This is a genomic window from Pantoea sp. EA-12 (assembly GCF_030053355.1).
Classification (GTDB): Bacteria; Pseudomonadota; Gammaproteobacteria; order Enterobacterales; family Enterobacteriaceae; genus Pantoea; species Pantoea vagans_C.
In genome coordinates, this window is record NZ_JASGBY010000002.1 from 57,672 (window position 1) to 173,014 (window position 115,343).

Here is a 115,343-nt window from a genome sequence, read left to right on the forward strand (position 1 = left end):
GGGGCCAGCGGACGTAACGGCGGCCAGGTGGTGAACTCCTACAGCCGCGATGTGGATGTGATTGAGCAGCGTTACGGTAAAGACGTGGCAGCCATGCTCGGCAGCATGATGTTTGAAGGCGGAGAGATTATTCGCGATCGTATCGATCGTTACGCCATTGCCTGTGACTATCGCCCCGGTGGTATTTTTGCCGCGCTGAATCAACGTCAGATGGGCCACTTACGCAGTCAAAAAGCCAACTGGGCGCGTTATGGCAACCATGATTTAGAGCTGTTGGATGAGCGCGGTATCCGCCGCGAGGTAGCAACCGATCGCTACGTCGGCGGATTGCTGGATAAGCGCGGAGGACATTTGCATCCGCTGAATCTGGCACTGGGTGAAGCCGAAGCGATTCGCCGCCACGGCGGCCGAATTTACGAACAGTCCGCGGCACTGGATGTGAAGTATGGTGAACCGCATCGGGTGAAAACCGCTAAAGGCGAGGTTACAGCAACCTTTGTGATATTTGCCGGTAATGCCTATCTGCCCTCGCAGTTGGAACCACGCCTGAGCCGCAAAAGCATGCCGTGCGGTTCGCAGATCGTCACTACAGAACCCCTGAGCCGTGATCAGGCCTTGGGTTTGCTGCCGAATAACCACTGCGTTGAAGACTGTAACTATCTGCTGGATTATTTCCGCCTGACCGCCGACAACCGCCTGCTGTACGGCGGCGGCGTGGTGTATGGCGCACGCGAGCCGGATGATATTGAAGCGCTGATTCGACCGAAACTGCTGAAGACCTTCCCGCAGCTGAAGGATGTGAAGATTAGCCATCGCTGGAGCGGTAACTTCCTGCTCACGCTGTCCCGCATGCCGCAGTTTGGCCAGGTCGAAAAAAATGCGTTCTTTATGCAGGGTGACAGCGGACACGGCGTGACCTGCACACACTTATCAGGGAAGTTGATCGCTGAAGTGCTGCGCGGGCATGCGGAGAGATTTGATGCATTCGCTAAGCTGCCGCACCTGCCGTTCCCAGGAGGGAGACGGTTTAAGGTGCCACTCACGGCGATGGGCGCGGTGTGGTATGCGTTAAGGGATCGGTTGGGGGTTTAAAAGCAACGCAATGTAGCGGCGCAACTCATTGCGCGTGTTTAAAAAACGCGCGATAAATCGCGCCGCTACCGAAACAGTGCATAAGCCGGCACCCGAACGTTAATCTCACTCCAGCGGCATCTTCATCGGGTCATCATAGCTGTACTCAAACCCCAGCTCATTGCAGATCTTCGAGCCATCCACCACCTTCCCTGCTGAGCGCTCGGCCTCAGCCGCAAACGTCGGTGGCACCAAGCCAAGCTGTTTCGACACAAACGGATAAAAGTCATCACGCGCGGGGTGTTTCGAGGCACAGAGGTTATACACCCGGCCGCCCTTCGGCGTTTGTAGCAACAGCACAATCGCATCCACCACATCATCCAGGTGCACCAGATTGACGGCGTGGCCGCCATTATCCAGCCCGGTTTTACCTGCCAGGAAACGCCCTGGGTGGCGATTTGGTCCGACTAATCCGGCGAGACGCACAATATCGACGCTGGTGCCGGGCAGATCGTGCAGCCAGTTCTCTAGCTCCACCAGCGTTTTACCGGCGACGCTTTCGGGTTGTAGCGCGCTACTCTCTTTCATCACGCCGGAACCGGTACCGTACACCGATGACGAACTGGTAAAAATAATGCGGGGAATTTTGTGCGCTAACGCGGTATCAACCACGTTCTGCACCGCTTGCATGTAATCTTCGCCACCCTGTACGGTGCGGCTGGCCGGTAGGGTCACCACTAGCGCATCCACCGCCATCAGCGTGGCTAACTCATCTGCTTCACACTCGATCTCGGGTGTCAGCACCAGTTGAAACGCATCAATTCCGCAGCGACGCGCGGCATCGACACCATCCGGGGACGTTTTGCTGCCGGTGACCTGCCAGCCGCGTGCCGTTAACGCCATTGCCAGCGGCATACCGAGCCATCCCAGACCTACAATCGCGACTTTTTTCATACTGACTCCTGCTTTACAGCGCTAAGACACTTCATCTTAGTCCCAGCGCGTATGGCAAACCAGCGCAAACTGTTGCGGAAGGTTCCGAGAACTGACGTTAAAAAAGGGTTGCCAAAAGCGGCTATCTTCGTTAGGTTAATCAGCACGCAAATGAATACTCATTCAGCAACGGAATTTACTATGACACGCGTTCAGTTCAACCACCATCATCACCATCATCCTGACTAGTCTTTCAGGCGATGTGTGCTGGGAGACGATTAGGATCTTCCAGTGGTGCGAACGCAAAGAGAGCCCCCGGAAGATCATCTTCCGGGGGTTTTTTTATGGGCGGACGCAACCCAACTGAGTTCAGACAGGATTGAATAAGAGGACAGGAAACATGTTAGATAACACCCGTATTCGCATAGCTATGCAGAAATCTGGCCGTTTAAGTGATGAATCACGCGAATTGCTGGCCCGCTGCGGTATCAAAATCAACCTTCAGCAGCAGCGTCTGATTGCGTTTGCGGAGAACATGCCTATCGATATCCTGCGCGTGCGTGATGACGATATCCCAGGCCTGGTGATGGACGGTGTGGTTGATCTCGGTATCGTCGGTGAAAACGTATTAGAGGAAGAACTGCTGGACCGCCGTGCACAAGGTGAAGACCCGCGTTACTTCACCCTGCGTCGCCTCGATTTCGGCGGTTGCCGCCTGTCCCTGGCGATGCCAGTGGATGCCGAATACACCGGTCCACAGTGCCTGCAAAACTCACGTATCGCTACCTCTTATCCACACCTGCTGAAGAAGTACCTTGATAAGCAAGGCGTTGCTTTCAAATCCTGCTTGCTGAACGGTTCGGTTGAAGTCGCACCGCGTGCGGGTCTGGCAGATGCAATTTGTGATCTGGTGTCTACCGGTGCCACGCTAGAAGCCAACGGCCTGCGTGAAGTTGAAGTGATCTACCGTTCTAAAGCAGTGCTGATTCAGCGTGACGGCGAGCTGCCAGCGGCGAAACAAGAACTGATCGACAAAATGATGACGCGTATTCAGGGCGTGATTAAAGCACGTGAATCTAAGTACATCATGCTGCACGCGCCAAGCGAACGTCTGGAAGAAGTCATTGCCCTGCTGCCAGGCGCTGAGCGCCCTACCGTGTTGCCGCTGGCAGGTGAAGTCAGCCGCGTTGCGATGCACATGGTCAGCAGCGAAACCCTGTTCTGGGAAACCATGGAAAAACTGAAAGCGCTGGGTGCCAGCTCGATCCTCGTACTGCCAATCGAAAAAATGTTGGAGTAACAGCATGAGCACAATCATGACCCCGATTGACTGGCAACAGTGTGATGAACAGCAGCAGCAAGCGCTGCTGATGCGCCCGGCGATATCTGCGTCGGCGAGCATCAGTGAAATCGTGCGCGATGTGCTGGCGAAAGTAAAAGAACAAGGCGATGACGCGCTGCGCGAGTTCAGCGCGCGCTTCGACAAAGCGCAGGTGGAAAACCTGCGCGTAACACCTGAAGAGATGCAAGCCGCTAGCGATCGCCTGAGCGATACGCTGAAGCAGGCGATGGCGGTTGCGGTAGCTAACATCGAAACCTTCCACAATGCGCAGATTTTGCCCGCAGTGGATATTGAGACGCAGCCAGGCGTACGCTGCCAGCAGATCACCCGCCCGGTGAAATCCGTTGGCTTGTATATTCCAGGCGGCTCTGCCCCGCTGTTCTCAACCGTATTAATGCTGGCCACGCCAGCACGTATTGCCGGTTGTGGTCGTGTGGTGCTCTGTTCACCGCCGCCGATTGCCGATGAGATTTTGTATGCGGCGCAGTTGTGCGGCGTGCAGGAAGTGTTTCAGGTAGGCGGTGCGCAAGCGATTGCCTCTCTGGCTTTTGGCACCGAAACCGTGCCAAAAGTGGACAAGATCTTTGGTCCGGGCAATGCCTACGTCACGGAAGCCAAACGTCAGGTCAGCCAACGTCTGGATGGCGCGGCGATTGATATGCCCGCCGGCCCGTCTGAAGTGCTGGTAATCGCTGATGAAGGTGCAACCCCGGCGTTTGTCGCCTCTGACCTGTTATCGCAAGCGGAACACGGCCCTGATTCGCAGGTGATCTTACTGACACCTTCGCTCAAACTAGCCGAGGGCGTCGCGCTGGCGGTTGAAGAGCAGCTGGCACAATTGCCACGCGCCGCAACCGCACGACAGGCGCTGGAAAGCAGCCGTCTGATTGTGCTGCGCGATCTGGCACAGTGCGTGGAAATTTCTAATCTGTATGGTCCAGAGCACCTGATCATTCAAACGCGTCAACCGCGTGATCTGGTGGATGCGATCACCAGTGCCGGTTCTGTGTTCCTCGGCGACTGGTCACCGGAATCTGCGGGCGATTACGCTTCCGGCACCAACCACGTCTTGCCAACTTACGGTTATACATCCACCTGCTCCAGCCTGGGGTTAGCGGATTTCCAGAAACGTATGACGGTGCAAGAGTTGACGCCGCAAGGCTTCCTCAACCTGGCCGCCACCATTGAAACCTTAGCTGCCGCTGAGCAGTTAGAAGCCCACAAAAACGCCGTTACCCTGCGGGTTGCCGCGCTGAAGGAGCAAGCATGAGCATTGAAGATTTAGCCCGCGCCAACGTGCGTGCATTGACGCCTTATCTCTCTGCGCGTCGTTTAGGGGGTAACGGTGATGTGTGGCTGAACGCCAACGAATTCCCGCTGCCGGTGCCGTTTGAGCTGTCTCAGCAAACGTTGAACCGCTATCCAGAGTGTCAGCCTAAAATTGTGATTGAGCGCTACGCCGCCTATGCCGGTTTGTCACCAGAACAAGTGTTGACCTGCCGTGGAGCCGATGAAGGCATTGAACTGCTGATGCGCGCTTTCTGCGAGCCGGGAAAAGATGCGATTCTGTTCTGCCCGCCGACATATGGCATGTACAGCGTCAGCGCCGAAACCATCGGCATTGAGTACCGCACCGTCGCTGCGCTGGATAACTGGCAACTGAATCTGCCTGCCATTGCCGAGCAACTGGACGGCGTGAAAGTGGTCTACATGTGCAGCCCGAACAACCCGACCGGTAACCTGATCAATCCTGACGACATCCGCAAATTACTCGACATGACCGCCGGTAAAGCATTGCTGGTCGCCGATGAAGCCTATATCGAGTTCTGCCCGGAAGCGACACTGGCGGGATGGTTAACAGAGTATCCACACTTGGTTATTCTGCGCACACTGTCGAAAGCCTTTGCGCTGGCGGGTCTGCGTTGTGGCTTCACCCTGGCGAACAAGCCGGTTATCGATCTGCTGATGAAAGTGATCGCTCCTTATCCGCTGGCCACCCCGGTTGCCGATGTGGCGGGACAGGCACTGAGCGAGCAAGGCATCGCGTTGATGCGTCAGCACGTGGCGGAGCTTAACGCTAACCGTGCATGGCTGTTTGAGCAGTTATCACAGTTGAGCATGGTGCAGCAGGTGTTCCCGAGCGAAACCAACTACATTCTGGCGCGCTTCACCGATTCGCCAAAAGTGTTTAAAACGCTGTGGGATCAAGGCATTATTCTGCGCGACCAAAACAAAAACCCCGGCCTTGCGGGATGCCTGCGCATCTCCATCGGCACCCGTAAAGAGTGCGAGCGCCTGATCGCCGCGCTGCAAGCCTTATCAGTGGAGCAAGCATGAGTCAGAAGACCCTTTTTATCGACCGCGATGGCACCATCATCTCTGAACCGCCAACGGATTATCAGGTAGATCGCATGGAGAAGTTGGCGTTTGAAAAGAACGCCATTCCTGCGCTGCTGGCACTGCAAAATGCAGGCTATCAGTTGGTGATGATTACCAACCAGGACGGTCTGGGCACCGACAGCTTCCCGCAGGCGGATTTTGATGGCCCACACAACCTGATGATGCAAATTCTGACCTCGCAGGGCGTGAACTTCAGTGACATCCTGATCTGCCCACACAAGCCAGAAGATCACTGCGATTGCCGCAAGCCGAAAACCAAAATGGTGGAAGCCTGGCTGGCACAAGGCGCACTGGATACCGCCAACAGCTATGTGATCGGCGATCGTCTTACCGATATTCAGCTGGCAGAGAATATGGGCATCCAGGGCCTGCGTTATGGCGCGGAAGGCATTGACTGGGATGCGATTCAAACGCAGCTGACCAAGCGTGACCGCTATGCGCTGGTGCAACGCAATACTAAAGAGACGCAGATTAGAGTCGAAGTGTGGCTGGACCGTGAAGGCGGCAGCAAGATCAACACCGGCGTTGGCTTCTTTGATCACATGCTGGATCAGATTGCGGTACACGGCGGCTTCCGCATGAACATCGATGTGAAAGGCGACCTGTATATCGATGATCACCACACCGTGGAAGATACCGGTCTGGCGCTGGGTGAAGCCCTGCTGAAAGCGCTGGGCGACAAACGCGGCATCGGCCGTTTCGGCTTCGTACTGCCGATGGACGAGTGCCTGGCACGCTGCGCGCTGGATATCTCTGGCCGTCCGCACATCGAATTCAAAGCCGAGTTCAGCTATCAGCGCGTTGGCGATCTCAGCACCGAGATGGTTGAGCACTTCTTTAGCTCCCTCTCCTACGCCATGATGAGCACCCTGCACCTGAAAACCAAAGGCAAGAACGATCACCATCGCGTGGAAAGCCTGTTCAAAGCCTTTGGTCGCACGCTGCGTCAGGCGATTCGCGTCGATGGCAACACCCTGCCGAGTTCGAAAGGAGTGCTGTGATGAACGTGGTGATTCTCGATACCGGCTGCGCCAACCTCTCTTCGGTTAAGTGGGCGATTGAGCGCCTTGGCTATTCGCCCGTGGTGAGCCGCGATCCGGATGTGGTACTGCGTGCCGACAAACTGCTGTTGCCGGGCGTGGGTACTGCGCAGGCCGCCATGGATCAGTTGAAAGAACGTGACTTAATCGACCTGATTAAAGCCTGTACCCAACCGGTGCTGGGGATTTGCCTCGGTATGCAGTTGCTGGGACGCGGTAGCGATGAGAATGGCGGCGTGGCCACGCTGGGCATCGTGGATGAGCCGGTCTCGTTGATGGATACGCAAGATTTGCCGCTGCCGCATATGGGTTGGAACCAGATCACTTCACAAGCGGGCAATCACCTGTTCCGTGATATTCCAGACGGCAGCTATTTCTATTTTGTGCACAGCTACGCCATGCCAGTGAATGCCGCCACCATCGCGCAGTGCGATTACGGCCATCCGTTCACCGCTGCGTTGCAGAAAGATAACTTCTACGGTGTGCAGTTCCACCCGGAGCGTTCTGGCAAAGCAGGCGCGCAGTTGCTGAAAAACTTCCTGGAGATGTGATGATTATCCCCGCATTAGATTTAATCGACGGCAAAGTGGTGCGTCTGCATCAGGGCGACTACGGCCAACAGCGCGACTACGGCAGCGATCCATTGCCGCGTCTACAGGATTACGAACGCCAGGGCGCGGAAGTGCTGCATCTGGTGGATTTAACCGGCGCGAAAGATCCGGCTAAGCGCCAGATCCCTCTGCTCACCACCCTGCTGCGCGGTGTCAACGTGCCAGTGCAGGTGGGCGGCGGTATCCGTAATCGTGACGACGTTGCCGCCCTGTTGGCAGCCGGCGCCACGCGTGTGGTGGTTGGATCCACCGCCGTGAAGCAGCCCGAAGAAGTGAAAAGCTGGTTTAACGAGTTTGGTGCCGATGCCATCGTGCTGGCACTGGATGTGCGTATCGACGCCAGTAATCGCAAAGAAGTGGCGATCAGCGGCTGGCAGGAAGCGGCCGGTGTGACGCTGGAAGAAGTGATTGGCTGGTATCAACCTGTCGGCCTGAAGCACGTGCTGTGCACCGATATCTCACGTGACGGCACCCTGAGCGGCTCCAACGTCGAGCTGTATAAAGAAGTGTCTGCCGCGTTCCCGGATATCGCTTTCCAGTCCTCTGGCGGCATCGGCTCGCTGGATGATATCGCTGCCTTGCGCGGCAGCGGCGCACAGGGCGTGATTGTCGGTCGTGCGTTGTTAGAAGATAAATTCACAGTGGCGGAGGCGATTGCATGCTGGCAAAACGGATAATTCCTTGTCTCGATGTGCGTGACGGGCAAGTGGTGAAAGGCGTTCAATTCCGCAACCACGAAATCATCGGCGATATCGTGCCACTGGCGCAGCGTTACGCGCAGGAAGGCGCTGACGAGTTGGTGTTCTATGATATCACCGCCTCTTCCGATGGCCGTGTCGTCGATAAAAGCTGGGTGTCACGCGTGGCAGAAGTGATCGATATTCCTTTCTGCGTGGCCGGTGGCATTAAAACCCCGGAAGACGCGGCACGTATTCTGCAGTTTGGTGCGGACAAGATCTCCATCAACTCCCCTGCGCTTGCGGACCCAATGCTGATTACCCGTCTGGCCGATCGCTTTGGCGTGCAGTGCATCGTGGTAGGCATTGATACCTGGTTCGATGAAGCCACCGGTAAGTATCACGTTAACCAGTACACCGGTGACGAATCACGTACCCGTGTTACCACCTGGGAAACCCTCGATTGGGTGCAGGAAGTGCAGAAGCTGGGCGCGGGCGAAATCGTACTGAATATGATGAACCAGGATGGCGTGCGCAACGGCTATGACCTGGTGCAACTGAAGAAAGTGCGTGACGTGTGTAAAGTGCCACTGATCGCCTCTGGCGGCGCGGGCACCATGCCACACTTCCTTGAAGCCTTCGAGCAGGCGAATGTGGATGGCGCACTGGCCGCTTCCGTATTTCACAAACAAATTATCAATATCGGCGAGTTGAAAAACTTCCTGATCGACAACGGTGTGGAGATTCGCGCGTGTTAACTGCAGAACAACTGGCCAAACTGGATTGGGCCAAAACCGCGGGCATGATGCCTGTTATCGTCCAGCACAACGTCTCTGGCGAAGTGCTGATGCACGGTTATATGAATGAGGAAGCGCTGCAAAAGACGCTGGCGGAAGGCAACGTCACCTTCTTCTCTCGCACCAAAAACCGCTTGTGGACCAAAGGTGAAACTTCTGGTCACTTCTTGCAGGTGGCGAGCATCACACCGGATTGCGATAACGACACGCTGCTGGTGCTGGCGAACCCGATTGGACCAACCTGTCACTTGGGTACCTCAAGCTGCTTCTCACCTGCCGCACCCGATTGGGCATTCCTGTATCAACTGGAGCAACTGCTGGCTTCACGTAAGAGTGCCGACCCGGAAAGCTCTTACACCGCAAAACTGTACGCCAGCGGCACCAAGCGCATCGCGCAGAAAGTAGGTGAAGAAGGCGTGGAAACTGCATTGGCCGCCACGGTGAACGATCGCCACGAACTGACCAATGAAGCCTCTGATTTGCTGTATCACCTGATGGTGCTGTTGCAGGATCAGGATCTGGATTTGAGCACCATCATCAACAACCTGCGTGCACGTCATAAGTAACGGATTGTGCACTATGCTGCTCAGAATTGGCTTTTTATGGCGATTTTGAGCAGCATGCTTCTCAAAAAAGATAAAGCTAGCTAAAATTGAGCAACATACTGCTCAATGGAGGTTCAGCATGCTTACCGTACAGCTTTACCTTGATGGACAATGGCACGACGCTGCCGAGCTTGATGTTAAAGAGCCGTCGAAGGGGCGTGAAAGCGCCACATTGCTTGCCTATGACTTCAATTATGCAGCCGAACAACTCGACCGAAATGATATCGCAAGCTGCAGCCTGAACTACCCCGTCATGCTGATTGGCAGCCATTTTGCGCAGCCATGGTTCAGCTTCCTTGATGATATTGTCCCCGCAGGCGCAAGCAGACGCTACTGGATTCAACATCTTGGGTTACAGGGAAAATCTTCGGCTGAGCAAGATTACGCACTGTTAAAAGCCGGAACTATTGCACCTGTTGGAAATTTGCGTATTAAAGATTCCCTTCCCCAATTGCCAGAAAATAGCCAACTCAAAACTCGACGTTTCCCTGCCGAATGGGCGATTGAGAGAGACAGTGATTTTCTTGAATATGCACAACAAATGGGCGCCGCCAGCGGCGGTGCAACAGGTGCAGGTGGGGAAGCGCCAAAACTACTTTTAAGGCGTAATACGGATAGCGAAGTATGGATTGATACCTGGCAAGACGATCAACAAAACCAAGATAACCCGTATCTTGTCAAATATCCGCGTGGCGCACGCAGCCCAATCGACTGTGACATCCTGCGCGCGGAATATCATTTCTACCATGAGTTACAGGCCATGGGCATCGACACGATTGATACCCAAGCAATGCTGTTGTGCGAAGGTGAAAGATACCCTTCTCTTTGGCTTCCACGGTTCGATATCGCGTTTGTTGAAAATAGAAAAGTGATGTACGGACTGGAATCCATCTATTCGCTGATGAAAAAAGCGCCGGGGAGTTATCTCAATCATTTTGAGGTCATTCGCTGCGTGGTAGATCGATTAGCGCTGACTGGAGAACATCGAGAAAAGTTGGTCAGTGAATGGGTTAAACGCGATATGCTCAATATTGCATTTGGTAATTCAGACAATCATGGGCGTAACAGTGCCATTCTTAAGAAACCGGCAGGCATGTGGCTTGCACCGGTTTATGACTTTGCCCCTATGAAAGCCGATCCTGAGGGCGTGGTTCGCACCACTCAGTGGGGCTCACCTTATGAAGAAGGTGGTCACTACAATTGGCAGTTGATTGCACATCAACTGGACGATCTCATTCCTGAAGCAACCCTATTGCAAAGCTTAGGTGAGTTAGCCAATAAACTTACTGGATTGAAAGGACGACTTGCCGATCGCGGCGTACCGCAATCTATTCTGGAAATGCCCGGTATTGGCTTTAATTATCTGGATGAACGCATTGCTGGGTGGCAGTTATGAAGAAAACGATGACGCCTTTTGAACGAGAAGCCATGTTATTGGACCTTCTACAACAGTTCATTGAGGAGAAGTTAACCCATGGTCAACTCTTAATGCAGCTTCGTAAAAAGGTGCTGGGATTTTCACAGGATCGCTATGCCAGCTTAGCGGGGATCAGCCGCCGCACTTTATCCGATGTCGAACAGGACAAAGAGAGCATAACGTTGACGACATTGAATCGCGCTTTTAAGCCGCTAGGATTGAAGCTGGGTTTGTTGCCTCGCCAGACACATATGATGCAGGTACTGCTCACCAATCTTATTCAACACGGAGAGTCCCATGACCACCCATGAAAAACTGCTCGCCCTGCTCGATCAGCACAACGCCCGTTACCGACTCATGGAACATGAAGCGACCGGGAAGTGTGAAGCTGTGGCCGCTATCCGTGGCACGGAAGTGGGACAAGGTGCCAAAGCGCTGGTGTGCCATGTGAAAGGCAACGGCATCAAACAGCACGTACTGGCGATCTTACCCGCCGATCAACAAGCAGACCTGAGCAAAGTCGCTGAAGCGGTAGGTGGCCGTCGCGCTTCGTTGGCTTCTCCCGCAGAAGTGGATGCCTTAACCGGCTGTGTGTTCGGTGCCATTCCGCCCTTCAGTTTCCATCCGGATTTGCAGTTGGTGGTTGATCCCATGCTGTTCGAACGCTACGACGAAATTGCCTTTAATGCTGGCCTGTTGGAGAAATCCGTGCTGCTTGATGTAGCGGATTACCGCAAGCTGCATAATGGTAACGTTCTGAAAATAATCTGCTAATTGCCATGACAGACGGTGAACGGTACTCTGCGTGATTCCACATCACGAAAAAAGAAGACCGTTATTATGGCAAGTTCTCGTTTTACCGCCCGCCTGCGTCAGACGCTGGCTCTGGCTGTGCTGGCAGGTTGTGCGTTTGGCGCTCAGGCAAAGATTGATCAGGTTCGTTTCGCCGTTGACCCAACCTATCCTCCTTTTGAATCCAAAACCCCACAGGGCAAGCTGGTTGGCTTTGATATCGACCTTGGCAACGCGCTGTGCGAGCAGATGAAAGCCAAATGCGTCTGGGTCGAGAGCCAGTTTGACGGCATGATCCCGGCACTGAAAGCACGCAAGTTCGACGCTATCCTCTCGGATATGGGCATCACCGAAGAGCGCCTGAAGCAGATTGACTTCACCGTGCCGCTTTACGATACGCACACCCAACTGATCGCGCGCAAAGGCTCTGGTCTGCTGCCGACCGCTGAATCCCTGAAGGGTAAAACCGTGGGTGTTGAGCAGGGAACCGTACAGGAACGCTATGCGCTGGCAAAATGGCAGCCACACGGTGTACAAGTGGTTCCTTATGGCGATCAGGCACAGGTTGAGAGTGACTTAATTTCTGGTCGTCTTGATGTGGTGTTCACTGATGCCGCCCAGGCCGCTAATGGTTTCCTGAAGCAGCCACAGGGCAAAGACTTCGAACTGGCAGGTCCGATTGTACAAGACCCGATCATCGGCCCAGGCACCGCCATTGGTTTGCGTAAAGGCGATGAAGAGCTGAAAACTGCCCTTGATAACGCCTTTGCTGAAATCAAAAAGAACGGCACTTTCGACAAGATTCAGAAGAAGTACTTCGCGACTGATATCTCCATTCAGCAGTAACGTATGGTATTTGGTAGGGGCGGCCTGCAGGCCGCCCAGCCGCTGGATTCCATTGTTCAGTACACATAATTCACTGCTTTTATTCCGCTCATTTTCGCAGCAGCACTATAATTCCAATCAATAAATTTTAGGCACGAATCTTTAGGTGCCGTAGAGACAGGACATCGACAACCTCATGCAACAGCAACATCATCCTCTGTTGAGTGCTTCCCTCGGAACACAGCGCGAGATCGTTAGCTTCCACTTCGGTACCGATTCCCAGCAGCGCGTCTATATTCAGGCCGCCTTACACGGTGATGAACTGCCAGGTATGGCGGTAGCGTGGTATCTGAAACACAAACTGCTGGCACTCGAAGCAGCCGGGCAGCTTAAATCAAAGATCACTCTGGTGCCGGTCGCCAACCCTTTAGCGATGGGACAGCACTGGCACGGCAGCCATCTGGGACGCTTCCATACTTTATCGGGGCAGGATTTCAACCGTCGCTTCCCGGCATTGGGTGAAACCCTGGCCGCCGAACTTGCCGATTCACTGACGCAAAGCGAGTACGAAAACAAGTGCCTGATTCGCGAAGCGATTGACCGTCATTATCGCGACCGTATTGCCAAGACCGAACTGGATTCACAGCGCTTTACCCTGATGCGCATGGCCAGCCAGGCGGATCTCATGATCGATCTGCACTGCGACTGGGATGCATTGCCACACCTCTACACCACTCCGCATGCCTGGCAGGACATCGAACCGCTGGCGCGCTGGCTAGGCAGTGAAGTACAACTGCTGGCGCAAATCTCCGGTGGAGAACCGTTTGATGAAGCCTGCTGCGAGCCGTGGTTAACACTGGCAGAGCGGTTTGGTGATAAGTACCCCATGCCGCGTGGATTGCTGCCTGTAACGCTAGAGTTGCGTGGCGTGGCAGATGTTGAGCCTGAACAGGCAGAAAAAGATGCCGATGCGATTATCAATGCGCTGATAGAAGGTGGCTATATTGCGGGTGAGTTGGGTGAATCCCCTGCCCTGATTAACCCAGCCACGCCGTTAGCAGGCTGCGAGTATATTCATGCGCCGCACTCTGGGCTGCTGTTAAACCGCCGCAAGTTGGGTGAGTGGATTAAGCCCGGTGAAGTGGTGGCTGAGATTGTTGACCCGATTACAGACCAAGTGACGCCGCTGTTTGCTGAGTTTGGTGGCGTGCTTTATGCGAGGAATTTGATGAAGTTTGCGACGGCGGGGATGCTGGTGGTGAGGCTGGCAGGGGAGAATGCGGGAAGAGAGGGGGAGTTGTTGGTGGTTTAATAGAATTTATGTCGCAAGCCAAAAGCATGATTTAAATTTCTGTTAAAAAATACATAGTTATAACTAGATTGGACCTGAGCAGATTAAATAGTGAATTCAGTGAGAGCATTCATTAAATATCAATTAAAACAGAGGATTGTATGATTTAATTCATTCTGAATATAAAAACCTAACCTGCCAGAAAATTAAATAATACTTAAACGAACTGCACATGTTACATTAACTTACCACATAGTACCCAACCGAAATCAATTTGAAATGTATCTCTGTCATAATTAGTCATCGCATAGGAGAGTAATTATGGCAAATTGTCTTTTTATTGATGGCTTTTTATCAAATGAAATTATAGAGATACCTTTTTCGCATCATGGTCAAAGCTATTTTATCCCCAACCAATCTCTTTCAGTGGGAATGGTTATTGACAGAGCATATCAAATAATGGTATATCAACATAAATCAAGAGAAAAGTTTTTAATTGCAACCGAAAAAAACTCCATGCCCAATAACCTCGATGATTTGATAAAAAAAAGAAATCACAAGCCATTCTGTAGTTGAGGTAATTAAAACTGGACTTTCATATCAAAGATCAGAAACTTTCCTATTCAAACGTTCCAAAGCCATATGAGTAACAAATCAATGAAATTATTAAAAGCAATTTATTCTTGAGCACGGAAAATTAGAAGTTATTGCAAGTGATAATAAAATGGAGGAATGTGAAAAACTTATTTAAACAAAAAATAATAACACACGTAAAATTAAGGTTGGTGGTTAGATAAAGCCCTAACCTAAATAAACCAATGAGTGCTTAAATAGTGGTAGTAGATTACATTATTTAAATCACCACACAGACTCATCCAAAATAAGCGATTCACTTCTCGAAATTAGCAATGTTGCAGAACTCAATTAATGCGTTCATTCGCACAGTTTTATGGCACATGAAGGCTGCTTCCATTTTTCTATGAGACAAATGAAAAAATTAACCTTATTAAAATGGATTTACATATGAATTATTTTGATAAAGATGCCGGAAAGAGGGGCAACTTACCAAGATATCAATCAGGCTTATAATATGCCGCATCTCCTGTGGTTATTCACACTCCAAACTTACTATCCATATCCCATGCACTTTGGTTGAGTTTATTTCATGAACTAAAGAAATATAGCCAACTCTAGGCTTCATTAAATTAATATTAATAACAGCCATATTTTTCCTTAACCACATGATAAACATAAATGAAAGATTGGTTTGTCTCAGTCAGCGTTAGCTACCTGTAGCCGGGACAGGAAAGGCGTTTGGCCGTGGGGGGGGGTGCGCAGTGAAAGGATTTGAATTCATAATGTAGAAGTAGGATTGAGTCATATTTAAATGGGTGGATAAACCACACACGCGTAATATCCAAGATTTATGCTTGGTATAGTCGCAGAGATTGACTCTAGGATGCTTGGCATCAAAAAGAATATTAAATATGAGGAGAGCAACGCAGTGGAGCGTCTATTTATTTGGAAGTTATGAAAAAATCTGTAGTATATGTGCAGAAAAATTCAATTAAAATTCAATATAAAATCTCCTCATAGCCGCCTGACTGGCAAGGGTATTTTCTTACAGGTGTAAAGTTATCTGCGATGACTTAAATGTGTACGATCGATGTTAAAGACCGGATAGCAACCAAACCAAATACATTGTGGTTAGGTAGTATCGGGAATAAATCGGTTTAGAACAGCTCTCGCTACAAGAGAAAAATTCAATATAGCTCAGCAGGTTATGTCTGGACGGAGTTGAGCCCGAAACCTTCATGTTTTTTCAATTATCCACGACCTGGCTTTTTTATGATGCCGAGCTGATGTAGTTAGGGGTATCAGAGTGCGACGTTAACTCCGGTCAATGCATAAAGGAGGGATATTCACGATTTTTAAAAGGAATATATAGGTGGATATGGCAAGGGAAATGGCTTTATTTGAAGGAAAAACAGTTAGTTTTGAATACGTGTACAGGCGCATATTAACATAAATGATGTCATTTAGATATAGCGGTAAAACAAATTGAGATAAAATCGACCTGATAAACAGGTCGATTTGGACTATATAAACAATATTAAAAGGTGTCAGCCTCGTCCTCAGAAGAACGTTTTGCTTCTATTCGACGGAGAAACAATCTAGATATTGTAAACTGTCACTTTTCTGGTCACTAGTCCAGCCATTCAGTGTGGAACACACCTTCTTTATCGATACGCTTATAAGTATGCGCACCAAAGTAATCACGCTGAGCCTGAATCAGGTTCGCAGGCAGAACTTCTGAGCGGTAGCTATCGTAATACGCAATTGCAGCTGAGAAGGTCGGTGTCGGGATACCGTTCTGGATAGCATAAGAAACAACATCACGCAGCGCCTGCTGATATTCATCTGCTATGTTTTTGAAGTATGGATCCAACAACAGGTTAGCGATATCAGCATTCGTTGCATAAGCATCAGTGATCTTCTGTAGGAATTGCGCACGAATGATGCAGCCAGCGCGGAAGATCTTGGCAATCTCACCATAGTGAAGGTCCCAATTGTTTTCTTCAGAAGCAGCACGCAGCTGTGAGAAGCCCTGTGCATAAGAAACAATTTTACCCAGATACAGAGCACGACGTACTTTCTCAACGAACTCAGCTTTATCACCTGTGAAGGCTTTAGCTTGTGGACCGCTCAATACTTTAGAAGCAGCAATACGTTGAGATTTCAGAGATGAAAGGTAACGCGCGAAGACAGATTCAGTGATCAGTGACAGTGGCTCGCCGAGATCCAGTGAACTCTGGCTGGTCCATTTACCTGTACCTTTGTTCGCTGCTTCATCCAAAATCACATCAACCAGGTATTTACCCTCTTCATCCTTCTTGGTGAAGATATCTTTGGTGATGTCGATCAGATAGCTGCTCAGCTCACCGTTGTTCCAGTCAGTGAAGGTTTTAGCCAGCTCTTCGTTGTTCAGACCCAGCGCACCTTTCAGCAACGCGTAAGCTTCTGCAATCAGCTGCATGTCGCCGTATTCGATGCCGTTATGTACCATCTTCACGTAGTGACCAGCACCGTTTGGACCGATGTAAGCAACACAAGCTTCACCATCTTCAGCACGCGCTGCGATCTTATCTAGAATTGGTGCAACCAGTTCGTAAGCTTCTTTCTGACCGCCAGGCATGATAGATGGGCCTTTCAGTGCACCCTCTTCACCGCCAGAAACGCCGGTACCAATGAAGTTGAAGCCTTGGTCAGAAAGTTCTTTATTACGGCGGATGGTATCTTTATAGAAGGTGTTGCCACCATCGATAAGAATATCGCCTTTGTCCAAGTGTGGGGTCAGAGACGCGATAGTTTTATCGGTAGCTTCACCCGCCTGAACCATAAGCAGGATACGGCGTGGTTTCTCTAAAGATTCAACGAATTCTTCAACGGTGTAATAAGGAGCGAGCTTCTTGCCTTGGTTTTCAGCGATGACTTCATCAGTCTTTTCGCGAGAACGGTTGAAGATAGACACTGTGTAACCGCGGCTCTCAATGTTAAGAGCCAGGTTACGGCCCATGACTGCCATACCTACAACGCCGATCTGTTGCTTGGACATTACATACTCCTGTCTGAGGTCTCACGTGGTGTTACCAGTAACACCATCCCATAAGTGACCAATATGTTAACTCAGGATAGCCGATGATAGGTAATGATTGGTGCGATAATGGATTGAAATTATCTGAAAAAAAATCACATATTTAACAGGGATTTATATAAATCTGTGTAACTTTCAATCATTTTATCTGCTGTAAAGAGTGTTTCAAAACGCTCTTGTGCAGCCTGCCCCATGCTCATGGCTTGACGTGGATTATTCCAAATCTCATCCATTGCCCCTCGCAGCGCTTGTGGATCAGAGGGTGGCACCACTAAGCCGGTGACACGGTCAATATTGATATAGGTTGTCCCGGTCCCAATCTCACTTGAAATAAGCGGCTTAGAATAAAGTGCGCCTTCCAATAGTGATATACCAAAGGCTTCAGAACGCAAATGCGATGGAAATACCAAGCAGGTACTAAGTTGCAACAAAGCAGATTTATCGGTGTCTTCAAGCGCACCAAGAAAATGAATATTAGTAACCCCTAATTTCACTGCTTGTTCTTTAAGCTCTGCTTCAATCGGACCTGCACCTACCACTACAATTGGATAATCACTCTGCTGCGCTGCTTCAATCAGGATGTGCAATCCCTTATAGTAGCGGAAGGTTCCTATGAACAAAAAGAACCCTTTTCCAAACCGCGCCTGCCATTTTTCTAAAACAGCAGAATCATTATTTTTATAAAAATCCTTGTTAAGCCCATATGGGATGACTTTAACTTTATCTTTATACTGCTGAAGAACAGGACTGCTTCTTACATAATTAGGTGATGCAGCCACAATGCTGTCAACACTGTTAAGAAAGCAATTCATTAGCGGTGTATAAATTTTTAATAAAGATTTTTGTTTTACAATATCTGAATGATAGCTAACGACCGATGGCTTTTTTATGCCTGCTGCGAAATGCATAATATCCATAAAAGGATACGGGAAGTGATAGTGAATAATGTCGGCTTGGCTTGCTAGTTTTTTGAATTTCGCGATTGCAGACAGTGAAAACGGTGTGGATGCGAACTCACATTGCGTTTTCACTCGAAAAATTGAGTGATGGTCCAGATTGGTGACTGCGTCATCAAAAGCTGGGCTGTGAGTAAAAACCGTTGATTGAATACCTTCTTTCACCCCGCCTTCTGCGAGTTGATAGATAACTTGCTCAATGCCACCGAAAGTATCAGGATAGTATGTTTTATAGCAGTGAAGAACTTTTATCATAGCGATTTAGCGACCTGCTGATAAGCTTCTATTGTTTTATCAGCGCAAAGTGACCATGAGAATTGCTGAGCCTGAACCAGGCCTGAATTAATCATCAACTGTCGTTTTGAGTCATCTTCCACTATCATTTTTAGATAGCTGGTAAGCGTTTCGACATCTTCCGGTTCATGTTGCAAAGCAGCATCTCCGACGACTTCAGGTAAAGATGTCGCATTAGAACAAATAACCGGCGTTCCGGATGTCATTGCCTCAAGTACAGGCAATCCAAATCCTTCATAGATTGATGGGAAAACAAAGCTGTTTGCAGCGCTAAATAATGCAGGCAAATTCTTACCGGGTACAAATCCCAGATACCTTAACCACCCTTCACTTTCACCTTTATGAAATAGCTTAAAGAGCTCTTCATTTTCCCAGCCTTTGTAACCGCTGATAACTAATGGAAAGTTTTTCTTCTCGATCAGGGGTAAGCGATCATAGGCTCGTAACAGGGTAAGGATATTTTTCCTGGGCTCAATAGTGCCGGTATAAAGAAAAAAACCTCGCCATCTTAAGCCGTACTCATTTAATACCGATTTCACCTGCTCTTCAGTCCGCTGGTGAAACTGTTGATTACAGGCTAAAGGAGCAACCGCAATTTTCCGTTCATCTAATCCAAAGAACGTCATCAACTCTTCTTTGGTGTAGTTTGAGTCGGTGATCAACATCGAAGCGCGCTTAACGGTATTGTGCAACTCTTTCTGCATCAGATGCACTCGTCCAGCGGGATGAAACTGTGGCCAGTGAAACACGGATAGATCATGAAATGTTGCAATGCTATGTTTAACCTGAGGTGGTAAATAATAATTTGGACTGTGAAAAATATGATCTTTGAAGTTTCTCAACGCAAAAGATTTCATTATCGGGAAAGTGAGCCGATAAATTTCGCTTACGGTTTTGCTTTTTTGGAGTTTTCGTTTTATTGATTGGACCGTTTGCGCAGATTCACTGGCAATAGCCAGTGAATCTCGTACTTTTGTCCCGTGGAGAAAAGTTAACGCAATCTGCTCTTCACGTTGCTGTAGTTGTTGTGCAAGTTCAAACGCATAACGTCCAATCCCTGTAAGCGGATATTTAATGCAGTCTGTTGAAAAGACAACATTTAATTTTTTTCTTCCAACATCCATTTCAGGGTTTCTCGTAGTGGTACTTTCTGGAGTTTATTACCTGTTAAATTATTTAACAATGTAACATCCCCACAAAGTTCTTTAATTTCATTAGGACGGACAAATTGCGGATTAACTTCAATATGTATAGAATGCTCGGTCAGCTCTTCACATATTTTAATTACTTCACGCAGTGAATGCATTTCACCTGAGGCAACATTTACGGTGTGGCCGAATGACGAAGACGATATTAGTGCGGCATAACTTTTTACCAAAAAGCGAACGTCGGAAAAATCACGCCATACATCAATATTTCCCAACTCAATTATTTCTTGGCGGGCACGGAAATGATTGACGATTTTTGGAATTAAGAAGTTTTCAGCTTGGCCGATACCCGTATAATTAAAGGGCCTGGTAATAATGATGGGCAACTTGTCACTGAATAAATTAGCCATGTATTCCATAGCTAATTTACTGACTGCATAATCATTTGCAGGATTTGCAGCAATCGTTTCACTCAGCTTACCGGGCGTATTATTACCGTAGACATTAGCACTACTCGCGATAAGCACAGCCTCAGGCTTATTGGTGAGGTCCGCCAACGCAGTCAGTAAGTTGCGAGTGCCTAACAAGTTTACGTCATAAAACGCGTTTGGATTTGCATGACCAACAAAAGCGATAGCCGCGAGATGAACCACAACGTTGGGATTGATGGCCTCGACAGCGCTCTTCACCTGTTTGGAATCCATCAGATCAACTTGGGTATACCTCAGTTCATTAAGAGCAGGGGATGAGCCAAAGCCATAAACTTCATATCCGGCAGCGGATAATTCCGCTGCCATATAATGGCCCGTAAAGCCCTTGATACCTGTGATCAGTGCTTTTTTGCCATTAGTCATATTAGAAAGAAAATCCTTGTTTGTTACGACGGAGATCTTCTTCCACCATCATTGCACAAAGTTCTTCCAGCGTGGTTTTAGGTTCCCAGCCAAGGATATCCTTCGCGCGTTGTGGGTTACCAATCAGTAATTCAACTTCAGCAGGGCGGTAGAATTTTGGATTGACCTTCACAACAACTTTATTTGTTGCAACGTCAATGGCCACTTCCTGGTCCTCTTTACCTTCAAAGCGGAGTTCAATTCCAGCAGCTTTAAATGCCATGGATACAAAGTCGCGCACCGTTTCAGTACGGTTGGTTGCAAGGACAAAGGTATCTGGCTCATCGGCTTGCAACATCAGCCACATGCCCTCAACGTACTCTTTGGCAAAGCCCCAGTCACGTTTGGCATCCATGTTACCCAACTCAAGAACGTCCAACTTACCGAGCTTAATTTTTGCCACTGAGTCAGTAATTTTACGCGTGACAAACTCTTGACCACGTAGCGGTGATTCGTGGTTAAACAAAATGCCGCTGGACGCAAAAATATTGTAGCTTTCACGATAGTTAATGGTCATCCAGTGTGCATAAAGTTTTGCTACGCCATAAGGACTGCGGGGATAGAAAGGCGTATCTTCTTTCTGTGGAATAGCCTGAACTTTTCCGAACATTTCAGAAGTTGAAGCTTGATAGAATTTCACTTTAGGGTTAACAATACGAATTGCTTCTAATAAGTTAACTGGTCCAATACCTGTGATTTCTGCAGTTGTAATTGGCTGTTCAAAAGAAACACCAACAAAACTCTGTGCTGCGAGGTTGTATACTTCAGTCGCCCCACTCTGCTCTAATAAGCGAATGCTAGCAGACAAATCGGTTAAATCATATTCAACCAAATGCAATTTCGAATTGTCTTTAATTCCTAACTCTTCAATCCGCCAAAAATTTACTGAGCTTGTTCTGCGATAAGTACCATAAACTTCATAACCTTTGCTAAGCAGTAACTCAGCTAAATACGCTCCATCTTGACCAGTTATGCCTGTAACAATAGCTTTCATTTTAACTCCATTATTAATCAACAATTGTAACTTTGGTTTCAGCAACAATCGAATTGCCATCAACCTCAATTAATACTTTTAAAATATACTTGCCTGACGCATCAGGTGGATAAAAAGGAATCCAAATAGAATCCTTTAGCGTATGCGAAGCAGTAATTGTTTCAGTGTCATTTTTAAGCTCTAAATTTATTGTATTAACTAATTTATCACATTGAATTAGGATTCGCCTCATGTTTTGCTGGGCTTTTAATACGCTAAATTCATTTGAGTTAAAGCTTGCCTGATTTTTATTTATCAAAATCACGATAGGTTTATCAAAAAGCTCAACTTGGTGAGCTTTTGTAACTTCCTCTCTGTAACCTTGTAAAACTTCTGAATTAGAATTTAAAACTTCACTGCAACCGTTTTGAGGATTTGGATAGTAATTCTGGAATGTAAACTTTTCAGCAATCTTATTTACAACCCAATCTGATGAATTACCCGGCCAACCAAATGCTTCATATGTTTTAAGCTCGAATTTATGAGGATACGTGAAATATGCAATATTAAAATATATGCTCCATTCATCCATACCCCAATTCCTTTCATCTGCTAAAAACCTGTTATAAATATCATTCACTAATTTTTTATTTATAACTTGTGGCATATGAGATGAGTAACCTCTTGCTGGATATCCCAGCGAAGAAAGGAAGCGAGCTGTCTTGATCAACCCTTTATCAAAACTTGTTTTTTCTGGATAGGCACCAGACCATGAATTGAGATCTTCTGTGAAATAGTAAGCATTGTGCTTATCTTTACATTTAAAGTAAGTTGATTCTATAGATCTAATAGCCAAATAATCATCATCAGCCGCGATGAAGTTTTGCGCAATTTTATTCTGAGCATAAAGTCTCTTTCTTAACAAAGTATTTCTTGACTGATGATCAGAAATATCCACTTCTGACTTTTCCAGTAAATCCTCATCACAAAACACGGTGTTTTCAAATCCAAAGTCTGCGACTAGTTTCTCCATTTCAGATTTAAGTTCTGATTTGGTTAGAACAACAACACTTGTGATAAAACTCATCTTATCACGAACAGATTCCAGACTCTTTGAAAGGTTGGCAGAGTCAATAGTTATATAAACAATTTGGGTGATTGGGTCTTCAAAATTATATTTTTTATCTCCATGAATTAAGTCATCAATACTTCTTTTTACTTGTTCGCCTACTGAATTCCATGAAGGGATTGTAAGAGATTTTGCTTTATTAGTCAGTTCAATAACATAATTTTCATCGCTAGCCACATTAACCATAATTGATATTAACTGGCGTTCATCATCTAATTTAAATACTTCTGCGGAATTGCCTACGACTTCTGGAAGAGCCCCGCCATCTGAAACTATGCTTGGAATCCCAAAACTCAATGCTTCTATTGCGGGCAGCCCATAACCTTCGTAATGGGATGTTGTAATGTAAGCTAAGCATTTAGAATAAAAGTAAGCGAGCTCATCATCATCCACATCGTCAAACCAAAATATATTCTTTTCCTTTGACTTTTCAGACTTCAAATAGCTTGCAAGACCTTCAACATTCCAGCCTTCCTTACCTATTATTACTAATGCAACATCATGTAAATTGCACAATTCAAAACATTTAATCAGGTAGTCATAATTTTTTCTAGGTTCAAGAGTTCCTACTGAAAGAAAAAACCTCTTACCTCTCAACTCATCCCTAACAACAGTATCGCTCCCATTAGGAACATTTAAATTTGGTAATGGACCTAAAGGTATTACTGAACCTTCCTTTGCAACTCCGATGAATTTTTTTGATAAGGTCGAAATTTCATCATGTACGAATTTTGATATTGAGAATATAAAATCACTATAAGCAATCTTAGCATAAAAGTAGTCACTATATCTTAATACTGTATTTACATGCGACCATGAGGAGTTAACGATAGGGACGCTATCATAATGTAGATTTATTATTTTGATCAATTTTTCTTTCAGTTTGGGATATAAGGTATTCCGATCTATACCATCACTCCACGATGCATCAACATCAAAGAAATAATCGCCAACTTTCATATCTTCAAAATTTATTTTTTCTGTCGTTGCTTTACCTTCATAAATAGCTTCGGACAAACTTTCAAAGTTTACAATTTTTTTGAAATAATTTTTATCGTAATCCCATGCAATAAAACAAAATTCATCGGTCCGCAGTTGTTCACCAAGGTTAACCACAACGCGCTGAATGCCAGTTTTACGTTTTGTGGCTACAGAACTCGTAATATTTACATAAATCATTTTTTTAACCACGCATTCAAATTTTCACCAGAAAATGTTTTATATTCCTGACTTTCAAGAATAACTCTGGCAAGATGATTAATGGGGTAATCAATTTCTTGGATTGAACTTGGCATGCGCCCAAGTAAGCTCATGTATAACGCAAAACCAATATTATGGTCTATATTATTATGCGGCAGCATATTCAATATTGACTCTTTACCATTGCGTTTTGAATTATTAAATTCAGTAATCCAATACATCACGGTTGAATATTTATTTTCGATTAGTGATTCGAGTGCAGGTGAATTATAAATCTCAGTGAGGTATTTTTTATAAGATGAATTATTATTATCTAAATTGTTGATTTTTGAGATAGCATCAAAATAACTCAATCCGTTGAAAATATTAGTATGCTTCTCATTTTTATTTTTCTTCTCGCCACTTATGGCAACCGCAAGTAGCACTCTTAAGACTAGATTTTTAAGTTTTGTTGCAAATTTAGGATTGAGCCTATAAAACCTGCCATAAATAGCTCTTGAACGCGAGGAGTGGATACAATAAGAAAGTGTTTTTTTCATCGCAGTCTTTAAACTATTATTTTTCATAATAGTATAAATTTTTCTGTAGGACGATATCAACTTCCAAGATTTGCTTTTTTCAATTTCCGAAAGTTTAATTAAAGCAGCGTGTTTTTCAGAATTTATTTTTTTTATTAACTCTTGATAGTTAACTTTGTCTTCTCTCTGGTATTTTTTAATTTCTTCAATTTCATTTAATAAAATCCTCCTTTCAACCTCCATTTTTTGATCATAAATTCTTGCTGCTTCAATTGTATTTATCCCTTTTTTTCGCATAATCAAATCATTTAGCTCATCCCCAAATGATTGAGCTGTTTTCCTAGCTATAACAGCATAATCCTTACTACTGCCATCAATAACATTAATAAGGCTAATACTGTCACCCCTCATTATCTTTTCTTGAAGATAATGAATATTATGAACATCAAAGCCATTATATTCAATCATAAAATCAAGTAACAGTGAAGGTAACGGCTTGTTATGTGTTGGATCAAGATAGAAGTTGTTTGTGCCTACTACAAGGTTTTGTGCATTTGGTGTTTCTAAAATCAGAATACCACCAGGTTTTAGACATTTAAAACAATTTCTTATAAATTCTTCAAGCTCACTGAACGGAATATGCTCAATAAAATGAAATGCAGATATAACATCTTGTGATTCACAATCTAACTCACTTATATATACCAATGCATCACCGCATATTATTTCCGCATTTATATCAGCGCATGCTGTTAGCATATTCTTATTCAGATCAATACCAACCAAATTCTTTACATTATTCTCACTTAGCTTTCTTAACCACTCCCCTCTTCCGCACCCTATATCTAAAGCTCTAGCATTTGGGTTAATTTTCAAAACTTCTTGGATAAATTGGTTGTAATAATCAAGTCGTTTTGAAATTAGTTCTGCTGAGCCACGATATTTGTCTTCAAACTTCCTGTAAAAATCACTCATTTGTTTTTTATCTCCAAAATCGGCTCAATCCAAGAACTCCCAATAAAACTGGACTTATTCGTATTAATAACATTAAACACTATCGCAACATCTTTCCAAAGATAGTTACCAGCTACATGAGTATGCCCACGGTGTGCTGCAACAGATACAGAATAATTCCCTTCACCAACGTTGGCATCAAATGTAAATTCAAACACCTTCACTTCATCACATTTCAAATCACATTGTTGCTGTTTTAAAAAATAGGAATTTGTCCCAAAAATCTCTCTACCATACTTATCTTTAATAAGATAACCTAAAACCAAGTCATTCAAATCTTCATTAACTTTAATTTCAATGATGAGCTTAACTCTTTCTCCAACTTTAACAAGCTCAATGACATTTCCGTCCAAATTAATAATTGAAATATTTATTAGACTAACTTTACCATCACCGGATGTCGTTTGCTTTTTATTATCATTTATTCTCTTTTTTAAATGACCAACATCAATTCCTCTGTCTGATAACATTGCGTTATAATAATTTAGAACCTCTTCAGGCTCACCATCGAGTTCCATGTTGCCTGCCGAAATTAAAATAGCTCTATCGCATATGCTTTGTATTGCCTGTTTATCATGTGAAACCAGTAGCAATGAAGTCCCTAATTGTTTGAACTTTTTTATTCGCTCAAAACTTTTATGTTGAAAATAGGCATCTCCAACTGATAATGCTTCATCTATAATTAATAAATCAGGCCTTACAGCTGTGGCCACACTAAATGCCAACCTAACCTGCATCCCACTAGAATATACTCTGACTGGCTGATTAATATAATCTCCAATCTCTGAAAAGTTAACTATTTCATCAAAGAGCTTATCAATTTCGTTAACTGATAATCCTAAAAGCTGCCCTGACATATATACATTTTGTCTACCGGTAAATTCTGGATGAAAACCAAGCCCTAATTCAAGTAGAGCTACAATTCTTCCGTTTCTTACAATACTACCCTCTGTTGGTTTAATCGTGCCGGTTATTATTTTAAGGAGAGTGCTTTTCCCTGCTCCATTTATACCAATTATGCCAACTGCTTCACCATGTTTAATGGTAAAATTAATATTTCTTACTATCCACTTTAAAAAAAAGTTTTTACTATTCTTAGATCCAAAAAGTACAGTCAGTAGCTTACTAATTTTACTTCTATAGACTTTGTATGCCTTACCTGTATTTTTTACTTCTAATCGAATACTCATAGCTCATCAACCATCTCATTAAATCTTTTTTTGAATAGAACTATACCAATCAATGATAGGACTACTGAAGCTATAACTGCGGGAAGCAATATAGAAAAGTCATTCATGTATCCTTTAACAAAAACACTTTGAGATGAAATAACAATTCCTGTTAACGGATTCATTAGAACGATATCTTTCGCCCACTGAGGTAGAATAGTTAGAGGATAAACAATCGGTGTTAGCCAAAACCAAAACTGCATGAACACGTTTATAAAGTTACCGACATCTCTAAAAAAAACGTTAATAAGCCCTAGTATCATTCCTAGACTCAAAGCGAAACATAACATTAAGAGTGACAAGGGTATTACATATAGAATGCTTAATGGATGTAATGATCCCGTTACTATCATCACTATAATGAACACACCCATTATAATACTGAAATTTATTGAACTTGTAATCGCAATTACAATTGTTAAGCATATTTTAGGGAAGCTTATTTTTTTAATTGAATTTGCATTTTGTAAGTACACAACAGTGCTCTTACTTATCATCTCCATAAAATAATTCCAAAAAATTATACCTGAGCATAAAAAAATACTATATGAAATTGGACTCGTGCTATCAGCAATCCTTCCTCTCATGAGGGTCGAAAATACAATTGTATAAACTAAAATTAGAGATATTGGTTGAGCAAAAATCCATACAGGACCCAAGATACTGGTTCGATATTTAGACTGAAATTCTCTTCTTACGCTACTTAGAATGAACCCTCTAAACTGGTATGTATTTTTTATAAAATTATACATTTAGTGATCCATTAGTTTTAAAATTTGTTTCAACTTAGAATGCAAAAGCTCTTCGTCATCCTTCGACTCTACATTGAGTCTTAAAAGCGGTTCTGTATTTGAGGTTCTTATGTTGAAACGCCATGATTTTAAATCGACACTAACACCATCTGTTTCATTAAATTCAACCGCATCATTCATATAAAAATCTTTAATTATATTTATGATATCCAATGGGTTCTTTAACTTTCTATTTATTTCTCCACTACAAGGAAAGGCTTTCATCCTCTCTTCAACCTGCTGAGATAATGTCTGCCCTTTCACCGCCAGCAACTCCGCCACCAGCAACCACGGAATCATCCCACTATCGCAGTAAGCAAAATCACGGAAGTAATGATGTGCACTCATCTCCCCGCCGTAGATCGCATCTTCCTCACGCATACGTTCTTTAATAAATGCATGGCCGGTTTTAGACATGACAGGGATTCCACCAGCCTTAGTCACCACATCAATGGTGTTCCATGTAAGACGTGGGTCGTGGATAATTTTTGCGCCCTTCTCTTTCTTCAGGAACGCTTCTGCCAAAAGGCCAACGATATAATAGCCTTCAATAAATTCAGCATTCTCATCAAACAAGAAACAACGGTCAAAATCACCGTCAAAAGCGATACCCATATCGGCGTGGTGTTCACGCACTGCATCTGAAGTGTCTTTGCGGCATTCTGGCAAAAGAGGATTAGGGATGCCGTTCGGGAAATTGCCGTCAGCTTCATGGTGAACTTTGATAAAGCTTACCGGAGCGTTTGCTTGCTGGAATCGTTTTTCAATTTCATCAATAACATGCCCAGCAGCACCGTTTCCGGAGTTTATCACCAGTTTCATCGGCTGTTTGAAATTGGCCAAATCGATGTAACCCATTAGGTGATCAACATAGGCGTCTAACACCGAAATCTGCTGGTAGCTGCCTCGTTTTGATTCATCAACTGCGGCAAATTCATTGGCTTCTGCAAGACGCTGTACATCGCGTAGTCCAGTATCACCGCTGATCGGGCGGGCGCCTTCACGTACCAACTTCATGCCGTTGTAATTCATTGGGTTGTGGCTGGCAGTGACTTCAATACCGCCATCAATACCCAAGTGGAAGGTGGCGAAGTAGATTTCTTCAGTGCCGCTCATGCCGATATCCAGCACGTCAGTACCAGCATCACGCAATCCATTAGCCAAAGCTAATTTCAGTGCCTCACTGGTCAAACGAACATCACCGCCAACAACAATGGTTTTCGGTTTAATAAATTCACCGTAGGCACGGCCAATACGATAAGCGATATCTTCATTGAGCTCTTTGCCCAGCTCACCACGAATGTCGTAAGCCTTAAAACAAGTCAGTGCTTCCATTGTTTCTTTGTATCCTTATTTACGGGCAAATTGCTCTTTAATCAAAATGAGGTCGTCATCGCCTAAGTAAGATCCCGACTGGATTTCCAGTAGCTCTAACGGAATCTTGCCTGGGTTTTCCAGTGTGTGCTGATGGCCAATAGGAATGAAGGTTGACTGATTTTCTGTTAATAGAAGCGTCTTATCCTGAATCGTGACCTTCGCGGTACCCGACAAAATCACCCAGTGCTCGGTGCGATGGTAGTGCATCTGTAGCTCAAACGATTCGCCCGGTTTAACCGTAATGCGATTCACATTGAATCGGCCGGTGTTGACGATCAAATCGCAACGGCCCCATGGCCAATAGGTCTCTCGGTGGCGGCGATACTCGCTACGGCATTCCGTTTTCAGGAATTCAACCACACGTTTAACATCCTGTACTTGGTCTTTGCGCGCGACCAATACAGCATCTTTAGTATTGACGATAACCAGGTCTTCTACCCCAATAGCTGCGACCAGCTGATCTTCGCTGTTGATATAGCAGTTCTTGGTGTTGTGCAGGAAAGTATCACCCTTGAGTGAGTTACCTGCTTCATCCTTCTCATTCACTTCCCACAAGGCAGACCATGAACCAACATCACTCCAGCCCGCATCCAGTGGCACGACCACTGCAGCATCAGTCTGCTCCATCACCGCATAATCGACGGATTCATCTGGGCAGGCGATAAAGTCATCTTTATCAATACTGATAAAGTCGCTGCCCTCTTTCACGTTAGCCATCGCGCGTTGACAGGCTTCAAGGATGTCCGGGCGGAATTTTTCTAACTCTTGCAGGTAGCGTTTCGCGCGGAACATGAACATGCCGCTGTTCCAGTAATATTCGCCAGACGCTAAATAATCTTCAGCTGTTTTAAGATTTGGCTTTTCAACAAAGCGCTGAACACCGAATGGTGCATTCTCATCGCCAGCGATCTGGCTGCCACGCTGGATATAACCGTAGCCGGTCTCTGGTCCGGTCGGTACGATGCCAAAGGTCACTAAATGCCCTTGCTTGGCATATTGGGTCGCAGTCGTGATGGCCTGATGGAATGCTGCCCGGTCATCAATGACATGGTCCGCTGCTAACACCAGCAGGACCGGATCATCACCTTGCTCAATTGCGTTAAGTGCGGCTAGAGCAATCGCTGGCGCCGTATTACGTCCTACTGGCTCAAGGATAATGTTGTGTGAGAGCTTTTTGATTTGACGAAGCTGCTCTGCCACCAGAAAACGGTGCTCTTCATTGCAAATAACCAACGGAGCTCGTGCTTCAACGCCGGTCAGACGGTTTACGGTTTCCTGCAGCATCGAATGCTGTCCATGCAAACTGATAAACTGCTTTGGATAGAGTTCGCGTGAAAGGGGCCACAAACGACTGCCGGTTCCTCCGGCCATAATTACGGGAAGTAACATTCCACAACCTCTAATGTGTCATTTAAAACTGCTATATCAATTTAGAGCGGGTTATTTTTTCATCGCAATTTAAAAAACAGCCACGCTACCGCCCTTGGCTTGCAGCAACCAATATGCTGTGTAACAAGTCAATTTTTATGCTCACCGCCTCTTTTCACACAGGCGTCTAATAATTCAACAAGCCCCAGCTATAACTAAAGCCATCGCAAATAATACATTTTGTGCTGATGAAATAACATGGTTATTGTCTTATGAGACTGCTACAAATCTTTATGCCATCTAATCGTTCCGCTTATCTACAACTCATTGACTGCAATGAATATAGTATCTTTAACAGATAGTTAAAGGATCACCGTCATTCTTACAGAGACAAGTAGATGATGAGTTAGAGCGTTAATCTTTTCTCAGGTTCGTTTAGGATTATTCTGTGTTTGAAAACCATGATGTGGCTAAAAATAACCCAATCAATGTTAGTTATTTTACCCATAAAAAAACCCGGCAGATGCCGGGTTTTGATCAATTCAATGTGGATTACTTAAACCCTTCCGGGTTCTTGCTCTGCCAGTTCCAGGTATCGCGCATCATCGCATCGATCCCGCGCGTCACGCGCCAGTCCAGCTCGGTGTTCGCCAGGCTCGCATCCGCCCAGAACGCCGGCAGGTCGCCGTCACGACGGGGTTTGAACTCAAACGGAATCGCTTTACCCGACGCCTTCTCAAACGCTTTGATCATCTCAAGTACTGAGAAGCCTACGCCGCCGCCGAGGTTATAGGCTTTGTAACCGGTGACCTTCGGCAGATGGTCCAGCGCTTTGAGATGGCCTTCGGCCAAGTCCACCACGTGGATGTAGTCGCGCTGTGCCGTGCCATCTGGCGTGTCGTAGTCATCGCCAAACACACCCAGCTTCTCCAGACGGCCAATCGCCACCTGCGCAATGTACGGCAGCAGGTTGTTAGGAATGCCGGTTGGGTCTTCACCAATCTCACCCGACTCATGCGCACCCACAGGGTTGAAATAGCGCAGCGCGATGGCTTTGAAGTTCGGGTCCGCTTTAGCGAAGTCGCGCATCACGAATTCGATCATCAGCTTAGAGGTGCCATACGGGCTGGTGGTGCCACCAATCGGCGTGGTTTCCACATACGGCACTGGCGCATCGGCACCGTAAACGGTCGCTGATGAGCTAAAGATGAAGTTCCACACGCCCGCTGCGCGCATCTCTTCCAGCAGCACCACGGTGCCTGCGACGTTGTTCTCGTAATATTCCAGCGGCATACGCGTGGATTCGCCCACCGCTTTCAGCGCAGCGAAGTGGATCACCGCAGAGATATCGTTGGCAGCAAACAGATCACGCAGGCAGGCACGATCGCGGATGTCGCCTTCGACAAATACCGCTTTCTTACCAGAGAGTTTCTCCACGCGGTTGATGGCTTCGCGTGAGGCATTGCAAAGGTTATCCAGGACCACAACGTCGTCACCGCGCTCTAACAGCGCCAGCACCGTATGGGAGCCGATGTACCCTGCTCCTCCCGTTACCAAAATAGCCATGTGTACTCCTTTAAACCGCGCAAGTGGCGCGGCATGAGAATGGATTATTTCGCCAGGATTTTCTGGATAGCTTCGCGGAAATCACGACCCTGCGCGTTGTTACGCAGACCGTAAGAGACGAACGCCTGCATGTAGCCCATCTTTTTACCACAGTCGAAGCTGGTTCCGGTCAGCAATTGCACATCAACAGGCTTCTTCTTGCTGAGAGAGGCAATGGCATCGGTCAATTGGATACGGCCCCATGCGCCTGGCTCGGTGTTTTCCAGCTCTTTCCAGATATCAGCAGACAGCACATAGCGGCCCACTGCGGTCAGGTCTGAATCTAACTGACCCGCTTCTGGTTTTTCAACGAAGTTGGTGATGGTGCTGATGTCGCCTGGGTTATCAATCGGCGCTTCGGTGGTCAAGACACCGTATTCGGTCAGGTCTTCGCCCGGCATGTGTTTCGCCAGTACCTGGCTGTGGCCGGTTTCTTCGAAACGCGCAACCATCGCAGCGAGGTTATAGCGCAGGTGGTCAGCGGTAGAGTCATCGAGCAGGACGTCTGGCAATACCACCACGAACGGGTTATCGCCGATCATTGGACGCGCACAAAGTACTGAGTGGCCAAGACCCAGTGGGTTCGCCTGACGCACGTTCATGATGGTTACGCCCGGCGGACAGATTGATTGCACTTCGCTCAGCAGCTGACGTTTAACACGCGCTTCAAGCAGCGCTTCCAGCTCATAAGTGGTGTCGAAGTGGTTTTCCACTGCATTTTTGGAAGCATGGGTGACCAGCACAATCTCCTTGATGCCCGCAGCCACGCACTCGTCAACAATGTATTGAATCATTGGTTTATCGACGATTGGCAGCATCTCTTTTGGGATGGCTTTCGTTGCAGGGAGCATATGCATACCGAGACCCGCAACCGGGATTACTGCTTTAAGCTTGGTCATATTTATTCCATTTCATGAAGTGAATACGTGGGGTCGATTATGCAGGATCGGCCGGTGCAGCAAGTATAATCTTTATCTGAAAAACCGGCACTAACTCTCTGTCACGACATCAAAAATCGTCAAAATGTCCCTTTGCCGTTTCGCCTGACGCGTGTGAAATGCGCGGGCTAAACTGCTGAAAAACAGTGGGAGGATGCCGGATTTTGAACGGAGGATAAGACCAGTGATTTTCAGAATGGTTTCAGGGGATTTTGCAGCGATTTTAATGGCGCCAGGCGGGTAAAACGGAGCGGCGCGATTTATCACGCTTTCAGGCAGCGGTGCGGTTGCCAGGGCGCGCCATAAATGGCACCGCTACGAAAGGATATACGTAGCGGTGCCATTAACGTGAATTACAGCCAGCCCTCAAACCACTCCGGCATCACAAACAGATTGAAGTGATTCACCAGCAGCATCAGACCGACAAACACCACCGACACTGACACCCACTGGCGTGCATAGGGTACAAAGCGAATGCCAATCACCGGTTTAATGAAGAACGGATGGGCAAAGGCGGAGATCAACACCTGCGAAATGGACAGTGTCAGCGCCACGTAGAGCACATTTGGCCAGATGTAAGTGGTCGCCAATACCACCACCACCACCAGACTCGCGACGATATTCCAGTAGAACTCGACGTTGGTCTTACCGTTGGCCTGCGAGATTGCACCGGTCAAGCCGCCCATCGGACGCAGCATGCCGAACAGCAGCATCAGCGGAATCAGATGGTAAACCTGCTCATGCGACGCGCCATACAGCACACGCACAATCACCGGCGACAGAATTCCAATCGCCAGATACATCAGGCTGCTGAACAGCATGATGACGAAGGTGCCCTTCAGGAACAGCTTCTTCAACTGCTCAGGATCGTGCTGTTTCTCCGCGAAACGCGGCAGCGCCAGGCGGTTAATCACTGGTGAGACGAGCTTCAGCGGCTGCAGAATCAGCTCTTTCGCCAGTGAGTAGATACCCAGCATTTCTGCGCCCATCACCTTACCAACAATCAACGCATCCGCTTGAGTACGCAGTTGGTTAATGGTCTGCGATCCGAGCTGATAAATGCCGTAACGCACTGCGCTGAAGAAGGTTTTACCTTCAAATTCCCACGTCGGACGCCACGATTTCTCGCCGAAGTAGATCATGCACAGGATGCGGGTAAAGGCATTAATAAACAGCCCGAGGATTGCAGCAGCAACGGTCAGCGAGGTGAAATAGAGCATCGCCACGGTGCAGAGGAACGCGAACAGCTTGGTCGCCATCTCAATCTTCGCCAACGTCACCATGCGCTTGGCTTTCACATAGTGCGCCTGATACTGCGACAAATGCCCCAGCACCAGGAAGTTGAGGCTGGTGAGCATAATCAGCCCGGTCAACTCTGGCAGGTGATAGAACCACGCCACCGGCCAGGCGATGGCCAGCATAATCAAACCGGTGCACAAGCTGAGTGAGACGTTGACCCAGTAGATGGTGCTCTGCTGGCGACGGTTGATGTCCTGACGATGCACGATGTAGCTGCTCATCCCCATGTCCTGCAACACCGTTGCCACCGCCAGAATGGCGTTGATGATCGCCAGTAAACCTAACTCATGCGCTTCCAGCTTGCGCGCCAGCACGCTAAGCTGGAGAACCTGCAACAGGGCTGCGAAGCAGGTACTACCAAACAGCCAAACGGCCTGTTTTTTTAATCCGCTCACACCATTTGCTCCAGAATTTTGGCCAGCTCGCCATAGGCGATATGCTGATTGAACTCAGTTTCCACTTTGTGACGCGCGGCCGCGACCACGGGTGCCACATCCACATCACCACGCGATAAGCGCAGTAACGTTTCTGCCAGTTCCTCGGCGTCGTTTTCGGAAACCAACCAGCCACTCACGTTGTTCTGTATCAGCTCTGGAATACCACTGTGATAGGTGGAGACCACCGGCAAGCCCACCGCCATCGCCTCCATCAACGCCACCGGAATACCTTCCATGTCACCGTCCGCTGCGGTTTTAGACGGCAACAAGAAGATATCCGCTTCATTCAGCGCCTGACGGATCTCTTCCTGAGGTTTAAAGCCCGGCATGGTGACAAACGCTTCCAGCCCGGCACGGGCGATATGTTCGCGCATCATGCCGTCCTGCTCACCGTTACCGATGATGGTGAACTGGAACTGTCCACCATTATTGCGCAGGATCTCACTGGCTTTCACCGCCACATCCAGCCCTTTCTTCTCGGTCAGACGTGCCACCGAGACGATGCGCAGCGGCTGGTGGAAGGCCTCACGCGGTTTGAAGTTAAACTTCTCCGGCTCGATGCCCATGCGGGTGACATGCACTTTCTCGCGCGGACAGCCCATCTCGATCAGCTTGTTCTCCCACAAATGGCTGATAGGCAGCATCAGCTCACTCTGCTTGAACAGGTTGACGTAATCGAGCTTGTGCTCTTCAAGAATGTGACGGCGCGAGATATCCGCGCCATGGAACACCGTGGCCTGCTTGCCTTTCAACACGCCAAGTTCTCGCAATTTATTCGCCAGCGCACCGGCATAGCCAAAGTGCACCAGAAAAACATCAGCGGTGAAGGTTTGCTTCGCGTTAGCCACAATAGCGGGCAGTAGCAGCTTTTTCGCCTGCGCACCGTAACGCCCGACGTTGAGCGATTTGATCAGCGACGGTTTGGCGATTTTCGGCAGCATCAGACCAATACGCTGCGTCAGCTTATCCAGATTCGAGACTTTCTCTTCCGGCAGTAAATAGTGAGTTTTCGCTGCCAGATTGTAATCATCGAACGCGGCGTGACGATTGATCATATCGCCGGGAAACACGGAGATAATCTCCACGTCATAGCCTGCATCGATGAAATGCGTCACCTGATTGAGGACAAACGTCTCAGAGGCAACCGGAAAACGCATGGTGAAAAAGGTCAGCTTCATCACTTACCCCAGCACGTTGAGAATTTCTGCCGTAATGCGGTTACCCATTTCACGCTCCTGCGCCACCGCGGTGTCCACTTTGCGCTTCACATTGTCGTAGTCCGCCAGCACGGTCTGCACTTTGTCGATCAGTGAACCGTCCATCAGGCTTTGTACATCGGTCGCCATTTGTGGCAGGCCGAGTTGGTTCATCACACCGAGCGATTTGTGCTCATAGTTGATGGCCACAGCCGGAGTACCGAAGTTCATGGAGATGATGGCGGAGTGCAGGCGGGTGCCGATAGTCAGGTGACAATCAGCGAGCAGGATGCCGATTTCAAGGTCGTTGAACTCGTCCATGATGACATGGTAATGCTCAGGATGGTCGACGTGGTCGCGCAGGGTTAATGCCACCATGCGGTCGTCTTTCGCGTAGCTATCGATGCCAGTACAGGTTGAGAACGCCACGACCTGATATCCCTCGGCGATCATCGCGTTAATCACTCGACCAAATGCGGCTTCATACTCTTTCTGCGTCACGCCCAGACGTTTATCAAACGGTGCCAGTTCACGCACGGTGATGGCGATGGTTTTGCGTGAGCGGATGATATTTTGCCAGTGCAGCAGATTATGGCTTGGGTTCTCCACTTGACGCGCTTCCACCAGGAAGGCGGTGTCCACGCCCTTCTTCACGCGACGTGTGGTGACGCCATCCTGTTTCAGGCGGTCGAAACTCACTTCCTCGCGCAGCACCAGGCTGTCAACGCGGTCAAACACGAAGTTCGCCAGCGCATTCACGCGTGGATTTTCAAACGGCCCCACCGAGTGGCCAATCATATACAGCGGCTTTTTCGCCATCAGCGCACAGAGCGCGTGATCGAATTGCGTCACGCCGTACAGATCGACGAAGAACGAACCACCAACCTGAATGATCGCGTCATATTGCGCCAGACTTTTGGTGAACGCTTCCAGATGCGGTGGCACTGAAAACGATTTGTACAAGCCGCCCTTGCCTAAGTGCGCCATCATGATGTCGGGCATTAAGCGGTTTGCGACTTTACGTTTTACCGTACCCACCAGCCCTTTGGCGGATTTGCTGTTGTGCAGGAACAGGGAATCTTGCTGGATATCCTGCTGCAGTAAGTATCCGGAGCTTGTTGGATAACGACTGATCACATCAATATCGAGATCCTTACGCGAGGAATGCAGTGAATCAATCAGTCCACGTAAAATCGCGCCATCCCCACGATTTCCACAGGTATGGTTTCCCACCAATAAAATCTTCATAAAAACTCCAGATAAAATTTTTTTAATTTTGCAAGCCGCGCCATTTCCTGAACTGGCAAAGTGAACTCTGTATTAAAAAACTGCAATGGGAACAATGCCCTAAATAAATCTAGCGGTGCGCATTAATGCGCACCTTACCGCCATATAACACTCTTGGTGGCGCGATAAATCGCGCCGTTAAAACTAAGACTTCAGCGCAAAATACGGCAGAGCGACCTGCTCGCCGTTAATCACCACCGAAACAAACCCTTTCGGCTCACGCGTATCCACCTGTTCCGGCTTCAATGCACGAGACGCCAGCAGCAGATCGCCCTGCTCGTTGCCGCCAATCCCCGCTTTGCCGTTATGCAGGCTGAAGCGCTGTGCTGCCTGCTGGCTGCCATTGCTCGGATTGCCTTTGTCCATTTTGGCGTCAACGCGCGCGCAGCGACCGGTCATAAAGCGGTCTTTGGCCGTGCTCTTAATCAGCACCACCGCGGTTGGCATCCAGCCCGCCAGCTTAACGAACACTCTGGTGTCGGCCTCGCTACGCGGGTCAAAGCGCACTTCCAATACCGGTGAACTGCCTTCTGCCGACCAGGTTGCCTCAGCATTTTTGGTTTTGCGTTGCAGATGAATAACCGCACGCCCTCCGGTGGTTTTACCGTCAATCGGATCCATCAGCGGTTGATTGGTGGTGCCGTTGTTAAACTGCGACTGACCAAACACCTCGATTTCCCAGCTGTCACCTACATCCGGAGAGTAGAAGTTACCTAACTCAAACCAGGTCTCTTGATTGGTGTTATTACTCAAGCGGAAACGCGAGGTGATGTAGTTGTATTTCAGGCTGCCATCGATGGCGACACCGTAAGACTCGACGCGTGTCGATCCCATCTCCCACATGCTCAACCAGGGTTTGCCCTGCAGCGAGTTGTCGATCCAGCTACCCGATTGCAGGTTGGTTTGACGCATATTGAGGCGCGAGTTGTGCGCAATCAGCGGGTTTTTACAATCTTCGAGGCTTAGTGCATCGATAATCCACTGACCGTCAGAGATGTCGCCGGGATGTTCGGTGTGCTCAATCCAGCCGTTGTGAATAATCGACTGACCGCAACGTGGCAGATTGAGGACTTTGCCGCCGGAGCAGTGCTGCGCATTGAAGTTAGAGAGTTCAATCGCGGTGCTGTGATCCCACACGCCCACTTTCTGTCCGGACCAGGTCGCTTTGATCACATCGCCTGTACAGGTTTCCGCATACCATTGGTCAATTTTGCAATCCAGCGTGTCCATCAGACTCAGACACACGCCGCCCACGCGGTTGAAGCGCAGGCAGGCACCACGGAAGAACTGACCGCCCGGACAGGTGTTGTGGAACAACCCCTGCTTATTCGGACGCGAGTCGTTGTTACCGTTGAAATTGAGGTTGGAGATTTCAGTCCAGCGCGCGTTCACCGAGAACAGAAATTCGGAGCGACCATCCGATACCAGTGTGGTCGCGGGGAAGTAGCCGAAGTTAACCATCGCGCCCGAAATACGGAAGAAGCGCAACTGCTCATTGCCGAAATCGCAGCCTGAGACAAAGAAGGTCCCGGCCGGGAACTGCACGCAGATCGGTTGTTCGGCATCATGCGACCATTGATACATGGCTTTGATCGCCGGTGCCGAGTCGGTTTTACCGTCGGCGATGGCCCCAAAATCAAACAGCGTCAGGCGGTTGAAATCTTCCACCACACGGCGCCAGTAGAAGCCGTTGCCAGAAAAGATCACGCCGCCATCATCTTTGCCTTCGCCAAATGCGCCAACAAATTCGCCGCCGCCGACTTCAAGCCCTTCGTGCCAGCTTTTCAGCTTAATTTTAGCGCCAGCAAACAGCGGACGGGTTTTGCGCAGCTCATCAACGGAAGGAATTTCGCCAATCAGCTGGTAGCCATTTGGCTGTGCCAAGCGCTGGCTGAAGTTGCTCTGATTGGGGCGCGATACGTCGGTAATCGAAAACAGCGTGTTGCCCTGATTATCCTCCACCACCATTGAATGGGCAGGATCGGCAATTAACGCAGCATTATCGTGAATAAATTGAGCAAAGTTGCCTTTATTCAACGCAATTGGCTGACTGATTTGTGACACTTTACCGTTGGCATCGCGCAGGAATACCGGGATCTGGTTACCGGATTGGCTGGCATCGCTGCCCGCTTTACCGATCCACAGTTTGCCCTCAAAGTTCTGCCAGAACTGAGGCGGCATGGTGTAGACATTTTCCGGCGTCAGAATCGGGACATCGCCCTGCGGTACGCTGGACGGATCGACAGCCTTCAACGCAGGTTGACCACTTTTTGCGGCGTAGCTGGAAAATGCACTCACTGAGAGCGCGGCAACAATGGAGGAGGCTGCAGTCTGCAAGACTTCTCTTCTTTTCATGCTTTCAATCCCGTGGTCATGGGCTGCCAGGCAGCCATAAAAGTGATCCCGGAGGCACGAGAGCCAACGCTTAAACCAGCGCCAGCCAGCTTTGTTTGATCTGATTACCGTCAAACTTCAGCGCAGTTTCTTTGGTTTTTTCGCTCATGGCGTAGAACAGGCCGTCATCGCTGGCGAGCTGGTCCATACGCGCCAGGAACGTCGATTTGTCATTCATCGGCACCAGGAAACCATCTTCGCCATGGTTGATGATCTCTTGCGGCCCGGTTGGGCAGTCGTATGCCACCACCGGCAGTGACCAGGATTTCGCTTCCAGCAACACCAGCGGCAGACCTTCATAGCGCGAGGTCATCAGCGCCATGTCACTGTCTCGGTAGTAATCATTGATGTTGCTGACTTTGCCGACGAAATTAACGCTATCAGTGATGCCCAGCGCAGCGGCCTGGTCGTGCAGCTGTTGGCGCAGCTCGCCGTCCCCGGCAATCACCAGCTTCCACTCAGGATGGGTTTTGCTGAAGTCGGCCCAGATATCCAGCAGCAGATCGAAACCTTTCTGGTTATCCAGACGCCCCACCGCTAAAGCCTGACGGCTGCGCGTCTGGCGCTGAAACGCTTTGTACACCACCGGATTCGGGATTTGCTGGCTGGCGATATTCCAGCGGCTGAACACCTGGTGATCTTTGTCTGTCAGCACAATCACCTGGTCGTAATAGCGCAGCAGCATCCATTTCAGCAGCTTGATCGGCTTGCTAAAGGAGTTGATGGCGATGTGTTCGCAGGCATAGGCTTTGAAGCGTTTTTTCTTCATCGCCATCAGGTTCCAGAAGGCGAACATCACGCTCAGGCGGCCCATGCTGATCAGGAATACGCTGTCGAAACCTTCCTGATGGATAGCCGCCACGGCGCTTTTAATTGGGTTGCTGTGGCCTTCAAAGCTGACAATCTGTTTCACGCGATCGAACGGGTAAAAAGTTTTGCCATGCCCTTCCAGCGAATAAATGGTGACGGCGTGCTGCTCACCGAGGCACTCCGACATGAAGTTGCAGATGTTCTCAGTACCCGCGTACGAGTAGGCATCTTTGATGACCAAAACTATCTTTTTCATGAACCTTTCCACCTCAAAATTTGAACCCAAACCCAAATCATTCGCGTTGTAACAAGGCGGCAAAGATGTTCATACCCAGGAGCTTACATCAGTAAGTGACTGGGTTGGACATCTGCAGCCAACGCAGTTACAGCGCGAAGGATGCAGGGTTTAACGATGCTTAAGGGCGAAAAGTACGCCATTCACCATGTACCACGTGTAATAGTAATAGATTTTTAACGGATTGTTTTTATAGATAATTCTTAATAATTCGAGGTGCCATTTCGCCGCTTTATTCTTGTTGCGAGACAGTGAGTCGCCCAGCTCGTAATAGTTGACCAGCGTCTTCTGAATCACCCGAGCTTGTTTGTAGCGGAGGAATAACTCGTAGAGGAACAGGAAGTCTTCATGCCCTTTGCGCTGGAAGAAGATGCCCTGCGGGGGACGGCGGAAACACACGGAAGAGAAGCACACGCGATATTGCTTCTTCACGAAGTTTTCCTGCTGCAGATAGGGTTTGCTGTAGAGGATGTCGTGGTCGGCGCTTTTGGTTTTGTAGTGATAATGCGTGATAACAAAATCATCACCTGCGGCGATAGCGGCGGTCTGTTCCGCCAACTTATCGGCATGCCATTCGTCGTCGCTGTCGAGGAACGCAATGATCTCCTCTTTTGCCGCACGTAAACCGACATTACGGGTTTCCGCTGCGCCAAGGTTCACTTCGTTGTTGAGAATGGTAATGCGCGCATCGGTGCAGTGTTCACGCACAAACGCTAAAGAATCATCAGTGGACTGATCGTTCACCAGGTAGAGATGCCAGTCGCTGTATGTCTGTTTGACGATCGACTCAACCGCGCGCAATACCGTTTTACGCGCGTTATACATCGGCATCACGATACCGACGGTGCCAACATGATTTGTCATTTGAATACCCGGAGTGTCAGGAACCAAAAAATTGCCCCCGATGTGGGAGCAAGTGAAAGTCGTTAAAAATGAATCAGGAAACGGCGCGTCCACCCGAGAAGCGCGATTTCACTTTGTCGAGCAAGCGATTCATAAAGTAAGCGCGGTTGTCTCGGTTGGTCAGGAAGAAATAACGCGCAAAACTGAGGCTCGCCAGCAGTGAATTGCCATCCATCTTGTAGCGCAGCGGCAGCTTGAAAGCTTTGTAGGTATGGATATCACGCGCGGTCAGATGCGGTTTCATGGTATCCAGCCAGAAGAAGGAGTACTTCACCGACTCACCCTTGTGTTTGGAACCAAATTTGGTCACCAGATGGTAGGTGGTCAGCGGCTGGTCAATCATCACAAAGTCATAACCCATGCGATCGGCACGGATGCAGAAGTCATAATCCTGATGGCGAATGTAGCGCGCATCAAAACGGATTTTCTCGGCATCTTCGCGTTTCAACACGATGGTGCTGGTCTGGATAAAGCCGTAGCAGCCAAAAAGATACTCCGCCACGGTTTCGTCTTTTCCTGGCGGCTGCATCGGCATTACCTTCAGGAAGTTGCCATCCTGGTGAATGTTCACCTGGCTGAAGATCAGGTAATGCGATTTGCCCTGCGCCTCAAGTTTGGTGATGGTGTCATACGCCACCTGCAGTTTGTCTTCACGCCATTCGTCATCGGCATCAAGGAAGCTAATAAAATCTCCTTCTGCCAGCTCGATACCTTTGTTGCGGGCACCAGCACCGTTGAGTTTGACCTGAGAGAGTTCAAGCTTGATATCCAAGTCCTGATAACGCTCACTCTGCACCACCTGCGCCAGCTCAGCCGCATCAGCGGATTTGTCATCAACGATGATGACCTCAAAATTGCGGTAAGTTTGCGCTTTGACACAATCTAACGTTGTGACAATTGATTCCGACGCGTTATACGCGGGAATGACAATTGAGAAGCGGATGTCCTGCATTGCCAGCACCTCTTAAACAGCTGTTCCAGATTTAACGGTAACGCGAGCAGCTATCAGAAAGGAATCGGCTTTGTTCTGAAAAATCATACCGTTATTTCTCTTAACCAATATGCTGTTGCGTTCCATCACGGAAGTTCCTAAGACTGTGCTGTGTGTATTATTGACAAAAACCTTCCCCTAAATCATTCGAGTCACAGCAAGGCGGCAAGTGAGACAATCCCCGGGAGCTTACATCAGTAAGTGACTGGGGTTGGATCACGCAGCCAACGCCGCTGTGGCTCGAATGATGACGAGGAAGAAAAAGGGGCGGAAAATCCGCCCCAGTATTTAGCTTTTTGTTTCTTTACCGTATTCGTAGTTGTAGTAGTCATAGCCATAACCGTAGGCATTTGACGCTTTACGAACCACGGCGTTAAGGATGACGCCTTTAATCTCGATGCCGTTCTGCGCGAAGCGCTTGTAGCTGACATCCAGTTCTTTGGTGGTGTTGGTTTCGAAACGCGCCACCATCAACGACGTACCGGCCAGCTTACCGATGATAGAGGCATCGGTGACCGCCAGAATTGGTGGGGTATCAATCAACACCAGGTCATAGTTCTTGCTAGCCCAATCCAGCAATTCACTCATGCGGCGATGCATCAGCAGCTCAGATGGGTTCGGTGGCACCTGGCCACGTGGCAGGAAGTCAAACCCGTAAACGCCCTTCTGAATCATGCTCGGTGAGAACTCGCTCTTGCCGGACAGCACATTGGAAAGACCCAATTTGTTATCCGAACCCAGCAGTTCATGGGTATAGCCGCGACGCATATCACCATCGATGAACAGCACACGTTGACCGGCTTTCGACACCAGCGTGGCGAGGTTGGCACAGATAAAGGTTTTACCAATGCCCGGACTTGCACCGGTGATCATCAGAATGTTGTTTTTCGCTTCCATCATCGCGAAGTGCAGGCTGGTACGCAGGCTACGAATCGCTTCGATGGAGAGGTCAGTCGGATTACCCAACGCCAACAGCGTGTTGTGCGGGTCACTCTTCTCTTTATGACCGCGGCGCGCCAACGCTTCCGTGTCTTTCTTACGTTGCCATTCAGACAGCGGCACACTGGCATAGACGTTCATACCCAGCTCTTCCAGCTGCTCTGGATTTTCAATGCCGTGATGGAACAGCGCTTTCAGCAACACCAGGCCAACCGACAGCATCAGACCCAGAATAAAGCTGGCGATAATAATCAGTGGTTTTTTCGGTGCTACCGGGCTGCCAGCGGTTTCGGCACGGTCGATGATACGCACATCACCCACGGTACTGGCTTTGCTGATACCCAACTCTTGCTGACGGTTCAGCAACTGCATGTAGATTTCCTGACCTGACTGCACATCACGGGTCAGACGGAGAATCTCTTGCTGGGTTTGCGGCATACCGGCAATTTTCTTGTTCAGTTTTGCCTGCTCGTCTTCCAGCGTTTTACGTTTTTCCAGCAGCGCACGGTAAGTCGGGTGATCTTTGGTATAGAGCTGTGACACCTCGGCTTCTTTGAACGTCAGTTCGTTCAACTGGCTCTGTACGCTTACGGAGGAATCCAGCGCTGACTTCGCTTCCAGCGACATATCAACCGATTCGTTCTGGCGGCGATAAGCGTTCAGCTTGTTCTCTGCGTCGTCAAGGTTGGTACGTACTTGCGGCAACTGGTTACGTAAGAAGTCGAGGCTCTTTTCAGCCTGTTCAGATTTACGCTCAACGTTCTGCAGCAGGTAGTTATTCACAATCTGATTCAGCACGCGGCTGGCTTGATCGGGATCTTCATCCACGAACTCAAGACCCAGTACACCGGTGGTTTTGCCTTTATCCGCGACGGTCAGCGCGCCCAGCACGTTTTTAATCGCCTGCAGGTCGCTGAGTTTCGTCACGTTGAAGCTGGTGCCTTCATCCGCCTGAATACCGCTTACCAGCATGGTCACATCGCCGTGCTGCTCCAGCTGACCGACACGTCCTTTGAACAGCTCATCGCCATCATTGGTGACGGTGTAAGTCTGCGGACCGGTGACTTCCAGTTGCACGGTACGCTTGTCGATAGACTTAGGAATTTCCAGACGCGAGATAGCGATTTGTGCCGGTTTGTTGCCCATCAGGCGCGACAGACCTTTACCAATCACCGGGAAGTAGTTCTGCTGCACCACGGTATCTAAACCGAGGTCGTCAACCGTCTTACCCAACACCATACGCGATTCAACGATCTGAATTTCAGTATCGGATGCCGGCGTGGTCGGCAATACGTCTTGCAGTTCGTTCAGAACAGAAGCGGTGTTCTTCTGCTCAACCTGCACCATGGCATCGGCACTGTAGATCGGGGTGGCAAACAGTGTGTAGAGCGTTCCCGCCAGCATAAAGAAGGCAGTAACCGCAACAATGATCCAGCGATGATCAATCAGCTGTCCCACAAGATGCGCCAGATCCCATCCATTCGAATCTTCTTTTGGCGCGGTCATAACCTTGTTTTTGATATTCATGGATATTCCCAACTATCGGCTTAGTACGTTGACCCATTTCTGGGTAGCGTTTTCCAGTAACCCGTAGACCTCTTCAAAGGCCTCGCGACTTTTTTTATACGGATCCGCAATTTCCTGTTGGTTGAGCCAATGCCCAAGCAGCATGGTTTTTCCGCGTGCAGCTGGATCAATGCGATTCACCTGCTCAACGTGTCGCTTCTCCATCACCAGAATCAGGTCGTAATCACGGCACATACTGGCCGTTAACTGCTGAGCCTGATGACCTTCCAGCGACACACCGTGTTGAGCGGCGACATCGCTGGCAGTCTGATCCGCCGGATAGCCCTTCAGAGCGCCAAGCCCTGCAGAAGCCACCCGGGTTTTAGGCAGCGCGCGTTGGAACAGACGCTCCCCGGTGGGGGAGCGGCAAATATTGCCTACGCAAACAACTAACACGGACTTGATCATGATTAAACCTAGTCAGACCAATTGCGGAAACGCAGTGCGGCGGAACTTGCATCATCGATACCGACGATGGTTGGCAACAGCCCAGAAATCACGCGGTTCCAACGGGTAATTGGTGTGGCGGTGACGTAGACGATGTCGTACGGCTCCAGTTGGAATTCGGTGCCCATCACCATGGATGCCGCATCTTTCGTGTTCAGCTGATAGATGTTGGCAATCTTAGTGCGGTTAGCACCACGAATTGGACGAATAACGAATACGCCCGTAGCGTCAGAGGTGGTTTGATCCATACCCTGCGCATTACCCAGCGCTTCGGCCAGCGTCATGCCGCTGCGGTCCATTTTCAGCGTGGCCTGCTGTTTCACTTCGCCCATCACGAAGACTTTCAGATCATCGTTACGTGGCACGTAGAGAATATCGCCCGGATAGAGCAGATGGTTCTGACTCAGGTCGCCGTTTTGCATCAGCGCCTGCAGTGAAATGCGTTGTTCTTTACCTTGATGCGTCAGCACCACATTACGCCAGTCAGCATCGGCGGCTAAGCCACCAGCGGCGTTGACGGCATCCAGTACCGTCAATGGTACGTTGGTGATCGCCTGCTGACCCGACGTGGTCACCGAACCGGTCACGTAGGTTTTCTGAGAGCGGAACGCCGCCACATTGACGTCAACCTGCGGGCTCTCAATGAACTGCGCAAGACGACGCGCAATCTCAGCACGGATTTCGGTAACGGTACGTCCTGCGACGCGCACTTTACCAATGTACGGGTAGAAAATAGTGCCATCGGCCTGGACCCAGTTGCCGGTGTCACTGGCGCTACGATACTGACCGGCAGGTGTGGTCAATTCGGGGTGATCCCACACCGTGACGTTCAGCACGTCGCCGATGCCCACGCGGTATTCGTAGCTTTGAATTTCGGTCTGCAACGCTGGGTTAGCTTGCGCCACCAGCGGCTTGGCGCGCATCTGTTCAACCAGACGCGGCGTCATTGGGAAGACGTTTACGTATTTGTCGATGTCAAAGTTGCTATCCTGTTGCTCAATGACATCTTTTCCGCTAGTGGAAAGGTGCGAACCTGGTTCAATGGTGCACCCGGCGAGAAAAGTTGCGGATACCAGTAAAGGTATCAATTTAATTTTCATTATCATCTGATTCTTCGCTATCAGTTAATGATTGATAGAGGCGAAAACGCCGCTGTGTAGCGTCTTATAAAAAATAAAACCTGACGGGTTAAACACTGAAACTGTGGGTCATTATCATTTGCTCCCTTGGTTTTATGTTGTCACCGTGCCTTAGGACGACATCAATTAAAGTGGGTGAATCTCCAGACAACTGAAACACCTCACTCTATTCAGGCTGGATAATGGGCACTCCCAACACCGGCATTTCAGACGGGGATAATGATTTCGTCCCCTGCCCTACGTTCTATCAATAAGCGCCGTCACGTTTTAGTACGACACCTACTGTCTTAAACAGAATCGCAATGTCATTCCACAGCGACCAGTTTTTGACATACCACGAATCGAAATAGACGCGCGTTTCATAGTCAACGTCGTTACGACCACTGACTTGCCACAATCCCGTCATGCCTGGTTTCGCCATCAGGTAATAATCAACATCACCGGCATAACGACAGAGTTCATCTTCAATCACGGGACGTGGGCCCACCAGGCTCATGTCGCCACGCACCACGTTCCACAGCTGCGGCAGCTCATCCAGACTGGTTTTTCGGATAAAGTGGCCAACTTTGGTAATACGCGGGTCGTTTTTCAGTTTGAAATCTTTGTCCCACTCCGCACGCGCGACCGGGTCGGTACGCAGCACTTCTTCCAACACCTCTTTCGAGTTGATGACCATCGAGCGGAATTTAAGGCATTTGAACTTGCGACCATTAAGACCAACACGTTCATGACCGTAAATCGGTGGGCCGCCATCGCGTCCGACCATAAAACCGAGAACCAGCAGCGCCGGCGACAGCGCAATGATGATGCCGAGTGCGCCAACAATGTCGAAGGCACGTTTCAGGAAGCGCGAAGTGCGTTTCGCCAGATTGTTATTTACGCGCAGAATCATCACTTCATGGCTAAAGATGTAAGCCATATCGGTACCGTACAGCGGTACGCCGCGTAATGTTGGAATCACAGAGACGGAGCGGCAGTTATGCATGGCCAGCATTTTCAGCCAGTTGTCACGATGCTGACTCTGTTCAAACTCCACTGCCACAATGAACTGCGTCTCACTGTGCGTCAGTTGCCATAACTCTTGCTCGTTGTGCAGGACTGGCACACCAGAGATGCTGGCCTGCGGGCAACTGCCATCAACGTCGAAAAAGGCAATCACATCAAAACCCATCACCTCTTCACTTTGCAGTGCCTGCCAGGCTTCCTGGGCATTACGGCTGCTGCCAATGATGATGGTTTGTTTTTTCCACATGCCGAAGTGGTTAAGCACGCGTTTTGAAATAGCGCGGGCAATCGGAATTAAAATCAACGCCAGAATCCAGGTAATGACCCAAACAAAGCGTGACATCTGCCATTGCGATAACGCCGAAATTGACAAATCGATGACAGAGAAAATAAGAATGGTACGAAAGATCTCTTTCAACTCGAACCAGAACGGCTTGCGATAGGTATAATGACGCAGGCGAACCCAGAACCAGCCGGTACAAATAACCGAAAGACAGACGTGGGTGGCAACTTTTAAATTCAGGTATTTTTCAGAAATATCTGCCAGTGGAGAGTTAGTGAACGAATTAATCAACGCCAGTGCAATAAACAATGCCGCGTTGAAACAAATTAAATCCGAGCACGCCAGTAAAATTTTTGTGAGGAGACTTTTATATGTAATTTCTTTATCGCGCATATTTAACTCTTTTATTTTATTTCCTTAATCCCTAACGCCTCTGCCCTGTGTAATAAATGAGCGATATATCTACTGCAATCAGTGAGGCAATCTGCGGCGAACTCTCCGGTATTACGCCAATTCTCTATTTAGTAAAGCCAAAGAATTGTAATAAATACCAACAGATTAGTCTGACTTCCCTTGCCACAACCCCAGACATATTCTGAACAAAGAAAAGCACTTCGGGAACGCTACCGCCCTTGGCTGTCGCTGCCAATACCGCTACCAAGACATCTATTTTCATCGCACGCAGTCAGATTATTCTTAGCCGGAAACAGGCTTATCCTGTGCACGATCACAATTCACAACATTAAGAAGCTAAACAGCGCGCTATTAACAACATCGGCGCAGACATTTACTAACACGTTGCTATACTAGTTATTACTGGCTTGTTTACAAGTAGGCCCCGTGTTCCCTGCACTATTTTAGGAAAAAGACTACCAGCCATAAGTATTGATGCCATCCCTTTCAGCCCTTTCCTGCATAAAATTCAGATTAATTCGATACTCAGCCTCAGAGCACTTCGCATTAAAAACGTACGCCTCGATGCGTGAGTCGCAATTAATAGTGACAATCACCTTGCTGAGATGTTTATCCATACTTTCATCTTATCGGTGAAATGTTGCGCCTAAGATTATGCCTAAGCCTCAAGTCAACCTGATGATGTGGGCGTTAATGCCTGTTTGTACCTTGTGGGGCGATTTACTATCATCAGACAAAACGCATTTTCAGACATTCAGGTGATGAAAGCATGATGGAGTGGATCCTTGATCCTTCGCTCTGGGCAGGATTAGTGACGCTAATCGTTCTTGAGCTGGTGTTGGGTATTGATAACCTGGTTTTCATTGCTATTTTGGTGGAAAAATTACCGCCAACACTGCGCGACCGCGCCCGAGTGGTCGGCCTGCTGCTGGCGTTACTGCTGCGGTTGGTGCTGCTTGCCTCCCTTTCGTGGCTGGTGACACTCACTCAACCACTGTTTTCCCTGTGGCAACATAACTTCAGCGCACGTGATCTCCTGCTGCTCTCTGGTGGTCTGTTTCTTCTTTATAAAGCCACCACCGAACTCAACAGTCGTCTGGAAGGCGGTGATGAGGAGAATGGTCAAAGTAAGAACGGTGCTAAATTCTGGCCAGTGATAGCGCAAATTGTGGTGCTGGATGCCATCTTCTCGCTGGATGCGGTGATTACCGCCGTGGGCATGGTAAATGAGCTGCCAGTGATGATGGCGGCGGTGACGGTGGCGATCTTGCTGATGCTGCTGGCCAGCAAACCACTGACACGCTTTGTCAACAACCACCCTACCATTGTGATCCTTTGCCTTAGCTTCCTGTTGATGATTGGCTTCAGCCTGGTGGCCGAAGGATTAGGCTTTATTATTCCGAAGGGCTATCTGTATGCGGCCATTGGCTTCTCGATTCTGATTGAGATGTTTAATCAGCTGGCGCTGTTTAATCGTCGCCGCTTTCTCACCGCAGGGCGCCCGCTGCGTCAGCGCACTTCTGAAGCGGTGCTGCGTATTCTGCGTGGCGAAGCGCAACGGGCTGAACTGGATGCCGACACCGCCTCATTACTGAGCGATCACCAGGAAGGCGAGCTGTTTAATCGCCAGGAACGCCGCATGATTGCGCGCGTATTGGGATTAGGCCAACGCCATATCAGCAGCATCATGACATCGCGCCACGATATTGAGCATATCGACCTGAGTGAAGATCCTGCGGCCATCATGGCGAAGCTCGACAGTAACCAGCATACCCGCATTCTGGTGACGGAACGGGGGCAGGATCCACTCGGCGTGGTGCACGTCATTGATCTGCTGCATCAGTCTTTACACAGCAACCAGCTGGATTTGCGCGCGCTGATACGCCAGCCGCTGATTTTCCCTGAACGATTGACGTTATTGCAGGCGCTGGAGCAGTTCCGCCACGCCAGAACCCACTTCGCTTTTGTGGTGGATGAGTTCGGTTCCGTGGAAGGGGTGGTGACGCTGAGCGATCTGATGGAGACCATTGCGGGCAATCTGCCCAATGAAGGCGAAGAGATTGATGCACGCTATGACATTCAACCGCTCCCGCACGGAGGTTGGGTGGCCAATGGTCATATCCCACTGGAGGATTTAGCCGCCTATGTGCGCCTGCCGCTGGATGAAAAAGGCAATTACCATACGCTGGCGGGGTTCCTGATGGACAGTTTGCAGCATGTCCCCGAAGAAGGTGAAGAGTTGCAGGTGGGGGATTATTTATTGAGGACGTTGCAGGTGGAGAATCATCGGGTGCAGAAGGTGGAGATTGTGCCAGGTTCAGACACCGCGCAATAAATTGCGCCGCTACGGCACGAGCCTCATTTGTGTAGCGGAGCTATTTTTACACATTAATTTGTAGCGCTGATTTATCGCGCGTTAGAGCATGTTAGAACGACGCGATTTTCGCACGTTAATTTGTAGCGGCGCGATTTATCGCGCGTTAGTGCACAATTTCGTAAGGTGCGCATTTATGCGCACCAGGCATTACGGCTGTTTCGCTGGCTGCTGACGGTCAAGCCACTCGTTCAAACGCGACTTCGCTTCGCTCTGCAACTGCTGACGCACCACGTCGTCCACTGGCAATGAATACTGCAAATTATTCCAGCCGCCGTAAATGCGCAGCGGAATGGTTTGCGAGTTCAACAGACCCGCCAGCTTGTCGTCCCCTTTCCAGCCGCGCAGCATCATATTGATGGTCACGTCGAGCTGTTGGTTCACCACATCAATACTGCCCTTGGTCTGCACCGCCAGTCGGCTACTGCCGCCCTGCAGGTCTGGCATGACAATTTTCCCCTGCTGCAAGCTAATGCGTCCGCTCAGTTGCTGAATGCCCTGATCGTCCGGTTCATCATTACTCACACGGTTACTGACGCGAGACACGGCGCGGCGCACCATCTGCTGCAAATTCAACTGCGACAGTTGCAGGTTGGTGGCTTCCATTTCCGCACTGCCTTGCCAGTTGCGTTTGGCTTCCTCCACGCTCAAGCCTGCGCCACTGAGCTCACCCTTCAGTGAAACCGTGCCTTGCAGGCTCTCTGGCAACTCTAGCGCTTTCATCAACGGCGCAATGCTGATGTTTTCTATCTCCGGCTGCAACGCCACCTGCGTCACCGGTTGGCGAATATCAACTGAGCCAGGCAAAGAGAAATGACCGTCGCCGATTTTGCCCTGCAGTTTACTCAGCGTCATCAGACCTTCCTGATTGCTGGCATCAATTTGCAGGTTAGTCAGCGTCAGCCCACGCCATACGCCGCTGTCCGCATTGAGACTCAGAGTCAGATCCATCAAATTCAGCGGGGAATCCGCATTTTCTCGGTTGCGCGGCTCGGCAATAACCGGCGTGCGGATCACGCTGGCGTGCTGTGCCGTGCTGTTATCACTGGCTGGCGCGCTGGCCATCAGGTTGTCGAGATTTAATGTGGTGGCATGCAGCGCCAGGTTAAGCTGCTGTGGCAGGGTTAAGCGCCCTTCTGCCGAGCCATCCAGCGTGCTGTCGTTGGCCGTCAGTTGCATCTTCTGCATTGAAAACTGCTGCTTATCACCGTTCCATTCGCCCTGCCCGCTCAGCGTACCTTTGATGCCCTGCGGTGGCAGATTGGCGCCATCCAGCGTGTAATCCAGCCCATCTAGCTGGCCCACTAACCGATGTGGGTACTGCGCCACATTCATCTGGCCTTTAAGATTGACGCTGACGTTACGCTGATTACGCGAAATACGCGTGGCAAGTTCAAGGCTGGCGTTTTTGCTGGCATCCTGATCGAGATTCAGATTGAAATTGCGGAAGTTGTATTCTTCACCGCCCGGTTGCTGCCAGATGAGCAGACTGTCGGCGACGCGAAGTTTTGCGATATCAAATGACCAACCATTTGTGCCCGTGCTCACCGGTTCCGCATCACGCGGCCCCACCGGAGAACCACTGATTTTTTGCGGGGCGCTATCCGGCGTGGCACGAATCACGGCATTCTTCAGCATCACCTGGCTTACGCTCAACTGATGTGACAACAGCGGCCAAAGGTTCACATCCAGCCGCATGTTTTCTGCGGTGACCATCGGCTGGCTGGCGCCCGGCGCGGTCAGGCTCATGCGTCCGGCGAGGATGCTGAGTTGCGGCCAGACGTGCCAACGCAGATCGCCGCTCACTTCAAGCTGATAACCGCTGCGCTGCTGTACCTGTTGCACCATATAGGTACGAAAGTCGTTGGGATTGACCAGCAACACCAGTGCCGTCATGCCCGCGACCACCACCACTAACAGGATGGCCAGCGTCGTTATCAGTCTCTTCATAATCCCTCGGTTACCGTCTTACTTCGAACTGCAGCAGCCTTGGCTGCGCACTATCAGTCTTTGTCGATACGGCTCGCGTCTGCGCCCTGCTGACCACGATATTTTGCGTCTTCGCGGCGGTTATAGGGGCGTGCAGCCGGGCCAGACAGCGGCTCAAAGCTCAAAGCACCAATCAACATGCCCGGGCGCAACGCCAAGGGTAGCTTACCGGAGTTGTAGAATTCCAGGACGATGCGCCCCTGCCAGCCGGGATCGATACGGTGCGCGGTGACATGCACCATCAGGCCCAGACGAGCCAGTGAAGAGCGTCCATCCAGCCAGCCCACCAGGTCATCCGGAATCGTCACTGACTCCAGCGTGACCGCCAGCGCCAACTCACCGGGGTGCAGAAAGAATGCTTCCCCTTCCGGCAGCACGATTTCATCGCTCATCACACGATCCAAAGCCGCGCTGACTTCGTGTTTTGGACCACTCAAATCGATAAAGGGTGCCGTGTGACCACTAAAGGTGCGGAACTGGTTGCCAAGGCGCACATCCACGGTGGCTCCGTTAATGCGCTCCACAGGTGGGCGCGGTTCAATGGCTAACTTACCGTTGTCGAGCCACGCTTCAATATCGCGATCGCACAATCTCATCGCTGGTACTCCATGATTTAAGTGTAGCGAAAGGTCACCACTGTTGTGACAACCTTAGCGCGTCACGTCCATATCCGGACAGAGTGAATTAAAGATACTGGTTGATTTTTGCCTTGAGGATATCGATGGCGATGCGGTTTTTCCCGCCGCGCGGCACGATAATGTCAGCGTACTGCTTTGAAGGCTCAATAAATTGCAGGAACATCGGACGCACGGTTTTCTGGTACTGGCTCATAACCGAGTCCATTGAGCGACCGCGCTCGTTGACGTCACGCTTCATGCGGCGCATCAGGCAGATATCCAGCGGCGTATCCACGAAAATCGAGAAGTTCATCTCCTGACGCAGGCGCGAATCCGTTAACAGCAGAATCCCTTCAAGGATAATGACTTTTTTAGGCTTGAGGTGAATGCAGTCGCTGGTGCGGGTATGTTCAACATAGCTGTAAACCGGCAACTCAATGTCCTGCCCGGCCTTTAAAGCACGCAGGTGCTGCAACAGCAGGTCGTGATCCATCGCACTCGGATGGTCATAGTTGGTTTTCACCCTCTCTTCCATGGTGAGGTGGCTCTGATCTTTATAGTAGGCATCTTCGGGGATGACACCGATATGCTCGTCACCGACCTGGTCACGGATTTCACGATAGAGCGTGCTGGCAATAAGACTTTTTCCGGATGCGGATGCACCTGCAATGCCAACGATCACGCACTGATGAGACTTGTCAGTCATACTTTTTTAAGACCTGATAACTGGAGCCAATTGGAGCCGAAACGACAATGGGCCGATTGAGAGGGTTAGTTGGCGGCAATTATAGGTATTTCACCAGTTTGATGCCAGAGAATTGGACCCAAAGCTTTTCAGAATATCCCCTTTTGCAGCCAGACAGATAATCGATACACTGTTCATCTGCCTGTGATCTGTCCAGCGCAGATTGACCGAACGTAGCCACAAGGAAATGTATGAGCTGGAAAACCCTGACCTATTTTGGTGACAGCATGCTGTTGATCCCCACTGCGGTGATCATCGCGCTGATACTGCCTTGGAAAAGCGACAACCGCCAAACCGTGTGGTATTGGCTGCTGGCCTTTGGTCTGGCGGGTTTGCTGGTCAGCATCTCAAAAATCCTGTTTCTCGGCTTTGGCATTGGTAGCGCCAGATTTAACTTCACCGGTTTCAGCGGACACAGTGCGATGTCAGCGACACTCTGGCCGGTGATGATGTGGCTGGTCTCCGGCCGCTTTCCTGCTTTTTGGCGTACCGTCACCATTGGTGTGGGATATCTTATCCCGATGATGGTGGGCTTCTCGCGCCTGGTCATCCATGCTCACTCCTTTAGCGAAGTGTTAACCGGCCTGATGCTGGGCTTCACATTGAGCAGCGCCTTCCTGGTCACTCAACGCCGCACCGCGCTAAAAGGGTTTAGTCTGGCGCAAGTGTGTGTGGCGTTATTAGTGCCGGTGGTATTAATGGGCCATGGCCGAGTTGCCACCACGCAGCAATTTCTCGAACGTTTTTCCGCCAATCTCGCCGGTTTAGAAAAGCCCTTCACCCGCGCGGATCTTTACCGCCAGTAGCCGGGTGCACAAGGGCCAGTCAATCGTTTGAATAGCGACTAAATTTGATTTCTGCGCAGACATCTTATTCAGATGTGCTAGCATGCAAAGCAGAGATTGAATGGCGCATTTTTCGTCGTATAACGGATGCGCGAAGCTGGATTCGTGCATGACCCTTGAGATATTGACCTCACAGGATAGACCGCAAAGAAATTGGCTCAACGCCTTATTGCTGGGTGCTTTAGCCTTTTTGCTGACGCTGTTTTGTCTGGAACTGATTGTCGTCAGTGGGCGTATTTCCCCGCTCTGGTATTCCACGGCTTTGATGACCGTGGTGGTATTTCGCGCTCCCTCCAAACGTGTACCCTTATTGCTGCTGAGCTGTGTACTTGGCACCGCCTTAGCCAACTTATTAGTAATTGGCCCGGCGCTGAGCAATATTAAATTCGCCATACTCAATATGGTGCAGGGTGTTCTCGCCGGCCTGATGCTGCGTGCGCTACTCGATCGCAAAGCCCCGCTGAACTCCCTGCTTGACTGGGTGCGTTTTGCCTTGTGCGCGGGCTTGATTGCCCCGCTGATCGGGGGAGTGCTGGCGCTGTGGATGCTGCACGTGGGTCATAAAGCGTCACTGCCGTTCTTTTCCACCTGGGTGATTTCAGAAATCATCGGCGTGCTGGCATTTGGCCCCGTGCTATTACTGTGGCCCAACAAGCCATTGCGCCAACTGATTACTCCCGGCCGCCAGTTGGAAACCTTACTGACGCTGAACTTCACGCTTTTCGCCAGCTATCTTTCACTGCGTTTCCTGCCGTGGCCGTTTACCTTTATCGTCGTGATCCTGTTCTGGTGCGCAGTGCGACTGCCCAAATTCGAGGCATTCCTGCTGTTCTTCCTGAATGCCAGTTTTATCTCGATTCTGTTGGCATTTGGCTGGGTGAACCTGGTGCAAACGGGGTTACTGCTCGGTCAGGTTAGCACCTGGTTACCTTTCCTGCTGGTGCTGCTGCCCAGCCATGTGATGGCACTGGTGATGGATGCCTTCCAACGTGAAAAACACCATATCAGCGAAAGCGAAACCCGCTTCCGTAACGCCATGGAATACTCGGCGATTGGTATGGCGTTGGTGTCGCCCAATGGCGGCTGGCAGCAGGTCAACCAATCGTTATGTCACACGCTTGGCTACCCTGCTGACGAGTTGAAGAAACTGACGTTCCAGCAAATTACCCATCCCGATGACCTGAATAACGATTTACTGCAGCTTGAGCGGCTCGTGGCGGGTGAGATCCTGACCTACACCATGGAGAAGCGCTATTTCCGCCGGGATGGGGAGATTGTCTGGGCGCGGTTAACCGTTTCCATGGTCAGTGACGCCGATGCACAGCCGCTCTATTTCATCTCCCAAATCATCGACATCTCAGAGCTGAAACAGAGTGAACAGGTGAATCGACGCCTGATGGAGCGCATCACGCTGGCCAACGAAGCCGGCGGTATTGGCGTATGGGAGTGGAACCTGCTGACGGGTGAAATGCTGTGGGACAAACGCATGTACGAGCTGTTCGCGTTGGGCCCACATCAAATACCCACCTACGATCTCTGGGTGCATTTACTGGATCCCGCCGAGCGTGAATCTGCTGCGCTGACCGTCCAACAGGCGATTGAGCGACGTAGCGCGTTCCATCTTGAATACCGTGTGAATCTTCCTTCTGGCCCGCGTTATATTCGCACCGAGGCCAACCGTATTCTGAGCCAGGACGGACAGATAGAGCGCATGCTCGGCATCTGTCAGGACATTACCTCGCTGCGCGCGCTGAATGAAGCGCTGTTCCAGGAAAAAGAGCGCATGGCGATCACTCTGGATTCGATTGGTGAAGCGGTCATCAGCACCGATGATGAAATGCGCGTGACCTTTATGAACCCGGTGGCAGAAACCTTGAGTGGCTGGACGCAGAGTAAAGCGGCGGGCATCCCGATTACCGATCTGTTGAATATCACGCGGGGGGTGCAGGGTCCGCGCGTGGAGAATCTGCTGCTTTGCACCCTGCCCGATGAAAAAACCTCGCCTGACCTGGAGGAGGAGCTGGTGCTGCATACGCCGGATGGCGCACAGGTAGAAATCCACTACAGCATCACCCCGCTGAAAACCCTGACCGGCGCCAGCATTGGCGCGGTGATGGTAATCCAGGATGTCAGTGAATCGCGCAAAATGATGAAGCGTCTGAGCTACAGCGCGTCACACGATATGCTCACCCGCCTGCCAAACCGCCACAGTTTCGAACAACAGCTTAAGCGGCTGGTGAATGATGCCGCAGCGAATAAAAACCAGCACGTGTTGGTGTTTATCGATCTGGATAAGTTTAAAGCCGTCAACGACAGCGCCGGGCACGCCGCGGGAGATGCCTTGCTGCGCGAACTGGCGGACCTGATGCAAAAGTATTTGCGCAGCAGCGATGTTCTGGCGCGTCTCGGTGGCGATGAGTTTGGTGTGTTACTGCCTAACAGCGATGTCGATCAGATGCGCGATGTGGTGCAACGCATTGTTTCTGCCGTCAATGACTTCACCTTTATCTGGCATGAACAGCCTTATCATGTAGGTGCCAGCGCCGGTGTGACGCAGATTGATCAGCACAACTGCATCAGTAATGTGGTGATGTCGCAGGCTGATGTTGCCTGCTACAGCGCAAAACACGCGGGCCGTGGTCAATATCACGTTTACCAGGAAGTTCAAATGTAATCACCACCTGCTTATTGCCAGCCTGCGCTGGCTGCGCTAAAGTCGCCCCCTTTTTTTCTGGCATGGGGGATCATTATGTTTATCGGATTCGATTACGGCACGGCCAACTGTTCTATCGCAGTGAGCGATAACGGCACACCGCGCCTGCTGACACTGGAGAAGGGTCAGCGCCTGCTTCCCTCCATGATTTGTGCGCCGACGCGCGAAGCGATCAGCGAATGGCTGCATCGTCATCATCAGGTGCCGACACCGGACAGTGAAGGCACGGCGCTGTTGCAACGCGCGTTGCGTTTTAACCGCGAAGAAGATATCGAGGTCACGCCGGGCAGCGTGCAGTTCGGCATCACTGCGCTGCAACAATATATGGTTGACCCTGAAGACGTGTGGTTTGTGAAATCACCGAAGTCCTTCCTTGGTGCCAACGGCCTCAAGCCGCAGCAAATTGCCTTCTTCGAAGATTTGGTGTGCGCCATGATGCTGCACATTCGTCAGCAAGGTGAAACCCAACTTGACCGCCCGATTGAGCAGGCGGTGATTGGTCGCCCGATTAACTTCCAGGGCTTAGGTGGCGAAGACGCCAACCAGCAGGCACAGGGCATTTTGCTGCGTGCCGCGAAACGTGCAGGCTTCCGTGACGTTGAATTCCAGTTTGAACCGGTGGCTGCAGGGCTGGATTTTGAAGCCACACTGGAGAAAGAGACGCGCGTGCTGGTGGTCGACATCGGCGGCGGAACGACAGACTGCTCGATGCTGTTGATGGGACCAGAATGGCGCAATAAAACCGATCGTCGTGAGAGTTTATTAGGTCACAGCGGCTGCCGCGTAGGCGGTAACGATCTGGATATTATCCTGGCGTTCAAAACCCTGATGCCACTGCTGGGTCTTGGCGGCAATACGCAAAAAGGCACCGCCCTGCCCGCGCTTCCTTGGTGGAATGCGGTGGCGATTAACGATGTTCCGGCACAGAGCGATTTTTATTCAGCGGCAAGCGGCAAACTGTTGCGCGACCTGATTCGTGATGCCGAAGAAGCGGATAAAGTGTCACACCTGCTTAAGGTATGGCAGCAGAAGCTGAGCTATCGTTTAGTGCGTGCAGCGGAAGAGAGCAAAATCGCCCTGTCTGAACAGAACGAGACCGATGCGTCGCTGGCGTTTATCGCGCAATCTTTGCAGGCTGAAATCAGCGCTGCACAGTTGGAAGAAGCCATCAATCAGCCCTTGGAGCGTATTCTGGAGCAGGTTCATCTGGCGCTGGCGACGTGCGAAACCAAACCTGAAGTGATCTACCTGACAGGCGGCAGCGCGCGTTCTCCAGTGCTGCGAGCGGCACTGCAACAGGCGCTTCCGGATACACCTATTGCCGGTGGCGATGATTTTGGATCGGTTACCGCCGGTCTGGCGCGCTGGGCCGAGGTGATGTTCGGTTAATATTGGTAGCGGCGCAATTTATTGCGCGCCCTGGCAATCGTTCCGCTGCATCAATGCGCGATGAATCGCGTCGCTACGGTTTCAAGCCTTATAGCCATAAAAAATGGCGGCCCACCTGGCCGCCATTTTTGTCTGCATCTGCGAATCAGAAATTAATATTCGCTGCGATGCCGCCTACAAAGGCGTCTTTCACTTCACTGACGGCACCCGGTGCCACCACATACTGCAGGTTAGGACGCAGTTGCAGCCATTTGGTCAGCTGAGCGTTGTAGTAAATCTCGTAGTTGTACTCTGAGCCATCCTGAATCGGCAGATAGGTTGGACTATTGAAGTCCGTTTCGCCGTTGGCATTATTCTGTTCACGCAGCGAGCGGGTATAGGCGCTGTTGACGTGAATACGTGCGGCACCGACACCAATCTCATCCTGTGGACGCGCGTCAAACGGCCCTTTCCAGGTAAAGCTGATGGACTGATAGTTATCCGTTTTCGAGGTTTTGTGGTCGTTCATAACGGCCTGCACGGTCACACCCAGGCCACGGCTGGCATCGCCACCCTGCGCGGTCAACTGCTGTTGCAACAGCACATAGCCGCCGTAGGCGTGATCCTGGCTCTGGTAAGCACCGTTACTCCAGCTACCGTAGTTATCGCTATTCGCTGATGAGTAGTAATAACCAATTCGGTAGTTACCCGGCAGTTTGTCCGCGCCGAAAGTCGGTTTCCAGCCCAGTTCCACCGGCACCATGTTGCCTTCGGAATTGCTGGTGTCGAGACGGAAGCCATCGCCGCGATCATAGTTCGAACTGTTCTGGTTATAGAAGCCGACCTGGAAGAACACTTCAGGCGTGATGTTGATTTTTACGCGACCGCCCCACTGGGAAACCGGCCAGTTGAACCAACGGTCACCACGCCAGTTACCCGCCTGGCCACTACCAAACGCCAGGTTCTGGAACTTACTGTCGAAATTATCGAAGTCTTCACCGACGGTAACGCGACCGGCTTTCAGGTCAACCACATCGTTGAACAGACCTTTACGCAACCAGAACTGTGTCAGGCGCCAGGTTTGCCCACGTCCATACACTTCCTGTACGGATGACAGCATGCCGGTACGACGGTCAGCCACCTGATCGGAGATGTTCTGGCCATTACGGTCGGTGATGGTCATCTGGAACTCGGCATCCTGCCAGTTCAGCAGTTTTTCCAGGTCAAAGTTTGCGCCAAACGCCCACTGGTCGCTGTAGCGCATAGAGGTGTTGGTATCCGCGCCGCCGCCAAGGTTAGAGGCGCTTTCCATGGTGTAGTTGACGTCGAATTTAATCCCGTCATTCTCCAGCTGCGTTCGGTAACCTCCCCAGTCACCAAACATGTACGGTGAGTCAGCGCTGAATGCATCGGCGGCCATCGCAGATGCGCTCAGCATCGCAAACATCAGGGTTCCCGCTGCCAGGCGGGGCATAAACTGCACTGCTTTTTTTCTGTTCATGATCATTATTCTTTTGTGAGTGACTGGAAAGGATCGAACAGAGGATAGTGCTGGGGATATGTCAATTTTTGCAAATATGTGCGCAGTGAAAGATCAGGTGATAGTTAATTAACGCAATTGTGACAATGGTCTATGAATGAATATCTTTTTACAAAAATGGCATTTTTTGCATGGCAAAAAAAGAAAGATAAGGTGGGGCACCGCAGCGCCCCAGGCTTCTTTAGGCTTTGCTGGCACTGGCCAGTTCTTCGATTTCTTGCTTACTCAGTTGCAACTCGGTGGCTTTTACCAGTTCATCAATCTGTTGCAGCGACGTGGCACTGACAATCGGTGCGGTAATGCTCGGACGCGCGATTTGCCATGCCAGTGCAACCTGAGTGGCCGAGGCGTCATGTGAAGCCGCTACATCTTCCAGCGCTTCAATAATGCGGGAGCCGCGCTCATTGAGATACTTCTCGACAATGCCCTGCCCGCGCTTACTCTTGCTGGCATCAGAGGGCTTTTTGTATTTACCGCTGAGGAAACCGCTGGCAAGCGAGTAATAGTTGATCACGCCCAAACCATTTTTCACCGCCACCTGCTCAAGACCGCTTTCGTACTCCTGACGGTCATAAAGGTTGTATTCAGGTTGCAAGGTTTCGTAACGGGCTAATCCCTCTTTCTTGCTGATATCCAAGGCTTCCTGCAGACGTTTAGCGTTGTAATTTGAAGCGCCAATCGCACGCACCTTGCCTTCCTTGATCAGCGAATCGAAGGCCTTTAAGGTCTCCACCAGCGGCGTATCCTGATCGTCGCGATGCGCCTGATAGAGATCGATGACATCGGTTTGCAGACGGCGCAGCGAATCTTCCACCGCCTGGCGAATGTAAGCCGGTTTTAATCCGGTTTTCTCAGGGGACAATTCCATGCCGACTTTGGTGGCCAGCACGATGCTGTCGCGCTTACCGCTTTTCTTCAGCCATTTACCAATAATGGTTTCGGATTCGCCACCTTCATTACCCGGTGCCCAGCGCGAATAGACATCTGCCGTGTCGATAAAGAACAACCCTTTCTCCACCAGCGCATCCAGCAGCGAAAACGAGGTCTTTTCGTCCACCGTCCAGCCAAAAACGTTGCCGCCAAAAGTGAGAAGCGGAACCTGAATACCACTGTCGCCAAGCTGACGGGTTTTCTGTTGACTCATTTTGTTCTCCTTATTGAAACGAGACAGGACTGTCTTTGAGCTTAGCAAAGGAAATCGCTGCGCTTATGCGTTTTCCTGCCAAAATGTTTACGTAATATGAATACTTAGCGCGCACGGGACGATATTCTTATTTCCTTCAATTTTTGCCCGGCACGGGCGACTACAATCATTTCGTTTGCGAAACGGTTATTTTGCTTTCGCATGTGGGGAAAACGAAACCGCTGGAGAGCAACTTAGCCATGAGCAGCCGATTAAAAAAAAGTCTGATAACCGTTGTCGTGATTGCCGCACTGGCCGGCGGATATTACTGGTGGCAGCATCCAGCAGAACCGAGTAAGCAACCGCAGGCCGAGGGGCAACAGCATCATGGGCGCGGAGCAGGTGGTGCGGGACGTCGTCCATTAGCACCGGTTCAGGCCTCTGCGGCAACCACTCAGAGCGTGCCCTACTATCTCAGCGGTCTCGGCACCGTTACCGCCGCAAATACCGTCACGGTGCGAAGCCGGGTTGACGGGCAATTGATGGCGCTGCACTTCCAGGAGGGACAGCAGGTGGCTGCGGGCGCACTGCTGGCGGAGATCGATCCACGACCCTATCAGGTGGCCTTAATCCAGGCGCAGGGCCAGTTAGCAAAAGACCAGGCAACACTCGCCAATGCGCGACGCGATCTCAGCCGCTATGAAAAACTGGCGAAAACCTCCTTAGTCTCGCAGCAGGAACTGGATACTCAGCGTTCGCTGGTGAGTGAAACCCTCGGCACAATCAAGGCCGATGAAGGCAACGTCGCCAGCGCGCAGCTCAATCTCACCTACAGCCGCATCACCGCGCCGATTTCCGGTCGTGTCGGGCTGAAACAGGTCGATGTGGGCAACTACATCACCTCTGGCGATACCACCGGTTTGGTGGTGATCACTGAAACGCACCCGATCGACGTGGTTTTTAGCGTCGCCGAAAACAACATCAGCCAGATCCTGAAGGCGCAGAAAAGCGGTCAGCCGCTGATTGTCGAAGCCTGGGATCGCAGCAACAAAACCCTGCTCACCAGCGGCAGCCTGCTCAGTCTGGATAACCAGATTGATGCCACGACGGGCACCATCAAGCTCAAAGCCCGTTTCAGTAATGAAGATGACACGCTGTTCCCTAACCAGTTTGTCAATGCGCGGCTGAAAGTCGATACGTTGCAGGATGCGGTGGTGATCCCCACTGCAGCATTACAGATGAGCAATGACGGGCACTTTGTCTGGGTAGTGAACAGCGAAAACAAAGTGAGTAAAAAACGCGTCACCGCCGGATTACAAGACAGCCAGAAAGTGGTGATCAGTGCCGGATTGGAAGCGGGTGACCGCGTGGTAACGGATGGCCTCGACCGCCTGACGGAAGGGGCAACCGTTGAAGTGGTATCGCCGCAAAGCACCGCCACTCACAGCACCCGCGCGGCCCAGCCTGCCCGTGGAGAGCGTCAATAATGCAGGTGATGCCTCCAGACAGTAGCGGCGGCCCCTCACGCCAGTTTATTCTGCGCCCGGTGGCGACCACGCTATTGATGATCGCCATTCTGCTAGCGGGCGTGCTCGGCTACCGTTTTCTGCCAGTGTCGGCGCTGCCCGAGGTGGATTACCCCACCATTCAGGTGGTGACGCTCTATCCGGGTGCCAGCCCGGATGTGGTGACATCCTCGATCACCGCCCCGCTGGAGCGCCAGTTTGGTCAGATGTCAGGGCTGAAACAGATGGCGTCACAAAGCTCCGGTGGCGCTTCCGTGGTGACCCTGCAGTTCCAACTGACGCTCTCACTGGATGTCGCCGAGCAAGAGGTGCAGGCGGCAATCAACTCCGCCACCAACCTGCTGCCGAGCGATCTGCCAAACCCACCGGTCTACAGCAAAGTTAACCCCGCCGATCCGCCGATCATGACGTTGGCGGTCACCACCACCAGCATGCCGTTGACGCAAGTGCAGGACATGGTGGAGACCCGCGTGGCACAGAAGATTTCGCAGGTTTCCGGTGTCGGGCTGGTGACGTTATCGGGTGGGCAACGCCCAGCGGTACGGGTCAAAATGAACACTCAGGCGCTGGCCGCACTCGGCTTAACCAGTGAAACGGTGCGCACCGCCATCACCAATGCCAACGTCAATTCCGCCAAAGGCAGTCTTGATGGCCCAACGCGCTCGATTACGCTGGCGGCCAATGACCAGATGACCTCGGCAGAGGATTACCGCAAGCTGATCATCAGCTATAACAATGGCGCACCGGTGCGGCTGGGTGATGTCGCCACCATCGAACAGGGTGCGGAAAACAGTTGGTTGGGTGCGTGGGCCAACCGCCAGCCTGCCATTGTGCTCAATGTGCAGCGCCAGCCGGGTGCCAATATCATCGCCACCGCCGACAGTATTCGTGCGCTGCTGCCTTCGCTCACCGCGACGCTACCGAAATCGGTGGATGTGAAACTGCTCACCGACCGCACCACCAATATCCGTGCCTCGGTGGCGGATACCCAGCACGAATTGATGCTGGCGATTGGCCTGGTGGTGATGATCATTTACCTGTTTCTGCGTAACGTCCCCGCCACCATTATTCCGGCGGTGGCGGTGCCGCTGTCGCTGGTGGGCACCTTTGCCGCCATGTATTTCCTTGGGTTCTCAATCAACAACCTGACGTTAATGGCATTGACCATCGCCACGGGCTTTGTGGTGGATGACGCCATCGTGGTGATCGAGAACATCTCGCGGTATATCGAAAAAGGCGAAAAACCGATGACGGCAGCCCTCAAGGGCGCGGGCGAAATCGGCTTCACCATCATCTCACTCACCTTCTCATTAATCGCGGTGCTGATCCCGCTGCTGTTTATGGGCGATGTGATTGGCCGCCTGTTCCGCGAATTTGCCGTGACGCTGGCGGTGGCGATTCTGATCTCGGCGGTAGTTTCACTGACGCTGACGCCGATGATGTGCGCGCGCATGTTGAGTGCCGAATCGCTGCGCAAGCAGAACCGCTTCTCGCGCGCCAGTGAAGCGATGTTTGACCGGGTGATTGCTGGCTATGGTCGCTGGCTGACGCGTGTGTTACAGCACCCGTGGCTGACCTTATCCGTCGCCTTCGGTACGCTGCTGCTCACGGTGCTGCTGTGGATCGTTATCCCGAAAGGCTTCTTCCCACAGCAAGACAACGGCATTATTCAGGGCACCTTGCAGGCGCCACAATCGGTGTCCTACACCAGCATGGCGCAGCGCACCCGTGATGTGGCTTCGATCATCATGAAAGATCCGGCGGTGCAGAGCCTGACTTCGTTTGTCGGCGTCGATGGCACCAACGCAGCGCTGAACAGCGCACGCCTGCAGATCAACCTCAAACCGCTGAGTGAGCGTGACGATCGTATTCCTGCGGTGCAAAAACGGCTGCAACAGGAGATCGATAAGGTGCCCGGCGTCTCGCTGTGGCTGCAGCCGGTGCAGGATTTGACCATTGAGACCCAGGCCAGCCGCACGCCCTATCAGTTCACGCTGCAATCCGGCTCGCTGGAATCGCTGAGCACCTGGGTGCCAAAATTGCTGGCGCAATTAAACACTTTGCCAGAACTGCGTGATGTCAGCAGTGACTGGCAGGATCAAGGGCTCGAAGCCTTTATCCGTGTGGATCGTGACAGCGCCAGTCGCCTCGGCATCACCATGGCGGATGTGGATAACGCGCTGTATAACGCCTTTGGGCAACGTTTGATCTCCACCATCTACACTCAGGCCAACCAGTATCGTGTGGTGCTGGAGCAGAACAGTGAGGCTACACCGGGGCTGGCCAGTCTCGACGGCATTCGCCTCACCAGCAGCGGAGGCGGCAGCGTGCCGCTCAGCGCCATTGCCCAGGTGGAAGAGCGTCACGCCGCGTTAAGCATCAATCACCTCGATCAGTTCCCTTCCGCCACTTTCTCGTTTGACGTGGCCGAAGGCTATTCGCTGGGTGAAGCGGTGAAAGCCATCAGCGCAGCGGAAGATGAGGTGGGCATGCCCGCTGAGATGATGACGCAGTTCCAGGGCAGCACGCTGGCCTTTGAAGCAGCGCTCACCAGCACGGTGTGGCTGATTGTTGCCGCTGTGGTGGCGATGTATATCGTGCTCGGCGTGCTGTATGAAAGCTTTATTCATCCGATTACCATTCTCTCCACGCTGCCCACCGCGGGCGTTGGCGCGCTGCTGGCGCTGATGTTGAGCGGCAACGAGCTGGATATCATCGCCATCATTGGCATTATCTTGCTAATTGGTATCGTGAAGAAAAACGCCATCATGATGATCGACTTTGCGCTGGCCGCCGAGCGAGAACAAGGCATGGCTCCGCGTGAGGCGATTTATCAGGCGTGTTTACTGCGCTTCCGCCCGATTCTGATGACCACCCTCGCCGCGCTGCTCGGCGCTCTGCCGCTGATGTTGAGCACCGGCGTTGGCGCGGAGTTACGACGTCCGTTAGGGATTGCCATGGTCGGTGGTCTGGTACTGAGCCAGGTACTGACGCTGTTTACCACTCCGGTGATCTATCTGCTGTTCGATCGTCTGGCTCACGCCACGCGCCGTCGTTTTAAGCGCTCGGAGGCGCAGCCGTGAAGTTCTTCGCGCTGTTTATCCATCGCCCAGTCGCTACCACGCTATTGACGCTGGCGATAGCGCTGGCTGGGATTCTTGGCTTCCGCTTGCTGCCGGTGGCACCGCTGCCGCAGCTCGATTTCCCGGTGATTGTTATCACCGCCTCACTGCCCGGTGCGTCACCTGAGACCATGGCTGCTTCAGTGGCTACGCCGCTGGAACGTTCGCTTGGGCGTATCGCCGGGGTCAGTGAGATGACCTCCACCAGCTCACTCGGCAGCACGCGAGTGATTCTGGTGTTCGACTTCGATCGTGACATCAACGGCGCCGCGCGTGACGTGCAAGCCGCGATTAACGCCGCGCAAAGCCTGCTGCCCACCGGCATGCCGAGCCGCCCAACCTATCGCAAAGCGAACCCGTCCGATGCGCCGATCATGATCCTGACGCTGACCTCGGATATTTATAATCCCGGTCAGCTGTATGATTATGCCTCAACACAGCTGGCGCAGAAGCTGTCGCAAATTCAGGGCGTGGGCGATGTGACCGTCGGCGGCAGTTCGCTGCCTGCGGTGCGCGTCGATCTTAATCCACAGGCATTGTTCAACCAGGGCGTGTCACTGGATGCGGTGCGTACCGCCATCAGCAACGCCAACCAGCGCCGTCCTCAGGGCGCGATTGATGATGTGCAACAGCGCTGGCAAGTGCGCACTAATGATGAACTGCAAACCGCCAGCGAATACCTACCGTTAGTGGTGCATTACAACAACGGTGCCGCTGTCAGACTCAGCGATGTGGCTAATGTGCAGGACTCGGTACAGGACGTGCGCAATGCCGGGATGACTAACGGCAAGCCCGCGATCCTGTTGATTGTGCGTAAGTCGCCGGATGCCAACATCATCGAAACCGTGGATCGTATTCGTAGCGAAATGCCGCTGTTGCATGAGGTGATCCCGGCCGCTATCGATCTGCAAATTGCCCAGGATCGCTCCCCCACCATTCGTGCCTCGTTGCAGGAAGTGGAACAGTCATTAATCATCGCGGTGGCGCTGGTGATTCTGGTGGTGTTTGTGTTTCTGCGTGACTGGCGCGCCACGCTGATTCCGGCAGCGGCGGTGCCGGTTTCACTGATCGGCACCTTCGCCGCCATGTATTTGTGCGGCTTTAGCCTGAATAATTTGTCACTGATGGCGCTGACCATTGCCACTGGCTTCGTGGTCGATGATGCAATTGTGGTGCTGGAGAACATTGCGCGCCACGTTGAAGCCGGGATGAAACCGCTGCAAGCCGCGCTCACCGGCGTGCGCGAAGTGGGCTTCACCGTCTTGTCGATGAGCCTGTCGTTGATTGCCGTGTTCCTGCCGCTGCTGATGATTGGCGGCATCATTGGCCGCTTCTTCTCTGAATTTGCCATCACGTTATCAGTGGCGATCCTGATATCACTGTTTATCTCCATTACCCTGACGCCGATGATGTGCGCCTACCTGCTCAAACCCCAGGCAAAACGCAGCCAGCCGCGCACGCGTGGGTTTGCGAAAGTGATGTTAAGGGTGCAAAACGGCTACGCGCGCTCACTGGGATGGGTGCTCAATCACGCCATCTGGGTGCTGATGCTGCTGCTGGCCACGGTGGGGCTGACGGTGTGGCTGTTTATCTCGATCCCGAAAACCTTTATGCCCGAACAGGATACCGGTCGTCTTAACGGCTTTATCTCGGCGGACCAGAGCATTTCATTCCAGGCGATGCGCGGCAAATTGCAGGATTTCATGAACATTATCAAGGCCGATCCGGCGGTGGATAACGTCACCGGCTTTACCGGCGGTTCACGCACTAACAGCGGCTCGATGTTCGTCTCCCTGAAGCCGCTGTCAGAGCGCAGCGAAAGCGCACAGGAAGTGATTGCCCGCCTGCGCACCAAGCTGGCGAAGGAACCTGGTGCCAACCTGTATCTCAACGCGGTACAGGATATCCGCATCGGTGGCCGTGAATCTAACGCCAGCTATCAGTACAGCCTGCTGTCGGATAATCTCGCTGACCTGCGGGAGTGGGAGCCGAAAATCCGTCAGGCGTTTGCCGCTTTACCAGAGCTGGCAGACGTCAACTCGGATCAACAGGACAACGGCAGCGAAATGGACCTGACCTATGATCGCGAAAGCATGGCGCGCCTGGGCATTGATGTGTCAGCCGCCAATGCGCTGCTCAATAATGCTTTCGGGCAACGTCAGATTTCCACCATCTATCAGCCACTTAACCAGTACAAGGTGGTGATGGAAGTCGATCCGCGCTACACCCAGGATATCAGTGCGCTGGACCAAATGTTTGTGATTAACAGTGATGGCAAGGCGATCCCGCTGAGCTGGTTCGCCAAATGGCAGCCAGCCAACGCACCCCTGTCCGTCAATCATCAGGGCTTGTCCGCCGCGTCCACCATCTCATTCAACCTGCCGGAAGGGGTGTCGTTATCTCAGGCGTCTGACGCCATTGATCGCACCGTCACCGCGCTCGGCGTGCCTTCCAGCGTGCGCGGCAGCTTTGCCGGTACGGCGCAGGTGTTCCAGCAATCCCAATCGAACCAGCTTTACCTGATGCTGGCGGCGATTGCGGCGGTGTATATCGTGCTGGGGATTCTCTATGAGAGTTACGTTCATCCGCTGACGATCCTCTCGACGCTGCCCTCGGCGGGCGTCGGGGCGCTACTGGCGCTAGAGCTGTTTAATACGCCCTTCAGCCTGATTGCGTTAATCGGCATTTTGTTGCTGATTGGTATCGTCAAAAAGAACGCCATTATGATGGTGGATTTCGCGCTAGAGGCGCAGCGCAATGGCAATCTTTCCGCGCGTGACGCGATTTTCCAGGCCTGCCAACTGCGTTTCCGCCCGATTCTGATGACCACGCTGGCCGCGCTGTTTGGCGCATTGCCACTGGTGCTGACCAGCGGTGATGGCGCGGAGCTGCGCCAACCGCTGGGTATCACCATCGCCGGCGGGCTGGTGATGAGTCAGCTGCTGACGCTGTACACCACGCCGGTGGTGTATCTGATGATGGACAAGCTGAGCCGGCGTAGAAAAGCATTATTGATAACGGAATGATTGTGCTATACACGCTTGCTACATAGCACAAAACGAGTAAACTTTATCCCGTCACCATGAAGGAGGTTTCTATGTCTCAAGGTACTGTGTTTACCAGTAATCGTACGCAAAACGTGCGTATCCCAGCAGATGTTCGCTTCCCGGACAACGTGAAAAATGTCACGGTGCGTGCGATTGGCAAAGAACGCATTCTCACCCCCGTAGAAAGCGCCTGGGATAGTTTTTTCCTGGATGGCCCCAGCGTCAGTGATGATTTTATGAACGAGCGTGCTTCACAGGAGCAATCTGACAGGGAAGCGTTTTAATGCATCGTTACATGCTGGATACCAACATTGTCATTTACGTCATCAAACGCCGCCCGATTGAGGTTCTGGAACGTTTTAACGCCAATGTCGGGCGCATGGTCATCTCATCCATAACGCTTGCAGAACTCGTTCATGGCTCGGAGAAAAGCGCCTTTCCTGAAAGGAACCTACGCGTTATAGAAGACTTCATTTCTCGTCTGGACGTGCTCAATTATGACCAAAGAGCAGCCTTTCATTACGGCTCGATTCGCGCTGACCTCGAAAAGAAAGGTACCCCCATCGGTCTGAATGATTTGCACATTGCTGCACATGCGCGAAGTGAAGCGCTGACGCTGATTACCAACAACCTGCGCGAATTTTCGCGGGTGAACGGCTTAATCTGCGAAAACTGGCTTTAATACAACGGTACTCTCCATGAACTCGCAAAACGCCACCGTGCGCTGGCAACTGTGGATTGTCGCATTCGGCTTCTTTATGCAGTCGCTGGACACCACCATCGTGAACACCGCGATACCGTCCATGGCGCGCGACCTGAACGTCAGCCCACTGAATATGCATTCGGTGATTGTCTCCTATGTGCTGACGGTGGCCGTGACGCTGCCGATCAGTGGCTGGCTGGCTGACCGCTTTGGTGTGCGTAACATCTTCTTCTGCGCCATTGTGCTGTTCAGTATTGGTTCGGTGCTGTGTGCCTTTTCAACCTCGCTCGACCAACTGGTGATGGCGCGCGTGGTGCAAGGCGTCGGCGGCGCCATGATGGTGCCGGTTGGGCGCTTAACGGTGATGAAAATCGTGCCGCGCGAGCAGTACATGTCGGCCATGACCTTTGTCACCACCCCCGGCCAGGTCGGTCCCCTGCTCGGCCCGGCACTAGGCGGGATACTGGTGCAGTACGCTAGCTGGCACTGGATCTTCCTGATTAATATTCCGGTCGGAATTATCGGCGCTATCGCCACCCTGACGCTGATGCCGAACTACACCATGCAAACCAAACGCTTCGATTTCCTCGGCTTTGTGCTGCTGGCAGTGGGCATGGCGACATTGACCCTGGCGCTCGACGGGCAGCGCAGCACCGGAGGATCGCCGCTGCTGCTCGGCGCACTGATCCTGGTTGGCGTATTTTCCCTGCTGTTCTATCTGATGCATAGCCGCAACAATGATAACGCGCTGTTTAGCCTGAAACTGTTTGATAACCGCATCTATTCCATTGGTCTGCTCGGCAGTTTTACCGGCCGCATCGGTAGCGGCATGCTGCCGTTTATGTCCCCGATCTTCTTGCAAGTGGGCCTCGGCTACAGCCCGTTCCATGCGGGTTTAATGATGATCCCGATGGTGCTCGGCAACATGGGCACCAAACGCGTGGTGGTACGTATCGTCAATCTGTTTGGTTATCGTAATGCGTTGGTCGGTGCGACCGTTGCGTTGGCGCTGGTGGTGTTGCTGTTCCCCGCCGTCGCGTTAATGGGCTGGACCTGGGCGCTGCCGTTGGTGCTGCTGCTGTTAGGTATGGTCAATGCTATCCGTTTCTCCTCGATGAACACGCTGACGCTCAAAGAACTGCCCGATGACCTGGCGTCCAGCGGCAACAGCCTGTTGTCGATGATTATGCAGTTATCAATGAGTATTGGCGTCACCGTTGCCGGCTTGCTGCTTGGTGCCTTTGGGCACGGCGCGGTGACCGACAGCGCAGCCGCCCATCAAACCTTTATTTACACCTACCTGAGCATGGCCGTGATTATTCTCTTGCCCGCCCTGGTGTTCTGGCGCGTACCGAAAGATGTCAGTAAAAACGTCGATCTCAGAGGCAGGAGAAAAGCATGAAGCAGCCAGTCAAACTGGGCATTGGCGCCAAGCTGTTTATGGCGATTTTTTCCACCTGCATGCTGGTGATCATCACCATGCACTGGGGCGTGCGCCTCAGCTTTGAGCATGGCTTTGTCGATTACATCAAAAAGGGCAACGAGCAGCGCCTGACGCTGCTGAGTGATGCGCTGGCCGATCAGTATGAGCAGCATGGCGACTGGGATTTTCTGCGCAACAATGACCGGTTAATTTTCACCATTTTACGCTCGCTGGAACAAAACCCAGGCAGCAGTAACCAGCTGCCGCCGCACGGTTGGCGCACCCAGTTCTGGATCATCGATCAGCAATACAAAGTGCTGTCTGGCCCACGTTCACCGGTTCCGCCGGAGGGCACTCGGCGCAATATCACCACCAGCACTGGCAAAGTGGTGGGTTGGGTGATCGCTTCCCCCGCCGAGCGCCTGACGCGTAGCACCGATATCAACTTTGATCAGCAACAGCGGCAAACCAGCTGGATGATCGTCGCGCTTACCACACTACTGGCCGCACTGGTCACCTGGCTGCTGGCGCGCGGTTTACTGGCACCGGTGAAACGCCTGGTGGACGGCACCCACGAACTGGCTGCCGGGAAATTTACCGCGCGAGTGGAAGTCGGCAGCAGCGATGAGATTGGACAACTGGCGCGTGACTTCAACCAGCTGGCGAGTTCGCTGGAGAAGAATGAGAGTAATCGTCGTGCCTTTATGGCGGATATCTCTCACGAATTACGCACGCCGCTCGCCATTATGCGGGGTGAGCTGGAGGCGATGCAGGATGGTGTGCGTAAAATGACGCCAGAAGCCATTACCTCACTGCAAAGTGAAGTGGTGGTCTTGACGAAACTGGTGGACGATTTGCATCAGCTCGCCCTCTCCGATGCGGGTGCCCTCGCCTACCGCAAGCAGCCGGTGGATGTGGTGAATTTGCTGGAAGTCGTGGCTGGCAGCTTTAGCGAGCGCTATCGCAGCCGTGAGTTAACTCTCAATCTGGCGCTGCCCACCAAGGCGGAGAGCTTTGGCGATCCCGATCGCCTGATGCAACTGTTCACCAATCTGCTGGAAAACAGCCTGCGCTACACCGATGCCGGTGGCGAAACACGTATCAGTTTGCAGCAGCAGGATAATTACTGGCAATTACGCTTTGCCGACAGCGCCCCCGGCGTGGATGCTGAACATCAGGCACAACTTTTTGAACGTTTTTTCCGTGCCGAAAACTCGCGCAATCGCGCCAGCGGCGGCTCTGGATTAGGCTTGGCTATCTGTAAAAATATTGTGGAAGCACATGGCGGCAGCATTTCTGCGGATCACTCTGATTTAGGTGGGCTGCAAATCACGCTAAACTTGCCGTATGTTCCTCACCAGAAATAGCTTATGAGCCCGGATAATAACGATCCCCTGATCCTTGTTGTTGAAGATGAACCCAAACTGGCGCAGCTGATGATTGATTATCTGCAGGCGTCTAACTATCGCACGCACCACATTGCCGATGGCAACGAGGCGCTTAACTATGTCCAGCAATCCCCACCCGATTTGATGCTGCTGGACCTGATGCTGCCGGGTCGTGATGGTTTAACCCTGTGCCGCGAGATACGCCGTTTCTCTGAATTGCCGATCATCATGGTCACCGCACGCATTGAAGAGATTGATCGCCTGCTCGGATTAGAGATTGGTGCGGATGACTATATCTGTAAGCCTTTCAGTCCGCGTGAAGTGGTGGCACGAGTGAAAACCATCCTGCGCCGCGTGAAGCGTTCGCCAGAGGAAGCACAATTAGCCTCGCATCTGCAGATCGATGAAGGCCGTTTTCAAGCCAGCTGGCGCGAACAGCAGCTGGAGCTGACGCCTGCTGAGTTCCGCCTGTTAAAGACGCTGGCGCTGGAACCCGGCAAAGTGTTTTCACGCGAACAGCTGTTGAACCATCTCTATGATGATTACCGCGTGGTCACCGACCGCACCATTGATAGCCACATCAAAAATCTGCGGCGCAAGCTGGAGAGCCTGGATGCCGACCAACCGTTTATTCGCGCGGTGTACGGCATGGGATATCGTTGGGAAGCAGATGTTTGCCGCCTGCTGTAGCCCTTTTCACTGATCCAGATCAATTTACTCAGGGTGCGGGCCCGCCTACAATTCCCCACCTTTTGCAGGGCCGCTTAGCGCGGCCTCTGCACCTGCCATCCGTGATGGCATGCTGACCTGACATCAGTGAGAAATCCCCCATGTTTAAACCTGAACTCCTTTCTCCAGCGGGTTCGCTGAAGAATATGCGCTATGCCTTTGCCTATGGCGCTGATGCGGTGTATGCCGGGCAGCCCCGCTACAGCCTGCGCGTACGTAATAATGAATTTACCCACGAGGTGCTGGCGAAAGGCATCGAAGAAGCCCACCAGCTCGGTAAAAAATTCTATGTGGTCGTCAACATCGCGCCGCACAACGCCAAGCTGAAAACCTTTATTCGCGATCTGTCGCCGGTCGTGGCCATGCAACCCGATGCCCTGATTATGTCCGACCCTGGTCTGATCATGCTGGTGCGCGAAGCCTTCCCCGAGATGCCGATCCATCTTTCGGTACAGGCCAATGCCGTTAACTGGGCAACCGTGAAGTTTTGGCAGCAAATGGGGCTGACGCGGGTGATTTTATCGCGCGAGCTATCACTGGATGAGATCGCTGAAATCCGCCAGCAGGTACCCGAAATGGAGATCGAGATCTTCGTTCACGGTGCGCTGTGTATGGCTTACTCAGGGCGCTGCCTGCTGTCCGGGTATCTGAATAAACGCGATCCCAATCAGGGGACTTGTACCAACGCCTGCCGCTGGGAATACAACGTGGAAGAAGGCAAGCAGGATGAGATCGGCAATATCGTCGGTTTCCATCAGCCAATTGCCGTCCAGGAACCGACGCTTGGGATCGGCGCGACAACAGACCGCGTATTCCTGCTGGAAGAGAAAATGAAGCCCGGCGAGGTGATGAGTGCCTTTGAAGATGAGCACGGCACCTACATCATGAACTCTAAAGATCTGCGCGCGGTGGCGCACGTTGAGCGCCTGACGCAGATGGGCGTGCATTCGCTGAAAATTGAAGGGCGCACCAAATCGTTTTACTACTGCGCGCGCACTGCGCAAGTCTATCGCCGCGCCATTGATGATGCGGCGGCGGGGAAACCTTTTGATCCCGCGCTGCTGGAGACCTTAGAAGGGTTGGCGCATCGCGGCTATACCGAAGGTTTTTTACGCCGCCATACTCATGACAGTTATCAAAACTATGAGCAAGGGTTCTCGGTCTCAGAACGCCAGCAGTTTGTCGGAGAGTTTACCGGCGAGCGTCGCGGTGACTGGGCGCAGATTGCCGTTAAGAACAAGTTCTTACTGGGTGATTCGGTTGAGATTATGACGCCCGAAGGCAACCTGAACTGTACGCTGGAAACCATGCAGAATGATAAAGGTGCAGCGGTGGACGTGGCGCCAGGGGATGGTCATCGGGTGTGGATCCCGGTCCCCGAAGCGGTGGATCTGTCGTTTGCCCTGCTGCTGCGTAACTTCACCGATGGCAACAGCACTTACGATCCGCACGGAAAAAAGCGCACATAATGAAAAGAATGCAGCGAAGTTAGAACAGGATCACAGACCGCCGCTGCGCCTCGCTTTAGAATCCCGCCTGCTGCTAACGAGTAACAATAAACAGCAGGTAGTACCAGGAACCACCTCATTCACCCGCCCGGCTCCCCCGTGCGGGTTTTCTTTTTTCGTCGCCCGCCGATAAAGTTCCCCGCCCAGCTATGCTATAACCACTGCATCGTTTTTCGCCTCAAGGAACTGATTATGCAAAACAAACCGCTCACCCTGCTGATCCTCAATGGTAAAGGCGCTGGTAATGAAGATTTGCGCGCGGCGGTGAATACGCTGCGAGATGAAGGTTTCAATCTGGCGGTGCGTGTCACCTGGGAAAAAGGTGACGGCGACCGTTATGTTCAAGAAGCGGTAGATTTGCAGGCTGAAACCGTGGTGGCGGGCGGTGGCGATGGCACCATCAATGAAATTGCCACGGCTCTGGCCGCCATCGACGCTGAAAAACGTCCCGCACTGGGCATTTTGCCGTTGGGTACCGCCAATGATTTTGCCACCAGCGTCGGCATTCCGCCCGAAATGAAACCGGCGCTGCGCCTTGCTGTGTTAGGCAAAGCCAGCGCGATTGATTTAGCCCGCGTCAATGGCGATCGCTACTTCATCAATATGGCGACCGGGGGTTTCGGCACACGCATTACCACCGAAACCCCGGAGAAGCTGAAATCTGCGCTGGGCGGCGTCTCCTACTTTATTCACGGTTTGATGCGAGTCGATGCGTTGAAACCCGACAGCTGTGAGATCAGCGGCCCTGGCTTTAACTGGCAAGGTGATGCGCTGGTGATAGGCATCGGTAATGGCCGTCAGGCTGGCGGTGGGCAGAAGCTGTGCCCGGAGGCGTTGATCAATGATGGGCAACTCAATCTCAGCATCGTCACCGCGCAGGAGTTGCTACCAACCCTGCTGCATTCGCTGACGCGTAACGATGAGAACCCGAATATCACCACCGCGCAGTTGCAGTCATTAACTATCCGCTCACCGCATGAGATGACCTTTAATCTCGATGGCGAGCCGCTGACCGGCAGCGAGTTTGAGATTGAGGTGATGCCCGGCGCGTTGAGCTGCCGATTGCCACCACAGTGTCCGCTACTGGCTTAGTGACCTCGTGCGTATAAATGCGCATCCTACAAGGGTTCAGTTCTGTATTCGTAGGGTCGCCATTCATGGCGACCCATTTTTTTACACCGTCATCCAACGGCGTTCTGCCGCTGACACCGCTACCGCTTCCAGCACCTTCTGCACCTGCAAGCCTTCCGCGAAATCGGGCCACATGCGGTCGCCTGCCGCGATGCCATTGATCAAATCGCGGATCTCCACGGTTTTCTGATCGTTAAAACCAATACCATGACCCGCTGAGACACAGAAGTTGGCGTAATCAGGGTGCGCAGGCCCAGTAAGAATGGTTTTGAAGCCCTGACGTCCTGCCGGTTCATCATGGATATACAGCTCCAGCTCTGCCATGCGCTCCTGGGTGTAACGCAGCGTGCCTTTGGTACCTGTCACGACATAGGTCAGGCCCATTTTGCTGCCACAGGCGATACGTGAGGTTTCAAACACGCCGTGCGCGCCGTTCTTAAAGCGCAGCAGCGCACTGGCCTGATCCTCGTTTTCCACCGGAAGCAGGCGCGAAGGGTCTTTGGGATCGGGACGCTGTTTAATCACCGTCATCATATCGCCGCTGACTTCTTCGATATCGCCTACCAGGTAGTGCGCCATATTCACAATATGCGCCGCCAGATCGCCCAGCGCCCCTAATCCGGCCAGTGCTTTCTGACAGTGCCAGTCAAGCGGGGTTTCTGGACGCGCCAGATAATCTTCGTTGTGTGTACCGTAAAAGTGCACCACGTCACCAATTTCACCACGCGCAATGATTTCACGCGCCAGTTGGCTGGTCGGGTTTTTCATATAGTTAAAGCCGACCAGGGTTTTCACGCCGGCTTTCTGAGCTGCCTGCACCATCTCTTCGGCATCCGCCACCGACAGTGACAGCGGCTTCTCAGAATAGACGTGCTTACCGTGGCGAATCGCTTCCAGCGCCATCTCTTTATGCAGGAAGTTAGGCGCACAGATATCGACTACATCAATGTTGGGGTCGCGCACCAGCTCATGCCAGTCACCCGTTGAACGTGCAAAGCCAAAGGTTGCGGCTTGCTTTGCTGCCAGCTCCGGGTTTACCTCCGCCAGCATTTCCCGCACGATTTCCCCTTTCAGCGCAAACACCGTCGGTGCCTGAGCGTAAGCAATTGCGTGACAACGACCAATGTAACCACTGCCGATCATACCGATTCTGACTTTGTTCATGCTGCACCTGGCGTTATGGATGGAAATTGATCTGGAATATATGTTTCGCTTTTTCAGCCCACAACGGCGAAATGAAATATCTGTGATCATACATGCGAGGTATCTGACATAACCGACAAATCAGAATGTAATTTTGCATAGGATTGGTGATACGGATCACAACCAGTCTCGGATTGCGTGTAAGTTCGCACTCTGGCAGCCACTCAGGCGCAGGAATTGACGTTTTATTCAGCAATTGAAATAAATTGTGAAAAAGGGCTTTGACAAGCCCGAGCCTGCTCGTTACTATGCGCCCCGTTCCAAACAATTCCTCTGTAGTTCAGTCGGTAGAACGGCGGACTGTTAATCCGTATGTCACTGGTTCGAGTCCAGTCAGAGGAGCCAAATTTAGAGAAGCCCGCTTAAGGAAACTTAGGCGGGCTTTTTGCTTTTTAGAGTATTGCTACTAAAGCATTAGGCCAGAATGGCCTCCAGTCGAGCCAGCACCTCATATACGATAGCATCGGGTATACGTTCCAGCCGCTTTCCATTTCGGGCCCCCATATCAATGGTTCTGGGCTGGTCGCAGCGAATAACGCCCATCGTTTTTGTTCCTGCCCCTTCCAGTGAAACGGTGAAACCTGCCGTGCGAGCAAAGTTTCCGCCGCTGGTGATGGGAACAACAACGGGTAACCGGGTCAGCTTGTTAAACGATGCCTTCGATACGATAAGCACCGGACGTTTTCCGCTTTGCTCGTGGCCTGCAATCGGATCCAGTGAAACGAGCCAGATTTCCCCTCTGTCCATTTACAGGAGCTCCTTGCCCACCGCAGGAGCATCAATCCATTCCCGATCCTCTTCGCTCATTTCGGCGTGCGGATCGCACTGCGCCAGCAGCTCCTCAAGAGAATAATGAGGCCGTTTCTGCGGTTCAATAATCAGGCAGCCATTATTAATGGTCATGCCGACTTCGCTGTCCGTCGACAGCTCCAGCGTTTTGAGCACGGCGGGAGGAACCGCCAACATGATGGATCCGCCGACCTTTTTCAGGCGAGTGGTATACATAAAGCACCTCCTAATATTATATTTTAATATAACATCCATAGTAGGCCGTGCACAATTATTAATCAGATTCATGGTGATTTCCTTTTCGGATCAAAGCGTGAAAAATGCCGTAATCCATCTAAGGACAGCTCCGGCAGTTGTCAGAGGCGGCTTTACCAGCAAAACGGCGACCTTCCTGATACATCAGGCGCTTCTTTCAGGTCATGAAGCATTTCGACCAGGCGGGATCTTAGTGCGTAACCAAGAAGGCCGATAATAGAAAACTGTTTTTGTGGTTTAAAGGATTATGGCGATTCAGATAAACGAAATGCGAGGCGGCTTCCGTATCGGGACTGCGCCCGAGGAACATTAGAGATAGGGTTAAGGTCAGATTTTTCAGGCGCAATATCTAACGTTTTCGCAATCAATCTTTCGCCTTTGAGCCAACGGCGGGTAAGCTCATTTGCTAGCATGGAGGACGCCAGTCTTACCTGACGCGAAAGCGCTGATAGCGAATTGCCAAGTTTTTCAGCCTGGCGATAATGTCGGCAGGATGCCAGTCAGACTGCAACATGCTTTGACCTTCACGCCCTCGATAACTTCACGCCACCAGCAATACATAGCCAACGCGGTGCTTACCTCTTCGCTCTGTGACTGCCTTCACAACTCTTTAACGCCGACTTGTATGGTAGTATTGGTAAGCGTATTTTTTCATCATTGCTTTCCCGTTAATGCCAGCAGCACCGTTTAACGTACGCGCCGGCCAGGAGTAAATGATGAAAAGTGTCGTAATTGAACAACCGGGTGAATTAGTTTTAGCAGACCGCCCCCTGCCAACACCGGCCGCGGGTGAAGTGCGTGTCAAAGTGCAGTTTGCCAGCATCTGCGGTTCTGATGTGCATATCTGGCACGGTCATAATCCGTTTGCCAAATATCCGCGCGTCATTGGCCATGAGTTCTTTGGCCTGATTGATGCGGTAGGCGACGGTGTCGATGCTTGCCGCATCGGGGAGCGCGTGGCCGTTGATCCGGTGGTCAGCTGTGGTCACTGCTATCCCTGCTCCATCGGGCGCCCTAACGTCTGCAAAGAGTTGCAGGTGATTGGTGTGCATCGTGATGGCGGCTTTAGTGAGTTCGCCGTTGCCCCGGCTAAAAATGCTTTCCGTCTGCCCGCCGCTATTCCAGACAAACTCGCCAGCATGGTTGAACCCTTTACCATCGCTGCGAACATCACCGCTTTCCTGAAACCTCAGCCAAACGATGTGGCATTGATTTATGGCGCAGGCCCGATGGGGTTGACCGCGATTCAGGTGCTGAAAGGCGTTTATGGCGTGGCGCAGGTGCTGGTGGTCGACCGTCTGCCAGAGCGTCTGGCGCTGGCACAGGAAAATGGCGCTGACCGCGTATTCAATAACAGCGAGATCCCACTGGCAGCGCAGCTGGAAGGCATTCAACCCACGCTGATTATCGATGCTGCCTGCCATCCTTCTATTTTGGCTGAATCTGCTGCCCTCGCCTCCCCGGCGGCACGTATCGGGCTACTTGGCTTCTCTGGCGAGCCTTGCAGCATCACGCAGCAAGCGCTGACCAGCAAAGAGTTATCGCTGTTTACCTCGCGCCTCAACAGTCATCGTTTCCCGCAGGTGATTGAGTGGATGGAAAAAGGTCTGATCCAGCCTGAAAAACTGGTCACGCACTATTTCCCACTCGCAGAGATTGAACGTGCCATGACGTTGTTTGAAAAAGATCCCCGTACCTGCTGCAAAGTGATTCTCCAAATGGGTTGAGTTAATCTTCACACCAGGTGTCCTTAATGCCGGTGCGTACCCGCCGGCAAAACTAGAAAAACTATTAGGTCGGAGTTTGTATGCTTAAGAACCTACGCTGGACCCTCGTACTGCTGTTGTTCCTGGTTTATATGATCAACTACCTCGATCGTATTGCCCTGTCCCTGACTGTACCGCTGGTGGAAAAAGATCTGATGATCAACGCCGAGCAGTTCGGCATGATTTTCGGTAGCTTCTTCTTTGGCTATGCGCTGTTTAACTTTATTGGTGGCCTGGCGACCGATAAATTCGGCCCGACCATCGTGCTGGGCACCGCAGTCGGCATGTGGTCGCTGTTCTGCGGCATGACCGCGCTGGCCACCGGCTTCTGGTCGATGATGATTCTGCGCGTGCTGTTCGGCATGGCGGAAGGTCCGATTTGCGCCTCGGCGAACAAGGCCATCAACGGCTGGTTCCCGAAAAAACAGGCCGCAACCGCCATGGGCTTGCTCAGTGCCGGTTCCCCTCTGGGTGGTGCAGTCGCGGGCCCGATTGTTGGCTATTTGGCCCTGTCATTTGGCTGGCGTCCGGCGTTCGTGGTGATCTGCGTGATTGGTCTGGTGTGGATGGGCCTGTGGTTCTTCTTCGCGGCAGATAACCCGGCTCGCAGCAAAAAAGTGTCAGCTGAAGAACGCGCTCTGGTCGAAAAACTGAAAGCGGAAGAGCCTGCCGATGTGATCGATCCTTCAGGCAAAGCGCACGGCATGGGCTACTATCTGCGCCAGCCGATTATCCTGGTGACCGCATTTGCCTTCTTCTGCTACAACTACATCCTGTTCTTCTTCCTGAGCTGGTTCCCGGCGTATCTGGTGCAGGCGCATGGCTTGGATATTAAATCCATGAGTATCACCACCATGATCCCGTGGATTGTGGGCTTCGTTGGCCTGGCATTGGGCGGCTGGATCTCGGATAAAATCTTTAATATCACCGGAAAATTGCTGCTATCGCGCAAGATTGTGTTGGTAGTGTCACTGCTGGCGGCGGCGATTTGTGTGGCGCTGGCGGGTACGATTAAAGAAGTGAATTCGGCGGTGATCATGATGTCGATTTCCATCTTCTTCCTCTACATCACCGGCGCAATTTACTGGGCGATTATTCAGGACGTGGTGCACAAAAGCCGTGTCGGCAGTATCAGTGGCTTTATCCATTTAATCGGCAGCCTGTCAGGGATTATCGGCCCGATTGTCACCGGCTATATCGTGCAGCACACCGGTAAATTCGACAGTGCGTTTATTCTGGCGGGCTGTGTTGCCGGGATTGGCGCGATGTTAGTGCTGTTTGTGATTCGCAGCCCAAAGACCGCAGATAAACCCGTCTCCGCTTAACAGTTTGACCATAATGGGGCGCTCAGCGCCCCGTTTGCTAAAAGGAATTCCTATGTTAGAGCTTGATCGCCTTCCCGCCGACGTCCAACGCCCCGCTTATGACCGCAGCCAATTGAAAACCCGCATGGTGCATATCGGCTTTGGTGCCTTCCATCGCGCCCATCAGGCACTCGCCACCGATAAGCTGGCTGCGCAGGGGAGTGACTGGGGCTACTGCGAAGTCAATCTCAACAGCGGTGCACTGATTCAAGCCCTGCGTCAGCAAGACTTACTCTACACCGTGACCGAGATGGCGGATGACAGCCTGAATACTCGCGTGATTGGCGTGGTGACACAAGCGCTGCACGGCAAGGGGGATGGTATTGATGCGGTGATTGAAGCCATGAGCCAGCCTGACGTCGCCATCGTCTCGATGACCGTCACCGAGAAAGGCTATTGCTATATGCCGTCGAGCGGCAAACTTAACCCTGACCATCCCGATATCGTGCATGACCTTGAAAATCCGGAACAGCCGCGCTCGCTGCCGGGGCTGATTCTGGCCGCCATTATTCGCCGTCGCGCCCGCCATCTTCCCCCATTCAGCGTGATGTCCTGTGACAACATGCCGGAAAATGGTCACGTGACTCGCAATGTCATCACGCAACTGGCAGAACGCCTCAGCCCTGAACTGGCCGAGTACATTCACGCACATATCACCTTCCCTTCAACCATGGTCGACCGCATTGTGCCCGCGATGACCGATGCTGCGTTTGACGTGCTGGAAGCTCGCCTGGGCAGCAGCGACCCTGTTGCTGTCGAAGCCGAGCCGTTCTTCCAATGGGTGATTGAAGATAACTTCGTGAGTGGCCGTCCTGACTGGGAAAATGCTGGCGCGGAACTGGTCAGTGACGTACTGCCGTTCGAAGAGATGAAGCTGCGTATGCTGAATGGCAGCCACTCATTCCTGGCTTACCTCGGTTTCCTCGCAGGGTATGAACACATCAGCGATTGCATGGCCGATGCCCATTTCCGCACGGCAGCGCGCGCGTTGATGCTGCAAGATCAGGCCCCGACGTTGCGTACACAAGGCGTGGATTTAGTTGCCTACGCTGATTCACTGATTGCGCGTTACGAAAATCGTGCCATTAAGCATCGCACTTATCAAATCGCGACCGATGGCACTCAGAAGCTGCCGCAGCGCATGTTAGACAGCGTGCGCTGGCATCTGCGTAATGGCACCTCATGCGATTATCTGCTGCTGGGTGTCGCGGGCTGGATGCGTTATGTCAGCGGCGTAGATGAGCAAGGCCAGCCGATTGAGATTCGCGATCCGCTTAAAGAGCAGTTGGCAAGCATTGTGGCTCACAGTGAAGAGGGTGCAGAACGCGTAAAAGCGCTTATCGGCCTGAAAGCGGTGTTCGGCGATGACCTGCTGCACCACAGCGCCTTTGTTGCACGCGTCACAGAACTCTATCAGCAACTTGCGATGCAGGGTGCACGCGCTACTGTACATGCCTTGGTGGCACAGGCATAAGCGCCTTCACAAATGTGTAGCGCAGATGCAGCGTGCTGATTAGACTGAACCTTTCTCATCGGGCTGGCTTGCGCCAGCCGTAATACGGATATTGCTGCATGTCGATTGCCTATACCATAACCACCAGCGAACCCGTCAATCAGCAGATCTATCGCTATTTGCGCAAAGATATCGTCACCTGCGCCATTCATCCGGGCTCATTGCTGTCGGAAAAAGAGGTGTCCGCACGTTTTAACGTGTCACGTCAGCCGGTACGCGAGGCCTTTATCAAGCTGGCGGAAGCCGGTCTGGTTCAGGTGCTGCCGCAGCGCGGCACTTTTGTGCGCAAGATTTCTGCACAGCGCGTGGCGGATGGGCGCTTTATTCGTGAAGCGGTCGAAATCGCCGTGGTGCGTCGTGCTGCACAGGAGATGAGCCCCACGGGCCTGATGGCGCTGGAGCATAATCTTCAGTTACAACGCTTAGCCGCGGAGCGCCAGGACAGCCAGGCATTTTTAACTCTGGACGATGAGTTTCACCGCCTGATTGCCGAGGGAATTAACTGCCTGCTGGCATGGGAAACGGTGGAGAATATCAAGGCCACCATGGACCGCGTGCGCTTCCTGACGCTGAGTGAAGTGTCCCCGCCGGAGAGTTTGATCCAGCAGCATGAAGATATCTATCGCGCGTTGAAAGCCAAAGACGTTGAGGCGGCAGAGAGCGCCATGCGCCGCCATCTGCAAGAGATGATTTTGACCATTACGCCAATAGCTGAACGCAATAGCGAGTGGTTTGAAGCGCCTTAGGTTTTAGGTCGACTATCGGATTAAACCGTTAGCGGCGCTGGCAGTTCGCGGGCGGCCAGCGCACAGGCCTTGGGAGCATACATCAGTATGTGACCAAGGACGCGCACTGCCCGCCTGCGAAATGGCAAGTAAGCCAGGTTTAATTACGCGATCGTCACATCTTTCGACAAATAAACATCCTGCACCGCATTAATCAACTCAACACCTTCCTTCAGCGACTTCTTAAACGCCTTACGGCCCAGAATCAGCCCCATACCGCCCGCACGTTTGTTAATCACTGCCGTACGCACCGACTCTGCCACGTCGGTGGCACCTGCCGAAGCACCGCCGGAGTTAATCAACCCTGCACGTCCCATATAGCAATTCGCCAGTTGGTAGCGCACCAGATCGATCGGGTTCTCGGTGGTCAGTTTGCTGTAAACCCGATCGTCGGTATGACCGAAGTTCACCGCCTTGTAACCACCATTATTCTCCGCCATTTTCTGCTTCACGATATCCGCGCCAATGGTGGCGGCCAGATGGTTCGCCTGGCCCGTTAAATCGGCGCTGGCATGGTAATCCACGCCATCTTTCTTGAAATCATTGTTACGCAGATACGCCCACAGCACCGTCACCATGCCGAGTTCGTGCGCGCGCTCAAAGGCCGCTGAGATCTCTTCGATCTGACGACGTGATTGCTCAGAGCCGAAGTAGATGGTTGCACCCACCGCGACAGCACCCAAGTTGAATGCCTGCTCTACGCTGGCATACAGCGTCTGGTCATATTGGGTCGGATAACTCAGCGTTTCGTTATGGTTGAGCTTGACCATAAACGGAATGCGGTGCGCATAGCGGCGCGACACCGATGCCAGAACCCCATAGGTTGACGCAACACAGTTACAGCCGGCTTCAATCGCCAGTTCAACGATATTCTTAGGATCGAAATAGGCCGGGTTGGCAGCAAATGAAGCACCCGCCGAGTGTTCAACACCCTGGTCGACCGGCAAAATCGACAAATAGCCGGTCCCTGCCAGACGTCCGGTGTTGTATAGCGTTTGCATGTTGCGTAACACAATAGGAGAACGATTGTTGTCGATCATGACACGATCAACATAATCCGCGCCGGGTAAATAAAGGCTGTCCGCTGGAATAGTCATGCAGCGATGTTGAAGAAGGGTGTCCGCTTCTTTGCCCAATAACTGTACGATGTCCGTCATGTTGGCTCCTGAATAAATGGCTGGATGGGAACCGGCACCTGCCGATTCGCCCCCAACAGCCTGGACCGAAAAGCGCCAGGCTGGCAAATTGCTGACACCATTTTTCAGACGGATACGCAGTGAAAAAGCGGCAATCTGGCGTTACGCCCTACCACCATTGATGGAAATGGTGCACCGGCCCAATGCCCTTCCCGACTTCCAGTGAATCGGCATGCAGTAGCGCCTGCTGCAGCCAGGCTTTGGCCTCTTCTACCGTATCTGACCAGTTATCATGACGAGGGCGCAACGCCGCCAGCGCCGCCGAGAGCGTGCAGCCCGTGCCATGGGTATGTCGCGTATTGACGCGCGGGGCAGTGAAGCGCTGACGTCCTGCACGTGTAATCAGCCAGTCTGGGCTTTCGGCATCACTCAGATGGCCGCCCTTCATCAGCACCGCTTCGCAGCCGAGATCCAGCAGCGCATCGCCCTGCATCAGCATGCTTTTCTCATCCTGCGCCATATCGCGGCCCAGCAGCGTTGCCGCTTCCGGCAGGTTCGGCGTGATTAACGAGACGTGCGGCAGCAGTAACTCTCGCACGCTTGCCACCGCATCGGGTGACAGCAGCGGATCCCCACTTTTCGCAATCATCACCGTATCCAGCACTACATACGGCAGGCTAGCGCGTTTCAGCCGCTGCGCGACCACTTCAACAATCGCAGTTTCAGACAGCATACCGATTTTGGCGGCATCGATGCGCACATCGTCCAGCACCGAATCCAGCTGCGCGCCAACAAAATCCGGTTCAATACGATACACCGACTGCACGCCACAGGTATTCTGCGCCACCAGGGCGGTGATCACGCTGGTGCCGTAAGCGCCCAATGCGGAGAAGGCTTTGAGATCGGCCTGAATACCCGCGCCACCGCTTGGATCGGTGCCAGCAATAGTTAAAGCATTGATGCGTTTCATGCCGCTACCTCCAGAGTCCAGAGTCCATCGAGGAAAGCAGCGACAAAGCTGCCGGGCCCCTGCACCTGACGTGCAGCCTGCTCACCCGCTAATGACATCACGCGGCACGCCGCTGCAATGTGCTGCAGGCGCTCGCCTGGCAAGCTGGCGAAAGCAGCAACCACCGCAGACAGTGCACAACCGGTGCCGACCACACGCGTCATCAATGGGCTACCACCAGGGATCGCCAGCGTGCTTTTACCGTCAGTGACGTAATCAACTTCTCCGGTTACCGCGACAACGGTTTGATATTTCTGCGCCAGTTGCTGGGCTGCGCTCAGCGCGGCATCCGCTTGATGCACGCTATCCACGCCACGCCCTCCAGCCGCTTGATTGGCCAGCGCAAGGATTTCAGAGGCGTTGCCACGAATCGCGGCGGGTTGCAGGCCAAGCAGCTGTTGGCAGAATTCGGTGCGCAGTGATAATGCGCCCACTGCCACCGGATCGAGCGTCCAGGGTGTGCCTGCTTTCTGCGCGGCCTGCACGGCGGCTAACATCGCATCGCGGCGGTCGCGGGTTAAGGTACCCACATTGATCAGCAACGCATCCGCGAAACCAGCAAATTGGGCCGCCTCTTCTGGGTCAATCACCATCGCCGGAGACGCCTGTAATGCCAGCAGCACATTGGCGGTGAAGGTTTGCACCACGTCGTTGGTCATGCAGTGCACCAACGGGGATTGCTGCCGCAGTAAGTGCAGGGATTGCGCGAGCTGCGCAGTGGAGAGTATTTCAGGCTGGTGTGTCATAAGGCTCCCAACCGGCGATCAAGAAGGCGAATGCGGTCAGGCATCTGACTTCCCTACGCTGGCATTATCCAGATCAGGTCAGCGGGTGTATCTCAGCCCTGTTTACAGGGGCACCCCGAGTCATGGCATGCAGAACATGCCGACGACAGGATAAGCGCAGTCGCGCAGGTTGTAAATTGTGGTTTGTGTGGTTTGTGCGGTGAGTGAGAATAATTGCGCCACATCAAAATATAAAATATTCATCCTCCATCAATAAAATAAACATCACCCGCAAGATCAATAACTGAAAATATATCCGCTTAATGTATTCATGCCTTTTTTAATCTACATAGGCAAAAACGAGGTAATTAAGATAATCAATACCACTAATTGATTAGCATCAACGCCTGACATCCCATAAAACGGCCTAATCCCCCTCCGGACTTGAAGACAGACTCTGCACACCCAATTCCGGGATCGAAAATGAACCTAAAGTTATTCAGCTTTATTCCGCACGCACATCGTTGGCATCAGATTCGCATTTCCCGTAAAGGGGCTATTTCCCCTGGTGGTCGCCACTATTTTTCGACGCACATTGAAGCGCAGTGTAAAGGGTGCGGAGAGCAAATACACAAAGTGTATTACCGTGATATTAGCGATGCTGAAGCGCGCCGCTGGCTGGGATAATCATCGGGCAAAAAAAAGCCCCGCAACACAAGGTGCGGGGCTGCTGCGTGGCTATCGCAATAAAACTTATTCAGCCGGTTGGGTGCGGATCAGGTAATCAAAGGCGCTGAGTGAGGCTTTGGCGCCTTCACCGCTGGCAATGATGATCTGCTTGTACGGCACCGTGGTGCAGTCACCGGCCGCAAACACGCCTTTCAGGCTGGTTTCGCACTTGGCATCGATGATGATCTCACCCATTTTGTTGCGTTCCACTGCGCCTTCGAGGAAGGTGGTGTTCGGCAACAAACCAATCTGCACGAAGATGCCGCTCAGCGCGATCTCGTGGCTGGTCTGGTTGTTACGATCGATGTAGCTCAAGCCGGTCACTTTGCTGCCGTCGCCTTTCACTTCGGTGGTCTGTGCATTCAGAATCACATCGACGTTTTTCAGGCTACGCAGTTTGTCCTGCAGCACTTTATCGGCACGCATTTCGCTGGCAAATTCCAGCAGCGTCACGTGCTCAACCAGACCGGCCAGATCGATCGCCGCTTCCACACCAGAGTTGCCGCCGCCGATCACCGCCGTGCGCTTGCCTTTAAACAGCGGGCCGTCACAGTGTGGGCAGTAGGTGACGCCTTTGGTGCGATACTGCTCTTCACCCGGCACACCCATGTTGCGCCAGCGTGCGCCGGTGGCGATGATGATGCTGCGCGATTTCAGAACCGCGCCAGATGCGGTTTCAATCGCGTGCAGACCGCCCTCTTTCGCAGCAGGAATCAGCTTGATCGCGCTCTGGGTATCGATCACGTCAACATCGTAGTCATCCACGTGAGCACGCAGTGAACCAGCCAACTTCGCGCCTTCAGTTTTTTGCACTGAGATGTAGTTTTCGATATCAACGGTGTCGAGCACCTGGCCACCGAAACGCTCGCCCATCAGGCCAGTGCGGATACCTTTACGTGCAGAGTAAATCGCTGCCGCTGCGCCCGCTGGGCCGCTGCCGACGATCAGCACTTCATAGGCATCACGCTTGTTCAGCTCTTCGGCTGCACGTTTCTCAGCGTTGGTATCCACTTTGCCAACGATTTCCGCCAGGCTTAAACGGCCCTGACCAAACTCGGTGCCGTTAAGGAATACGGCAGGCACACCCATCACGTTACGTTCGGTGATTTCGTTCTGGAACATGCCGCCGTCGATGGCGGTGTGGCTGATGCGCGGGTTGAGGATCGCCATCAGATTCAGTGCCTGCACCACGTCAGGACAGTTGTGGCACGACAGTGAGTAATAGGTTTCGAAATGCAGGTCAGTGTCCAGAGCGATGACTTGCTCCAGCAGACTCTGTGACTCTTTCGACGGGTGTCCACCGGTCTGCAACAGTGCGAGGACCAGTGAAGTAAATTCGTGACCCATTGGCGAACCGGCAAAGCGTGGGCCGCTCTGGCTGCTAGGGTTAGTGATCAGGAAAGAGGGTTTACGAACCGGACGATCATTCTCTTCACGGAAGCTGACTTTTTCTGACAAGCTCGCGATATCGGTCAGCAGAGAACGGATCTCCGCAGATTTTGCGCCATCATCCAGTGTGGCAATCAACTCAACCGGTTTCGTTAATTTCTCAAGGTAAGCCTTGAGCTGTGTTTTTAAATTGGTATCGAGCATAGTGAGTTCCTGTCAAGAAAATCGGGTGCCGTAGCACCCGATTGAGAAAGATCGAATGGCTGGGTGTGGCTTAGATTTTGCCAACCAGGTCCAGAGATGGAGCCAGTGTTGCTTCGCCTTCTTTCCATTTAGCCGGGCACACTTCACCTGGGTGAGAAGCCACGTACTGAGCCGCTTTCAGTTTGCGGATCAGGTCAGATGCGTCACGGCCAATGCCTTCAGCGGTGATTTCGATAGCCTGGATGATGCCCTGTGGGTCAACAATGAAGGTACCACGGTCAGCCAGACCTTCGTCTTCACGCATGATTTCGAAGTTACGGGTCAGTGCGCCAGTTGGGTCACCGATCATCGCGTATTTGATTTTTGCGATGGTTTCGGAAGAACCGTGCCAGGCTTTGTGGGTAAAGTGCGTGTCAGTAGAAACGGAGTAAACGTCTACGCCCATTTTCTGCAGTTCTTCGTGATGGTCTGCAACGTCACCCAGTTCGGTAGGGCATACGAAGGTGAAGTCAGCCGGGTAGAAGAAGAAAACACTCCATTTACCTTCAACGTCTTTCTCGGTTACATCGATGAATTCGCCGTTTTTGAACGCTGCGTTTTTGAATGGTTTGATTTTGGTATTAATGATGGACATGGTGACCTCCGTTAAAAGATGTGATGCAAGTTACAGTTTTTCCGGGCCAACTTCTAATATGCAGTCGTTATCAATTAGATAATCAAAAGCTATCAAAGCGCTGATGCCTGATTCCATGCGGCTTGCCGCGGCATTCTACACAGAAACCCCGCTGATTTGACAGGGTTTATCTTTTTCCGGTGCGACAACTATTTTAAAAGAGCGATTACCATCTGTAGCGGCGCGATTTATCGCGCAGGGGTAAAACCACTGTGTTGCTGACATATGCGCGATGAATCGCGCCGCTACGATTATCTTGGCGATGTGCAGCCTGAAGAGGTGAGAAAGTTTGAGGGAGAGTGACGTGAAAATTCGTTTTTTTGAGGAAGCCGACCGCCCTTTTCTGCGCACGCTATTTCTAGCTGCGCGCCGTCGCAACTGGACGTGGCTGGATGGCGATGAGTGGCAGCTGGAGGATTTTGATGCGGTGATCCTCGGCGAAACCGTGTTGGTTGCAGAGCTTGAAGGTCATCGCGTGGGGTTTGCCGGCATACTGGATAACGACAACTTCCTGCACAGCCTGTATGTCGATCCCGATTTTCAAGGGCGCGGCGTGGGGAGTGCATTGCTGGAGCACGTGCAACAGCGTTTCACCTCAACTGGCGCATTGAAATGTCTGATGCAGAATCAAGCAGCCCAGACTTTTTATCTGAAACACGGCTGGCAGCGTGAAGCGGTAGGCGAGAGCGATCAGGGAAAATATGTGCTGATGCATTTTCCGCTGGCGACACGCGCCAGCAGAAAATCAGCAGGTTAAACCGCGCGGAAAGCGATATCCGCCGGTATCACTTCACCCTGCCAGTAAAGCTGTGCGGCGACGCGCCCGGCTAAATGGCGATAGAGTGCCGTGAACTCGCTGTCTGGACGGCGGATCACCGTTGGCTCACCATCATCCAGATCCTCACGCAGATTAATATGCAGCGGCAACTGCGCCAGCAAGCGCGTGTGGTAATCCGCCGCCAGTTTCTGTGCGCCGCCGGTGCCGAAAATCGGCTCGTGGTGGCCGCACTCGCTGCAGATATGAATGCTCATGTTCTCCACCACACCCAGCACTGGCACGCTGACTTTTTCAAACATCACAATGCCTTTGCGTGCATCAATCAGCGCGATGTCCTGCGGCGTCGTCACCACCAGCGCACCGGTGACCGGTACGTTTTGCGCCAGGGTTAACTGAATATCACCGGTGCCTGGCGGCATATCTAAAATCAGGTAGTCGAGATCCGGCCACATCGTCTCATTGAGCAGTTGCATCAAGGCTTTGCTGGCCATCGGGCCGCGCCACACCATGGCATTTTCATCAGTAACCAGATAACCAATCGAATTGGTCGCAAGGCCATGAGCCATGATCGGTGCCATATGGGTACCATCCGGCGAGGTCGGACGTTGGCTCTCGGTGCCGAGCATATTGGGAATGGATGGCCCGTAAATATCCGCATCGAGGATCCCGACGCGTGCGCCTTCCGCCACCAGCGCCAGCGCCATATTCACCGCGGTGCTGGATTTACCCACGCCCCCTTTGCCGGAGCTTACCGCGATGATATTTTTCACCCCGGTGGCGCCAGGGTGATTCTTCACGCGTTTCAGCGTGGCGATGTCATGGCGCAGCCGCCAGTCAATCGCGCTGGCATGGGTCAGACGCAGCAATTCAGCGCTGGTTTGCGCCTTTAATTCTTCAAAGGCACTGGCCCAGGCAAACGGCATCACCAGTTCGATATGCAGTTTGCCATCCAGCAGCGCCACATGACGCAGTGCTTTGAGGGTTGTCAGATTGTGATGCAGTGTCGGATGTTCAAAGTCGCTCAGCACGCCGATAACCACAGCACGCAACGCTTCGGGTGAGTGATGTTCCCGGGATTGTGAAGTCATCCCAACTCCTTGTCTTTTCATAACGCCAAATCACGGCGGTGTGTCTTCAATAATATCAGATGCCGTGCAGTTGTGTTTACGCCAGAGGGTGCTTCGGTTAACATCTAAGCCCGATTTTTTTCTTACGGAACGCTACGCAAACTATGACTCATGTCGCTAAAAAAATTCTGGTAACGTGCGCACTGCCGTACGCCAACGGCTCTATCCATCTTGGTCATATGCTTGAACACATTCAGGCTGACATTTGGGTCCGTTACCAGCGAATGCGTGGCAATCAGGTTTACTTCATCTGTGCCGACGACGCCCACGGCACGCCTATCATGCTGAAAGCTCAGCAGCTTGGCGTTGCGCCTGAGCAGATGATCGCAGAGATGAAGCAGGAACATGAAACTGACTTCGCCGGTTTCGACATCAGCTATGACAACTATCATTCGACGCACGGTGACGAAAACCGCCAGCTGTCCGAGCTGATTTACGGCCGCCTGAAAGAAAACGGTTTCATTAAGAACCGCACTATTTCACAGCTGTACGATCCCGAGAAAGGCATGTTCCTGCCCGATCGTTTTGTCAAAGGCACCTGCCCGAAATGTAAGTCACCGGATCAGTATGGCGATAACTGCGAAGTGTGCAGCGCGACCTACAGCCCAACCGAGCTGATCGATCCAAAATCCGTGGTCTCTGGTGCGACACCGGTATTGCGTGATTCTGAGCACTTCTTCTTCGACCTGCCGTCATTCAGCGCGATGTTGCAGACCTGGACCCGTTCAGGTGCGTTGCAGGAGCAGGTTGCCAACAAGATGCAGGAGTGGTTCGATTCTGGCTTGCAGCAGTGGGATATTTCTCGTGATGCCCCTTACTTCGGCTTTGAAATTCCAGGTGCGCCGGGCAAATATTTCTACGTGTGGCTGGATGCGCCAATCGGTTATATGGGTTCATTTAAGAACCTGTGTGACAAGCGCGGCGACATCGATTTCGACGAATTCTGGAAGAAAGATTCCTCTACCGAGCTGTATCACTTCATCGGTAAAGACATCGTTTACTTCCACAGCCTGTTCTGGCCAGCGATGCTGGAAGGTAGCAACTTCCGCAAACCGACCAACCTGTTTGTTCACGGTTATGTGACGGTGAACGGCGCGAAGATGTCCAAATCACGTGGCACCTTCATCAAAGCCAGCACCTGGCTGCAACACCTGGATGCTGACAGCCTGCGTTACTACTATGCGGCGAAACTCTCTTCACGTATCGATGATATCGACCTGAATCTGGAAGATTTCGTGCAGCGCGTGAACGCGGATATCGTCAATAAAGTGGTAAACCTGGCGTCACGCAACGCGGGCTTCATCACCAAGCGCTTCGGCGGCAAACTGTCGAGCGAACTGGCCGATCCAGCGCTGTATCAGACCTTCGTTGATGCGTCAGAGAAGATCGGTGAAGCCTGGGCAAGCCGCGAATACAACCGTGCCATCCGCGAAATCATGGCGCTGGCCGACATTGCTAACCGCTATGTTGATGAGCAGGCACCGTGGGTGGTGGCGAAACAGGAAGGCCGCGATGCTGATCTGCAAGCGATCTGCTCCATGGGGATCAACCTGTTCCGCGTGTTGATGACCTGGCTGAAACCGGTGCTGCCATCGCTGAGCGCGCGTGCTGAAGCTTTCCTGCAAAGCGAACTGAGCTGGGATGCGATTGCGCAGCCGCTGCTGAATCATGATGTTGCCCCGTTCAAAGCGCTGTACGGTCGTATCGAAATGGCGAAAGTTGAAGGGTTGATTGAGGCGTCTAAAGAGGACGCGGCAGCAGCGAATAAGCCTGCGGTCACCGGTCCTCTGGCTGATGCACCGATTGGTGACACCATCACCATCGACGATTTTGCCAAGGTCGATATGCGCGTCGCGCTGATCGAGAAAGCCGAGCTGGTTGAAGGTTCTGACAAGCTGCTGCGCCTGGAGCTGGACCTCGGCGGCGAGAAGCGCCAGATCTTCTCCGGCATTCGTGCGGCTTATCCTGATCCGTCGGTGCTGGTCGGTAAGATGACCATTATCGTCGCTAACCTTGCCCCACGTAAGATGCGCTTCGGCGTGTCGGAAGGCATGGTGCTGTCCGCGGGCTCAGGCGGTTCAGACCTGTTCGTGCTGTCAGTGGATAGCGGTGCGAAGCCGGGTATGCAGGTTAAGTAAGGGGGGGATTCCCTCACCCTAACCCTCTCCCGCAAGCGGGAGAGGGAACCGTTTTCAGCGAGAATTTAAAAAAGTATTCAACCTTATACATCTAGCTAGCCTGAGTCAGGTTACGCACCCATTTTAAGAATTGCTCAGTCGGCCCCCTCGCCCGCTTGCGGGAGAGGGAACCGTTTTTAGCGAGAATTTAAAAAAGTATTCAACCTTATACATCTAGCTAGCCTGAGTCAGGTTACGCACCCATGTTGAGAATGGCTCAGTCGGCCCCCTCGCCCGCTTGCGGGAGAGGGCTGGGGTGAGGGCAGCAAAACGCACTACTCCCGCAAAATCAGACACCGATAAATCTCCTCCATTACCGCATCAAATTCCCCCATCACCTGATTATTCCAGAACCGAATTACGCGCCAACCACGCTGCTGCAAATATGCTGTACGCTTCTCATCGTACATGCGTGCCAGTTCCTCGCCATGTTGTCCACCATCCAACTCCACAATCAGCAATCGTTCAATACAGGCAAAATCAACAATATAGATTCCAACTGGATGCTGACGACGAAACTTTGCCCCGCAGAAATTACGGTTGCGAAGAAATCGCCACAGACGATATTCCGTTTCTGGCATCGTCTGACGCAACGCCCTCTGCCTCTCTGTCTGTCCTTTCATGACGACCTCCTTGAAGAGGTCGCAGCTTACGCGGGTAAATCCCGCCCACAAGCATTAGCTGCACAAGCTGGAATTTGCATTCCAGTGTGATCGCTAGCACGCTAAACGCTTAATGCGTATGATGAAGCGCGATGAAAACAGGAGCCTGACATGCCCGCCGTGCTAACTGCTTGCTGGCGCTACCTACGTGCCTTTGTGATTATTTATGCCGCGCTGTATGCCGGAAATGGTGTTGCTGCCCTACTCCCGATCACCATTCCGGGGAGCATCATTGGCATGCTCTTGCTGTTCAGCTTGCTGGCGCTGCAAATCCTGCCGGTTGAGTGGGTCAAACCTGGCTGCTATCTGTTGATCCGCTATATGGCGCTGCTGTTCGTCCCCATCAGCGTGGGCGTAATGGGTTATACCGATATTCTCAGTGCCCAATTTGGGCCCATTGTGGTTTCCTGTTTTGTCAGTACGTTTTTGGTGCTGTTGATTGTCGGCATCAGCGCGGAGCGTCTGCAACGTCCGCAGGAGCAGCCGCATGACTGACGCATGGTGGTCGCTACCGCTTACCCTGGTGGCTTATCTGTTGGCGCGCAAGCTGGCAGCAAAAATCAATATTTCCATCATTAACCCATTACTGGTGGCGATGGCGATCGTGATTCCCATTCTGCTGCTCACGCATATCCCTTACACGCGCTATTTCGCTGGCAGTGCACTGCTGAACCAACTGTTGCAACCGGCCGTGGTGGCACTGGCATTGCCGTTGTATGAGCAGATGCATCAAATACGCGCGCGCTGGAAAACTATCATCAGCGTGTGTTTTATCGGTAGCATCACCGCGATGGTATCAGGCACCGCTATCGCGTTGTGGATGGGGGCTACGCCAGAAATTGCCGCCACCATCATGCCTAAATCGGTCACCACGCCAATTGCCATGGCGGTGTCCGGCTCGCTGCACGGCATCCCGGCCATCAGTGCTATCTGCGTGCTGATTGCCGGTGTGCTGGGTGCGGTGTTCGGCCATATGTTGCTCAACCTGTTTAACGTGCGCAGCAAATCTTCACGCGGATTGGCGATCGGCAATGCATCCCACGCGTTAGGCACGGCACGTGCAGCGGAGATCGATTATCAGGAAGGGGCGTTTAGTTCGCTGGCATTGGTGATTTGCGGCATCATTACTTCACTACTGGCACCGTTTCTGTTCCCAATGCTGATGCACTGGTTTGGCTAAAACTTTGCGAGAGATCTCGCAAAGTTGAAACTACTCAATCAGCTTACATTGTCATAGCGACATAGATCACATATAACCCCTCAGACGGCGCATCGCCGTTAACGCGTTTATGAGGTCATCACATCATGCATCCACGATTTACTGCTGCTTTTTCTGCCCTGCCCGCTTCGTTACAAGCGGCGATCCAACCGCTGCTGGATTCGGTTGATTTTCAGGGCGTACTCCGCCCGCAAGATGTGGCGCACCTGAAGCAGGAAACCGGTCTGGATGAGGATGCGCTGGCGTTGGCGCTGCTGCCGATTGCAGCATGCTGTGCAGTCGCCACTGTCTCCAATTTCAACGTGGGGGCGATTTCGCGCGGTGTGAGTGGTCACTGGTACTTTGGTGCCAATATGGAGTTTGAGCATGCTCCGCTGCAACAGACTGTGCATGCCGAACAAAGCGCCATCACCCACGCCTGGCTGCACGGTGAAGAAAAGCTGGATGCCATCACCGTTAACTACACGCCTTGCGGCCACTGCCGTCAGTTTATGAATGAACTGAATAGCGGTACGGCTATCCGCATTAGTTTACCGGGGCGCGCTATCAGCACGCTGGGTGACTATCTGCCTGATGCCTTTGGCCCGGCGGATTTGAACATTACCGAGCGTCTGCTCACACCAATTAATCATGGCTTTAAAGCCGAAGGCGATACGCTGCAGCAGGCGGCGATTGAGGCGCTCAATCACAGCCACGCCCCTTACAGCCAAAGTTTTAGCGGCATTGCACTGCGCAGCCAAAGCGGCAAGATTTTCCGTGGTCAATATGCCGAAAATGCGGCATTTAACCCTAGCTTGCCGCCATTGCAGGCCGCGCTGATTATGATGAACATGAGCAATGAACCCCTTGATAGCGTGCAACAGGCGGTACTGGCCGAGTGTCAGGGCAGCACATTGAGCCAGTTTGATGCCACGCGCTCGACGCTTGCGGCCTTGGGCTGTGAAGATTTCTCACTTACTTTAGTTTCGAAAACATCAGTTTAGTGATCCTTTTACCGCTTTTGTGACCTGCTGTTAACAAAAGCTGTACATCTGCAGGAAAACTCATAGGATCGGGCGCCAGATCCACTTCACATTGAACAGGACTGGCGTTACCTTTTCCCGTGAGCGTCAGAAAACACTGCAACCGGAGCAAACACTGCATGGAACTCGACTACGAAAGTAAACGCCCGCTGTATATTCCTTATGCGGGTCCGATCCTGCTGGAATTTCCGCTGTTGAATAAAGGCAGCGCATTCACCCTGGAAGAACGTAACGAATTTAACCTGAACGGCCTGCTCCCTGAAGCCGTTGAAACCATCGAAGAGCAGGCCGAACGTGCCTGGCGTCAGTTCCTGGATTTCAAAAACAATAACGACAAGCACGTCTATCTGCGCAACATCCAGGATACTAACGAAACCCTGTTCTACCGTCTGCTCGACAATCATCTGGAAGAGATGATGCCGATTATCTACACCCCAACGGTCGGCGCGGCCTGCGAACACTTCTCGGAAATCTATCGTCGCGCACGCGGTGTTTTCATCTCGTATAACAACCGCGACCGCATTGAAGACATGCTGCAGAACGCCACCAAGCAGAACGTAAAAGTGATTGTGGTCACCGATGGCGAACGTATTCTGGGTCTGGGTGACCTGGGTATCGGCGGCATGGGCATCCCCATCGGTAAGCTGTCACTGTATACCGCCTGTGGTGGGATCAGCCCGGCCTACACCCTGCCAGTAGTACTGGATGTCGGTACCAACAATCAGCAGTTGCTGAACGACCCGCTGTATATGGGCTGGCGTCATCCGCGCATCACCGGCGAAGAGTACGAAGCCTTTGTTGATGAGTTCATCCAGGCGGTAAAACGCCGCTGGCCGAACGTACTGTTGCAGTTTGAAGACTTCGCGCAGAAAAACGCCATGCCGCTGCTGGAACGCTATCGCGATGAAGTTTGCTGCTTTAATGATGACATTCAGGGCACCGCTGCCGTTACCGTGGGCACCTTGATCGCCGCCAGCCGTGCAGCCGGTAGCCGCCTGTGTGAGCAGAAAGTGGTGTTCCTGGGTGCAGGTTCTGCGGGCTGCGGTATCGCCGAACAGATCATCGCCCAGATGAAATCCGAAGGGTTAAGCGACGACGAAGCGCGTTCACGCGTGATGATGGTGGATCGCTTTGGCCTGCTGACCGACAAACTACCAAACCTGCTCGATTTCCAGAGCAAACTGGTGCAGAAGAGTGACAACCTGAAGAACTGGGATGTGACCAGCGATTCAATTTCGCTGCTGGATGTGGTGCGCAACGCCAAGCCGGATATCCTGATCGGTGTATCTGGCCAGCCAGGCCTGTTCACGGAAGAGATCATCCGTGAGATGCACAAGCATACCAAGCGTCCGATTGTGATGCCGTTGTCTAACCCGACCTCTCGCGTTGAAGCCACCCCGGCAGATATCATCGCCTGGACAGATGGCGCAGCGCTGGTCGCCACGGGCAGCCCCTTTGCGCCGGTGACCTGGAAAGGCAAAACCTATCCGATTGCCCAGTGTAACAACTCCTATATCTTCCCGGGCATTGGTTTGGGCGTGATTGCGGCGGGTGCAACACGTATCACCGACTCCATGCTGATGACCGCCAGTCGTGCACTGGCTGACTGCTCACCGCTGGTGAATGACGGTGAAGGTCCAGTACTGCCAGAGCTTAAACACATTCAGGGCGTGTCAAAACTGATCGCCATGGAAGTGGGCAAAGCGGCGCAGCTGGCCGGTGTGGCCGTGGTGACGTCAGAAGATGTGCTGTCAAAAGCCGTGAATAACAACTTCTGGCTGCCGCAGTATCGTCACTATCGCCGTACCTCGATCTGATAAGGCAGCGCAGCCGGGAAATCAGTACCGGCTGCGCTTAAAAAAACACCAGCCAAACGGCGTTAACTTGCTTACTGTCCCCGCCTCAAGTAGCCTTTATACCCTTTATACTTCAAGTCCCCTCATGGGGCCTACTCCTGGTGCAGGCGCGTTGGCTACATGCATTCACCTCAGTCACTTACTTCAGTAAGCTCCTGAGGATTCATGCACTTGCCGCCTTCCTTCACCAGGAGTAGGCCCCATGAGGGGACTCGAATTATTTTGGGTATAGCCATCCGATTTTTCACCAACCGAGTGCTTACGCGCATGATTAAACGCGTTTTCTTTGGTCTGTTTTTCATCATCTTATTGATGGTGGCGACCGCGCTCGGCCTGGATCGCTGGATCAGCTGGAAAACCGCCCCCTTTATTTATGAAGATGTCACCTCGTTGCCGCATCGTCAGGTCGGTGTGGTCTTAGGCACCGCCAAGTATTACCGCACCGGTGTGATTAATCAGTATTACCTCTATCGCATTCAAGGCGCGCTTAACGCCTACAACAGCGGCAAGGTGAACTATCTGCTGTTGAGCGGTGATAACGCGCTGCAAAGCTATAACGAACCGATGACCATGCGCCGTGACCTGATTAAAGCGGGTGTCGATCCTTCGGACATCGTGCTCGATTATGCCGGATTCCGTACGCTGGATTCGATCGTGCGCACACGCAAAGTGTTCGATACCAATGACTTCATCATTATTACTCAGCGCTTCCACTGCGAGCGCGCGCTGTTTATTGCCCAGCACCTGGGTATTCAGGCGCAGTGTTATGCCGTCCCGTCACCTAAAAATATGCTGTCGGTGCGTTTCCGTGAAGTCGGGGCTCGTTTAGGGGCGCTGGCAGATTTGTACCTGATGAAACGTGAGCCTCGCTTCCTCGGGCCGCTGGTGCCGATTCCAGCCGTGCATGAAGTGCCGGAAGATGCGCAGAGTTATCCAGCGGTCACGCCTGAGCAACTACTGGATTTGGAAGATAAGTTGCAGAAGTGAAGTGAGGAAAAAAAAGGCCGCGATAGACGCGGCCTTTTGCTGTGATGTTGCTGTGTGTCAGTCTTATTTTTTACGTGCGTACTTCAGTGAATCCAGCGCTACCGCAAAGATAATGATGCCGCCCTTGATGATGTACTGCCAGTAAGGGTTAACACCGATATAGGTCAAACCGTAGTTGATCACGGTGAAGATGATGACACCGGTCACCACGCCTGCCACCGTGCCCACACCACCGGCAAACGACACGCCGCCGACCACACAGGCCGCGATCGCATCCAGTTCATACATAAAGCCGAGGTTGTTGGTGGCGCTGCCGATACGGCCCGCTTCCAGCATCCCACCGAAGGCATAGAACACACCGGACAGGGCATACACCAGAATCAGGTTTAACGGGACATTGACGCCAGAAACACGTGCTGCCTCCGGGTTACCACCGATAGCAAAGATGTTCTTACCGAAGCGCGTTTTGTTCCACAAAATCCACACGAAGATGATAGCGATAATCGCGTAGAAGGTGATGAACGACAGCTTAAAGTCACCAAAGCGCAAGAAGCCCTGAGCGAAGTTGGAGAAACCTGAATCAAAACCGGCAACCGGTGAAGCGCCCACAAAGTCGTAGTACAGCGAGTTAATACCGTAAACTATGATCATGGTGCCCAGTGTGGTGATAAACGGCGTCACCTTCAGGTAAGCAATGATCACGCCGTTCACCAGGCCAATCACACCCCCGATGATGCACACGGTCAGAATAACCAGTGGAATCGGCACGGTATCCAGATGTGGGAATACCTTGTTGGCGTTGTCCATCGATTGCAGCAACGTGGCGGCCACTACCGCGGCCAGGCCAACCTGACGGCCCGCTGACAGGTCGGTACCCTGCGTAACAATCAATCCTGCCACGCCCAGCGCAATAATAATACGCACTGAGGATTGGGTCAGAATGTTACTCAGGTTCATTAAACTTAAAAATGTCGGATCCTGGAAGATAATAATCGCCAGCAGTACCAACAGGACAACGTAAATGCCGCCCTCTTTTAACCAGGTTAGCGCATTCTTTTTAGTAGTCGCTTTCATGTTAAAGCCCTTGCTTCATTAAAGGTGTAATGACGCTAAACGCAGGATTTCATTCTGCGAGGTCGTTTTGGTCTCGACAATGCCCGCTACCAGGCCATTACTCATCACTAAAATACGGTCGGTAATGCCCAATAACTCTGGCATTTCAGAAGAGATAATAATGATGCCTTTCTCTTTCTTCGCCAATTCTGAAATAAGCTGGTAAATTTCGAATTTCGCCCCAACGTCAATACCGCGCGTCGGTTCATCAAGCATCAAAATTTCCGGCTGAGTTAATAACCAGCGACCAATAATGACCTTCTGTTGGTTACCACCGGAAAGCGAACCAATTTGCGTATGATGACCCGGCGTTTTAACACGCATCGAATCAATCACCCATTGGGTATCACTTTTCATCCGTTTGTTATCAAGCAGCCCCATGCTGGATTTATACTTTTTAATATTGGAAATAAGCGAGTTAAAGCCAATATCCAGATAGGCATAAATACCGGTTGAGCGGCGCTCTTCCGTCACCAGCGCAAAACCATGGTTGATGGCTTCATTGGCACTGTGATTATTAATCGCTTTGCCGTGCAGCTTAATCGTGCCGCCCGACTTCTCGCGAATACCAAACAAGGTTTCTACGATATCGGTACGCTTCGCGCCGACCAGCCCCGCAATCCCCAAAATCTCGCCTTTACGCAGGTCGAAGGAGATATCGCGAATCGATGGCTGGCGCAGCGAGGTTAAATGACGCACCTCAAGAATGGTTTCCCCCGGCACGTTGGTTTTGTCCGGAAAACGCTGGTTCAGTGAGCGACCCACCATCATGGCGATGATCTTATCCATATCCAGCCCTTCCAGCGGCTGGGTGGCGATCCACTGCCCATCACGTAAGATGGTAATCTCATCGCACAGTTGGAAAATTTCTTCCATTTTGTGCGATATATACACAATGCCGCAGCCGCGATCTTTCAGCTTACGGATAATCGTAAATAAGTGGTTAACTTCTTTTTCGGTCAGCGACGACGTTGGCTCATCCATAATGACGATTTTCGCGTCATAGGAGAATGCCTTGGCAATTTCAATCATCTGCATTTGTGAAACAGACAGATTGGCGACTTTATCGCGCGGATCGATATCAATATCTAATTCATCAAAGATCGCTTTGGTATCGCGATACATTTTATCCTGATCGACAAACACACCTTTACGCGGATAGCGGCCAAGCCACATGTTATCCATCACGTTGCGTTGTAATACCAGGTTTAATTCCTGATGCACCATTGAGACGCCGTTTTCCAGCGCTTCTTTGGAGCTCTTGTAATCAATTTCTTCACCCTGAAACAGGATGCTCCCCGTATCCTTTTTATAAATCCCAAACAGGCATTTTAATAATGTGGATTTCCCGGCGCCGTTTTCGCCCATTAAGGCATGGACAGAGTGCGGCCGCACTTTTAAATTCACATTATCTAAGGCTTTCACCCCTGGAAATGATTTCGAGACATTCGTCATCTCCAGCAGATATTCACGCTGTGTGGTCGGATTCTCACTGGCCATAATTTACCTGGCTAAATAAAACGTGGGTCAGATGCAATAAGGCGCGGCAAACCTGCCGCGCCCAGGACGGATTACTTCACAAATTGAGACAGGTTTTCTTTATCTACTGGTACGTAAGGAACACGTACAATTTTGTTTTCCATCTTGAAGGTAGTACCCGCAGTTGGCTCTTTGCCATCGGCCAGGTTCTTCGCGATATCAATGGTGGCTTTCGCCTGGTTTTCAGCATCGTTCAGTACGGTACCGGCCATCGCGCCAGATTTCACCAACGCCAGGGCTTCTGGCAGGGCATCCACACCAAACACTGGAATGTTGGTTTTGTTGTGGGCTTTCAGCGCTTCAACCGCACCCATTGCCATCGCATCGTTGTTAGCGATGATCACTTCAATTTTGTTGCCGTTCGGGCCAGACAGCCACGCATCAACTTTGTCTTTCGCCTGTGCGGTGTCCCACATCGCGGTATCCATCGCCAGCTGCTGCGTTTTCAGACCATCGGTGTTCAGCGTCTCGATCACGTATTTAGTACGTGCTTCGGCATCTGGGTGGCCTGGTTCGCCTTTCAGCAACGCAAATTGAATCTGGCCATCTTTGTTCAGATCCCAGGCTGGTGTCGCTTTCCAGTGTTTCTCGATCAGCTTCGCCTGGATGATACCAGACTCTTTAGAATCGGTGCCCACGTAGTAGGCTTTTGGATAGCTGGCCAGCACTTTAGCGTTAGGTTCTTTGTTGAAGAACACCACTGGCACGTCGTTGGCTTTCGCTTTGTCGATCACTACAGCCGCAGCTGCAGGGTCAACCAGGTTGATAGCCAGCGCTTTCACGCCTTTGGCCATCAACACGTCAATCTGGTCGTTCTGGGTAGACTGGCTGTTCTGCGAGTCATTCATCAGCAACTGAATGCCACCCAGTTTTTTGGCTTCGCTGTCGATGTCCTTGCGAACCATAGACATAAAGTTGTCGTCGTATTTATAAATGGTCACGCCAATGCGGGTATCGGCGGCGTGCGCAGTTGCACCAAACATCATGCTGGCAACCAGTGCTGTGAGCGTGAAAACCTTCTTATTCATGGTATCTCCGGTTTTTATGTAGGGCATATCATCGCGCTGTGCTGCCTGCGGGCAACCAACGCAGTCGGTCAAACTCATTTATGGGGCGGACGCGTAACGCAAAGCCGGGCCACCATCGCAATCCTGACTTCCCTGTACGTAAACGCTTCCTGAAGAGTGTTGTGAACTATTTCAATCGGCTACTGAAACCTGACCGGAGAAGGAAGACCCGGCGTTACATGATGTTTCAGTCCGGTAAGACGCTGCCATCATAGTGAGCGCCATGTTAATTAACTGTGAATGTAATCACAGATTGGAAACGGTTACACTGCGCTATCGCCCGAATTAGTGACCGACTCCACAATTTGCCGCTGGGCAACCGAATGGCGACGAACCACCGTAGGCATAAAGCAGTGGGTGGACTCAGGATCCAGCTCTCCGGCAGCACCTTTCAACGCCAGTTCAGTCGCAAGTTTTGCCATGGAAACAATAGGATAGCGAACCGTGGTCAGTTGCGGATCGGTATAGCGCGAGATGGGAATATCATCAAAACCAATCACCGAGAAGTGCTGCGGCACCTGAATGCCATTGTCTTTTAACGCGGTCAGTGCCCCCGCCGCCATGCCGTCACAGTAGGAAAATACGGCGGTTAAGTGCAAGTTGCGGCCCAGTAACTCAACCATAGCCGCTTCCCCGCCTTGCATGTCCGGTTCCCCTAGGGCAATCCAAGACTCCTGCGGACGAATCCCCTGCTCTGACAAGGCCTGCAGCCAGCCTTCGCGCCGCTGTGTCACGTCCTCAATGGGATGGCTGGAGCTGAGATAACCGATGCGTTGATGCCCCTGTTGTAACAACATGCGCGTTGCCATCAACGCTCCGGTGACATTATCAAGGCAAACACAGCGGTGCTCATAGCCGGGAATAGTTCGGTTTATCAATACCATACCCGGAACCTGGTCCATAAAACCGGTCAATTCTGCGTCTGAAAGCGTTTTCGCGTGCACCACCAAGGCGTTACAGCGCTGGCGGATCAATACCTCAATGGCATGGCGTTCTTTCTCTTCCTGATGCCAGGAGTTGCTGATTAACACGTGCTTGTGCACACGCTGTGCCACGGTGTCTACTGCTTTGACCAGCGCGCCAAAGAAGGGATCGGAGACATCCATCACCACGACACCGATGGTGTCGCTGACTTGGGTGGCCAAGGCTTGCGCGTTGGCGTTGGGGCGATATCCCAGTGATTCCACGGCCTGAAGCACAGCTTCACGGGTATCGGGGGTGACTGCACTGCTGTTATTGAGCACACGCGACACGGTGGCTACTGACACACCGGCCTGACGGGCGACATCTCGGATCGTTATCATGCAGCTGTTCCACAGAGGAAGAAAATGCGCGACGGGCGCGTAACGGCGCTATTCTGTCAGGGCATTTTGTTCCGCTGCGTGAATTACGTCACACGGATGAAAACGGTTACATACAAATCTGCAACCTTTGTGATGAACGTCATTATCTGATGCGGGGAGAATTCTCGGGTTTTCCTGCGGCGAGTCGCGTTAGCTTACGCCAGATCCACTCCATTGGCCCCTGAGGGAAATAGCGTAGCCATAGCACCGAGAACAGGATATTGACCAGCCATACCGCAGGCACCAGCGCCAGCAGGTGCAAGCGATCGAACTTCAGGAACAGGTTAAAGCGATAGAATAAGGTGGTGCAGATCAGAGTCTGTAACAGGTAATTGGTCAGTGCCATGCGGCCGACGCACTGAATAGCGTGGCTGAACCGCGTATGACCGATTTGCGGCCAGAATCCAAAGCAGAGAGCGGCATAACCGAGGCTGACAAACGGGCTGGCGAGATCGCGCGGCAGTTGCAGTAAGAAACCACTCCAGCGAAATTCCCAATCCAGCAGCCACTGCGCCACAATGCCGGGAATAGCGATCAGCCAGCCCATAGTCAGCAACAACGCGGCCGAACGACGATAGTGCTGTACGCTAAATTCTCCTTTCAGCCAGCCGCTACGCATCAACGCGGCGCCAATCAACATCAATCCTGCCAATTGCCAGCCATACTGTGCCGCGAGGGCCATCAGGCTGGAAGAGAGGTGATCAAAGCGATTCTGTACCGCTTCCCATCCACCGATTAGCTTCCAGTAGCTTTCGTACTCGATATCTGCGGCACCCGGCAACCACGAACGGCCCGGTTCAGTGCTGGAGATGCCCCAAAACACCAGCAGCACGCCGCACCCCATCAGATAGAGCAGCGTCCCCGTTTGCAACAGCGCCTTATCCGAAGGGACTTCGCGCAGCATGCGCCAGATAATCAGGCCGATCAGACCGTAGTCGAGCAGGATGTCACCTTCCCAGAAGAAGATGGCATGAATGAACCCCAGCAGAACCAATAACGACAGGCGTGCCGATATCCAGCGACTGCCACGCGATATTTGCAACGAAAGGCCGGCACCAAACAGCAAAGCAAACAGCGTCAGAAACTTCAGCTGCGCCAGGCCATCCATGACCGCCCAGGTCCAGGCATCAGACAGCGACAGACTCCCCCGCCACGCCGGGTTGAGATAAGCCGCAGACGGCAAGCCAAAACCGACGATATTAAGCAGCAGAATGCCGAGAATGGCGCAACCACGAATGAAATCCAGCGCGAGATAGCGTTGCATCGAGTGCCCTGAAGAGAGGTGAAAACGGGCGGCAATGTGCCGCCCAAAGGAATTAGCTGTGACGTACCGCGCGCAGGAACTCCTGACGCGTGTTCTGGCTGGACTTGAACAAGCCACCCAATGATGTGGTGGTGGTGGCGCTGGTGGCATCTTTCACGCCGCGCGCTTTCACACAGTAGTGCACCGCATCAATGGAAACCGCGACATTGTTGGTACCCAGCAGAGTTTGCAGCGCCACCAGCACCTGTTGAGTCAGGCGCTCTTGCACCTGCGGACGCTGAGCAAAGAACTGCACAATACGGTTGATTTTCGACAGACCAATCACCTTCTCTTTCGGGATATAAGCAACGGTGGCTTTACCATCAATGATCACGAAATGGTGTTCACAGGTACTGGTCAGGGTGATATCGCGCACGGTGACCATTTCATCGACCTTCATCTTATTTTCGATGACGGTGATTTTCGGGAAATTGGCGTAATCCAGCCCTGAGAAAATTTCATCCACATACATCTTAGCGATGCGATGCGGCGTCTCCATCAGACTGTCGTCTTCCAGATCCAGATTCAACAGCTGCATGATTTGGGTCATATGACCGGCGATTTCACGCTTACGGGCTTCGTCATCCATTTCGCGCACCGGGGCGCGTAAAGGCGTTTCCAGACCACGCGCCAACAGCGCTTCGTGAACCAGGGCGGCTTCCTGACTTAAGGTGCTCATCGTACTCTTTCTCCGGCAGGTGATGCGCCCGCAGGTCTTAGCCTGCGGGGGAATTTCTGAGCGCGTATTGTGAAACACAACGCGCGCTTAATCCAGCAATCAATCCGATTGGAGATGAAAGCTTTTCATGGTGTCGAACGACGTAACACCAGCAAGCCAGCCACGATCAAGCCTGCTCCGGCCACCCATAATGCCGGGTCGAGTCGATGCCACAACAGGCTGGAAATCCATGACAGCAAGGGACCGCCCAACTGCCCCACCGCGTAACCGGTGGTCAGTAATCCTGCCAGATAGCGCGCATGATGCGGTGCCAGCTCACGGCCATATTGCAGTGCAAGCTGCACCACACACAGGAAGCCGCCGCCCACCAACAAAGCACCGATTAACAAGCCGTTCAGGCCAGGCATCACGATGGTGGCGATAACGCCCAACGCCTGTGCCCACAGCACGAGTGCAAGGCGCACATGGCTACTGCCCCAACGTCGCGTCAGAATGCCCAGCACGATACCGATGACCGCCGCGCCACCAAACACAGGCCAGACAAATTGCGCTAATGCACTATCCGGGAAGCGGGCTGCCGTCATTTGCGAAAGGAAAGTCGCGGGCAAAATGTAGCCAAAGCCCGCCAGGCTATAGCTCAATACCAGACGCTTCAGATTGCCATTCAGTACCAAGGGTGCAGGTGCCTGATCGGGGCGATGTAACTGACCGGTGCGCGGCAGGAAGCGGGCAATGGCGGCAATCAACAGCAGCGCCAGCAGACCGTAAGCGGCCCACGCAAAGGTCGCACTCGCGCCACTGGCATGCAGCGCAACGGCCAACATGCCGCTGATAAAGATGCCGGTGCCAGGCCCGGCAAACACGGCAGCCGAAAGGCCTGATCGTCCATGATGCAACAGTTGTTCGTTGCTCCATGCGGCAACCAGCACCATCGCCCAGCCGCTGGCGCAGCCTATCAGGAAGCGGATCAGGCCGTGCAGCCAGGGGCCGCTGACACAGGCAGAGAGCAGCGTCAAAATCACCGCCCCCCAAACGCCCGCCTGCAAACGCCACTCAACGCGCTGACGCGCGCGCATGGCATCAAAGGAACCAAACAGATATCCCAGATAGTTGAGCGCCGCCACCAGACTGGCGCTGGTCAGGGTCAGTTGATGATCCTGGATCATTAACGGTACCTGCGGCGTGAAAGCAAACCGCCCAATACCCATCGCAACCACTAAACTTAAAAATGCGCTAAGCGCGACACGAAACGCCATTCTGACCTCAGTTGATGATCTTTTTATACTTGTCAGCAGCATGCATGACGTTTACACTCACGAAAAGTGAATAATATTAACCAAGTTGTTTACGAGAAGAGAATATGGATTTAGTACAACTTCGCATGTTCTGTTCTGTGGCCGAGACCGGTTCGCTGGCACGCGCCGCAGAATTACTGCATCGCGTGCCCTCCAATCTCACAACACGTCTGCGCCAGCTGGAAGAAGAGATTGGCGTTGACCTGTTTATCCGTGAGAAACAGCGTATCCGCCTGTCGCCAATGGGGCACAATTTTCTTAATTACGCCCAACGTATTCTGAGTCTGAGTGATGAAGCACTGAATATGGCGCGCGCCGGAGAACCGGGTGGCAACTTTGCTTTCGGTTCCATGGAAAGTACGGCAGCCACGCGCTTGCCCGCCCTGCTGGCGGCTTATCATCAACGATTTCCCACGGTGGCGCTATCGCTGGTGACCGGTACCTCGGGCGATATCATCGATAAAGTGCGCGCTGGCACGCTGGCAGCCGCATTAGTGGATGGCCCAGCCACCCATGATGACCTCAATGGTTGCATCGCGTTTCGGGAAGAGATGGTGCTGATCACCAGTCTCGATCACGGACCGATTCACAACGCGCGTGACACGCAGAACGACACGCTGTTTGCTTTTGGCAATAGCTGCTCGTACCGCACCAAACTGGAGTCCTGGTATCGCGAGAGCCAGACTTCACCGAATAGCGTGATGGAGATTCAGTCCTATCACGCCATGGTGGCCTGCGTAGCGGCCGGTGGCGGCGTGGCGATGATCCCTGCGTCGGTACTGGCGCAAATGCCTGCGCGCGCACGCGTACAGGAACATACCTTGCCACCCGCGTATCGCGACACCGCCACCTGGCTGATGTGGCGCCGCGATGCCTTCACGCCGAACGTGGAAGCACTGAAGTATTTGATTATTGAAATGTTTGACGACCGCCCGCTCAACGACGAATTACTGCACCCGTTGCAGACCGTTGAGTGAATTCATACCCAAAATAATTCGAGTTTCAGGAAGGCGGCAAGTGCATGAATCCTCAGGAGCTTACTGAAGTAAGTGACTGAGGTGAATGCACGTAGCCAACGCACCTGAAAGTTGAAGTATGAAGGGTATATTATTAATTTTGAATCACGACACCCTTAGGAAGAAAGATCGCATGAACATGATTAAAACCCGTGCCGCCGTTGCCTGGGCAGCTGGCGAACCGCTGAAAATTGAAGAAGTGGATCTGATGCCACCGCAAAAAGGTGAAGTGCTGGTGCGCATCGTGGCGACTGGCGTATGCCACACCGATGCTTACACCCTGTCAGGCAAGGATCCTGAAGGCGTGTTCCCGGCGATCCTCGGTCACGAAGGCGGCGGTGTGGTGGAAGCCGTGGGCGAAGGCGTCACCAGCGTGGCGGTCGGCGATCACGTGATCCCGCTTTACACGCCAGAGTGTGGCAAATGTAAGTTCTGTCTCTCAGGCAAAACCAACCTGTGTCAGGCGATTCGCTCGACGCAAGGTAAAGGTATGATGCCTGATGGCACCACGCGCTTCTTTAAAGACGGTCAGCCGATCTTCCACTACATGGGGACGTCAACCTTCTCTGAGTACACTGTGGTACCTGAAATCTCTCTGGCAAAAATCAGCAAAGAAGCGCCACTGGAAGAAGTGTGCCTGCTGGGTTGCGGTGTCACCACCGGCATGGGCGCGGTGATGAATACCGCCAAAGTGAAAGAAGGCGATACTGTCGCGATCTTCGGCTTAGGCGGCATCGGTTTGTCCGCGATCATTGGCGCGAAAATGGCCAAAGCCGGTCGCATCATCGGTATCGACCTGAACACCAGCAAATTCGATCTGGCGCGAAAACTGGGCGCTACTGATCTGATCAACCCGAAAGACTACGATAAGCCGATTCAGGATGTGATTGTTGAGCTGACCGATGGCGGCGTGGATTTCTCCTTTGAATGTATCGGTAACGTCAACGTGATGCGTTCAGCACTCGAGTGCTGTCACAAAGGTTGGGGCGAATCCGTGATTATCGGCGTGGCCGGTGCAGGTGAAGAGATTTCAACCCGTCCATTCCAGTTAGTGACCGGTCGCGTATGGCGTGGTTCGGCATTTGGTGGCGTGAAAGGCCGTACCCAGCTGCCTGGCATCGTGCAGGATTATCTTGATGGCAAATTTGCATTGAATGACTTCATCACGCACACCATGCCGCTGGAAGAGATTAACGACGCCTTTGACCTGATGCATGAAGGGAAATCGATTCGTTCGGTGGTGCATTTCAACAAGTAATCAGGAGACTTTATGCCATCCACTTTGGAACTGTTGGAAGAGCACCGCATTTTTGGCGGCTGGCAGCAGCGCTGGCGTCATCAGTCAGCCGTATTGAACTGCCCGATGACCTTCAGCATTTTCTTGCCACCGCCGCAGGATGATGCGCCACCGCCAGTGGTGTGGTTCCTCGCGGGGCTGACCTGCACCGACGAGAACTTCACCACCAAAGCCGGTGCGCAGCGCGTTGCCGCTGAGCTGGGTCTGGTGCTGATTATGCCGGATACCAGCCCACGCGGTGATGAGGTCGCCAACGACAACGGTTACGATCTCGGCCAGGGGGCGGGCTTCTACCTGAATGCCACCCAGCAGCCTTGGGCAGCGCACTATCGCATGTTTGATTATCTCAGCGAGGAGTTACCTGCGCTGGTCGCCGATAACTTCAAGCTCAGCGATCGTCAATCGGTGATGGGACATTCGATGGGAGGACATGGCGCGCTGGTGCTGGCGCTGCGTCTTGGCGGGCGTTTTGCTTCGGCATCGGCGTTTGCGCCTATCGTTAACCCGACGGAAGTGCCATGGGGACAAAAAGCGTTCAGCGCCTATTTGGGTGAAGATCGCCAGACCTGGCGTGAGTGGGACAGCTGCCTGTTGATGCGTGAAGTGGAACAGCGTTTGCCGATCTTAATCGACCAAGGGGATAGCGATCAGTTCCTGGCGGACCAGTTGCGGCCAGATCGTCTGGAAGCCGTGGCACGTGAGCAAGGTTTCCCGCTGGAATTGCGTGTGCAGCCGGGCTACGACCACAGCTACTTCTTCATCGCCAGCTTTGTCGAAGACCACCTGCGCTTCCACGCGAAGCATTTGTTGGTGTAATACCTTCAGGAGCGTGCCACGCACGCTCCTGAATTCGGGCGGCCTAACGGCCGCACCTTAACGTCGCAACGTCTTAGACCAAGGACTCCGCCACCAGCCCATCAATCATCACTTGCGGCATGCCTTGCGAGCAGTGCTCTATACGACCGCGCACACCATATACCTGTGCCAGAGTTTCTGGCGTGATCACCTGTGACGGCTCACCGTCCGCCAGCAATCCGCCATCTTTCAACATCAAAGCATGATCGGCATGACGCAGCGCGATGTTGATATCATGCACCACCACTACAGTGACGATATTGCGCAGGCGCGTTTCGCGACGCACTAAGTCCATGACGTGGAACTGATAGTTTAAATCGAGCGCGCTTAAGGGTTCATCCAGCAGCAACAGCTCCGGACGACGAATCAGCGATTGCGCCAGGCCCACCAGTTGCTTTTGCCCACCGGAGAGCTGATCGAGATAGCGCATCGCCAGATGCGAGATCCCCAGCTGTTCCAGCAGATGCATGATCTCCGCTTCGCTGGAGGCGCTGTGTAATCCGCCGGACGCACGCTGCGCCACAATAATCGACTCCAGCACATGCAGATGCACGCCGGCTGGCAGACTCTGCGGCAGATACACCACGCGCTGTGCACGACGTGCAAACGGCTGCGACATCAACTCTTCGCCATTTAGCCACAGTTCGCCCTGCCCTTTGCTTAAGCCCGCCAGTGCGCGCAACAGCGTTGACTTACCACAACCATTAGGGCCAAGCAGCACGGTGATTTTGCCGCGCGGCAGTTCGGGTACGTTGAGGTCTTCAATGACTTTGCGCTTCGGATAGCCGGCGTAGAAATGGCTGAGACGTAATCCTTGTTCCATTACACCGTCCCCCGATGACGCAGAATAATACTCAGGAAGAACGGCACCCCCACCAGCGAGGTGACGATTCCGACGGGAATGATCACACCTGGAATCAGGTTCTTAGACGCTACCGAAGCCAGCGACAAGACTAATGCCCCAACCAGTGCGCTGGCTGGCAGGTAATAGCGGTGATCTTCACCAAACATCATGCGCGCAATATGCGGCGCCACCAGGCCGATAAAACCAATCGGGCCTACAAAAGCCACGGCTAAAGCAGAAAGGATACTGATGCGCAGTAAAGTGGCGAGGCGCAAACGGCGCACATCAATACCAAAACTGACCGCGCGATCTTCGCCGAGGCGTAGCGCGGTGAGTTTCCAACTGCTGAGCATCGAAAACGGAATCAAAATGGCAAACGCTGCGGTCAACACACCGAGTTTTTCCCAGGAAGCACGCGCCAGGCTGCCCATGGTCCAGAACACCAGGCCTTGCAACGTATCTTCACTGGCGATGAACTGCATCATCGAGACCAGCGCATTGAAGGTGAACACCAAGGCAATACCAAACAGCACCACGCCCGACGTAGACACTTTGGTCCAGCGCGTCACGCCATCCAGCATTAACGCGGCAAACAGTGCGAAGACAAAAGCATTGGCAGAGATAAACCACTGATCCGGCACGCCCGGAATACCGATACCCAGAATGATTGCCAAAGCCGCACCGAACGCCGCTGCAGAAGAGACGCCAAGGGTAAAGGGGCTCGCCAGCGGGTTGTTCAGGATGGTTTGCATCTCAGCGCCCGCCAGGCCCAATGAGAAGCCGACCACCACTGCCATCAAGGCATACGGCAAGCGGATGTCCCAGACGATAACGCGCGTGCCCGCATCTACCGCATCGGGGTGCGTCAGCGTTTGCCATAAGGTATCAAGGGAGAGCCCGGCCGGGCCAAGGGTGAAATCAAGGATGACTGAAGCCAGTATCGCCAGCACCAGTACACCAATCAGCATCAGGCGCTGTCGCAATACCTGACGATAACGCGTCATGGTATCGGTTTGATGGCCATTCTCGGCCAGCAGCGCGGAGTCCGTGGTCTGCATTGTTCTACCTGTTTCTTGTCGAAATCATAACGGCAGCCACAATAGTGCAGGTGATAATAATTATCAATTATAACTGTGTTACAAAGCCCAAAACAGTCAGGGCGAAGAGTGCGTTATCAAGACCTGTGTGTCTATCGGCCAGGTGCGCATAAATGCGCACCTGGTTGACATCACTCTTTAAACGTTGGGAATTCCATTTCGCTGTACTTCACGAAACGTGAGCCCCGTGCCAGCTTGTAGCCCAACCAAATCAGCAGGAACAAAGGAATGCCGATGTAGGTGGCTGCCACGCCGTACCAGTCGATACGATCTGCCAAAAATGCCTGGTAGTTCTGCCCCAGCGTGATAATCAAACACAGCACGAAGGCAAAAATCGGGCCGAGCGGGAAGAAACCTGAGCGATACGGCAGATCGGCAAGGTTATGCCCCTGCGCCACATAGCCACGACGGAAGCGATAATGGCTGATGGCAATCCCCAACCAGGCGATAAAACCGGTCATACCCGAGGTATTCAGCAACCACAAATAGACTTCCTGATTACCGAACTTCGAGCTGAGGAAACACAGCCCCGCCACAACCGTGGTCGCAATTAGCGCGTTACGCGGCACGCCGCCTTTAGACAGTTTGGCAAAGATGCGTGGGGCCTTACCTTCTTGCGCCAGGTTAAACAACATGCGCGTTGAGGCATACATCCCGGAGTTACCGGCTGACAGTACGGCCGTCAGAATAACCGCGTTCATCACCGCCGCAGCTGACAGCAAGCCGGCATTCTGGAACACCAATGTGAACGGGCTGATGGCGATGTCAGTTACATCGTTGTGCAGCAACTTCGGATCGGTATACGGCAGAATCAGGCTGATGATGAGAATCGCGAAGATATAGAACAACAGAATACGCCAGAACACCTGACGCACCGCGCGAGGGATGTTTTTCGCCGGGTCCTGCGACTCACCCGCCGCAATACCAATCAGTTCGGTTCCCTGGAACGAGAAACCGACGATCATCGCTACGCCAATCATCGCGGCAAAGCCGCCAGCAAAAGGCGCATCGCCTACGGTCCAGTTGTGCCAGCCGGCATTTTCTGCACCGCGCATGATGCCCACGATCATCAGTACGCCAACCACGATAAAGATGATCACGGTCGCGACTTTGATTAACGAGAACCAATATTCCGCTTCGCCGAAGCCTTTTACTGAGATGTAGTTAAGCAGGAACATCAGGCCGAGGAACAGTGCGCTCCAGATCCAACCGGGTGTATCCGGGAACCAGTAGTTCATCACTAACTGCGAGGCCACCAAATCCACCGCGATGGTCACTGCCCAGTTGTACCAGTAGTTCCAGCCCAGCGCGAAGCCAAAACCTTCTTCAACGTATTTAGAGCCGTAGGTGGCGAAAGAGCCTGAAACCGGCATAAACGCCGCCAGTTCACCGAGGCTGGTCATCAGGAAGTAAACCATCAGGCCGATGAGCGCGTAGGAGAGTAACGCACCGCCGGGACCTGCCTGAGAGATGGTGGCACCCGAGGCGACAAACAGGCCGGTACCGATGGAACCGCCAATGGCGATCATAGTGAGATGACGCGCTTTTAATTCACGGCGCAATCCAGGTTGTTGTGTTGTTTTTGAGTCATTATGCATGTGTAAACGCTATGCTGGATAAAAATAAGGCGCGATTGTAGCAGCTAACCCCAAGCTGTATAGCATTCACGTCGGGTTATTAGTTACCTTCATAATCGTCGCGAAATTATTAGCCAGCCACGTTCAGCAGGCCACGATCACTCGCGGCAATAAGAGAGAAAACGACTCAATGCTTTCGACAGATGTTTCTGCCGATGATGGATGCGATACAGCGTGCGCGTCAGGCGTGGCAAGGGCACAACCACTTCCACCAAGGTGCCCGCGTCCAGCAAATCACTGATCACGCGACGCGATAAACAACTGATACCCATGCCGTGACGCACCGCATGTTTGATGGCCTCAGAGTTGCCCAACTCCATACCGAGTTGAAACTGTGGCAAATGGGACAGCAGCAAGTAATCGACGATTTCACGGGTACCCGATCCCCGTTCACGCAAAATCCACGGCGCTGCGGCCAGGGTTTCCAGGGTGATCGGCTGCTGAAGAATCTCGGCATCCGGGGCCGCAAATACCACCAGTTCATCTTCGAGCCAGGCTTCGCTGACGATGTCCGGCTCATGGCATGGCCCTTCGATCAGGCCGATATCCACGCGAAAATCCGCTACGGCATTGATGGCGTCCTGGCTGTTGCCCACGCTGAGTTCCAGCGGCAAGGTGGGAAAATCGCGGCGATAGGCGGCGATCATCCCCGGCAGCAGATAATTACCGATGGTACTGCTGGCAAACAAACGAATCGCGCCATTG

96 protein-coding genes, 1 tRNA gene, 1 pseudogene, 1 riboswitch and 1 other annotated feature (2 of these 100 cut by a window edge) are annotated in these 115,343 nt (G+C 52.0%); of the genes and pseudogenes, 46 read left to right on the forward strand and 52 right to left on the reverse strand.

Annotation, left to right across the window (positions count from 1 at the left end):
* Positions 1-1,092, forward strand: the 3' portion of a protein-coding gene (locus QMZ30_RS02995) for an NAD(P)/FAD-dependent oxidoreductase (RefSeq protein WP_283226353.1). Its footprint begins 186 nt before the window's first position; the window shows 1,092 of its 1,278 coding nt (coding positions 187-1,278); its start codon lies off the left edge, out of view; the stop codon is at positions 1,090-1,092.
* A gap of 105 nt (positions 1,093-1,197) precedes the next feature.
* Here QMZ30_RS02995 and QMZ30_RS03000 read toward each other — a convergent pair whose 3' ends face one another.
* Positions 1,198-2,025, reverse strand: coding sequence for an SDR family oxidoreductase (locus QMZ30_RS03000; RefSeq protein WP_283226354.1), 828 nt, complete (start codon positions 2,023-2,025; stop codon positions 1,198-1,200).
* A 180-nt stretch (positions 2,026-2,205) separates the two neighbouring features.
* On the opposite strand from QMZ30_RS03000, the gene hisL reads away from it, so the two are divergent.
* From hisL to QMZ30_RS03075, 15 genes are all read left to right on the forward strand, one after another.
* Positions 2,206-2,253, forward strand: coding sequence for a his operon leader peptide (gene hisL / locus QMZ30_RS03005; RefSeq protein WP_100396937.1), 48 nt, complete (start codon positions 2,206-2,208; stop codon positions 2,251-2,253).
* Positions 2,229-2,350 (forward strand) — a sequence feature (His leader region). Its footprint overlaps the gene before it by 25 nt.
* A 54-nt stretch (positions 2,351-2,404) precedes the next feature.
* On the forward strand, positions 2,405-3,304 hold the full coding sequence (gene hisG / locus QMZ30_RS03010; RefSeq protein ID WP_200569489.1) for an ATP phosphoribosyltransferase: 900 nt from the start codon (positions 2,405-2,407) through the stop codon (positions 3,302-3,304).
* Positions 3,305-3,308: 4 nt separating this feature from the next.
* Positions 3,309-4,616 (forward strand): histidinol dehydrogenase, encoded by a 1,308-nt coding sequence (gene hisD, locus QMZ30_RS03015; protein ID WP_283226355.1) that lies wholly within the window; start codon positions 3,309-3,311, stop codon positions 4,614-4,616.
* Entirely contained in the window at positions 4,613-5,683 is a 1,071-nt protein-coding gene (gene hisC / locus QMZ30_RS03020) for a histidinol-phosphate transaminase (RefSeq protein WP_283226356.1), read from the forward strand. Before hisD ends, hisC begins: the two co-directional genes overlap by 4 nt.
* A complete protein-coding gene (gene hisB, locus QMZ30_RS03025) occupies positions 5,680-6,747 on the forward strand; it encodes a bifunctional histidinol-phosphatase/imidazoleglycerol-phosphate dehydratase HisB (RefSeq protein WP_283226357.1) in 1,068 nt (355 codons plus the stop codon). Before hisC ends, hisB begins: the two co-directional genes overlap by 4 nt.
* Entirely contained in the window at positions 6,747-7,337 is a 591-nt protein-coding gene (gene hisH, locus QMZ30_RS03030; protein WP_283226358.1) for an imidazole glycerol phosphate synthase subunit HisH, read from the forward strand. Before hisB ends, hisH begins: the two co-directional genes overlap by 1 nt.
* Complete coding sequence (gene hisA, locus QMZ30_RS03035) at positions 7,337-8,074, forward strand: 1-(5-phosphoribosyl)-5-[(5-phosphoribosylamino)methylideneamino]imidazole-4-carboxamide isomerase (RefSeq protein WP_039327847.1); 738 nt, start codon at positions 7,337-7,339, stop codon at positions 8,072-8,074. Before hisH ends, hisA begins: the two co-directional genes overlap by 1 nt.
* Entirely contained in the window at positions 8,056-8,832 is a 777-nt protein-coding gene (gene hisF, locus QMZ30_RS03040) for an imidazole glycerol phosphate synthase subunit HisF (RefSeq protein ID WP_283226359.1), read from the forward strand. The genes hisA and hisF overlap by 19 nt, the downstream gene beginning before the upstream one ends.
* The gene (hisIE, locus tag QMZ30_RS03045; protein ID WP_039327843.1) at positions 8,826-9,437 is read left to right on the forward strand and encodes a bifunctional phosphoribosyl-AMP cyclohydrolase/phosphoribosyl-ATP diphosphatase HisIE; all 612 of its coding nucleotides are present in this window, start codon (positions 8,826-8,828) and stop codon (positions 9,435-9,437) included. The genes hisF and hisIE overlap by 7 nt, the downstream gene beginning before the upstream one ends.
* Positions 9,438-9,555: 118 nt before the next feature.
* Positions 9,556-10,872, forward strand: coding sequence for a type II toxin-antitoxin system HipA family toxin (locus tag QMZ30_RS03050; protein ID WP_283226360.1), 1,317 nt, complete (start codon positions 9,556-9,558; stop codon positions 10,870-10,872).
* Complete coding sequence (locus QMZ30_RS03055; RefSeq protein WP_283226361.1) at positions 10,869-11,204, forward strand: helix-turn-helix domain-containing protein; 336 nt, start codon at positions 10,869-10,871, stop codon at positions 11,202-11,204. Before QMZ30_RS03050 ends, QMZ30_RS03055 begins: the two co-directional genes overlap by 4 nt.
* Complete coding sequence (locus QMZ30_RS03060; RefSeq protein ID WP_283226362.1) at positions 11,191-11,667, forward strand: YbaK/prolyl-tRNA synthetase associated domain-containing protein; 477 nt, start codon at positions 11,191-11,193, stop codon at positions 11,665-11,667. The genes QMZ30_RS03055 and QMZ30_RS03060 overlap by 14 nt, the downstream gene beginning before the upstream one ends.
* Positions 11,668-11,733: 66 nt before the next feature.
* Positions 11,734-12,531, forward strand: coding sequence for an ABC transporter substrate-binding protein (locus QMZ30_RS03065; protein WP_039327836.1), 798 nt, complete (start codon positions 11,734-11,736; stop codon positions 12,529-12,531).
* A gap of 175 nt (positions 12,532-12,706) precedes the next feature.
* On the forward strand, positions 12,707-13,822 hold the full coding sequence (locus QMZ30_RS03070) for a succinylglutamate desuccinylase/aspartoacylase family protein (protein ID WP_283226363.1): 1,116 nt from the start codon (positions 12,707-12,709) through the stop codon (positions 13,820-13,822).
* A gap of 300 nt (positions 13,823-14,122) precedes the next feature.
* Positions 14,123-14,377 carry a hypothetical protein gene (locus QMZ30_RS03075; protein WP_283226364.1) on the forward strand — a complete coding sequence of 85 codons (255 nt, stop codon included), beginning with the start codon at positions 14,123-14,125 and terminating at the stop codon, positions 14,375-14,377.
* 1,630 nt (positions 14,378-16,007) lie between these two features.
* On the opposite strand, the gene gnd is transcribed toward QMZ30_RS03075, so the two are convergent.
* From gnd to wbaP, 24 genes are all read right to left on the reverse strand, one after another.
* Entirely contained in the window at positions 16,008-17,417 is a 1,410-nt protein-coding gene (gene gnd / locus QMZ30_RS03080) for an NADP-dependent phosphogluconate dehydrogenase (protein ID WP_283226365.1), read from the reverse strand.
* 134 nt (positions 17,418-17,551) lie between these two features.
* Positions 17,552-18,667 (reverse strand): glycosyltransferase family 4 protein, encoded by a 1,116-nt coding sequence (locus QMZ30_RS03085; RefSeq protein ID WP_283226366.1) that lies wholly within the window; start codon positions 18,665-18,667, stop codon positions 17,552-17,554.
* Positions 18,664-19,830: a glycosyltransferase family 4 protein gene (locus QMZ30_RS03090; RefSeq protein ID WP_283226367.1), complete on the reverse strand. Its 1,167-nt coding sequence runs from the start codon at positions 19,828-19,830 to the stop codon at positions 18,664-18,666. Before QMZ30_RS03090 ends, QMZ30_RS03085 begins: the two co-directional genes overlap by 4 nt.
* Positions 19,806-20,708, reverse strand: coding sequence for a GDP-mannose 4,6-dehydratase (locus QMZ30_RS03095; RefSeq protein WP_283226368.1), 903 nt, complete (start codon positions 20,706-20,708; stop codon positions 19,806-19,808). Before QMZ30_RS03095 ends, QMZ30_RS03090 begins: the two co-directional genes overlap by 25 nt.
* Position 20,709: 1 nt before the next feature.
* Entirely contained in the window at positions 20,710-21,741 is a 1,032-nt protein-coding gene (gene gmd, locus QMZ30_RS03100) for a GDP-mannose 4,6-dehydratase (protein WP_283226369.1), read from the reverse strand.
* A gap of 13 nt (positions 21,742-21,754) precedes the next feature.
* Positions 21,755-24,028: a glycosyltransferase gene (locus QMZ30_RS03105; RefSeq protein WP_283226370.1), complete on the reverse strand. Its 2,274-nt coding sequence runs from the start codon at positions 24,026-24,028 to the stop codon at positions 21,755-21,757.
* Complete coding sequence (locus tag QMZ30_RS03110) at positions 24,025-25,542, reverse strand: class I SAM-dependent methyltransferase (protein ID WP_283226371.1); 1,518 nt, start codon at positions 25,540-25,542, stop codon at positions 24,025-24,027. The genes QMZ30_RS03105 and QMZ30_RS03110 overlap by 4 nt, the downstream gene beginning before the upstream one ends.
* A complete protein-coding gene (locus QMZ30_RS03115) occupies positions 25,539-26,771 on the reverse strand; it encodes an ABC transporter ATP-binding protein (protein ID WP_283226372.1) in 1,233 nt (410 codons plus the stop codon). Before QMZ30_RS03115 ends, QMZ30_RS03110 begins: the two co-directional genes overlap by 4 nt.
* A complete protein-coding gene (locus tag QMZ30_RS03120; protein WP_283226373.1) occupies positions 26,768-27,562 on the reverse strand; it encodes an ABC transporter permease in 795 nt (264 codons plus the stop codon). Before QMZ30_RS03120 ends, QMZ30_RS03115 begins: the two co-directional genes overlap by 4 nt.
* Positions 27,563-28,936: a phosphomannomutase CpsG gene (cpsG, locus tag QMZ30_RS03125; protein WP_283226374.1), complete on the reverse strand. Its 1,374-nt coding sequence runs from the start codon at positions 28,934-28,936 to the stop codon at positions 27,563-27,565.
* Positions 28,937-28,951: 15 nt separating this feature from the next.
* Positions 28,952-30,367 carry a mannose-1-phosphate guanylyltransferase/mannose-6-phosphate isomerase gene (locus QMZ30_RS03130; protein WP_283226375.1) on the reverse strand — a complete coding sequence of 472 codons (1,416 nt, stop codon included), beginning with the start codon at positions 30,365-30,367 and terminating at the stop codon, positions 28,952-28,954.
* Positions 30,368-30,898: 531 nt separating this feature from the next.
* Positions 30,899-31,912, reverse strand: a complete 1,014-nt coding sequence (galE, locus tag QMZ30_RS03135; protein WP_058973878.1) for a UDP-glucose 4-epimerase GalE — start codon at positions 31,910-31,912, stop codon at positions 30,899-30,901.
* 44 nt (positions 31,913-31,956) lie between these two features.
* Entirely contained in the window at positions 31,957-32,850 is an 894-nt protein-coding gene (gene galF, locus QMZ30_RS03140) for a UTP--glucose-1-phosphate uridylyltransferase GalF (protein ID WP_039327814.1), read from the reverse strand.
* A gap of 392 nt (positions 32,851-33,242) precedes the next feature.
* Positions 33,243-34,583, reverse strand: a complete 1,341-nt coding sequence (locus QMZ30_RS03145; RefSeq protein WP_283226376.1) for a lipopolysaccharide biosynthesis protein — start codon at positions 34,581-34,583, stop codon at positions 33,243-33,245.
* Complete coding sequence (locus QMZ30_RS03150) at positions 34,580-35,803, reverse strand: glycosyltransferase (RefSeq protein WP_283226377.1); 1,224 nt, start codon at positions 35,801-35,803, stop codon at positions 34,580-34,582. Before QMZ30_RS03150 ends, QMZ30_RS03145 begins: the two co-directional genes overlap by 4 nt.
* 3 nt (positions 35,804-35,806) lie before the next feature.
* Complete coding sequence (gene wcaK / locus QMZ30_RS03155) at positions 35,807-37,069, reverse strand: colanic acid biosynthesis pyruvyl transferase WcaK (RefSeq protein WP_283226378.1); 1,263 nt, start codon at positions 37,067-37,069, stop codon at positions 35,807-35,809.
* Between the two features lie 183 nt (positions 37,070-37,252).
* Complete coding sequence (locus tag QMZ30_RS03160) at positions 37,253-39,463, reverse strand: phage tailspike protein (RefSeq protein WP_283226379.1); 2,211 nt, start codon at positions 39,461-39,463, stop codon at positions 37,253-37,255.
* Positions 39,464-39,533: 70 nt separating this feature from the next.
* Positions 39,534-40,568, reverse strand: a complete 1,035-nt coding sequence (locus QMZ30_RS03165) for a glycosyltransferase (RefSeq protein ID WP_283226380.1) — start codon at positions 40,566-40,568, stop codon at positions 39,534-39,536.
* Between the two features lie 150 nt (positions 40,569-40,718).
* Entirely contained in the window at positions 40,719-41,471 is a 753-nt protein-coding gene (locus tag QMZ30_RS03170) for a glycosyltransferase family 2 protein (protein WP_283226381.1), read from the reverse strand.
* Between the two features lie 73 nt (positions 41,472-41,544).
* Positions 41,545-42,462 (reverse strand): glycosyltransferase family 2 protein, encoded by a 918-nt coding sequence (locus tag QMZ30_RS03175; RefSeq protein ID WP_283226382.1) that lies wholly within the window; start codon positions 42,460-42,462, stop codon positions 41,545-41,547.
* A gap of 327 nt (positions 42,463-42,789) precedes the next feature.
* On the reverse strand, positions 42,790-44,967 hold the full coding sequence (wzc, locus tag QMZ30_RS03180) for a tyrosine-protein kinase Wzc (protein ID WP_283226383.1): 2,178 nt from the start codon (positions 44,965-44,967) through the stop codon (positions 42,790-42,792).
* 12 nt (positions 44,968-44,979) lie between these two features.
* On the reverse strand, positions 44,980-45,414 hold the full coding sequence (locus tag QMZ30_RS03185) for an arsenate reductase/protein-tyrosine-phosphatase family protein (protein WP_039327795.1): 435 nt from the start codon (positions 45,412-45,414) through the stop codon (positions 44,980-44,982).
* Positions 45,415-45,422: 8 nt separating this feature from the next.
* Complete coding sequence (locus tag QMZ30_RS03190) at positions 45,423-46,553, reverse strand: polysaccharide export protein (RefSeq protein WP_283226384.1); 1,131 nt, start codon at positions 46,551-46,553, stop codon at positions 45,423-45,425.
* Positions 46,554-46,839: 286 nt separating this feature from the next.
* Positions 46,840-48,273: an undecaprenyl-phosphate galactose phosphotransferase WbaP gene (gene wbaP / locus QMZ30_RS03195; RefSeq protein WP_283226385.1), complete on the reverse strand. Its 1,434-nt coding sequence runs from the start codon at positions 48,271-48,273 to the stop codon at positions 46,840-46,842.
* 790 nt (positions 48,274-49,063) lie between these two features.
* Between wbaP and QMZ30_RS03200 the strand changes: the two genes are divergently transcribed.
* Positions 49,064-50,629, forward strand: coding sequence for a TerC family protein (locus QMZ30_RS03200; RefSeq protein ID WP_283226386.1), 1,566 nt, complete (start codon positions 49,064-49,066; stop codon positions 50,627-50,629).
* A 189-nt stretch (positions 50,630-50,818) separates the two neighbouring features.
* Here QMZ30_RS03200 and asmA read toward each other — a convergent pair whose 3' ends face one another.
* The 3 genes from asmA to udk all read right to left on the reverse strand — a co-directional run bounded on the left by asmA (position 50,819) and on the right by udk (position 53,980).
* Entirely contained in the window at positions 50,819-52,618 is a 1,800-nt protein-coding gene (gene asmA, locus QMZ30_RS03205) for an outer membrane assembly protein AsmA (RefSeq protein WP_283226387.1), read from the reverse strand.
* A gap of 53 nt (positions 52,619-52,671) precedes the next feature.
* Positions 52,672-53,253: a dCTP deaminase gene (gene dcd / locus QMZ30_RS03210; protein WP_084935026.1), complete on the reverse strand. Its 582-nt coding sequence runs from the start codon at positions 53,251-53,253 to the stop codon at positions 52,672-52,674.
* An 88-nt stretch (positions 53,254-53,341) separates the two neighbouring features.
* Positions 53,342-53,980: a uridine kinase gene (gene udk, locus QMZ30_RS03215; RefSeq protein ID WP_039333852.1), complete on the reverse strand. Its 639-nt coding sequence runs from the start codon at positions 53,978-53,980 to the stop codon at positions 53,342-53,344.
* 230 nt (positions 53,981-54,210) lie between these two features.
* On the opposite strand from udk, the gene QMZ30_RS03220 reads away from it, so the two are divergent.
* From QMZ30_RS03220 to yegD, 3 genes are all read left to right on the forward strand, one after another.
* Positions 54,211-54,825, forward strand: coding sequence for a phosphatase PAP2 family protein (locus QMZ30_RS03220; RefSeq protein WP_039333851.1), 615 nt, complete (start codon positions 54,211-54,213; stop codon positions 54,823-54,825).
* 148 nt (positions 54,826-54,973) lie between these two features.
* Positions 54,974-57,538, forward strand: coding sequence for a diguanylate cyclase (locus QMZ30_RS03225; protein WP_283226388.1), 2,565 nt, complete (start codon positions 54,974-54,976; stop codon positions 57,536-57,538).
* Between the two features lie 75 nt (positions 57,539-57,613).
* On the forward strand, positions 57,614-58,966 hold the full coding sequence (gene yegD / locus QMZ30_RS03230; protein WP_283226389.1) for a molecular chaperone: 1,353 nt from the start codon (positions 57,614-57,616) through the stop codon (positions 58,964-58,966).
* Between the two features lie 145 nt (positions 58,967-59,111).
* On the opposite strand, the gene QMZ30_RS03235 is transcribed toward yegD, so the two are convergent.
* Both QMZ30_RS03235 and QMZ30_RS03240 read right to left on the reverse strand, forming a co-directional pair.
* On the reverse strand, positions 59,112-60,452 hold the full coding sequence (locus QMZ30_RS03235) for a carbohydrate porin (RefSeq protein WP_283226390.1): 1,341 nt from the start codon (positions 60,450-60,452) through the stop codon (positions 59,112-59,114).
* A 214-nt stretch (positions 60,453-60,666) separates the two neighbouring features.
* Entirely contained in the window at positions 60,667-61,629 is a 963-nt protein-coding gene (locus QMZ30_RS03240; RefSeq protein WP_058969265.1) for an aldo/keto reductase, read from the reverse strand.
* A 239-nt stretch (positions 61,630-61,868) separates the two neighbouring features.
* Between QMZ30_RS03240 and QMZ30_RS03245 the strand changes: the two genes are divergently transcribed.
* The 10 genes from QMZ30_RS03245 (at position 61,869) to yegS (ending at position 76,146) form a co-directional block, all read left to right on the forward strand.
* Entirely contained in the window at positions 61,869-63,095 is a 1,227-nt protein-coding gene (locus tag QMZ30_RS03245) for an MdtA/MuxA family multidrug efflux RND transporter periplasmic adaptor subunit (protein WP_283226391.1), read from the forward strand.
* Positions 63,095-66,217, forward strand: a complete 3,123-nt coding sequence (locus QMZ30_RS03250) for an MdtB/MuxB family multidrug efflux RND transporter permease subunit (protein ID WP_283226392.1) — start codon at positions 63,095-63,097, stop codon at positions 66,215-66,217. Before QMZ30_RS03245 ends, QMZ30_RS03250 begins: the two co-directional genes overlap by 1 nt.
* Positions 66,214-69,282: a multidrug efflux RND transporter permease subunit MdtC gene (mdtC, locus tag QMZ30_RS03255; RefSeq protein ID WP_283226393.1), complete on the forward strand. Its 3,069-nt coding sequence runs from the start codon at positions 66,214-66,216 to the stop codon at positions 69,280-69,282. Before QMZ30_RS03250 ends, mdtC begins: the two co-directional genes overlap by 4 nt.
* Before the next feature lie 71 nt (positions 69,283-69,353).
* Positions 69,354-69,587: a type II toxin-antitoxin system VapB family antitoxin gene (gene vapB, locus QMZ30_RS03260; protein ID WP_283226394.1), complete on the forward strand. Its 234-nt coding sequence runs from the start codon at positions 69,354-69,356 to the stop codon at positions 69,585-69,587.
* Entirely contained in the window at positions 69,587-69,985 is a 399-nt protein-coding gene (gene vapC / locus QMZ30_RS03265) for a type II toxin-antitoxin system tRNA(fMet)-specific endonuclease VapC (protein WP_283226395.1), read from the forward strand. Before vapB ends, vapC begins: the two co-directional genes overlap by 1 nt.
* A gap of 16 nt (positions 69,986-70,001) precedes the next feature.
* Positions 70,002-71,408 (forward strand): multidrug transporter subunit MdtD, encoded by a 1,407-nt coding sequence (gene mdtD / locus QMZ30_RS03270; RefSeq protein ID WP_283226396.1) that lies wholly within the window; start codon positions 70,002-70,004, stop codon positions 71,406-71,408.
* Entirely contained in the window at positions 71,405-72,796 is a 1,392-nt protein-coding gene (baeS, locus tag QMZ30_RS03275; RefSeq protein WP_283226397.1) for an envelope stress sensor histidine kinase BaeS, read from the forward strand. Before mdtD ends, baeS begins: the two co-directional genes overlap by 4 nt.
* A gap of 3 nt (positions 72,797-72,799) precedes the next feature.
* Entirely contained in the window at positions 72,800-73,507 is a 708-nt protein-coding gene (baeR, locus tag QMZ30_RS03280; protein WP_039333833.1) for an envelope stress response regulator BaeR, read from the forward strand.
* A gap of 140 nt (positions 73,508-73,647) precedes the next feature.
* Positions 73,648-75,015: a prephenate-dependent tRNA uridine(34) hydroxylase TrhP gene (gene trhP, locus QMZ30_RS03285; RefSeq protein ID WP_283226398.1), complete on the forward strand. Its 1,368-nt coding sequence runs from the start codon at positions 73,648-73,650 to the stop codon at positions 75,013-75,015.
* A 231-nt stretch (positions 75,016-75,246) separates the two neighbouring features.
* Positions 75,247-76,146: a lipid kinase YegS gene (yegS, locus tag QMZ30_RS03290; protein WP_283226399.1), complete on the forward strand. Its 900-nt coding sequence runs from the start codon at positions 75,247-75,249 to the stop codon at positions 76,144-76,146.
* Positions 76,147-76,227: 81 nt separating this feature from the next.
* Here the strand turns inward: yegS and QMZ30_RS03295 are convergent, their stop codons facing one another.
* Positions 76,228-77,349, reverse strand: coding sequence for a Gfo/Idh/MocA family protein (locus QMZ30_RS03295; RefSeq protein WP_283226400.1), 1,122 nt, complete (start codon positions 77,347-77,349; stop codon positions 76,228-76,230).
* A gap of 308 nt (positions 77,350-77,657) precedes the next feature.
* On the opposite strand from QMZ30_RS03295, the gene QMZ30_RS03300 reads away from it, so the two are divergent.
* A tRNA-Asn gene (locus QMZ30_RS03300) sits at positions 77,658-77,733 on the forward strand.
* 69 nt (positions 77,734-77,802) lie between these two features.
* Here the strand turns inward: QMZ30_RS03300 and QMZ30_RS03305 are convergent.
* The 3 genes and pseudogenes from QMZ30_RS03305 to QMZ30_RS03315 form a co-directional block, all read right to left on the reverse strand.
* Entirely contained in the window at positions 77,803-78,135 is a 333-nt protein-coding gene (locus QMZ30_RS03305) for a type II toxin-antitoxin system PemK/MazF family toxin (protein ID WP_283226401.1), read from the reverse strand.
* Complete coding sequence (locus QMZ30_RS03310) at positions 78,136-78,393, reverse strand: AbrB/MazE/SpoVT family DNA-binding domain-containing protein (protein WP_094919038.1); 258 nt, start codon at positions 78,391-78,393, stop codon at positions 78,136-78,138.
* A 284-nt stretch (positions 78,394-78,677) separates the two neighbouring features.
* Positions 78,678-78,946 (reverse strand): annotated as a pseudogene (locus QMZ30_RS03315) (helix-turn-helix domain-containing protein).
* Positions 78,947-79,148: 202 nt separating this feature from the next.
* On the opposite strand from QMZ30_RS03315, the gene QMZ30_RS03320 reads away from it, so the two are divergent.
* The 4 genes from QMZ30_RS03320 to QMZ30_RS03335 all read left to right on the forward strand — a co-directional run bounded on the left by QMZ30_RS03320 (position 79,149) and on the right by QMZ30_RS03335 (position 83,821).
* Complete coding sequence (locus tag QMZ30_RS03320) at positions 79,149-80,159, forward strand: Zn-dependent oxidoreductase (RefSeq protein WP_283226402.1); 1,011 nt, start codon at positions 79,149-79,151, stop codon at positions 80,157-80,159.
* 80 nt (positions 80,160-80,239) lie between these two features.
* Positions 80,240-81,523: an MFS transporter gene (locus QMZ30_RS03325; protein WP_283226403.1), complete on the forward strand. Its 1,284-nt coding sequence runs from the start codon at positions 80,240-80,242 to the stop codon at positions 81,521-81,523.
* Positions 81,524-81,575: 52 nt separating this feature from the next.
* Positions 81,576-83,036 carry a mannitol dehydrogenase family protein gene (locus QMZ30_RS03330; protein WP_283226404.1) on the forward strand — a complete coding sequence of 487 codons (1,461 nt, stop codon included), beginning with the start codon at positions 81,576-81,578 and terminating at the stop codon, positions 83,034-83,036.
* Positions 83,037-83,134: 98 nt separating this feature from the next.
* Entirely contained in the window at positions 83,135-83,821 is a 687-nt protein-coding gene (locus QMZ30_RS03335; RefSeq protein WP_283226405.1) for a GntR family transcriptional regulator, read from the forward strand.
* 143 nt (positions 83,822-83,964) lie between these two features.
* On the opposite strand, the gene fbaB is transcribed toward QMZ30_RS03335, so the two are convergent.
* From fbaB to thiM, 3 genes are all read right to left on the reverse strand, one after another.
* Entirely contained in the window at positions 83,965-85,017 is a 1,053-nt protein-coding gene (gene fbaB / locus QMZ30_RS03340; protein WP_283226406.1) for a class I fructose-bisphosphate aldolase, read from the reverse strand.
* 148 nt (positions 85,018-85,165) lie between these two features.
* A complete protein-coding gene (gene thiD / locus QMZ30_RS03345; protein ID WP_283226407.1) occupies positions 85,166-85,966 on the reverse strand; it encodes a bifunctional hydroxymethylpyrimidine kinase/phosphomethylpyrimidine kinase in 801 nt (266 codons plus the stop codon).
* Positions 85,963-86,751: a hydroxyethylthiazole kinase gene (thiM, locus tag QMZ30_RS03350; RefSeq protein ID WP_283226408.1), complete on the reverse strand. Its 789-nt coding sequence runs from the start codon at positions 86,749-86,751 to the stop codon at positions 85,963-85,965. The genes thiD and thiM overlap by 4 nt, the downstream gene beginning before the upstream one ends.
* 33 nt (positions 86,752-86,784) lie before the next feature.
* A riboswitch (TPP riboswitch) is annotated at positions 86,785-86,879 on the reverse strand.
* A gap of 334 nt (positions 86,880-87,213) precedes the next feature.
* On the opposite strand from thiM, the gene QMZ30_RS03355 reads away from it, so the two are divergent.
* Positions 87,214-87,417 carry a hypothetical protein gene (locus tag QMZ30_RS03355; protein WP_039333809.1) on the forward strand — a complete coding sequence of 68 codons (204 nt, stop codon included), beginning with the start codon at positions 87,214-87,216 and terminating at the stop codon, positions 87,415-87,417.
* Between the two features lie 66 nt (positions 87,418-87,483).
* Here QMZ30_RS03355 and ahpF read toward each other — a convergent pair whose 3' ends face one another.
* Positions 87,484-89,052, reverse strand: a complete 1,569-nt coding sequence (gene ahpF / locus QMZ30_RS03360; protein WP_283226409.1) for an alkyl hydroperoxide reductase subunit F — start codon at positions 89,050-89,052, stop codon at positions 87,484-87,486.
* Between the two features lie 70 nt (positions 89,053-89,122).
* Positions 89,123-89,686: an alkyl hydroperoxide reductase subunit C gene (ahpC, locus tag QMZ30_RS03365; protein ID WP_039333805.1), complete on the reverse strand. Its 564-nt coding sequence runs from the start codon at positions 89,684-89,686 to the stop codon at positions 89,123-89,125.
* Between the two features lie 343 nt (positions 89,687-90,029).
* On the opposite strand from ahpC, the gene QMZ30_RS03370 reads away from it, so the two are divergent.
* On the forward strand, positions 90,030-90,482 hold the full coding sequence (locus QMZ30_RS03370; RefSeq protein WP_283226410.1) for a GNAT family N-acetyltransferase: 453 nt from the start codon (positions 90,030-90,032) through the stop codon (positions 90,480-90,482).
* On the opposite strand, the gene apbC is transcribed toward QMZ30_RS03370, so the two are convergent.
* Positions 90,479-91,591: an iron-sulfur cluster carrier protein ApbC gene (gene apbC, locus QMZ30_RS03375; protein ID WP_283226411.1), complete on the reverse strand. Its 1,113-nt coding sequence runs from the start codon at positions 91,589-91,591 to the stop codon at positions 90,479-90,481. The genes QMZ30_RS03370 and apbC overlap by 4 nt on opposite strands.
* Positions 91,592-91,734: 143 nt before the next feature.
* Here apbC and metG point away from each other — a divergent pair, with 143 nt between their 5' ends.
* Positions 91,735-93,768 (forward strand): methionine--tRNA ligase, encoded by a 2,034-nt coding sequence (gene metG, locus QMZ30_RS03380; protein ID WP_283226412.1) that lies wholly within the window; start codon positions 91,735-91,737, stop codon positions 93,766-93,768.
* A gap of 314 nt (positions 93,769-94,082) precedes the next feature.
* Here metG and QMZ30_RS03385 read toward each other — a convergent pair whose 3' ends face one another.
* Positions 94,083-94,430: an endonuclease domain-containing protein gene (locus QMZ30_RS03385; RefSeq protein WP_283226413.1), complete on the reverse strand. Its 348-nt coding sequence runs from the start codon at positions 94,428-94,430 to the stop codon at positions 94,083-94,085.
* Between the two features lie 150 nt (positions 94,431-94,580).
* Between QMZ30_RS03385 and QMZ30_RS03390 the strand changes: the two genes are divergently transcribed.
* The 5 genes from QMZ30_RS03390 to sanA all read left to right on the forward strand — a co-directional run bounded on the left by QMZ30_RS03390 (position 94,581) and on the right by sanA (position 99,553).
* Positions 94,581-94,964 carry a CidA/LrgA family protein gene (locus tag QMZ30_RS03390; protein ID WP_283226414.1) on the forward strand — a complete coding sequence of 128 codons (384 nt, stop codon included), beginning with the start codon at positions 94,581-94,583 and terminating at the stop codon, positions 94,962-94,964.
* Positions 94,957-95,649, forward strand: coding sequence for a CidB/LrgB family autolysis modulator (locus tag QMZ30_RS03395; protein ID WP_283226415.1), 693 nt, complete (start codon positions 94,957-94,959; stop codon positions 95,647-95,649). Before QMZ30_RS03390 ends, QMZ30_RS03395 begins: the two co-directional genes overlap by 8 nt.
* Positions 95,650-95,774: 125 nt before the next feature.
* On the forward strand, positions 95,775-96,671 hold the full coding sequence (cdd, locus tag QMZ30_RS03400; protein WP_283226416.1) for a cytidine deaminase: 897 nt from the start codon (positions 95,775-95,777) through the stop codon (positions 96,669-96,671).
* A 158-nt stretch (positions 96,672-96,829) separates the two neighbouring features.
* On the forward strand, positions 96,830-98,527 hold the full coding sequence (locus QMZ30_RS03405) for an NAD-dependent malic enzyme (RefSeq protein WP_283226417.1): 1,698 nt from the start codon (positions 96,830-96,832) through the stop codon (positions 98,525-98,527).
* A 306-nt stretch (positions 98,528-98,833) separates the two neighbouring features.
* Positions 98,834-99,553: an outer membrane permeability protein SanA gene (sanA, locus tag QMZ30_RS03410; RefSeq protein WP_283226418.1), complete on the forward strand. Its 720-nt coding sequence runs from the start codon at positions 98,834-98,836 to the stop codon at positions 99,551-99,553.
* A gap of 63 nt (positions 99,554-99,616) precedes the next feature.
* Here the strand turns inward: sanA and mglC are convergent, their stop codons facing one another.
* From mglC to QMZ30_RS03445, 7 genes are all read right to left on the reverse strand, one after another.
* Positions 99,617-100,627 carry a galactose/methyl galactoside ABC transporter permease MglC gene (gene mglC / locus QMZ30_RS03415; RefSeq protein WP_039333782.1) on the reverse strand — a complete coding sequence of 337 codons (1,011 nt, stop codon included), beginning with the start codon at positions 100,625-100,627 and terminating at the stop codon, positions 99,617-99,619.
* Positions 100,628-100,645: 18 nt separating this feature from the next.
* Complete coding sequence (gene mglA, locus QMZ30_RS03420) at positions 100,646-102,166, reverse strand: galactose/methyl galactoside ABC transporter ATP-binding protein MglA (protein ID WP_058969231.1); 1,521 nt, start codon at positions 102,164-102,166, stop codon at positions 100,646-100,648.
* 71 nt (positions 102,167-102,237) lie between these two features.
* On the reverse strand, positions 102,238-103,233 hold the full coding sequence (mglB, locus tag QMZ30_RS03425) for a galactose/glucose ABC transporter substrate-binding protein MglB (protein WP_039333780.1): 996 nt from the start codon (positions 103,231-103,233) through the stop codon (positions 102,238-102,240).
* A gap of 302 nt (positions 103,234-103,535) precedes the next feature.
* Positions 103,536-104,576: an HTH-type transcriptional regulator GalS gene (galS, locus tag QMZ30_RS03430; RefSeq protein WP_283226419.1), complete on the reverse strand. Its 1,041-nt coding sequence runs from the start codon at positions 104,574-104,576 to the stop codon at positions 103,536-103,538.
* 142 nt (positions 104,577-104,718) lie between these two features.
* Positions 104,719-105,879, reverse strand: a complete 1,161-nt coding sequence (gene yeiB, locus QMZ30_RS03435) for a DUF418 domain-containing protein YeiB (protein ID WP_283226420.1) — start codon at positions 105,877-105,879, stop codon at positions 104,719-104,721.
* 52 nt (positions 105,880-105,931) lie between these two features.
* Positions 105,932-106,597 (reverse strand): GTP cyclohydrolase I FolE, encoded by a 666-nt coding sequence (gene folE / locus QMZ30_RS03440; RefSeq protein ID WP_039333777.1) that lies wholly within the window; start codon positions 106,595-106,597, stop codon positions 105,932-105,934.
* A gap of 125 nt (positions 106,598-106,722) precedes the next feature.
* Positions 106,723-107,853 (reverse strand): YbfB/YjiJ family MFS transporter, encoded by a 1,131-nt coding sequence (locus tag QMZ30_RS03445; protein ID WP_039333776.1) that lies wholly within the window; start codon positions 107,851-107,853, stop codon positions 106,723-106,725.
* A gap of 104 nt (positions 107,854-107,957) precedes the next feature.
* Between QMZ30_RS03445 and ptrR the strand changes: the two genes are divergently transcribed.
* The 3 genes from ptrR (at position 107,958) to fghA (ending at position 111,021) form a co-directional block, all read left to right on the forward strand.
* Positions 107,958-108,869: a putrescine utilization regulator PtrR gene (gene ptrR, locus QMZ30_RS03450; protein ID WP_283226421.1), complete on the forward strand. Its 912-nt coding sequence runs from the start codon at positions 107,958-107,960 to the stop codon at positions 108,867-108,869.
* Between the two features lie 172 nt (positions 108,870-109,041).
* Positions 109,042-110,166, forward strand: a complete 1,125-nt coding sequence (locus QMZ30_RS03455) for an S-(hydroxymethyl)glutathione dehydrogenase/class III alcohol dehydrogenase (RefSeq protein WP_283226422.1) — start codon at positions 109,042-109,044, stop codon at positions 110,164-110,166.
* Positions 110,167-110,178: 12 nt separating this feature from the next.
* Complete coding sequence (gene fghA, locus QMZ30_RS03460) at positions 110,179-111,021, forward strand: S-formylglutathione hydrolase (RefSeq protein WP_283226423.1); 843 nt, start codon at positions 110,179-110,181, stop codon at positions 111,019-111,021.
* A gap of 73 nt (positions 111,022-111,094) precedes the next feature.
* Here the strand turns inward: fghA and QMZ30_RS03465 are convergent, their stop codons facing one another.
* From QMZ30_RS03465 to yieE, 4 genes are all read right to left on the reverse strand, one after another.
* Positions 111,095-111,883 carry an ABC transporter ATP-binding protein gene (locus QMZ30_RS03465; protein ID WP_039333768.1) on the reverse strand — a complete coding sequence of 263 codons (789 nt, stop codon included), beginning with the start codon at positions 111,881-111,883 and terminating at the stop codon, positions 111,095-111,097.
* Entirely contained in the window at positions 111,883-112,962 is a 1,080-nt protein-coding gene (locus QMZ30_RS03470; protein WP_283226424.1) for a FecCD family ABC transporter permease, read from the reverse strand. The genes QMZ30_RS03465 and QMZ30_RS03470 overlap by 1 nt, the downstream gene beginning before the upstream one ends.
* Positions 112,963-113,132: 170 nt before the next feature.
* Complete coding sequence (locus tag QMZ30_RS03475) at positions 113,133-114,599, reverse strand: amino acid permease (RefSeq protein ID WP_058969217.1); 1,467 nt, start codon at positions 114,597-114,599, stop codon at positions 113,133-113,135.
* Between the two features lie 137 nt (positions 114,600-114,736).
* A protein-coding gene (gene yieE, locus QMZ30_RS03480; RefSeq protein ID WP_039333762.1) for a DNA-binding transcriptional regulator YeiE crosses the window boundary here: on the reverse strand, positions 114,737-115,343 show its 3' portion. 260 nt of this gene lie beyond the right edge of the window; only the last 607 of its 867 coding nucleotides appear in the window; the start codon falls outside the window, past its right edge — the gene reads right to left on this strand; it ends in the stop codon at positions 114,737-114,739.

Bases quoted from the DNA above. Each gene is read 5' to 3' on its own strand.
- QMZ30_RS03225 (WP_283226388.1), top strand. From the start codon at position 54,974: ATGACCCTTGAGATATTGACCTCACAGGATAGACCGCAAAGAAATTGG.
- wbaP (WP_283226385.1), bottom strand. From the start codon at position 48,273: ATGCGCGATAAAGAAATTACATATAAAAGTCTCCTCACAAAAATTTTA.
- thiD (WP_283226407.1), bottom strand. From the start codon at position 85,966: ATGAAACGCATCAATGCTTTAACTATTGCTGGCACCGATCCAAGCGGT.
- QMZ30_RS03445 (WP_039333776.1), bottom strand. From the start codon at position 107,853: ATGGCGTTTCGTGTCGCGCTTAGCGCATTTTTAAGTTTAGTGGTTGCG.
- hisA (WP_039327847.1), top strand. From the start codon at position 7,337: ATGATTATCCCCGCATTAGATTTAATCGACGGCAAAGTGGTGCGTCTG.
- dcd (WP_084935026.1), bottom strand. From the start codon at position 53,253: ATGAGATTGTGCGATCGCGATATTGAAGCGTGGCTCGACAACGGTAAG.
- QMZ30_RS03335 (WP_283226405.1), top strand. From the start codon at position 83,135: ATGTCGATTGCCTATACCATAACCACCAGCGAACCCGTCAATCAGCAG.
- QMZ30_RS03405 (WP_283226417.1), top strand. From the start codon at position 96,830: ATGGAACTCGACTACGAAAGTAAACGCCCGCTGTATATTCCTTATGCG.
- QMZ30_RS03475 (WP_058969217.1), bottom strand. From the start codon at position 114,599: ATGCATAATGACTCAAAAACAACACAACAACCTGGATTGCGCCGTGAA.
- vapB (WP_283226394.1), top strand. From the start codon at position 69,354: ATGTCTCAAGGTACTGTGTTTACCAGTAATCGTACGCAAAACGTGCGT.
- QMZ30_RS03185 (WP_039327795.1), bottom strand. From the start codon at position 45,414: ATGATCAAGTCCGTGTTAGTTGTTTGCGTAGGCAATATTTGCCGCTCC.
- QMZ30_RS03250 (WP_283226392.1), top strand. From the start codon at position 63,095: ATGCAGGTGATGCCTCCAGACAGTAGCGGCGGCCCCTCACGCCAGTTT.
- QMZ30_RS03220 (WP_039333851.1), top strand. From the start codon at position 54,211: ATGAGCTGGAAAACCCTGACCTATTTTGGTGACAGCATGCTGTTGATC.
- QMZ30_RS03330 (WP_283226404.1), top strand. From the start codon at position 81,576: ATGTTAGAGCTTGATCGCCTTCCCGCCGACGTCCAACGCCCCGCTTAT.
- cdd (WP_283226416.1), top strand. From the start codon at position 95,775: ATGCATCCACGATTTACTGCTGCTTTTTCTGCCCTGCCCGCTTCGTTA.
- QMZ30_RS03395 (WP_283226415.1), top strand. From the start codon at position 94,957: ATGACTGACGCATGGTGGTCGCTACCGCTTACCCTGGTGGCTTATCTG.
- apbC (WP_283226411.1), bottom strand. From the start codon at position 91,591: ATGACTTCACAATCCCGGGAACATCACTCACCCGAAGCGTTGCGTGCT.
- QMZ30_RS03065 (WP_039327836.1), top strand. From the start codon at position 11,734: ATGGCAAGTTCTCGTTTTACCGCCCGCCTGCGTCAGACGCTGGCTCTG.
- galE (WP_058973878.1), bottom strand. From the start codon at position 31,912: ATGGCTATTTTGGTAACGGGAGGAGCAGGGTACATCGGCTCCCATACG.
- ahpC (WP_039333805.1), bottom strand. From the start codon at position 89,686: ATGTCCATCATTAATACCAAAATCAAACCATTCAAAAACGCAGCGTTC.
- QMZ30_RS03130 (WP_283226375.1), bottom strand. From the start codon at position 30,367: ATGTTACTTCCCGTAATTATGGCCGGAGGAACCGGCAGTCGTTTGTGG.
- QMZ30_RS03170 (WP_283226381.1), bottom strand. From the start codon at position 41,471: ATGACAAATCATGTTGGCACCGTCGGTATCGTGATGCCGATGTATAAC.
- QMZ30_RS03000 (WP_283226354.1), bottom strand. From the start codon at position 2,025: ATGAAAAAAGTCGCGATTGTAGGTCTGGGATGGCTCGGTATGCCGCTG.
- QMZ30_RS03095 (WP_283226368.1), bottom strand. From the start codon at position 20,708: ATGACTAATGGCAAAAAAGCACTGATCACAGGTATCAAGGGCTTTACG.
- yegD (WP_283226389.1), top strand. From the start codon at position 57,614: ATGTTTATCGGATTCGATTACGGCACGGCCAACTGTTCTATCGCAGTG.
- QMZ30_RS03075 (WP_283226364.1), top strand. From the start codon at position 14,123: ATGGCAAATTGTCTTTTTATTGATGGCTTTTTATCAAATGAAATTATA.
- QMZ30_RS03105 (WP_283226370.1), bottom strand. From the start codon at position 24,028: ATGATTTATGTAAATATTACGAGTTCTGTAGCCACAAAACGTAAAACT.
- QMZ30_RS03175 (WP_283226382.1), bottom strand. From the start codon at position 42,462: ATGCAGGACATCCGCTTCTCAATTGTCATTCCCGCGTATAACGCGTCG.
- QMZ30_RS03295 (WP_283226400.1), bottom strand. From the start codon at position 77,349: ATGAACAAAGTCAGAATCGGTATGATCGGCAGTGGTTACATTGGTCGT.
- mdtD (WP_283226396.1), top strand. From the start codon at position 70,002: ATGAACTCGCAAAACGCCACCGTGCGCTGGCAACTGTGGATTGTCGCA.
- QMZ30_RS03470 (WP_283226424.1), bottom strand. From the start codon at position 112,962: ATGCAGACCACGGACTCCGCGCTGCTGGCCGAGAATGGCCATCAAACC.
- QMZ30_RS03355 (WP_039333809.1), top strand. From the start codon at position 87,214: ATGAACCTAAAGTTATTCAGCTTTATTCCGCACGCACATCGTTGGCAT.
- QMZ30_RS03070 (WP_283226363.1), top strand. From the start codon at position 12,707: ATGCAACAGCAACATCATCCTCTGTTGAGTGCTTCCCTCGGAACACAG.
- hisC (WP_283226356.1), top strand. From the start codon at position 4,613: ATGAGCATTGAAGATTTAGCCCGCGCCAACGTGCGTGCATTGACGCCT.
- hisG (WP_200569489.1), top strand. From the start codon at position 2,405: ATGTTAGATAACACCCGTATTCGCATAGCTATGCAGAAATCTGGCCGT.
- QMZ30_RS03115 (WP_283226372.1), bottom strand. From the start codon at position 26,771: ATGAGTATTCGATTAGAAGTAAAAAATACAGGTAAGGCATACAAAGTC.
- wcaK (WP_283226378.1), bottom strand. From the start codon at position 37,069: ATGAAGATTTTATTGGTGGGAAACCATACCTGTGGAAATCGTGGGGAT.
- QMZ30_RS03120 (WP_283226373.1), bottom strand. From the start codon at position 27,562: ATGTATAATTTTATAAAAAATACATACCAGTTTAGAGGGTTCATTCTA.
- vapC (WP_283226395.1), top strand. From the start codon at position 69,587: ATGCATCGTTACATGCTGGATACCAACATTGTCATTTACGTCATCAAA.
- QMZ30_RS03310 (WP_094919038.1), bottom strand. From the start codon at position 78,393: ATGTATACCACTCGCCTGAAAAAGGTCGGCGGATCCATCATGTTGGCG.
- QMZ30_RS03165 (WP_283226380.1), bottom strand. From the start codon at position 40,568: ATGAAAAAGATAGTTTTGGTCATCAAAGATGCCTACTCGTACGCGGGT.
- baeS (WP_283226397.1), top strand. From the start codon at position 71,405: ATGAAGCAGCCAGTCAAACTGGGCATTGGCGCCAAGCTGTTTATGGCG.
- udk (WP_039333852.1), bottom strand. From the start codon at position 53,980: ATGACTGACAAGTCTCATCAGTGCGTGATCGTTGGCATTGCAGGTGCA.
- yegS (WP_283226399.1), top strand. From the start codon at position 75,247: ATGCAAAACAAACCGCTCACCCTGCTGATCCTCAATGGTAAAGGCGCT.
- QMZ30_RS03320 (WP_283226402.1), top strand. From the start codon at position 79,149: ATGAAAAGTGTCGTAATTGAACAACCGGGTGAATTAGTTTTAGCAGAC.
- QMZ30_RS03200 (WP_283226386.1), top strand. From the start codon at position 49,064: ATGATGGAGTGGATCCTTGATCCTTCGCTCTGGGCAGGATTAGTGACG.
- QMZ30_RS03055 (WP_283226361.1), top strand. From the start codon at position 10,869: ATGAAGAAAACGATGACGCCTTTTGAACGAGAAGCCATGTTATTGGAC.
- QMZ30_RS03385 (WP_283226413.1), bottom strand. From the start codon at position 94,430: ATGAAAGGACAGACAGAGAGGCAGAGGGCGTTGCGTCAGACGATGCCA.
- metG (WP_283226412.1), top strand. From the start codon at position 91,735: ATGACTCATGTCGCTAAAAAAATTCTGGTAACGTGCGCACTGCCGTAC.
- QMZ30_RS03465 (WP_039333768.1), bottom strand. From the start codon at position 111,883: ATGGAACAAGGATTACGTCTCAGCCATTTCTACGCCGGCTATCCGAAG.
- gmd (WP_283226369.1), bottom strand. From the start codon at position 21,741: ATGAAAGCTATTGTTACAGGCATAACTGGTCAAGATGGAGCGTATTTA.
- fbaB (WP_283226406.1), bottom strand. From the start codon at position 85,017: ATGACGGACATCGTACAGTTATTGGGCAAAGAAGCGGACACCCTTCTT.
- yeiB (WP_283226420.1), bottom strand. From the start codon at position 105,879: ATGCAACGCTATCTCGCGCTGGATTTCATTCGTGGTTGCGCCATTCTC.
- QMZ30_RS03190 (WP_283226384.1), bottom strand. From the start codon at position 46,553: ATGAAAATTAAATTGATACCTTTACTGGTATCCGCAACTTTTCTCGCC.
- QMZ30_RS03305 (WP_283226401.1), bottom strand. From the start codon at position 78,135: ATGGACAGAGGGGAAATCTGGCTCGTTTCACTGGATCCGATTGCAGGC.
- QMZ30_RS03235 (WP_283226390.1), bottom strand. From the start codon at position 60,452: ATGATCATGAACAGAAAAAAAGCAGTGCAGTTTATGCCCCGCCTGGCA.
- QMZ30_RS03390 (WP_283226414.1), top strand. From the start codon at position 94,581: ATGCCCGCCGTGCTAACTGCTTGCTGGCGCTACCTACGTGCCTTTGTG.
- trhP (WP_283226398.1), top strand. From the start codon at position 73,648: ATGTTTAAACCTGAACTCCTTTCTCCAGCGGGTTCGCTGAAGAATATG.
- QMZ30_RS03245 (WP_283226391.1), top strand. From the start codon at position 61,869: ATGAGCAGCCGATTAAAAAAAAGTCTGATAACCGTTGTCGTGATTGCC.
- ahpF (WP_283226409.1), bottom strand. From the start codon at position 89,052: ATGCTCGATACCAATTTAAAAACACAGCTCAAGGCTTACCTTGAGAAA.
- hisF (WP_283226359.1), top strand. From the start codon at position 8,056: ATGCTGGCAAAACGGATAATTCCTTGTCTCGATGTGCGTGACGGGCAA.
- galS (WP_283226419.1), bottom strand. From the start codon at position 104,576: ATGATAACGATCCGAGATGTCGCCCGTCAGGCCGGTGTGTCAGTAGCC.
- sanA (WP_283226418.1), top strand. From the start codon at position 98,834: ATGATTAAACGCGTTTTCTTTGGTCTGTTTTTCATCATCTTATTGATG.
- mglB (WP_039333780.1), bottom strand. From the start codon at position 103,233: ATGAATAAGAAGGTTTTCACGCTCACAGCACTGGTTGCCAGCATGATG.
- QMZ30_RS03325 (WP_283226403.1), top strand. From the start codon at position 80,240: ATGCTTAAGAACCTACGCTGGACCCTCGTACTGCTGTTGTTCCTGGTT.
- fghA (WP_283226423.1), top strand. From the start codon at position 110,179: ATGCCATCCACTTTGGAACTGTTGGAAGAGCACCGCATTTTTGGCGGC.
- mglA (WP_058969231.1), bottom strand. From the start codon at position 102,166: ATGGCCAGTGAGAATCCGACCACACAGCGTGAATATCTGCTGGAGATG.
- thiM (WP_283226408.1), bottom strand. From the start codon at position 86,751: ATGACACACCAGCCTGAAATACTCTCCACTGCGCAGCTCGCGCAATCC.
- QMZ30_RS03150 (WP_283226377.1), bottom strand. From the start codon at position 35,803: ATGAAGCTGACCTTTTTCACCATGCGTTTTCCGGTTGCCTCTGAGACG.
- QMZ30_RS03160 (WP_283226379.1), bottom strand. From the start codon at position 39,463: ATGAAAAGAAGAGAAGTCTTGCAGACTGCAGCCTCCTCCATTGTTGCC.
- wzc (WP_283226383.1), bottom strand. From the start codon at position 44,967: ATGAATATCAAAAACAAGGTTATGACCGCGCCAAAAGAAGATTCGAAT.
- mglC (WP_039333782.1), bottom strand. From the start codon at position 100,627: ATGAAAGCGACTACTAAAAAGAATGCGCTAACCTGGTTAAAAGAGGGC.
- QMZ30_RS03455 (WP_283226422.1), top strand. From the start codon at position 109,042: ATGAACATGATTAAAACCCGTGCCGCCGTTGCCTGGGCAGCTGGCGAA.
- QMZ30_RS03240 (WP_058969265.1), bottom strand. From the start codon at position 61,629: ATGAGTCAACAGAAAACCCGTCAGCTTGGCGACAGTGGTATTCAGGTT.
- asmA (WP_283226387.1), bottom strand. From the start codon at position 52,618: ATGAAGAGACTGATAACGACGCTGGCCATCCTGTTAGTGGTGGTGGTC.
- hisB (WP_283226357.1), top strand. From the start codon at position 5,680: ATGAGTCAGAAGACCCTTTTTATCGACCGCGATGGCACCATCATCTCT.
- hisD (WP_283226355.1), top strand. From the start codon at position 3,309: ATGAGCACAATCATGACCCCGATTGACTGGCAACAGTGTGATGAACAG.
- QMZ30_RS03090 (WP_283226367.1), bottom strand. From the start codon at position 19,830: ATGGATGTTGGAAGAAAAAAATTAAATGTTGTCTTTTCAACAGACTGC.
- QMZ30_RS03110 (WP_283226371.1), bottom strand. From the start codon at position 25,542: ATGAGTGATTTTTACAGGAAGTTTGAAGACAAATATCGTGGCTCAGCA.
- QMZ30_RS03085 (WP_283226366.1), bottom strand. From the start codon at position 18,667: ATGATAAAAGTTCTTCACTGCTATAAAACATACTATCCTGATACTTTC.
- baeR (WP_039333833.1), top strand. From the start codon at position 72,800: ATGAGCCCGGATAATAACGATCCCCTGATCCTTGTTGTTGAAGATGAA.
- galF (WP_039327814.1), bottom strand. From the start codon at position 32,850: ATGACCAAGCTTAAAGCAGTAATCCCGGTTGCGGGTCTCGGTATGCAT.
- cpsG (WP_283226374.1), bottom strand. From the start codon at position 28,936: ATGGAAGCACTGACTTGTTTTAAGGCTTACGACATTCGTGGTGAGCTG.
- QMZ30_RS03060 (WP_283226362.1), top strand. From the start codon at position 11,191: ATGACCACCCATGAAAAACTGCTCGCCCTGCTCGATCAGCACAACGCC.
- gnd (WP_283226365.1), bottom strand. From the start codon at position 17,417: ATGTCCAAGCAACAGATCGGCGTTGTAGGTATGGCAGTCATGGGCCGT.
- hisH (WP_283226358.1), top strand. From the start codon at position 6,747: ATGAACGTGGTGATTCTCGATACCGGCTGCGCCAACCTCTCTTCGGTT.
- folE (WP_039333777.1), bottom strand. From the start codon at position 106,597: ATGAGCACCTTAAGTCAGGAAGCCGCCCTGGTTCACGAAGCGCTGTTG.
- QMZ30_RS03050 (WP_283226360.1), top strand. From the start codon at position 9,556: ATGCTTACCGTACAGCTTTACCTTGATGGACAATGGCACGACGCTGCC.
- ptrR (WP_283226421.1), top strand. From the start codon at position 107,958: ATGGATTTAGTACAACTTCGCATGTTCTGTTCTGTGGCCGAGACCGGT.